97 protein-coding genes, 3 tRNA genes and 1 pseudogene (1 of these 101 running past the window's edge) are annotated in these 115,343 nt (G+C 68.6%); 56 read left to right on the forward strand and 45 right to left on the reverse strand.

The annotated features are described in order from the left end of the window. From dnaA to KZJ41_RS00090, 18 genes are all read left to right on the forward strand, one after another. The gene (gene dnaA, locus KZJ41_RS00005) at positions 1–1,632 is read left to right on the forward strand and encodes a chromosomal replication initiator protein DnaA (protein ID WP_044475805.1); all 1,632 of its coding nucleotides are present in this window, start codon (positions 1–3) and stop codon (positions 1,630–1,632) included. 535 nt (positions 1,633–2,167) lie between these two features. Further along, entirely contained in the window at positions 2,168–3,352 is a 1,185-nt protein-coding gene (dnaN, locus tag KZJ41_RS00010; protein ID WP_050034253.1) for a DNA polymerase III subunit beta, read from the forward strand. A 27-nt stretch (positions 3,353–3,379) separates the two neighbouring features. Continuing rightward, positions 3,380–4,633: a DNA replication/repair protein RecF gene (gene recF, locus KZJ41_RS00015; protein ID WP_251549969.1), complete on the forward strand. Its 1,254-nt coding sequence runs from the start codon at positions 3,380–3,382 to the stop codon at positions 4,631–4,633. Continuing rightward, positions 4,630–5,178 (forward strand): DUF721 family protein, encoded by a 549-nt coding sequence (locus KZJ41_RS00020; protein WP_006934465.1) that lies wholly within the window; start codon positions 4,630–4,632, stop codon positions 5,176–5,178. Before recF ends, KZJ41_RS00020 begins: the two co-directional genes overlap by 4 nt. An 89-nt stretch (positions 5,179–5,267) precedes the next feature. Further along, on the forward strand, positions 5,268–6,158 hold the full coding sequence (locus KZJ41_RS00025) for a metal-dependent hydrolase (protein ID WP_251549970.1): 891 nt from the start codon (positions 5,268–5,270) through the stop codon (positions 6,156–6,158). Beyond that, the gene (locus KZJ41_RS00030) at positions 6,155–7,243 is read left to right on the forward strand and encodes a PDR/VanB family oxidoreductase (protein WP_044475807.1); all 1,089 of its coding nucleotides are present in this window, start codon (positions 6,155–6,157) and stop codon (positions 7,241–7,243) included. The genes KZJ41_RS00025 and KZJ41_RS00030 overlap by 4 nt, the downstream gene beginning before the upstream one ends. An 8-nt stretch (positions 7,244–7,251) precedes the next feature. Beyond that, positions 7,252–8,154, forward strand: a complete 903-nt coding sequence (locus tag KZJ41_RS00035; RefSeq protein ID WP_203329725.1) for an alpha/beta fold hydrolase — start codon at positions 7,252–7,254, stop codon at positions 8,152–8,154. A 166-nt stretch (positions 8,155–8,320) separates the two neighbouring features. Further along, a complete protein-coding gene (gene gyrB / locus KZJ41_RS00040) occupies positions 8,321–10,354 on the forward strand; it encodes a DNA topoisomerase (ATP-hydrolyzing) subunit B (RefSeq protein ID WP_072633810.1) in 2,034 nt (677 codons plus the stop codon). Between the two features lie 338 nt (positions 10,355–10,692). Beyond that, the gene (locus tag KZJ41_RS00045) at positions 10,693–13,881 is read left to right on the forward strand and encodes an ATP-binding protein (RefSeq protein ID WP_251549972.1); all 3,189 of its coding nucleotides are present in this window, start codon (positions 10,693–10,695) and stop codon (positions 13,879–13,881) included. Next, positions 13,878–14,294, forward strand: a complete 417-nt coding sequence (locus KZJ41_RS00050; protein ID WP_251549974.1) for a roadblock/LC7 domain-containing protein — start codon at positions 13,878–13,880, stop codon at positions 14,292–14,294. Before KZJ41_RS00045 ends, KZJ41_RS00050 begins: the two co-directional genes overlap by 4 nt. A 13-nt stretch (positions 14,295–14,307) precedes the next feature. Next, positions 14,308–14,682 carry a DUF742 domain-containing protein gene (locus KZJ41_RS00055; RefSeq protein ID WP_006934479.1) on the forward strand — a complete coding sequence of 125 codons (375 nt, stop codon included), beginning with the start codon at positions 14,308–14,310 and terminating at the stop codon, positions 14,680–14,682. A 13-nt stretch (positions 14,683–14,695) separates the two neighbouring features. Continuing rightward, complete coding sequence (locus tag KZJ41_RS00060; RefSeq protein ID WP_006934480.1) at positions 14,696–15,250, forward strand: ATP/GTP-binding protein; 555 nt, start codon at positions 14,696–14,698, stop codon at positions 15,248–15,250. Beyond that, positions 15,250–16,086 (forward strand): MHYT domain-containing protein, encoded by an 837-nt coding sequence (locus KZJ41_RS00065; protein WP_251549977.1) that lies wholly within the window; start codon positions 15,250–15,252, stop codon positions 16,084–16,086. The genes KZJ41_RS00060 and KZJ41_RS00065 overlap by 1 nt, the downstream gene beginning before the upstream one ends. A gap of 158 nt (positions 16,087–16,244) precedes the next feature. Beyond that, complete coding sequence (locus tag KZJ41_RS00070; RefSeq protein ID WP_006934482.1) at positions 16,245–17,078, forward strand: MHYT domain-containing protein; 834 nt, start codon at positions 16,245–16,247, stop codon at positions 17,076–17,078. Positions 17,079–17,228: 150 nt separating this feature from the next. After that, positions 17,229–19,733, forward strand: coding sequence for a DNA gyrase subunit A (gene gyrA, locus KZJ41_RS00075; protein ID WP_006934483.1), 2,505 nt, complete (start codon positions 17,229–17,231; stop codon positions 19,731–19,733). Beyond that, on the forward strand, positions 19,734–20,927 hold the full coding sequence (locus tag KZJ41_RS00080; RefSeq protein ID WP_251549979.1) for a DUF3566 domain-containing protein: 1,194 nt from the start codon (positions 19,734–19,736) through the stop codon (positions 20,925–20,927). 75 nt (positions 20,928–21,002) lie between these two features. Continuing rightward, positions 21,003–21,076: transfer RNA gene (locus KZJ41_RS00085), tRNA-Ile, on the forward strand. Positions 21,077–21,214: 138 nt separating this feature from the next. Next, positions 21,215–21,287, forward strand: a tRNA-Ala gene (locus KZJ41_RS00090). Between the two features lie 68 nt (positions 21,288–21,355). On the opposite strand, the gene KZJ41_RS00095 is transcribed toward KZJ41_RS00090, so the two are convergent. The 5 genes from KZJ41_RS00095 to KZJ41_RS00115 are packed head-to-tail and all read right to left on the reverse strand — an operon-like array spanning position 21,356 to position 24,889. Next, on the reverse strand, positions 21,356–21,808 hold the full coding sequence (locus KZJ41_RS00095) for a MarR family winged helix-turn-helix transcriptional regulator (protein WP_043799097.1): 453 nt from the start codon (positions 21,806–21,808) through the stop codon (positions 21,356–21,358). Continuing rightward, positions 21,805–22,416, reverse strand: coding sequence for a type 1 glutamine amidotransferase family protein (locus tag KZJ41_RS00100; RefSeq protein WP_251549980.1), 612 nt, complete (start codon positions 22,414–22,416; stop codon positions 21,805–21,807). Before KZJ41_RS00100 ends, KZJ41_RS00095 begins: the two co-directional genes overlap by 4 nt. Positions 22,417–22,470: 54 nt before the next feature. Further along, on the reverse strand, positions 22,471–23,058 hold the full coding sequence (locus tag KZJ41_RS00105; protein ID WP_251549982.1) for a TetR/AcrR family transcriptional regulator: 588 nt from the start codon (positions 23,056–23,058) through the stop codon (positions 22,471–22,473). A 17-nt stretch (positions 23,059–23,075) separates the two neighbouring features. Continuing rightward, positions 23,076–23,762, reverse strand: a complete 687-nt coding sequence (locus tag KZJ41_RS00110) for an ABC transporter ATP-binding protein (protein WP_168578828.1) — start codon at positions 23,760–23,762, stop codon at positions 23,076–23,078. Next, on the reverse strand, positions 23,759–24,889 hold the full coding sequence (locus KZJ41_RS00115) for an FtsX-like permease family protein (RefSeq protein ID WP_006934490.1): 1,131 nt from the start codon (positions 24,887–24,889) through the stop codon (positions 23,759–23,761). Before KZJ41_RS00115 ends, KZJ41_RS00110 begins: the two co-directional genes overlap by 4 nt. A 117-nt stretch (positions 24,890–25,006) precedes the next feature. On the opposite strand from KZJ41_RS00115, the gene KZJ41_RS00120 reads away from it, so the two are divergent. The 4 genes from KZJ41_RS00120 (at position 25,007) to KZJ41_RS00135 (ending at position 28,383) form a co-directional block, all read left to right on the forward strand. Further along, a complete protein-coding gene (locus KZJ41_RS00120; protein ID WP_029546814.1) occupies positions 25,007–25,507 on the forward strand; it encodes a hypothetical protein in 501 nt (166 codons plus the stop codon). 77 nt (positions 25,508–25,584) lie between these two features. Further along, positions 25,585–26,094, forward strand: coding sequence for a copper chaperone PCu(A)C (locus tag KZJ41_RS00125; protein ID WP_006934494.1), 510 nt, complete (start codon positions 25,585–25,587; stop codon positions 26,092–26,094). Continuing rightward, positions 26,087–27,271: a Dyp-type peroxidase gene (locus KZJ41_RS00130; protein ID WP_029546815.1), complete on the forward strand. Its 1,185-nt coding sequence runs from the start codon at positions 26,087–26,089 to the stop codon at positions 27,269–27,271. Before KZJ41_RS00125 ends, KZJ41_RS00130 begins: the two co-directional genes overlap by 8 nt. A gap of 152 nt (positions 27,272–27,423) precedes the next feature. Further along, positions 27,424–28,383, forward strand: a complete 960-nt coding sequence (locus KZJ41_RS00135; RefSeq protein WP_006934498.1) for a R2-like ligand-binding oxidase — start codon at positions 27,424–27,426, stop codon at positions 28,381–28,383. 27 nt (positions 28,384–28,410) lie between these two features. Here KZJ41_RS00135 and KZJ41_RS00140 read toward each other — a convergent pair whose 3' ends face one another. Beyond that, positions 28,411–29,607, reverse strand: a complete 1,197-nt coding sequence (locus KZJ41_RS00140) for a hypothetical protein (protein WP_065923251.1) — start codon at positions 29,605–29,607, stop codon at positions 28,411–28,413. 155 nt (positions 29,608–29,762) lie between these two features. Here KZJ41_RS00140 and KZJ41_RS00145 point away from each other — a divergent pair. Then, positions 29,763–30,047: pseudogene (locus KZJ41_RS00145) on the forward strand (alpha/beta-hydrolase family protein); the annotation flags it as partial. A 24-nt stretch (positions 30,048–30,071) separates the two neighbouring features. On the opposite strand, the gene KZJ41_RS00150 reads toward KZJ41_RS00145, so the two are convergent. Further along, a complete protein-coding gene (locus KZJ41_RS00150) occupies positions 30,072–30,752 on the reverse strand; it encodes a hypothetical protein (RefSeq protein ID WP_029546818.1) in 681 nt (226 codons plus the stop codon). Between the two features lie 187 nt (positions 30,753–30,939). On the opposite strand from KZJ41_RS00150, the gene KZJ41_RS00155 reads away from it, so the two are divergent. Beyond that, positions 30,940–32,226 (forward strand): lipase family protein, encoded by a 1,287-nt coding sequence (locus KZJ41_RS00155; protein WP_029546819.1) that lies wholly within the window; start codon positions 30,940–30,942, stop codon positions 32,224–32,226. A gap of 93 nt (positions 32,227–32,319) precedes the next feature. Here KZJ41_RS00155 and KZJ41_RS00160 read toward each other — a convergent pair whose 3' ends face one another. Further along, positions 32,320–34,263, reverse strand: a complete 1,944-nt coding sequence (locus tag KZJ41_RS00160) for an acyl-CoA dehydrogenase family protein (RefSeq protein WP_029546820.1) — start codon at positions 34,261–34,263, stop codon at positions 32,320–32,322. Between the two features lie 242 nt (positions 34,264–34,505). On the opposite strand from KZJ41_RS00160, the gene KZJ41_RS00165 reads away from it, so the two are divergent. Next, positions 34,506–34,673, forward strand: coding sequence for a hypothetical protein (locus KZJ41_RS00165; protein WP_196813341.1), 168 nt, complete (start codon positions 34,506–34,508; stop codon positions 34,671–34,673). A 13-nt stretch (positions 34,674–34,686) separates the two neighbouring features. Here the strand turns inward: KZJ41_RS00165 and KZJ41_RS00170 are convergent, their stop codons facing one another. Then, positions 34,687–35,580, reverse strand: coding sequence for an alginate biosynthesis protein AlgP (locus KZJ41_RS00170; protein ID WP_232334133.1), 894 nt, complete (start codon positions 35,578–35,580; stop codon positions 34,687–34,689). Between the two features lie 89 nt (positions 35,581–35,669). On the opposite strand from KZJ41_RS00170, the gene KZJ41_RS00175 reads away from it, so the two are divergent. Together KZJ41_RS00175 and KZJ41_RS00180 are read left to right on the forward strand one after the other, a co-directional pair. Further along, positions 35,670–36,197: a peptidylprolyl isomerase gene (locus tag KZJ41_RS00175; protein ID WP_006942206.1), complete on the forward strand. Its 528-nt coding sequence runs from the start codon at positions 35,670–35,672 to the stop codon at positions 36,195–36,197. A 19-nt stretch (positions 36,198–36,216) separates the two neighbouring features. Then, positions 36,217–37,143 (forward strand): rhomboid family intramembrane serine protease, encoded by a 927-nt coding sequence (locus KZJ41_RS00180; protein WP_006942204.1) that lies wholly within the window; start codon positions 36,217–36,219, stop codon positions 37,141–37,143. Here KZJ41_RS00180 and KZJ41_RS00185 read toward each other — a convergent pair. Together KZJ41_RS00185 and crgA are read right to left on the reverse strand one after the other, a co-directional pair. Beyond that, on the reverse strand, positions 37,128–37,598 hold the full coding sequence (locus tag KZJ41_RS00185) for a PH domain-containing protein (protein WP_065923249.1): 471 nt from the start codon (positions 37,596–37,598) through the stop codon (positions 37,128–37,130). The two genes, KZJ41_RS00180 and KZJ41_RS00185, sit on opposite strands and share 16 nt — an antisense overlap. Before the next feature lie 45 nt (positions 37,599–37,643). Then, positions 37,644–37,907, reverse strand: coding sequence for a cell division protein CrgA (gene crgA / locus KZJ41_RS00190; protein ID WP_006942200.1), 264 nt, complete (start codon positions 37,905–37,907; stop codon positions 37,644–37,646). A gap of 114 nt (positions 37,908–38,021) precedes the next feature. On the opposite strand from crgA, the gene KZJ41_RS00195 reads away from it, so the two are divergent. Next, on the forward strand, positions 38,022–38,747 hold the full coding sequence (locus KZJ41_RS00195; RefSeq protein WP_006942197.1) for a DUF881 domain-containing protein: 726 nt from the start codon (positions 38,022–38,024) through the stop codon (positions 38,745–38,747). A 20-nt stretch (positions 38,748–38,767) separates the two neighbouring features. Then, a complete protein-coding gene (locus KZJ41_RS00200; protein ID WP_006942196.1) occupies positions 38,768–39,430 on the forward strand; it encodes an aminodeoxychorismate/anthranilate synthase component II in 663 nt (220 codons plus the stop codon). A 35-nt stretch (positions 39,431–39,465) separates the two neighbouring features. Here the strand turns inward: KZJ41_RS00200 and pknB are convergent, their stop codons facing one another. From pknB to KZJ41_RS00235, 7 genes are all read right to left on the reverse strand, one after another. After that, positions 39,466–41,379 (reverse strand): Stk1 family PASTA domain-containing Ser/Thr kinase, encoded by a 1,914-nt coding sequence (gene pknB, locus KZJ41_RS00205; RefSeq protein ID WP_006942193.1) that lies wholly within the window; start codon positions 41,377–41,379, stop codon positions 39,466–39,468. Continuing rightward, positions 41,376–42,899, reverse strand: a complete 1,524-nt coding sequence (locus KZJ41_RS00210) for a serine/threonine-protein kinase (protein ID WP_029546823.1) — start codon at positions 42,897–42,899, stop codon at positions 41,376–41,378. The genes pknB and KZJ41_RS00210 overlap by 4 nt, the downstream gene beginning before the upstream one ends. Before the next feature lie 2 nt (positions 42,900–42,901). Next, positions 42,902–44,386, reverse strand: coding sequence for a penicillin-binding protein 2 (locus KZJ41_RS00215; RefSeq protein WP_029546824.1), 1,485 nt, complete (start codon positions 44,384–44,386; stop codon positions 42,902–42,904). Next, positions 44,383–45,834 (reverse strand): FtsW/RodA/SpoVE family cell cycle protein, encoded by a 1,452-nt coding sequence (locus KZJ41_RS00220; protein ID WP_029546825.1) that lies wholly within the window; start codon positions 45,832–45,834, stop codon positions 44,383–44,385. Before KZJ41_RS00220 ends, KZJ41_RS00215 begins: the two co-directional genes overlap by 4 nt. Then, positions 45,834–47,285 (reverse strand): PP2C family serine/threonine-protein phosphatase, encoded by a 1,452-nt coding sequence (locus tag KZJ41_RS00225; protein WP_029546826.1) that lies wholly within the window; start codon positions 47,283–47,285, stop codon positions 45,834–45,836. Before KZJ41_RS00225 ends, KZJ41_RS00220 begins: the two co-directional genes overlap by 1 nt. Further along, positions 47,282–47,746, reverse strand: a complete 465-nt coding sequence (locus tag KZJ41_RS00230; protein WP_006942182.1) for an FHA domain-containing protein — start codon at positions 47,744–47,746, stop codon at positions 47,282–47,284. The genes KZJ41_RS00225 and KZJ41_RS00230 overlap by 4 nt, the downstream gene beginning before the upstream one ends. 160 nt (positions 47,747–47,906) lie before the next feature. Next, a complete protein-coding gene (locus tag KZJ41_RS00235) occupies positions 47,907–49,268 on the reverse strand; it encodes an FhaA domain-containing protein (RefSeq protein WP_072633822.1) in 1,362 nt (453 codons plus the stop codon). 138 nt (positions 49,269–49,406) lie between these two features. Between KZJ41_RS00235 and KZJ41_RS00240 the strand changes: the two genes are divergently transcribed. Together KZJ41_RS00240 and KZJ41_RS00245 are read left to right on the forward strand one after the other, a co-directional pair. Continuing rightward, positions 49,407–49,492, forward strand: a tRNA-Leu gene (locus KZJ41_RS00240). 283 nt (positions 49,493–49,775) lie between these two features. Beyond that, a complete protein-coding gene (locus KZJ41_RS00245) occupies positions 49,776–50,519 on the forward strand; it encodes a methyltransferase domain-containing protein (RefSeq protein WP_084648695.1) in 744 nt (247 codons plus the stop codon). 211 nt (positions 50,520–50,730) lie between these two features. Here KZJ41_RS00245 and KZJ41_RS00250 read toward each other — a convergent pair whose 3' ends face one another. From KZJ41_RS00250 to KZJ41_RS00260, 3 genes are all read right to left on the reverse strand, one after another. Continuing rightward, on the reverse strand, positions 50,731–51,063 hold the full coding sequence (locus KZJ41_RS00250; RefSeq protein WP_029546827.1) for a hypothetical protein: 333 nt from the start codon (positions 51,061–51,063) through the stop codon (positions 50,731–50,733). A gap of 320 nt (positions 51,064–51,383) precedes the next feature. Then, positions 51,384–53,030, reverse strand: coding sequence for an acetolactate synthase (locus KZJ41_RS00255; protein WP_006942171.1), 1,647 nt, complete (start codon positions 53,028–53,030; stop codon positions 51,384–51,386). Between the two features lie 146 nt (positions 53,031–53,176). After that, positions 53,177–54,208, reverse strand: coding sequence for an FAD-dependent monooxygenase (locus tag KZJ41_RS00260; protein WP_029546828.1), 1,032 nt, complete (start codon positions 54,206–54,208; stop codon positions 53,177–53,179). Between the two features lie 55 nt (positions 54,209–54,263). Between KZJ41_RS00260 and KZJ41_RS00265 the strand changes: the two genes are divergently transcribed. The 5 genes from KZJ41_RS00265 (at position 54,264) to KZJ41_RS00285 (ending at position 63,067) form a co-directional block, all read left to right on the forward strand. After that, the gene (locus tag KZJ41_RS00265) at positions 54,264–54,815 is read left to right on the forward strand and encodes a TetR/AcrR family transcriptional regulator (protein ID WP_006942168.1); all 552 of its coding nucleotides are present in this window, start codon (positions 54,264–54,266) and stop codon (positions 54,813–54,815) included. 320 nt (positions 54,816–55,135) lie between these two features. Continuing rightward, positions 55,136–59,731: a glutamate synthase large subunit gene (gltB, locus tag KZJ41_RS00270; protein WP_006942166.1), complete on the forward strand. Its 4,596-nt coding sequence runs from the start codon at positions 55,136–55,138 to the stop codon at positions 59,729–59,731. Next, a complete protein-coding gene (locus tag KZJ41_RS00275; protein WP_006942164.1) occupies positions 59,724–61,175 on the forward strand; it encodes a glutamate synthase subunit beta in 1,452 nt (483 codons plus the stop codon). Before gltB ends, KZJ41_RS00275 begins: the two co-directional genes overlap by 8 nt. 106 nt (positions 61,176–61,281) lie before the next feature. Further along, positions 61,282–62,061 carry a YncE family protein gene (locus KZJ41_RS00280; protein WP_231385978.1) on the forward strand — a complete coding sequence of 260 codons (780 nt, stop codon included), beginning with the start codon at positions 61,282–61,284 and terminating at the stop codon, positions 62,059–62,061. Between the two features lie 91 nt (positions 62,062–62,152). After that, the gene (locus KZJ41_RS00285) at positions 62,153–63,067 is read left to right on the forward strand and encodes a cutinase family protein (protein ID WP_006942159.1); all 915 of its coding nucleotides are present in this window, start codon (positions 62,153–62,155) and stop codon (positions 63,065–63,067) included. Between the two features lie 76 nt (positions 63,068–63,143). On the opposite strand, the gene KZJ41_RS00290 is transcribed toward KZJ41_RS00285, so the two are convergent. Next, a complete protein-coding gene (locus KZJ41_RS00290) occupies positions 63,144–63,452 on the reverse strand; it encodes a hypothetical protein (protein WP_029546830.1) in 309 nt (102 codons plus the stop codon). Between the two features lie 54 nt (positions 63,453–63,506). Between KZJ41_RS00290 and KZJ41_RS00295 the strand changes: the two genes are divergently transcribed. The 3 genes from KZJ41_RS00295 to KZJ41_RS00305 all read left to right on the forward strand — a co-directional run bounded on the left by KZJ41_RS00295 (position 63,507) and on the right by KZJ41_RS00305 (position 65,353). Further along, positions 63,507–63,797 (forward strand): MerR family transcriptional regulator, encoded by a 291-nt coding sequence (locus KZJ41_RS00295; RefSeq protein ID WP_196813342.1) that lies wholly within the window; start codon positions 63,507–63,509, stop codon positions 63,795–63,797. A gap of 102 nt (positions 63,798–63,899) precedes the next feature. Then, positions 63,900–64,238 (forward strand): hypothetical protein, encoded by a 339-nt coding sequence (locus tag KZJ41_RS00300; RefSeq protein WP_196813343.1) that lies wholly within the window; start codon positions 63,900–63,902, stop codon positions 64,236–64,238. 281 nt (positions 64,239–64,519) lie between these two features. Beyond that, a complete protein-coding gene (locus KZJ41_RS00305; protein WP_029546831.1) occupies positions 64,520–65,353 on the forward strand; it encodes an alpha/beta fold hydrolase in 834 nt (277 codons plus the stop codon). A 45-nt stretch (positions 65,354–65,398) separates the two neighbouring features. On the opposite strand, the gene KZJ41_RS00310 is transcribed toward KZJ41_RS00305, so the two are convergent. Next, positions 65,399–66,313: an SDR family NAD(P)-dependent oxidoreductase gene (locus tag KZJ41_RS00310; protein WP_006942155.1), complete on the reverse strand. Its 915-nt coding sequence runs from the start codon at positions 66,311–66,313 to the stop codon at positions 65,399–65,401. Positions 66,314–66,375: 62 nt separating this feature from the next. Here KZJ41_RS00310 and KZJ41_RS00315 point away from each other — a divergent pair, with 62 nt between their 5' ends. Next, positions 66,376–66,669 carry a putative quinol monooxygenase gene (locus tag KZJ41_RS00315; protein ID WP_006942149.1) on the forward strand — a complete coding sequence of 98 codons (294 nt, stop codon included), beginning with the start codon at positions 66,376–66,378 and terminating at the stop codon, positions 66,667–66,669. Positions 66,670–66,688: 19 nt separating this feature from the next. On the opposite strand, the gene KZJ41_RS00320 is transcribed toward KZJ41_RS00315, so the two are convergent. The 16 genes from KZJ41_RS00320 to KZJ41_RS00395 form a co-directional block, all read right to left on the reverse strand. Continuing rightward, the gene (locus KZJ41_RS00320; protein ID WP_006942148.1) at positions 66,689–66,844 is read right to left on the reverse strand and encodes a hypothetical protein; all 156 of its coding nucleotides are present in this window, start codon (positions 66,842–66,844) and stop codon (positions 66,689–66,691) included. Between the two features lie 148 nt (positions 66,845–66,992). After that, positions 66,993–67,337 (reverse strand): YtxH domain-containing protein, encoded by a 345-nt coding sequence (locus KZJ41_RS00325; RefSeq protein WP_029546834.1) that lies wholly within the window; start codon positions 67,335–67,337, stop codon positions 66,993–66,995. A 203-nt stretch (positions 67,338–67,540) separates the two neighbouring features. Then, positions 67,541–68,140 carry a histidine phosphatase family protein gene (locus KZJ41_RS00330; RefSeq protein ID WP_006942144.1) on the reverse strand — a complete coding sequence of 200 codons (600 nt, stop codon included), beginning with the start codon at positions 68,138–68,140 and terminating at the stop codon, positions 67,541–67,543. A 68-nt stretch (positions 68,141–68,208) separates the two neighbouring features. Beyond that, complete coding sequence (gene lysX, locus KZJ41_RS00335; protein WP_168578838.1) at positions 68,209–71,508, reverse strand: bifunctional lysylphosphatidylglycerol synthetase/lysine--tRNA ligase LysX; 3,300 nt, start codon at positions 71,506–71,508, stop codon at positions 68,209–68,211. 124 nt (positions 71,509–71,632) lie between these two features. Beyond that, positions 71,633–72,313: a response regulator gene (locus KZJ41_RS00340; protein ID WP_050034277.1), complete on the reverse strand. Its 681-nt coding sequence runs from the start codon at positions 72,311–72,313 to the stop codon at positions 71,633–71,635. Beyond that, positions 72,310–74,856, reverse strand: a complete 2,547-nt coding sequence (locus tag KZJ41_RS00345; protein WP_050034278.1) for a sensor histidine kinase KdpD — start codon at positions 74,854–74,856, stop codon at positions 72,310–72,312. The genes KZJ41_RS00340 and KZJ41_RS00345 overlap by 4 nt, the downstream gene beginning before the upstream one ends. Positions 74,857–74,863: 7 nt before the next feature. After that, positions 74,864–75,523, reverse strand: coding sequence for a potassium-transporting ATPase subunit C (locus tag KZJ41_RS00350; protein WP_065923247.1), 660 nt, complete (start codon positions 75,521–75,523; stop codon positions 74,864–74,866). A 5-nt stretch (positions 75,524–75,528) separates the two neighbouring features. Further along, the gene (gene kdpB / locus KZJ41_RS00355; RefSeq protein ID WP_373566458.1) at positions 75,529–77,619 is read right to left on the reverse strand and encodes a potassium-transporting ATPase subunit KdpB; all 2,091 of its coding nucleotides are present in this window, start codon (positions 77,617–77,619) and stop codon (positions 75,529–75,531) included. Between the two features lie 62 nt (positions 77,620–77,681). After that, the gene (gene kdpA, locus KZJ41_RS00360; protein WP_006942128.1) at positions 77,682–79,382 is read right to left on the reverse strand and encodes a potassium-transporting ATPase subunit KdpA; all 1,701 of its coding nucleotides are present in this window, start codon (positions 79,380–79,382) and stop codon (positions 77,682–77,684) included. Between the two features lie 7 nt (positions 79,383–79,389). Further along, positions 79,390–79,488, reverse strand: coding sequence for a K(+)-transporting ATPase subunit F (kdpF, locus tag KZJ41_RS00365; protein WP_065923246.1), 99 nt, complete (start codon positions 79,486–79,488; stop codon positions 79,390–79,392). A 380-nt stretch (positions 79,489–79,868) separates the two neighbouring features. Further along, positions 79,869–81,062, reverse strand: a complete 1,194-nt coding sequence (locus tag KZJ41_RS00370) for an IS110 family transposase (RefSeq protein WP_006942124.1) — start codon at positions 81,060–81,062, stop codon at positions 79,869–79,871. Positions 81,063–81,559: 497 nt separating this feature from the next. Then, positions 81,560–82,318 (reverse strand): GntR family transcriptional regulator, encoded by a 759-nt coding sequence (locus tag KZJ41_RS00375; protein ID WP_006942123.1) that lies wholly within the window; start codon positions 82,316–82,318, stop codon positions 81,560–81,562. Positions 82,319–82,661: 343 nt separating this feature from the next. Beyond that, positions 82,662–83,828 (reverse strand): CaiB/BaiF CoA-transferase family protein, encoded by a 1,167-nt coding sequence (locus KZJ41_RS00380; RefSeq protein WP_006942122.1) that lies wholly within the window; start codon positions 83,826–83,828, stop codon positions 82,662–82,664. A 1-nt stretch (position 83,829) separates the two neighbouring features. Beyond that, on the reverse strand, positions 83,830–84,981 hold the full coding sequence (locus tag KZJ41_RS00385; protein ID WP_006942121.1) for a zinc-binding dehydrogenase: 1,152 nt from the start codon (positions 84,979–84,981) through the stop codon (positions 83,830–83,832). Positions 84,982–85,001: 20 nt separating this feature from the next. Further along, positions 85,002–86,516 (reverse strand): aldehyde dehydrogenase, encoded by a 1,515-nt coding sequence (locus KZJ41_RS00390; protein ID WP_006942120.1) that lies wholly within the window; start codon positions 86,514–86,516, stop codon positions 85,002–85,004. Between the two features lie 118 nt (positions 86,517–86,634). Then, on the reverse strand, positions 86,635–88,005 hold the full coding sequence (locus KZJ41_RS00395) for an MmgE/PrpD family protein (protein ID WP_081637024.1): 1,371 nt from the start codon (positions 88,003–88,005) through the stop codon (positions 86,635–86,637). A gap of 546 nt (positions 88,006–88,551) precedes the next feature. Between KZJ41_RS00395 and KZJ41_RS00400 the strand changes: the two genes are divergently transcribed. The 3 genes from KZJ41_RS00400 to KZJ41_RS00410 all read left to right on the forward strand — a co-directional run bounded on the left by KZJ41_RS00400 (position 88,552) and on the right by KZJ41_RS00410 (position 91,953). After that, the gene (locus KZJ41_RS00400) at positions 88,552–89,838 is read left to right on the forward strand and encodes an MFS transporter (RefSeq protein ID WP_006942118.1); all 1,287 of its coding nucleotides are present in this window, start codon (positions 88,552–88,554) and stop codon (positions 89,836–89,838) included. Positions 89,839–89,847: 9 nt separating this feature from the next. Continuing rightward, positions 89,848–90,594: a GntR family transcriptional regulator gene (locus tag KZJ41_RS00405; RefSeq protein WP_251549985.1), complete on the forward strand. Its 747-nt coding sequence runs from the start codon at positions 89,848–89,850 to the stop codon at positions 90,592–90,594. 96 nt (positions 90,595–90,690) lie between these two features. Further along, positions 90,691–91,953 (forward strand): MFS transporter, encoded by a 1,263-nt coding sequence (locus tag KZJ41_RS00410; RefSeq protein WP_049904075.1) that lies wholly within the window; start codon positions 90,691–90,693, stop codon positions 91,951–91,953. A 5-nt stretch (positions 91,954–91,958) separates the two neighbouring features. Here KZJ41_RS00410 and KZJ41_RS00415 read toward each other — a convergent pair whose 3' ends face one another. Continuing rightward, entirely contained in the window at positions 91,959–95,423 is a 3,465-nt protein-coding gene (locus KZJ41_RS00415) for a serine/threonine-protein kinase (RefSeq protein ID WP_251549987.1), read from the reverse strand. Between the two features lie 579 nt (positions 95,424–96,002). On the opposite strand from KZJ41_RS00415, the gene KZJ41_RS28540 reads away from it, so the two are divergent. Continuing rightward, positions 96,003–96,398, forward strand: coding sequence for an alanine racemase C-terminal domain-containing protein (locus KZJ41_RS28540; protein WP_368681480.1), 396 nt, complete (start codon positions 96,003–96,005; stop codon positions 96,396–96,398). A gap of 11 nt (positions 96,399–96,409) precedes the next feature. On the opposite strand, the gene KZJ41_RS00420 is transcribed toward KZJ41_RS28540, so the two are convergent. The 4 genes from KZJ41_RS00420 to KZJ41_RS00435 form a co-directional block, all read right to left on the reverse strand. After that, positions 96,410–97,753, reverse strand: a complete 1,344-nt coding sequence (locus KZJ41_RS00420) for an MFS transporter (protein ID WP_006931468.1) — start codon at positions 97,751–97,753, stop codon at positions 96,410–96,412. Between the two features lie 183 nt (positions 97,754–97,936). Next, on the reverse strand, positions 97,937–98,716 hold the full coding sequence (locus tag KZJ41_RS00425; RefSeq protein WP_050034290.1) for an alpha/beta fold hydrolase: 780 nt from the start codon (positions 98,714–98,716) through the stop codon (positions 97,937–97,939). A 115-nt stretch (positions 98,717–98,831) separates the two neighbouring features. Further along, positions 98,832–100,148, reverse strand: a complete 1,317-nt coding sequence (locus KZJ41_RS00430; RefSeq protein WP_168578849.1) for an MFS transporter — start codon at positions 100,146–100,148, stop codon at positions 98,832–98,834. Between the two features lie 631 nt (positions 100,149–100,779). After that, entirely contained in the window at positions 100,780–101,511 is a 732-nt protein-coding gene (locus KZJ41_RS00435) for a GntR family transcriptional regulator (RefSeq protein ID WP_006931474.1), read from the reverse strand. 280 nt (positions 101,512–101,791) lie between these two features. On the opposite strand from KZJ41_RS00435, the gene KZJ41_RS00440 reads away from it, so the two are divergent. From KZJ41_RS00440 to KZJ41_RS00495, 12 genes are all read left to right on the forward strand, one after another. Next, complete coding sequence (locus tag KZJ41_RS00440; protein ID WP_006931477.1) at positions 101,792–103,297, forward strand: aldehyde dehydrogenase; 1,506 nt, start codon at positions 101,792–101,794, stop codon at positions 103,295–103,297. 31 nt (positions 103,298–103,328) lie between these two features. Further along, the gene (locus KZJ41_RS00445; RefSeq protein WP_006931479.1) at positions 103,329–104,441 is read left to right on the forward strand and encodes an NDMA-dependent alcohol dehydrogenase; all 1,113 of its coding nucleotides are present in this window, start codon (positions 103,329–103,331) and stop codon (positions 104,439–104,441) included. Positions 104,442–104,660: 219 nt separating this feature from the next. After that, complete coding sequence (locus KZJ41_RS00450) at positions 104,661–105,839, forward strand: thiolase family protein (protein ID WP_044475615.1); 1,179 nt, start codon at positions 104,661–104,663, stop codon at positions 105,837–105,839. Continuing rightward, positions 105,836–106,237, forward strand: coding sequence for a Zn-ribbon domain-containing OB-fold protein (locus KZJ41_RS00455; RefSeq protein WP_081636920.1), 402 nt, complete (start codon positions 105,836–105,838; stop codon positions 106,235–106,237). The genes KZJ41_RS00450 and KZJ41_RS00455 overlap by 4 nt, the downstream gene beginning before the upstream one ends. Further along, on the forward strand, positions 106,234–107,370 hold the full coding sequence (locus KZJ41_RS00460; RefSeq protein WP_006931485.1) for a CaiB/BaiF CoA-transferase family protein: 1,137 nt from the start codon (positions 106,234–106,236) through the stop codon (positions 107,368–107,370). The genes KZJ41_RS00455 and KZJ41_RS00460 overlap by 4 nt, the downstream gene beginning before the upstream one ends. Further along, on the forward strand, positions 107,370–108,308 hold the full coding sequence (locus KZJ41_RS00465; protein ID WP_006931487.1) for an SMP-30/gluconolactonase/LRE family protein: 939 nt from the start codon (positions 107,370–107,372) through the stop codon (positions 108,306–108,308). The genes KZJ41_RS00460 and KZJ41_RS00465 overlap by 1 nt, the downstream gene beginning before the upstream one ends. After that, complete coding sequence (locus KZJ41_RS00470) at positions 108,305–109,987, forward strand: class I adenylate-forming enzyme family protein (protein ID WP_006931488.1); 1,683 nt, start codon at positions 108,305–108,307, stop codon at positions 109,985–109,987. The genes KZJ41_RS00465 and KZJ41_RS00470 overlap by 4 nt, the downstream gene beginning before the upstream one ends. Positions 109,988–109,992: 5 nt before the next feature. Beyond that, positions 109,993–111,159, forward strand: a complete 1,167-nt coding sequence (locus tag KZJ41_RS00475) for an acyl-CoA dehydrogenase family protein (protein ID WP_081636921.1) — start codon at positions 109,993–109,995, stop codon at positions 111,157–111,159. A 45-nt stretch (positions 111,160–111,204) separates the two neighbouring features. After that, positions 111,205–111,555 carry a Zn-ribbon domain-containing OB-fold protein gene (locus KZJ41_RS00480; RefSeq protein ID WP_221776156.1) on the forward strand — a complete coding sequence of 117 codons (351 nt, stop codon included), beginning with the start codon at positions 111,205–111,207 and terminating at the stop codon, positions 111,553–111,555. After that, complete coding sequence (locus KZJ41_RS00485; protein ID WP_006931494.1) at positions 111,552–112,697, forward strand: thiolase family protein; 1,146 nt, start codon at positions 111,552–111,554, stop codon at positions 112,695–112,697. Before KZJ41_RS00480 ends, KZJ41_RS00485 begins: the two co-directional genes overlap by 4 nt. After that, complete coding sequence (locus KZJ41_RS00490; RefSeq protein ID WP_006931496.1) at positions 112,694–113,191, forward strand: hypothetical protein; 498 nt, start codon at positions 112,694–112,696, stop codon at positions 113,189–113,191. Before KZJ41_RS00485 ends, KZJ41_RS00490 begins: the two co-directional genes overlap by 4 nt. Next, positions 113,188–113,982: an SDR family NAD(P)-dependent oxidoreductase gene (locus tag KZJ41_RS00495; protein WP_072633857.1), complete on the forward strand. Its 795-nt coding sequence runs from the start codon at positions 113,188–113,190 to the stop codon at positions 113,980–113,982. Before KZJ41_RS00490 ends, KZJ41_RS00495 begins: the two co-directional genes overlap by 4 nt. 234 nt (positions 113,983–114,216) lie before the next feature. Here KZJ41_RS00495 and KZJ41_RS00500 read toward each other — a convergent pair whose 3' ends face one another. Continuing rightward, on the reverse strand, positions 114,217–115,343 hold the 3' portion of the coding sequence (locus KZJ41_RS00500; protein ID WP_155948050.1) for a hypothetical protein. 307 nt of this gene lie beyond the right edge of the window; the window shows 1,127 of its 1,434 coding nt (coding positions 308–1,434); its start codon lies beyond the right edge, outside the window — the gene reads right to left on this strand; the stop codon is at positions 114,217–114,219.

Raw genomic sequence — 115,343 nt, forward strand, 5'->3', positions numbered from 1 at the left:
GTGAACGACGAGCCGAACGCGCTGGCCGACGTGTGGCCGGACGTCGTCGCGGAGCTGACCGCCGACGGCGAGGGCCTCAGCAAGGGCCAGAAGGCGTGGCTCGCCCTGGTCAGGCCGATCACCCTGGCGCAGGGTTTCGCCCTCCTGTCGGTTCCGTCCTCGTTCGCGCAGGAGGCCATCGAGCGGGATCTGCGCGAGCCGATCCTCCGCGCGCTCCACCGCACCCTCGGCCATCGCGTCGAGGGACTCGGCGTGCGCATCGAACCCTCGGCGGCCGTCGACGATCCCGCCGAGGACCCCTACGCCGTGCCCCGGGACACGCTGCCCCTCGAGGGCCTGCCGCCGGACCCCCGCGCGCCCGAGCCCCACGCGTTCGATACGCGGCCGATTCCCACCGGACCGCGCGAGACCGACCCCCGCGACATGGTGCATCCGTTCCGGCGGCGCCGCCCCTCCTCCCTCGACCACGGCATGCTCGAGGTCGACACGGGCGAACTCGAGGAGGTCGACGACGACCGGGAGGCCATGACCGCGGTCCGGGAGTCGTGGCCGTCCTACTTCACCCAGCCGCCGCCGCCCGCCGCCGCGGCACCGACCGGCAGCAGCAGCCTCAACGCGAAGTACACGTTCGACACGTTCGTCATCGGAGCGTCGAACCGGTTCGCCCACGCGGCCGCGGTGGCGATCGCCGAGGCGCCCGCCCGCGCGTACAACCCGCTGTTCATCTGGGGTGCCTCCGGCCTGGGCAAGACGCACCTGCTGCATGCCGCCGGGCACTATGCGCAGCGCCTGTTCCCGGGCATGCGGGTCAAGTACGTCTCCACCGAGGAGTTCACGAACGACTTCATCAACAGCCTCCGCGACGACCGCAAGGTGGCGTTCAAGCGCAGGTACCGCGAGACGGACATCCTCCTCGTCGACGACATCCAGTTCATCGAGGGCAAGGAAGGTATCCAGGAGGAGTTCTTCCACACCTTCAACACCCTGCACAACGCGAACAAGCAAATCGTGGTGTCGTCCGACCGTCCCCCGAAGCAGCTCGCGACGCTCGAGGAGCGCCTGCGGACCCGGTTCGAGTGGGGCCTGATCACCGACGTCCAGCCGCCCGAACTCGAGACCCGCATCGCGATCCTCAGCAAGAAGGCGCGGATGGACCGGCTGGACGTGCCGCACGACGTCCTCGAGTTGATCGCCAGCAGGATCGAACGCAACATCCGCGAACTCGAGGGTGCGCTGATCCGGGTGACGGCCTTCGCGTCCCTCAACCGGCAACCGCTGGACCTGACGCTGGCGGAGGTGGTGCTGCGGGACCTCATCCCCGACTCGACGGCTCTCGAGATCAACTCGGCCACCATCATGGCGGTGACCGCCGAGTACTTCGGCACCTCGATCGACGACCTGTGCGGGCCCGGCAAGGCGCGGCCGCTGGCCCAGGCGCGACAGATCGCGATGTATCTGTGCCGCGAGCTCACCGACCTCTCGCTGCCCAAGATCGGGCAGACCTTCGGCCGGGACCACACGACGGTCATGTACGCGGACAAGAAGATTCGCAAGGAGATGACCGAGCGGCGGAAGGTCTACGACCAGGTGCAGGAGCTGACCGCGCGCATCAAGCAGCGCTCCAAGCGCTGAGCCGTACCGCCCTGTGGCAGGGGCCCGGACGATCGCGTCCGGGCCCTTCGTCGTATCCGGGGACGGGCCGGCGGTAGGCGGTGAGTGTGATTCTCGAGACGGATGGGCAGTGACTCACACCTGTGGACAACCGTGTGTACAACATGGGATCTTTGTGGACGGACGGTGTACCGATGTTGAACACTCTCGAGATGTCCACATCCGTCCTCGAGAATTCCTCGAGTTCATCCTCGAGAGTGCGGGGCTCGAGAAGCCCGCCCCACCAGCGTAGACGGTCGTTCGTCCACAGATTCCACAACCCCTATTACTACTTCTGTGTTTTCTCTCGAAGATTCCTCTTTCAAAACAGGCTTGTGGAGGACTCGAGTGCACAGGGTCTCGAGAGCCGCGTCCCCCTCGAGCCTCCGGCTTTCCAAGTGCTCCACGAGCGCATACCGTGGAGCGACGTCCCCGCTGCCGACCTCGGTGTCGGGGTCCTGTGCCAGACTTCGTTGAATCGATCGACAGCCATCAGAGCGAAAGGATCCGCCGGGCGATGGAGCTTGGAAGCATGAAGTTTCGTGTCGCTCGCGAGGACTTCGCCGACTCCGTCGCGTGGGTTGCGCGCAGTCTTCCGTCGCGGCCGCCGGTGCCGGTGCTCGGCGGCGTCCTCCTCGGCGCCGACGAGCAGGGACTGACCGTCTCCGGGTTCGACTACGAGGTCTCCGCGCAGGTCCATGTCTCCGCAGAGGTCATCACCCCCGGGCAGGTGCTCGTGTCGGGCCGCCTGCTCGCCGACATCACCCGCGCGCTGCCCAACAAGCCCGTCGACGTGGTGCTCGACGGAACGCGGGTGCTCATCAACTGCGGTAGCGCGAAGTTCTCCCTGCCGACCATGCCGGTCGAGGACTACCCGCAGCTGCCCGAGTTGCCGCAGCAGACCGGTTCGCTGCCCGTGGAGGTGTTCGCCGAGGCGATCAGCCAGGTCGCGGTCGCGGCCGGCAAGGACGACACCCTGCCGATGCTGACCGGTATCCGTGTGGAGATCGACGGCACCCACATGGTGCTTGCGGCCACCGACCGGTTCCGCCTCGCGGTCCGCAAGATCGAGTGGATGCCCACCGCAGACACCGCGACCGCCGCGGTCCTCGTGCCGGCCAAGACTCTCTCCGAGTCGGCGAAAACCGTTGGCGGATCTTCTAATTCGCCCGTCCAGCTCGCGCTGGGTGCCGGTTCGTCGGTCGGCGCCGAGGGCCTGCTCGGCATCGTTGCGGACGGCCGGCGCACCACCACCCGCCTCCTCGACGCCGAATTCCCCAAGTTCCGCCAGTTGCTGCCGACCGAGCACACCGCGATGGCGACCGTCGACATCGCGCCGCTCGTGGACGCGATCAAGCGCGTCGCGCTCGTCGCCGAGCGCGGGGCGCAGGTGCGGCTCGAGTTCACCGATGGCGGTCTGCTGTTGTCGGCCGGTGGCGACGACGCCGGGCGCGCGGAGGAGTCCCTCGCCGCGGAGTTCCACGGCGAGCCGCTGATCATCGCGTTCAACCCCGGGTACCTGCTCGACGGCCTCGGCTCGCTGCACAGCGAGAAGGTGTCGTTCGGCTTCACGACGCCGAGCCGTCCCGCGGTGCTGCGACCGGCGCTCGAGGAAGCGCCCGAGCCCGACGCCTCCGGTACGTTCGCCGCCCCGGACAGCGACTACACCTATCTGCTGATGCCGGTGCGCCTGCCGGGCTGACCCGGGGGCAGGAAACGGTCGGAGCCCGTGTACGTTCGCACCTTCTCGTTGCGCGACTTCCGTTCCTGGGAAGCCGTTTCGCTGAATCTGGCGCCGGGGCCGACGGTGTTCCTCGGTCGCAACGGGCACGGCAAGACCAACCTGCTCGAGGCGCTCGGCTACCTGTCGACGCTGACCTCGCACCGGGTGTCCGGCGATGCCCCGCTGTTCCGGAGCGGGACGTCGCGCGCCCAGGTGGGTGCGGTCGTCGTCAACGGCGGCCGGGAACTGGGTATCGACATCGAACTCAACGAGGGCCGGCCCAACCGGGGCCGGATCAACCAGTCCCCGACCCGGCGGCCGCGCGAGATCCTCGGCATCCTGCGGACGGTGTTGTTCGCGCCGGAGGACCTGTCGCTGGTGCGGGGCGACCCGGGCGACCGGCGCCGGTTCCTCGACGAGCTGCTCGCCACCCGCATCCCGCGGATGAGCGGGGTCCGCGCCGACTACGACAAGGTGCTGCGACAGCGCTCGGCCCTGCTGAAGACGGCCGGGGGTGCGCTGCGCCGCGGCAGCCGGTCCGGCGACGGGGCGAGCGCACTGGCGACGCTCGACGTGTGGGACGGCCATCTCGCGGCACACGGGTCCGAGCTGCTCGCGGCCCGCGTCGCGCTGCTGCACGAGCTCGCCCCGCACGTCGCCGAGGCGTACCGATCGATCGCCCCCGAGTCACGACCGGCGCTGCTCCGTTACCGCAGCACGGTGGGCGAGGCGCTGCCGCCGGAGTTCGCCGACCCGGCCCGCGTGCCGCGATCCGACGACCGTGAGGTGCTCGAGGCCGCGTTCCTGACCCGGCTGGCGCAGGCGCGGACGAAGGAGATCGAGCGGGGCGTGTGCCTGGTGGGCCCCCACCGCGACGAACTCGACCTGATCCTGGGTGATCAGCCGGCCAAGGGATTCGCCAGCCACGGGGAGTCCTGGTCGTTCGCGCTGGCGCTGCGCCTGGGCGCCTTCTCGCTCCTGCGGGCCGACGGCACCGACCCGGTCCTCATGCTGGACGATGTGTTCGCCGAGCTGGATCGGCGTCGTCGCACCGCGCTCGCCGCCGTCGCGGCCTCGGCCGAGCAGGTACTCATCACCGCCGCGGTTCCCGAGGACGTGCCGGCGGAGCTGTCCGCGGTCCGGTTCGGGGTGCGGGCCGAGGACACCGACCGGGGACGGCTCTCGGTGCTGACCCGGCTCGACGGCGGCGATCCCTCGCAGCCGGATCTGGACGGAACCGTGGACGGAGCACTGCGATGAGCACCGAGAATCCGGGCGAACAACTCCCCGAGCCGCCGCTGCGCGGGATCGACCTGGCCCGTCGCGCGCTGGAGGAGGCCCGTGCGGCGGCGAAGGCGAGCGGGAAGTCGGTGGGGCAGGGGCGCGCGTCACGCGGGGCGCTGCGGCCACGGCGCCGCCGCCGCGGCTGGTCGGGCCCGGGCCCCGACGAGCGGGACCCGCAGCCGCTCGGCGCGCTGGCGAACTCGCTGGCCAAGCAGCGGGGATGGTCGGGGCGCGTGTCGGAGGGCACGGTGCTGGGCAGTTGGGCGCGCGTGGTCGGCGACGATATCGCCTCGCACGCGTCGCCGACGACGCTGCGCGACGGGGTGCTGCACGTGTCGGCGGAGTCGACCGCGTGGGCGACCCAGCTGCGCATGATGCAGGCGCAGATCCTCGCGAAGATCGCCGCCGCGGTCGGGCACGGGGTGGTCAAGGAGCTGCGGATCACCGGGCCGACGGCGCCGAGCTGGCGTAAGGGGGAGCGGCACGTCCGCGGCCGCGGACCCCGGGACACATACGGCTGATCCGACCCTGGATTTATATGTAACCCGATGTTACGTTGAAATCAGCCGGTTGTGCGCTGCCGCACACGTCCGCATCGGGAGGTACGTCCATGTCCACACCACTCATCGAACCGGACCGCGTCTTGCTCCAGGCCCGCAACGTCGAGTTCGACTGGAGCACGCTGCCCCTGCACTGGGTGCCGGGCGATCCGTTCAGCACCCACGTGCTCAACGTCCTGCATCTGTTGCTGCCGGCGGGGGAGGAGTGGTTCGTCGAAACGTTCAAGGAGGCGCTGCCGCTCATCGAAGACGAACAACTGCGCGAAGACGTCGTGGGATTCATCGGCCAGGAATCGGTGCACTCCCACGCTCACCAGGGGGTACTCGAGCAACTCGAGTCGAAGGGTCTCGATCCCACCCCGTTCACGGACCAGGTGCGGTGGCTGTTCGGCCGGTTGCTCGGCCGGCGACCGCTGACCGGACTGCGCGCGGAGAACTACCTCGTCGAGCGGCTCGCCATCATCGCCGCCGTCGAGCACATCACCGCGTTCCTCGGGGACTGGGTCCTCAATGCGAAGGGCCTCGACGCGGCGGGCACCGATCCGACCATGCTCGACCTGCTGCGCTGGCACGGCGCCGAGGAGGTCGAGCATCGCAGCGTCGCCTACGACGTGATGCGCTACTTCGACCCCGGGGAGGCCCGGCGGATCCGCACCCAGCTCCTCGTCACCCCGGTCCTCGTGTGGTTGTGGATCCGCGGTGCCCGATTCCTCATGGCCCACGACCCGGACCTGGCGCGTGCATCGAAACATGTGCGTGCACCCCATCTTTCGGACTGGCTGGCGGCGAGTCGCCGCGGCACGCTACCCGGCCCGGTGGACCTCGGCAGGCGCATGTCGCGGTACTTCCACCGCTCGTACCACCCGAGCCACGAGGGCTCGACCGGTCAGGCGGTCCGTTATCTGGCGTCCTCCCCCGCGGCCCGGGCGGCAGCCCGATGACCGGGGTGCTGCCGCGGCACCGTCGCCCGTCGGACCTGCACGGGCGGAACCGGACCGACCGTGCGATGGGCCTGCTCGGATCCGTCGTGGAGAGCTACCTGCGTCTCGTCACGGCTCTCGGCTACGACGGCGCCGCCGGTGCCGGGGACCCCGATCTGCAGCTGAATCTGGTTGTCACCGAAAAGGACCCGGTGACAGTCGACGGCGACGTGGTGCGGTTGACGCTGCGTGCCCCCGGCGGCGCCGAGCTGCCGGCGTGGCACCCGGGTGCCCACCTCGACTTCCATCTGCCCTCCGGGCGGCGACGGCAGTACTCGCTGTGCGGCGATCACGAGGACCGCACCCGCTACACCGTCGCGGTTCGCCGGATCTCCGGCGGCGGGGGCGGGTCGCTCGAGATGCATGCCCTCGAACCGGGCGACCCGGTGGCCGTGCGCGGTCCGCGCAACGGGTTCCCGTTCGTCGCCGAGGGTGCGGCCCTGTTCGTCGCCGGCGGGATCGGCATCACTCCCGTCCTGGCGATGACCCGCGCCGCGGACCGTGCCGGAATGGACTGGCGGCTCGTCTACACCGGACGCACCCGGGCCGCGATGCCGTTCCTTGACGAGATCGGAACATGGGATCCGTCAAGGGTTTTCGTACGCCCGGACGACGAGCACGGCACGCCGACGGGCGCCGACCTGCTCGCGGGCGCCCCCGCCGGCGGGGCCGTCTACTGTTGTGGGCCCACCCCGATGCTGGACGCGGTGCGTGCCGGCATCGATGCCACGGGGGCGTCGGCCCTGCACTTCGAGCGGTTCGGTGCCCCACCCGTCGTCGACGGCCGGGCCTTCGAGGTCCAACTGGCGAGCACCGGAGAGGTGCTCGCCGTCCCGGCCGATGAATCGGCGCTCGAAGTGATCCGCCGGCGCCGGCCCGGCATCGGCTACTCGTGCCGGCAGGGGTTCTGCGGGACCTGCCGGGTGCGGGTCCTGTCCGGCACCCCCGACCACCGCGAGAACCGGCTCACCCCCGAGGAACGTCGCGAGGAGATGCTCGTCTGTGTCTCGCGCGCCGACGGTGGCCGGCTCGTACTCGACCTCTGAGGGAGAACATGACCACTCGTACCGTCACGAACGGAGCCGTCCGCCTCCACGTCGTCGAGGAGGGCAACCCGCAGGGGCCGACCCTCGTGCTGGTCCACGGCTGGCCCGACACGCATGCCCTGTGGGACCGCGTGGTGCCCGCGCTGGCCGGCGACTTCCGGATCGTCCGGTTCGACAACCGCGGTGCCGGCGCGTCGACCGTGCCGCGCGACGTCGCGGCCTACCGGCTCGAACTGCTCGCCGCGGACCTGTTCGCGGTGATCGACGCGGTGAGCCCGGACGCGCCGGTGCACCTGCTCGGGCACGACTGGGGGTCGGTGCTGGGCTGGGAGGCCGTGTGCGAACCCGGGGCGGCGGAGCGGATCGCGTCGTACACCTCGGTGTCCGGGCCGAACCTCGACCACCTCGCGCTGTGGATGCGTCGCCGGCTGGGGGAGCGGCGCCCGCTCGGCCCGCTCGAGCAGGCCGTGGCGTCGTCCTACACGGTGCTGTTCCAGACCCCCGGCCTGCCCGTGCCCGCGCTGCGGTGGTGGTTCTCCCGGCACTGGCCGGGATTCGTCGGGTTCTTCGACCGCTCCGACCCGGCCCTGATCGGACCCGTCGCGCCCACGCTCGCCGACGACATGGTGCACGGCCTGAAGCTGTACCGGGCGAACCTGCGCCGGCGGCTCCGCGCGCCGCGCGAGCGGCGCACCGACGTCCCCGTTCAGCTGATCCAGGGCCTGCGGGACCGGGCGGTGCGGCCGGTCGGGTACGAGGACACCGAGAAGTGGGTCACCGATCTGCGCCGGGAACCGCTCGACGCCGGGCACTGGTCGCCGCGCTCGCATGCCGGGGAACTCGCGGCCGCGACCGCGCGCTTCGTGCGCGACGTCGAGGCGCGGCACACTGTCCGAACCTCGTCGCCCTAGCGATTCACCCTCCCGTACTCGCGACGCCGCGCCTGCGGGCCGGTGAGCGGCGTCGGCGGCCCGTCCTGTGTCGGGCGGGGCAAGTACGCTTCCGGGCAGTAGGATGAATTCCGAATGCGTGCGCGTGTGCGCGAGACCCAGGCGGAAGAAGGAGAGCTACCAACCCGTGGCTGCCCAGAAGTCGAACAAGAGCAACAGTGAGTACGGTGCTTCCTCCATCACCGTCCTCGAGGGTCTCGAGGCGGTGCGCAAGCGCCCCGGCATGTACATCGGTTCCACCGGTGAGCGCGGCCTGCACCACCTGATCTGGGAGGTCGTCGACAACTCGGTCGACGAGGCGATGGCCGGCCATGCCACCAAGGTCGAGGTGACCCTCCTCGAGGACGGCGGCGTGCAGGTCGTCGACGACGGCCGTGGCATCCCCGTCGGGATGCACGCCTCCGGCATCCCGACCGTCGAGGTCGTGCTGACCCAGCTGCACGCGGGCGGCAAGTTCGATTCCGATGCCTACGCCGTCTCCGGCGGTCTGCACGGCGTCGGCATCTCGGTGGTCAACGCGCTGTCCACCCGGCTGGAGGTGGAGATCGACAACGACGGCTACCACTGGGAGCAGACGTACCTGTCGTCGAAGCCCGGCGAACTGATCAGGGGCGAGCCCACACGGGCCACCGGCACCACCGTCCGGTTCTGGTCGGACCCGGACATCTTCGAGACCACGACCTACAACTTCGAGACGGTCGCGCGGCGCCTGCAGGAGATGGCCTTCCTCAACAAGGGCCTGACGATCACGCTGACCGACGAGCGGGTCGCCCCCGAGGAGGTCACCGACGAGGTCGTCAGCGAACTCGCCGAGGCACCGAAGAAGGCCGAGGAGCAGGAACAGGCCGAGGCCGAACAGCATCACAAGGTCAAGACCCGCGTCTACCACTACCCGGGCGGCCTCGAGGACTACGTGCGGCACATCAACCGCACCAAGCAGCCGATCCACAACTCGGTCGTCGGCTTCACCGCGAAGGGCACCGGCCACGAGCTCGAGGTCGCGATGCAGTGGAACTCGGGCTACTCCGAGTCGGTCCACACCTTCGCCAACACGATCAACACCCACGAGGGCGGCACCCACGAGGAGGGCTTCCGCGCGGCCCTGACCTCGGTGGTCAACAAGTACGCGAAGGACAAGAAGCTCCTCAAGGACAAGGACCCGAACCTCACCGGCGACGACATCCGCGAGGGACTGGCCGCGATCATCTCGGTCAAGGTCGGCGAACCGCAGTTCGAGGGCCAGACCAAGACCAAGCTCGGCAACACCGAGGTCAAGTCGTTCGTGCAGAGGGCCTGCAACGAGCACCTGTCGCACTGGCTCGAGGCGAACCCGGCCGACGCGAAGACCATCGTGACGAAGGCGGTCTCGTCCGCGCAGGCCCGCGTCGCCGCCCGCAAGGCGCGCGAGCTGGTCCGGCGCAAGTCCGCCACCGATCTCGGCGGGCTGCCCGGCAAGCTGGCGGACTGCCGGTCGAACGACCCGAGCAAGTCCGAGATCTACATCGTCGAGGGCGACTCCGCCGGTGGCTCCGCGAAGTCGGGACGCGACTCGATGTACCAGGCGATCCTGCCGCTGCGCGGCAAGATCATCAACGTCGAGAAGGCGCGCATCGATCGCGTGCTGAAGAACAACGAGGTCCAGGCGATCATCACCGCCTTCGGCACCGGTATCCACGACGAGTTCGACATCGCGAAGCTGCGCTACCACAAGATCGTGCTGATGGCCGACGCCGACGTCGACGGCCAGCACATCGCCACGCTGCTGCTGACGCTGCTGTTCCGCTTCATGCGTCCGCTGGTCGAGCACGGCCACGTGTACCTGGCGCAGCCGCCGTTGTACAAGCTCAAGTGGCAGCGTTCCGAGCCCGAGTTCGCGTACTCCGACCGGGAGCGTGACGGCCTGCTCGAGCGCGGTCTCGCCGCCGGCAAGAAGATCAACAAGGACGACGGCATCCAGCGTTACAAGGGTCTCGGCGAGATGAACGCCAAGGAACTGTGGGAGACCACCATGGATCCCAGCGTGCGCGTGCTGCGTCAGGTGACGCTCGACGACGCGGCCGCAGCCGACGAGCTGTTCAGCATCCTGATGGGCGAGGACGTCGAGGCACGTCGCAGTTTCATCACCCGTAACGCCAAGGACGTTCGCTTCCTGGACGTCTGACCGGGTTCCACGGCGCCGGAGAGGGCGGCGGAAGGGGTGTGTGACGAGGTTCACACCACCGCTTTCGCCGCCCTTCGGCGCGTCGGGTGCGCGTTCCCGGGCCGCGAATGTTACTGGTCGGTAGAGTTTTCGGCTCGGTGACCGGCTCGGGGCGCGACTCCCGCCGGTTCCGGGAGTGGTCGTGCTCCTTTCGTTATCCGCACTCGGACGGATATGGTGCGTGCACTCAGGAACGTCTCTTCCGACCACTCCACCCGCAGCCGCACCTCCTCGACACCGAGCGGTGTGGCGCGGGTGTGGGTCGGCGGCGGAAACCGGGTGGAAAGTGAGCTGTGAAGATGAGTGACGAATCGCCACCTCGGCAGCGGTGGTGGAACATCGAAGGGTGGGGCCTTCGCTGGAAGGTGACCGCCGTTCTCGCCGTTCCCGTGACCGTGGCAATGGTGCTGGGCGGCCTGCGCGTGCAGCAGGAGCTCTCCAACGCCGTCCACTTCTCGTCCGCTGCCGACCAGGTGGCCGTCGTGCCCGACCTCGTCGACTTCGGTACCGCCTTCGGTACCGCCTCCGCGACGCTGGCCGCCGGCACCGGCATCACGAACGAGATCGAGAACCTCGACGCGACACTGGAACGCGTCCGGGCGGTGTCCCAGAATCCGGAGCTGGATCCGGTCATCGCCGCGGACCTCACCCGCACCGTGGCCGCCGCCGAGGCGCTGCGAGACCGTATCGCGGCCGGCAACATCCCGCTCCCCGAGCTCAACGAGCAGACCAATGCCATCCGCAAGGACCTGATCCGCATCGTCGAGGCGATCGTCGAGCCGATCGAGGATCCGTCCGTGCTCGCCGAGGGCACCCGGCTCGTCGACGCCTGGGCGTCGCAGCGCTACCTGTTCGATCAGGTGATGGGCATCGTGGCGATCCTGCGGGACCCGGACCAGCCGGGCACCACCCTGGTGTCCGCGTCCGGCTCCGAGCTCGCCATGCTCGAGACGCTCGCCCGGTCGTATCCGGCGTCCGACGCCCAGATCCAGGAGCTGCGCAACGGCGTCGCCGAGCGCACCGCGATGATCGACGCCGCCGGCGACGGGCCGCTGCCCATCCTGAACCTGCGCTCGTCGCTGCTGCAGAGCGTCGAGGTCTACGGCACCCTCATCGACGAGGCGTCCGACGCGATCAGCGAGACCGTTCTCGCCCGCGCCTCCGACACCCGCTCCGCCGCCCTCCGCGACACCGCGATCGTGCTCGGTGCCCTGCTCGCCGCGCTCGTCCTGGCGCTTCTCGTGTCGCGGTCGCTCGTCGGCCCGATCCGCCGCCTGCGCTACGGCGCTCTCAAGGTCGCCCGGCAGGAACTCCCCGACGCCATCGACCGCATCAAGGTGGGTGACAACGTCGAGGACATCGAGTTCACGCGGGTCCCGGTGCACACGACCGAGGAGGTCGGCCAGCTCGCCCGCGCCGTCGACGACATGCACGGGCAGGCCCTGCGCCTCGCCGGCGAGCAGGCCCACCTCCGCCTGCAGATCAACGACATGTTCGAGACCCTCGCCCGGCGCAGCAAGTCGCTCGTCGAGCAGCAGCTCGGCCTCATCGAACGACTCGAGTACGAGGAGAAGGATCCGGCCCGGCTCGAGAGCCTGTTCCGACTCGACCACCTCGCGGCGCGCATGCGCCGTAACGGCGACAACCTGCTGATCCTCTCGGGCACCCGGATGCGGCGCGGCCACTCCGCGCCCGTACAGCTCGGTGACATCCTGCGTGCCGCGATGTCCGAGGTGGAGGACTACCAGCGCGTCCAGATCGGCTCGACGCCGGAAGGCGCACTCAGCGGCACGGTCGCCACGGACATCGTCCACCTGCTCGCCGAGCTCGTCGACAACTCGCTGCGGGCGTCCCCGCCGGACAGCACCGTGACGTTCAGCTTCGCACGGGCTGTCGACGGTGGCCTGCTCGTCGAGATCGCCGACCGCGGTATCGGGATCCCGGCCGAGGAACTCGACGCGATCAACGAGCGGCTTGCTCTCGGTGGCGAGGTCGGTCCCGACACCGCCCGCCACATGGGTCTGTTCGTGGTCTCGCGCCTCGCGGCGCGGCACGGCCTCACCGTGCGGCTGCGCCCGACGTTCGACACCGCACGCAACCCGGGCATCACCGCCAGCGTCCACATTCCCGACGTGCTCCTCGTCTCGCCGCTCGCCCTGTCGCAGACCGGGCCGCAGCCGCGCATGGGCGAGGACGGCCGTCCGGCCGAGGCCCTGGCTCCGCGGCCGCCGCGCGACGTCGCGGCCCCGGCCCTGCCGGAACGCACCCCCGCGCCGGAATCGCCGCTGCCGCAGCGCCAGCCGGCACCCGTTCCTCCGGAGCCATCCGCGGGTCTGCCGCAGCGCCAGCCGGGGACCACTCCCGGTCTGCCGCAGCGCCGCCCCGGCTCGACTCCTGGTCTGCCGCAGCGTCAGCCGGGTGTCACCCCGAGTCCTGTGCCGCGCCAGCCCACGCCGCTGTCGGAACTGCCCCGACGGCAACCCGGTCCGACGCCGGTCCTGCCGCCGCGCCGCTCGGAGACGGTCTCGTCTGCTCCTGCTCCCGCCGCGGCCGCTCCGGCCTCGCCCGAGTCGGCTCCGTCGTCCGCGGGCAGCGGTCTGCCGCAGCGCCGGCCGGGTGCCACGCCGGGCCTGTCGCCGCAGCCGGCTCCGGCCACCGCGGGCAATGGTCTGCCGCAGCGCCGGCCGGGTGCCACGCCGGGCCTGTCGCCGCAGCCGGCTCCGTCGTCCGCGGGCAATGGTCTGCCGCAGCGCCGGCCGGGTGCCACGCCGGGCCTGTCGCCGCAGCCGTCCGCTGCTGTGCCGGGCAGCGGTGCGTCGGGGAACGGTGCGTCGGGGAACGGTGCGTCGGGCAGCGGTGCGTCGGGCAGCGGTGCGTCGGGCAACGGTCTGCCGCAGCGCCGCCCCGGGAGCACTCCCGGGCTGCCGACGCCGCCGGCCGCCGCCGATTCCTCCCTGCCGCAGCAGCATTCCGAGCGGTCCGCAGACCCGGCCGCCGCGTCCGCCGGCCACGGCAGCGCAGCAGCCGACGGGCAGCCGGGCCGCGCCGCACGGCATCGGTACCGGACGAACCCGGCCAAGACGGCCGCGTTCTTCCAGCCGCGGCCCGACGTCAACACGCTGCGTCCGGGTGCCGGCACGCCGATCTTCGCCGACATGATGTCGAGCTGGCTCGTCGATCCGACGAGCCTGCCGGAGGACCGTCGGCCGGAGTGGAACTCGCGGGCGGACGTCGGTTGGAGGGCCGCCCAGGAGGCGGCGCAAGCCCCGGTGGAGCAACTCACCACCGCGGGTCTTCCGCGACGTGCACCCGGTCATAGGCTAGTGCCCGGTGCGGTCGCCTCCCCGGCGACCGGATCTGTGCCGGCTGTTCGGCGGCGCGACCCGGAGGCCATCCGGGCCAACCTGAGCCGTCACCAGCAAGGGGTTCGCAACGGGCGGGCCTCCGCGCACGCGTCCACCCAGACCGACGAACAGGGAGTTCGATGAACATTGACTATGGATCCGACGTAACTCGTCCTCTGGACTGGTTGGTGTCGAACTTCGCGCGCGAGGTTCCCGGCGTCTCCCACGCCGTGCTCGTGTCCGCGGACGGCCTCCTGATGGCGGCCAGCGCACACCTGCCTGTCGACCGTGCCGAGCAGCTCGCTGCCGTCACGTCCGGCCTGGCCAGCCTGTCCAACGGCGTGTCCCAGCTCTTCGAGGGCGGCGGAGTGCTCCAGTCCGTCGTGGAGATGCAGCACGGTTACCTGCTGCTGATGAGCGTGGGTGACGGCTCGCACCTTGCGACCCTGACCGCCTCGGAATGCGACATCGGACAGGTCGGTTACGAGATGGCACTCCTGGTCGATCGTGTGGGGGCGTCGGTCGAGGCCACTCCGCGCATCGGTCTGGGGTCCTGACGTCGAGGTGGCCATGGAAGAACGCAAGCCGGAGTCGCCGCCGGCCCAGCCCAGTCTGGTCCGGCCGTACTCACTGACTTCGGGACGGACCAGCCCCGCGGTCGAGCTGGCGTTGGAGGCACTGATCCAGGTCCTCCCGGGCACGGACGACCGTGCCCGGGACCTGGACAACATCAATGCCACGATCGTGGCTTTGTGCAGAGAGTCCCCGTCGGTCGCCGAGATCGCGGCGCGGGTGGGTGTGCCGATCGGGGTGGCGCGCGTACTCGTGGCGGATCTCGTCGAAGCCGGGCACGTACGGATCCTGGCCACCCTGAAAGACGATTCGAGCGACGCGGAGCGTCGTGAGCTGATTGAAAGGGTCCTCAGTGGACTTCGCGAACTCTAACTCCCCGAAGCGGGTGACCTCGACGAAGATCGTGATCGCCGGGGGCTTCGGTGTCGGCAAGACCACGTTGGTGGGGGCGGTCTCGGAGATCGTTCCGCTGCGCACCGAAGCGCTGGTCACCAACGCCAGCGACGGCGTCGACAACCTGAGCGCGACGCCGCAGAAGGCCACCACGACCGTCGCGATGGACTTCGGCCGGATCAGCCTCGCCGAGGATCTCGTGCTGTACCTGTTCGGTACGCCGGGGCAGCACCGGTTCTGGTTCATGTGGGACGACCTGATCCGAGGTGCGATCGGTGCCATCGTGCTCATCGACACCCGGCGTCTGGACGAGAGTTTCGCGGCGGTCGACTTCTTCGAGGCCCGGAACCTGCCGTTCATCGTCGCGATCAACGAATTCGACGACGCTCCGCGGTACCCGACCGAGGACATCCGTCAGGCCCTCGCGGTCTCGGCGGACGTGCCGATCGTCTCGATCGACGCTCGGCAGCGCGAGTCCGCCAAGTCGGCGCTCGTGACGGTCACCGAGTACGCGCTGCGCAAGCTGCATCAGCCGGTAGCGCCCTGATGGACACGCACGTGCACCTGTTCGGCATGGGCACGTGGGTGATCGTCCTGGCGTACGCGACGTCGGCGATCGGGTTGCTCGTGGGACTGGCCAGTGCCCGCAAGTCGTTGTCCGCCGGTTCGGAACGGGCGCGGCTGTACTGGCTGATGCGAGCCGCGCTCTCGACCGGGGGCGTCGGGGTGTGGCTGGCGCACTTCCTGCCGATGGCGGGTTTCACGGTGGACGGCAGCATCATCCGATACGACCTGCTCGGCATCGTCTTCTCGATGGCGGTGGCGCTGGTGTCCGCCTTCGTCGCCATGGTGGTCGTGCAGCCGAAGCGGGTGTCGCGCCGGGCCCGGCCGTCGCGCGGTGCCGTGGCGGTACGGCTGCTGGGCGGGTCGCTGGTCCTCGGCGCCGGGATCGCCGGCGTGCACTACTCGATCATGTGGGCGATGGAACTGCAGGGCACCGTCGCATACGACCTGACCTATGTGGCGGCGTCCGTGGTGGCGGCCTGCCTCACCGCGGTGGTGGTCCTGTGGCTGGTCACGGTCGCCGACAGCAGGTGGATGCGGATCGGCGGCAGCATCTTCGCCGGCGCGGCGGTGATCGGCGTGCACTTTCTCGCGATGGCGGCGGTGCAGGTGACGGTGGATCCGGCGACCGCGGCCCCGTCGGGGGTCGAGGTGTTCGCCGTCCTCTTCCCGGTGTTCGTGCTCGGCATGCTGATCCTGACGGTCCCGATCATGGCGTTGCTCATGGCTCCCGACCGGGTGGCGGCCGCACTGGAGGCCGAGGCCGAGGCGTGGGCGCAGCAGCACAGCCCGGCCGATCCCCGGCATCCGGCCACCTGAGCGCACGGGGGCGGGACCTGCCCCCCGTTCGAATTACATCGATGCGATACGCTCCGATCGCTGTCGAGGGGGCGAAGTCGCAGCCCGTATCGATTCGGTGTGGCGCGCCACCGCACGAGTGCGGACCGACTTCCGCGTGCCACGCTCAGAAGGTCACGATGTCGCACGAAATGCACCACTTCTCCATGGGGATGTGGGTGTTCTTCCTCGCCTATGCCACCTCCGTCGTCGGATCGTTCGTCGGGCTCTCCTGCGCCCGCCAGGCGCTGATCGCCCCGACCGGCCGCGGCCACCGCCGCTGGATGGCCATGGCCGCCCTGTCCGTCGGCGGTGTGGCCGTCTGGCTCATGCACTTCATCGGGATGATGGGCTTCGACGTCCCGGGGACCGCGGTCCGATACGCGCTGGGACCGACCGTCTTCTCCGTCGCGCTGTCGGTGGCCGCCACCTGGTTCGGGCTCTGGCTCGTGAGCTCCCGCGCCGCGTGGGTGAACCGCGTCCCGTCTCTCGTCCGCCTGTTCGTCGGCGGTGTCGGGATGGGCCTGGCGGTCAGCCTCATGCACTACAGCGGCATGTGGGCCATCCGGATCCAGGGCTCGCTCGAGCACGACACGGCGTTCGTCGTGGCCTCGGTGGCCATCGGTGTCGTTGCGGCCACGGTCGCCCTGTGGCTCGCGCAGGCCGCGGACCGGTGGACGCTCCGGGTGCCGGCCGCCCTGCTCATGGGCTGCGCGGTCGTCGCGCTGCACTACACCGGCATGGCCGGTGTGCGCGTCCAGGTCGACCCGACCGTCCCGCTGCCGGCGGGCCAGACCGTCACCGCCCTGCTGTTCCCCTCCTTCGTGCTCGGCATCGTCGTTCTCACCGTGCCCATCGCGGCGCTGCTGCTCGCGCCCAGCCGGAGGGATCTGGCACTGGAACAGGAGTTCGCCCGCTGGACCACCGACGACGACGGCACCGACTCGTCGCGGACCGTTCCGGCGCGATCGTGACGTGAATTCCGGGCGACGTGCAGGGTCGGTCGAGCGGAATCGCCGCATCGGTCGGTGTGCGAGCTGACCTGCACCTATAGACTCGTGTGGTTGCGAGACGCGCGCCGAGCGGAAGCCCGCGGCGTTCGAGCCGAGTAGAAGAAGGAGCTCATGACCGACACCACGTTGCCGCCGGAGGGGCCGGGGCACGACCGCATCGAGCCCGTCGACATCCAGCAGGAGATGCAGAGCAGCTACATCGATTACGCGATGAGCGTGATCGTGGGCCGCGCCCTGCCCGATGTGCGGGACGGTCTCAAGCCGGTGCACCGCCGCGTCCTGTACGCAATGTACGACAACGGGTTCCGCCCGGACCGCGGCTACGTGAAGTCGGCACGTGCCGTCGCCGAGACGATGGGCAACTACCATCCGCACGGCGACGCCTCGATCTACGACACGCTCGTGCGACTCGCGCAGCCGTGGTCGATGCGCTACCCGCTCGTGGACGGCCAGGGCAACTTCGGTTCCCGCGGCAACGACGGTGCGGCCGCGATGCGGTACACCGAGTGCCGGCTCACGCCGCTCGCGATGGAGATGCTGCGGGAGATCGACCACGAGACGGTCGATTTCCAGCCGAACTACGACGGCCGCACGCTCGAGCCGGTGGTTCTCCCCAGCCGTATCCCCAACCTGTTGATCAACGGTTCCGGCGGCATCGCGGTGGGCATGGCCACCAACATCCCGCCGCACAACCTCCGTGAGGTGGCCGAGGCGATCTACTGGGCGCTCGAGAACTACGAGGCCGACGAGGAAGCCACCCTGGCGGCCGTCATGGAGCGCATCAAGGGGCCGGACTTCCCGACGGCGGGCCTGATCGTCGGCGGCCAGGGCATCAAGGACGCGTACACCACGGGCCGCGGCTCGGTGCGGATGCGCGGTGTCGTGGAGATCGAGGAGGACGCCCGGGGGAAGACCTCCATCGTCATCACCGAACTGCCGTATCAGGTCAACCCGGACAACCTGATCACCTCGATCGCCGAGCAGGTCCGGGACGGCAAGATCGCCGGCATCTCCGACATCCACGACGAGTCGTCGGATCGTGTGGGCATGCGCATCGTCGTCACCGTCCGCCGTGACGCCGTGGCGAAGGTCGTCCTCAACAACCTCTACAAGCACACGCAGCTGCAGACCGGCTTCGGCTGCAACATGCTCTCGATCGTCGACGGCGTGCCGCGCACCCTGCGGCTCGACCAGATGATCCGGTTGTACGTCAACCATCAGGTCGAGGTCATCGTCCGCCGGACGCGGTACCTGCTGCGCAAGGCGGAGGAGCGGGCCCACATCCTGCGCGGACTCGTCAAGGCGCTCGACGCGCTCGACGAGGTCATCGCGCTGATCCGCGCCTCGGCGACGGTGGAGGACGCGCGCACCGGCCTGATCGGACTGCTCGACGTCGACGAGATCCAGGCCGACGCGATCCTGGCAATGCAGCTGCGCCGCCTCGCCGCCCTGGAACGGCAGAAGATCGTCGACGAACTCGCCGAGATCGAGCGCGAGATCGACGACCTCAAGGACATCCTCGCCAAGCCCGAGCGCCAGCGCGCGATCGTGCGGGACGAGCTGAAGGAGATCGTCGACAAGTACGGCGACGACCGTCGCACCCGCATCGTCGCGGCCGACGGCGACGTCTCCGACGAGGACCTCATCGCCCGCGAGGACGTGGTCGTCACCATCACCGAGACCGGCTACGCCAAGCGCACCAAGACCGACCTGTACCGGTCCCAGAAGCGTGGCGGCAAGGGCGTCAAGGGTGCCGACCTCAAGCAGGACGACATCGTCAAGCACTTCTTCGTGACGTCCACGCACGACTGGCTGCTGTTCTTCACCACCAAGGGCCGGGTGTACCGGGCGAAGGCCTACGAGCTGCCGGAGGCCAACCGCACCGCGCGCGGCCAGCACGTAGCCAACCTGCTGGCCTTCCAGCCGGACGAGCGGATCCAGGGCGTCATCCGGCTCAAGTCCTACGAGGACGCCCCGTATCTGGTGCTCGCGACCCGCAACGGCCTGGTCAAGAAGTCGCGCCTGTCGGACTTCGACTCCAACCGGTCCGGCGGCATCGTCGCGATCAACCTGCGCGGCGACGACGAACTGGTCGGCGCGGTGCTGTGCTCGTCGGACGACGACCTGTTGCTGGTGTCCGCGAAGGGACAGTCGATCCGGTTCGCGGCGAGCGACGAGGCGCTGCGGCCGATGGGCCGGGCGACCTCCGGTGTGCAGGGCATGCGGTTCAACGAGGACGATGCCCTGCTCTCCCTCAATGTGGTCCGCGAGGGCACGTACCTGCTGGTCGCGACGTCCGGCGGGTACGCCAAGCGCACCCCGATCGAGGACTACATGGCGCAGGGCCGCGGCGGCAAGGGCGTGCTGACCATCCAGTACGACCGCAAGCGTGGCACTCTGGTCGGAGCGCTCATCGTGGACGACGACGACGAGCTGTACGCGATCACCTCGGGCGGTGGCGTCATCCGGACCCCCGCGAAGCAGGTGCGCAAGGCCGGCCGACAGACGAAGGGTGTGCGGTTGATGAACCTGGGGGAGGGGGACACGTTGCTGGCGATCGCACGCAACGCCGACGAGCCCGAGGAGAGCGCCGTACTCGAAGCGAAGGAGTCGTAAGTGAGCACTCCCCAGGGACCGAACGGGGCCGAGCAGGGGCCGCCCGCTCAGCCGCCGAAGGGACAGAACGGACGAGAGGTGCCCGGGAAGCAGGCTCCCGAGGTGAAGCCGGAGGGCGCTGCGGGGCCGTCGGACGCGCCGGGTGCCGCCCGGAACCCCGCCGCGGGAGCGAACCCGGGCGCGCCGGCCGACGGCGCGGCGAAGCAGGGTCCCGCCACGCCGGAGAGCGGGACGTCGCCGGCGGGGCGTCCGGGGCAGCAACGGCCGGGTGGGCCCCCCACGCCGCCGTGGCAGCGCGGGAGTCAGCAGGAGGCGCCGCAGAACGTGCCGCAGACGAATCTGGCCCGCCCGGGTCAGACGTCGTCCTCGACCGGGCGTCCCGCGGTGCCCACCTCGGGCGGCGCTGTGGGTGACAAGACCGCCACGCGGCCCGGCGGTGACAAGCCCGCCACGCGGCCCGGCGCGGCCCCGACCGGATCGGCGCAGCCCGCAGGGCAGCAGCCGGGCCCGGCGAAGCCGGCGGCGGCTCGCCCCGGCGTGAATCCGGCCGGCGGCCGGTCCGGTGCCGCGACGCCGCCGACCCGCCCGGTGGTCACCGGCACGGCGTCCGCCTCGATGAACGCGCCCACGACGGGGATGCCGGGTGCGGACCGGTCGGCGGCCAAGACGAAGGCGGCCGTCATCGACGGTCCCACGCGGCACATCGAACGCAAGGACCTGGCGAAGGACCTGCCGGACCTGTCGACGGTGAAGCATCCGCTGCCGTCCGCGCCGGCCGAGGAATCCGCGGCTGCGCAACCGGCTGCCGTGGTGGCGGCCGCGGCCCGGGTCCCGGGTGAGCCGCTGCGGGCGACCGTGCAGCTGCGCCGCATCGATCCGTGGTCGATGCTGAAGATCTCCTCGGTGATCTCCGTCTCGTTGTTCTTCGTGTGGATGGTCGCCGTGGGTCTGCTGTACGGCGTGCTCGCGGGCATGGGCGTGTGGGAACGGCTCAACAGCGCCTTCACCGACATGGTGTCCGACACCGGTGGGGGTGGCCTCATCACCGCCGGCCAGGTCTTCGGGTACGCGACGGTGATCGGGCTGGTCAACACGATCCTGCTGACCGCTCTGGCCACCCTGGGGGCGTTCATCTACAACCTGTGCACCGACCTCGTCGGGGGCGTGCAAGTCACCCTCGCAGACCCGGACTGAGCTGGGAAAACGTGACCCCGCCGAGCCGATTTTGGACTTCGCGGCTCGGTGGGGTAGTGTTCCAACTCGGTTCGAGGGCCTATAGCTCAGGCGGTTAGAGCGCTTCGCTGATAACGAAGAGGTCGGAGGTTCAAGTCCTCCTAGGCCCACTCCCCGTGCCGAAAGGGCAGCGAGCATGAAGGTTCTTCTCACTGTGGGAACCGTGGTGCTGGTGGCCGTCGGACTCGCTCGGATGTTGCGGAGCGAGGACGAATGGCACGAGGTCACCGGCCGCTGAGGCGGCAGACGGGGCCTTAGCTCAGTTGGTAGAGCGCTGCCTTTGCAAGGCAGATGTCAGGAGTTCGAATCTCCTAGGCTCCACAACGCACACTCGAATATCGACGACAGGCCCGGACATCACGGATGTCCGGGCCTGTCGTCGTGCCCGGTCACTTCTCCTCGGCGAGCTCGTCGAGGACCGCCGAGAGCCGGCGCATCGCGGCCAGTGCGCCGGCCAGGTCTTCCTCGCCCACGGCGTCGGCCAGGCGACGGGCGAAGGCGGCATGCGCCGGATCGATCCCGGACACCGCCTCGCGTCCCGCCGGGGTCGGCGCGACGAGCTTGGCGCGCCGGTGGGCCGGGTTGGGCAGGTACTCGGCGAGGCCTCGCTCGACCAGCAGGTCGGCGATCCGCTGCACGCTCTGGCGGGTGATCCCCATCGCGCGGGCGATGCCGGCGACCGGCAGGGGTTCGCGCAGCACGGCACCGAGGACCTGCCACCACGCCGCGGTGAGCCCGGCCGGGCGCGCGAGGGATTCGGCGACCTCGAGGAACTGTCCGTTGAGCCGGAACGACGTCAGAGCGAGGCCGCTGAGCAGTTCTTGTTCCGGGCGCTCGCTCATCCGGCCATGAGTTCGTAGAAGCCGGCGGGGTCGCGTCGGCCGTAGAGCTTGAACCAGGATTCGAGGACGTGCGGCTCGAACACCTCGAGGCGTTCGAGGATCGCGCGGGCGAACTCGACCGGGGCGGTGGCACTCGCGGTGATCAGATTCCGGTCGGTGACGGCCGGTTCGTCGCGGTAGAGATCCCCGCCCGCGTAGCCCACACTCGCCAGGAACTCGGCAGCGTTGCTCGTGTGCGCGCGATCGTCGAGCAGGCCGACGAGGGCGAGCCCGCCCGTGGCCCCGCAGATCGCGGCCACCGGGACCCCGGCCTCGAGGAAGTCGCGCGCCCGTTCGGCGAAGGGGGTGAACTGCTCGGTGTTCCAGATGTCGTTGCCCGCCAGGACGAGCATCGCGCTGTTCTCCGGCCGCACCTCGTCCAGGGTGGTGTCGGGGAGGATGCGGATTCCGCCCATGGTGGTGACGGGTTCGCGCGTGGCGCCGACGGTGGCGACGGCGTAGCGGCCGGGATGCTTGTGCCAGAGGGGCTTGTTGATGTGGGCGATCGCATGACCGACCTCCCAGTCGGCGAAGGTGTCGTACACGGCGACATGCACTGTCTCAGTCATGACAATATGCTGTCGATTTGACAGTCTATTGTCAATAGGGGAATCCGAAAGATGTCAACCCGTTTCACGTGAAACGTCGATGAGCTCGAGCAGATCGTGGACCGCCCGGCGGACCTCCTCCAGGTTCCGGCCGGATTCGATGAGCTCGGTGCCCTTGTGGACCACGGCGCCGACCAGTTCGGCGGCCAGTTCCGGATGCGGGGTCCCGTGCTCACGCAGGGCCTCGACGAGGGGGAGCACGAGCTCGCGGTGCAGCGTCTGCATGCGTTCGTCGGTGAAGGCCTGCGGCGTGACCGTGGCGAGCGCTCCGACGAGCGCGTGCTCGCCCTCGGCGACGAGCCGGAGGTTGGCGTCGACGTACGCGAGTACCCGGCCGGCCGGATCGCCGGCCTCGTCCATGGCGGCGATCACCTTCGCGTTCCAGCGCGGGAACATGTCCTCGACGACCGCGCGCAGCAGATCCTCCCGCGACCGGAAGTAGTGGTAGACGCTGGAGCGGGCGAGCCCGGCCCGGGCCGCGACCTCGCCCAGGCTCGGCGGGCGCTCCGGCGACTCGGTCAACAGTGCGTGAGCCGCATCGAGGAGTGCCCGTAGTTGGGTTGCGCGATGCTCGGCGACGGTAGCCGCAGAGATCTTCGGCACGGGCCCTCCTCGTGCGGTCAGCCGCGGGCGTGCAGCCTGCCGTCCACCATCTCCAGGATGCGGTCGCAATGCTCCAGCACGTCGTGGTCGTGGGTGACCATGATGCCAGCCACCCCCGCATCGTGGGTTTCCCGGGCAAGCAACTCGACTACCTCGTGGCTGCGGGTGCGGTCGAGGGCGGCGGTCGGTTCGTCGACGAGCAGCAGCGCCGGCCGCGAGACGAGGGCCCGGGCGATGCCGACCCGCTGGCGTTCGCCGCCGGAGAGCTGTCCGGGTCGCCGGTCGGCGCGATGGCTCATCCCGACCGCCCCGAGCAGCTCGTCCGGATCACGTCCGGGGCGACCGGTGATCTTCGGGACCAGCCGGAGCTGGTCGCGGGCGGTCAGGGCGGGAACGAGGTTCCCGGACTGGAAGACGAAGCCCACCCGCTCTCGCCGCAGCCGGGTCAGCGCCCGATTCGGCAGGGCGGAGACGTCGATCCCCGCCAGCGTGACGACACCCGTGGTGGGGCGGGTGAGACCGCCGGCGACGGCCAGCAGACTCGACTTGCCGGCGCCGGAGGGCCCGACGATCGCGACGAGCTCACCGGCGGCGACGTGCAGGTTCACGTCGTCCAGTGCCACGACGGTGTTGTCGCCGTCGCCGAAGCGGAGGGTGACGCCGGACAGGGCCAGGCCGGTGGTGGGGATGGTCGAGGTGGTCATCGGTTCTCTCCGAGGGCGGTGAGGGGATCGACGCGGGTGACGCGGACGACGGCAACGGCCGCGCCCAGCAGTCCCAGCAGGACCAGGATCGCGGCGCCGGACGCGACGGGGCCGGTCTCGAGCGCGAACGGCATGCCGCTGCCCTCGAGGCCCGACCCGAGGCCGAGGCCGAGGAGGACTCCGACGGTCACCGACGCGAGGAGCACGACCGTCGCCTGTGCCAGGCCGTCGCGCAGGAGGAAACCCGTGGAGGCGCCCATGGCCCGCAGCACGGCCAGTTCCCGGGAGCGCTGGACGGTCCAGATGCTGAAGAAGGCGCCGACGACGAGGGCGGAGATCGCGTACAGGAAGCCCTTGATGAGGGACATCGTCATCATCTCGGCGGAGTAGCCGGGGGAGGCGTCGAAGGATTCCTCGAGGGTCTTGGCGGCGGTGCCGGCGGCGGCATCGCCCGCGGCGAGGTCGGGCAGCCGGTCGTCGACACCCCGGACGGCGACGACGCTCGCCTCGGTGTAGACGCGCGGATCGGGTAGCTCGCCGGCCCGCGTGCCGGCGTGGATCGCCTGCCAGGTTCGCAGCGGCAGGTAGGCGACGTCGACGTGGCCGAAGGTGCGCTTGTCGGCGGTGAAGCCGGCGACCGTGAGTTCGGTGCCGAGGCGCTCGAGGACGATGGTGTCGCCGACGGCGATGCCCGCCTCGCGCACGGTGTCGCTGACCAGGATGTCGGTGTCGCCGGTGAGGGGACGCCCCTCGGCGGGCGCCGGTTCGAGGAACGAGCCGGGTTCGACGCCGAAGAGGGTGAGGTCGACCGGTGTGCCGGACGCGGTCCGGGCGTTGACGATGGCATTGCCGAGCAGCGCGGCGTCGGCGACGTCCGGCCGGGCGCGCCACGCGGCGGCCTGGTCCTCGGTGACGACGGATCGCGAGAACGCCGAGTCGGTGCGGGTGCCCTCGGCGAAGGCGAAGGCCTGGACCGGGGTGCGCTGGAGGGCCGAGACGCCGTCTGCCACGAGGCCGGAGGACAGGCCGGACAGGATGACCATCAGCACCGCCACCAGGGCTACGACGGTTCCCATGAGGAGGAAGCGGGTGCGCGCGAACCATAGTTCGCGCAGCGCGAGGAACATGTGGGCTCCTGAGGAAGATTTTATCGACGGACAGTCGACATCTTATCGACAATGTGTCGGCAAGTTCTGTGAGGCCGGTTACTACTTCCGGTAGTAGGAGGCGCGTATCCTGGCTGCATGTCTGCCGAGAAGGACTTCGCCGCACGCGTGCGCGGCGCCTTCGTCGGCGGCATGTCGGGGGCGGTGAGCATCGCCGCCCATGCGCTCGCCGGCGGGGCCGCGCCGGGACAGGCATCCGCGGTGTTGCTGCTCGCCGCCGCGGCCGCGGTGGGTCTGCTCGCCGCGGGCACGCGCCTGCCGATCGTCGGCGTGCTGGCCGCCGGGCAGGTGGTGGGCCACGGTGTCCTCTCCCTCGACACGGGACACGTCCACGTCCCCGGCGCGGGCATGCTGGCCGCCCACACGGCCGCGATCGTCGTCGCGGCGCTGCTCGTCCGCGGCGCCGAACACGGCTGCCGCGTCGGGCTCACCGCGGTGCGGCGCGCGAGTGTGCCGCCGTTCGCGCCGGCGCCCGTCGCCGTTCCCGGCTGGACGCCCGTCGCACACCATCCCCGGGTGCGGCGCGGCCTGCTCGTCGCCGCAGGTCTCGGCACCCGAGGTCCTCCCCACACGGTCTGATCCCAGCCCACCTCACGGTCACCGCTACGCGGGACCGCGCGCACGCGTGCGCACCCGGACCGATTTCGGAGAACCTCATGAAGAAGACCCTGTTCCTCGCTGCCGCCGCGGCCGCGACCCTGTTCGCCGCCGGATGCTCGTCCGACGAGCCGGCCGCCGCCTCCGCGGACTCGCTCACCGTCTCCTCGGCGTGGGCGAAGGCCGCCGAATCCGGCATGACCGGTGCTTTCGCCGAGCTCGAGAACACCGGCGACTCCGACATCCACATCGTCTCCGCCGCCAGCCCCAGCTCGGCCCGCACCGAGATCCACGAGATGGCGGCCGGCGACGGCGGCGCCATGGTGATGCGCGAAAAGGAGGACGGCCTGGTCATTCCCGCGCACAGCACCCACTCCCTCGCGCCCGGCAACGACCACCTGATGCTGATGGACCTCGTCGAGCCCGTCCTGCCCGGCACCGAGGTGACCTTCGAGCTGACCTTCGAGGACGGCTCGACCACCGAGTTCACCGCGCAGGTCCGCGACTTCTCCGGCGCACGGGAGAACTACCAGCCGAGCGCCGGCATGGGGGCGAACCACGGTGGCTGAGCTGAGCCGGCGGCGCCTCCTCGGGGGCGGCGCCGCCGTCCTCGGCGTCGCGGGCATCGGCGCGGCCGGGATCGGGACGGGCCTCGGCTATGCCGCCACGCGGGAGCCCGAGCCCACCGGCGGGCGCACCGTCGCCTTCCACGGCGTGCACCAGGCCGGCATCGACACCGAACCGCAGGCCTTCGCCGCGTTCGTCGCCCTGGATCTGCGCCCGGGCCTCGACCGGCGGGCGCTCGTCGGGATCATGAAGGTGTGGGCCGAGGACGGCCGCCGGCTCACCGAGGGCAGCCCTGCCCTCGGCGACACCGAGCCCGAACTCGCCCACGATCCCGCGCGGCTGACCGTGACCGTCGGATTCGGTCCCGCCGTGTTCGACGCGGCCGGCCTGGCGGCGCAGCGGCCCGAGTGGCTGCGGCCGCTGCCCGCGTTCTCGATCGATCGCCTCGAGGAGCGCTGGTCGGGCGGTGATCTGCTGGTGCAGGTCTGCGCCGACGACCCGGTCACCGTCTCGCACGCGACCCGCACGCTCGCCAAGAGCGTGCGGTCGCTGGCCACCGTGCGCTGGGTCCAGCGCGGGTTCCGCAACGCGGCGGACACCAAGCCCGCCGGCACCACGATGCGCAACCTCATGGGCCAGGTCGACGGCACGGTCAACCCGGCCGCGGGAAGCACGGACTTCGACCGGCAGGTGTGGAATCCCGGAACCCCGGCCTGGCTGGCCGGGGGCACGTCCGTGGTGGTGCGGCGTATCCGCATGGAACTCGACACGTGGGACGAGCTGGACCGGCCGGCCCGTGAACTCGCCGTGGGCCGGGACCTGGCCTCGGGGGCGCCGTTGACCGGCAACCGGGAGCACGACGATCCGGACTTCGCCGCCACCGACGTGCACGGCATTCCGGTGATCCCCCCGGAATCGCACGTCGCGCGGGCGCGGCCCCGGAACGCGAACGAGCGGTTCCTGCGGCGCGGCTACAACTACGACGACCCGGACGGCGCCGGGCTGCTGTTCGCGTCGTACCAGGCCGACGTGGACGCCCAGTTCGTTCCGGTGCAGCAGCGGCTCGCCGAGCACGACGCGCTGAACCCGTGGATCACGCCGATCGGGTCGGCGGTGTTCGCCGTCCCACCCGGATTCGGCCCCGGCGGATATCCGGGGGACACCCTGCTCGAGGGCTGACGGGCAGCGCTCCCGGCCGGGATCTGCTCGACGATCCCGGCCGGGGGTCCGTCATACCTACAGTTTGTATGGTTCCCGTCACGCCCCGCCGAAATGGCGCTACCGTCGAGATGGACACGCGTCCATCCGGGCGAGGGAAGGCGGGCACGCTCATGACCACAGCACTGCCGGAACGTCAGGGCTTCGGAACGCTGCGCGCGGGAGGTCTGCACTGGGACGCCTTCCCGCTGCGGCTGTTCGCGAAGGGTAACGCGAAGTTCTGGGATCCGCTCGAGCTGGACTTCAGCCGGGACGCGGCCGACTGGAACGAGCTCAACAGCGAACAGCACCGCAGCGCCACCTATCTCGTCGCGCAGTTCGTGGCCGGCGAGGAGGCCGTCACACAGGACATCCAGCCGTTCCTACGGGCGATGGCCGCCGAGGGCCGGCTCGGCGACGAGATGTACCTGACCCAGTTCTGCTTCGAGGAGGCCAAGCACACCCAGGTCTTCCGCCTGTGGATGGACGCGGTGGGCCTGACCGCGGACCTGCACTCCTACGTCGCGGACAATCCGTACTACCGGCAGCTGTTCTACGAGGAACTGCCCCATTCGTTGCGCGTCCTCGAGACCGATCCGAGTCCTGCCAATCAGGTCCGCGCCAGCGTCACCTACAACCACGTCATCGAGGGCAGTCTCGCCCTCACCGGGTACTACGCCTGGCAGAAGGTGTGCACGAAACGCGGAATCCTGCCCGGCATGCAGGAACTCGTGCGCCGGATCGGCGACGACGAACGCCGGCACATGGCGTGGGGCACGTTCACCTGCCGCCGCCACGTCGCAGCCGACGACTCGAACTGGGATGTCGTACAGCAGCGCATGGGGGAGTTGCTGCCGCTGGCGCTCGGCATGATCCAGTGGGTCAACGACCAGTTCGAGGAGCAGCCCTTCGGCCTCGACCCCGACGAGTTCGTCGCCTACGCGGCCGACCGGGCCCAGCGGCGGCTCGGGGCCATCGAATCCGCGCGCGGCCGGCCGGTCGAGGAGATCGACCTCGACTACAGCCCCGAGGTGCTCGAGGACAAGTTCGGCGCGGAGGACGCCGCGGAGCTGAACTCGCTCACGGAGGGCTGAACTCCGCGGTAGTAACAATCCGAACGGTCAGAGCAGCGCGACGGCCGCGAAGGCCAGCAGCAGGATCACTGCCACCACGGCCCCGATCGCCGAGTAGTTCCTGCTCGGCCGCGTGGTGACGGTGGTGACCGTCGCCCCGAAGGCCTCGTCGGCGCTGCTGTCATCGGACCGGGTGTCATCGGACCGGGCGTCGCCGGACCGGGGGTCGGAGGCGGTCGTCGCCGGGACGGGTGCGGGGCTCCCCGGTGCGCCGGCCGCCCTGTCTCGTTCCGCGGCCGCCTCGGCCCGCGCTCGTTCGGCCGCTTCGAGTTCCCGGATACGTGGGATGCCACCGGTGAGGACGTCGGTGACGTCGTACGACGGTGGCAGTCCGATCCGCGCCTTGACCACGCGCGCGGGCGTGAAACCCGCCGCCAGGATGGCGGCACCGAGGGCGGCGGTCTGCTCGGGGCCGGGGCCGACGAGAGTGCGCACGCCGAGTTTCGCGGCGAGGCTGTCCGCGATGGACTGCACATGCGAGCGGTCGCGCGCGACGAACCCGTCGCCCATCACCACCACGGCGTCGAGGTTGTGCGAAAGCCAGCCGAACGCGCCGAGCGCGGTAGCCAGCTGGGCCGCGGGAGACGGGGCGCTCTTGGCGGCGAAGCGGAACGCCTTGCCGGCCGACACACCGGAGCGCACGAGATTGACGGTCGAGCCGCCGTCGTCGACGTGGAAGATGCCGACGAGTTGTCCGGGGGTCTCCGAGATCTCCGACGCGTACCAGGTGGCCGCGGCCTCGGCGTCCGAGACGAGGGCGATGTGCCGCAGATCCGCGTAGTCGAGCGCGGCCCGCAGCGCGGCCACCGTGGACTGGTCCCACCGCGACGGGTAGGTGGCGGTGACAGCGGGCAGACCCCCGTCGGGCCCGCCGTCCGGCGGCAGCGGCTGGCACTCGTGCAACAGGCAGGCGATCGCCGTGGCCATCGAGTCCTCGGCCCGGTAGATGCGCCCGTCACTGGCGGTGACGCCGGCGGGATCGCCGACGCGGCCGAGGAAGCCCGACAGGTAGCGGGCCTCGCCGGCGGGATGCGGGGCGCCGCCGAGGACGGTGGTGCCGTCGGAGTCGATGTGCAGGACGGTGTCACGGGCTATGACGACGGGATCGGGGCTGCCGGGGTCGTTGGAGGCGAGCACCGCGGTGGACACCACGCTCCCGATCCGGAGACCGACTCCCACAGCCATGTCACACCTCCCGTAGACAACGATCGGCGTACATCTTGCTACCGACTCGGCCACGTCCGGGGAAGCCGCGCCGTAGGACCGCGCGGGAGATTGCCGTGCCCACTAGGATCCGCGCGTGACGTAAGCACAGCCCGTATGCCCCTGCGGTTACCAGGCCGATCACCCGGTGGTCGTTCGCGCTGCTGCTGCGGGAGCCGGACTGGTTGCGGGAGCCGCTCGGCCCGGATGTGGATCCGGGCATGCGGTGGCTGCCCTTCGGCACGTTCTGGCAGGTCACGCTCGACATGGTGTTCTCCGCCGACGTCCCGTCCGGGTTCGGCCACGCCTACGGGCCGGAGGCCGCGCAGTTGTGGGCGGACATCCTCGCCCCCGACGGCTGGGACGACGCGGTCACCCACCGGGTGCAGAACGCCCTGCCCGCCCAGCCCGGCGACGAGTGACGCCGCTCCGTCGCCGTGGCACCGTCAGGTTCTCGGCCGGAACGCCCGCCGGGGCGGGAACGCCTGCCGGGCGTGGGTCAGCAGGAACACGCTGATCACGATCACCCACGCCGGGAAGACGAGCGTGAGCCACAGCGCCTCGGTCACCGCGAACAGCAGAACCAGGGCGAGCAGGTACGTGGGTAGGACCAGCCATCGGGGCATGAGTCCGGTGCGCAGCCAGATGGTGGCCAGCGAGATCATGAAGACCGCGGCCATGCGGATCGAATAGACGTTGCTGATCTGCAGGATCAGCGCGTGCGCGAAGGCGGCGGATTCCTGGGCGGGCACCGCCTCCGCCCGGTCCGCCAGGAACAGCCCGCCGGCGCTGGCCATCGTGACGAGGATCAGCGCCAGGAACAACAGGCCGCTACCGACGAAGACCGTCGAGAAGAACTGGTCCTCGAGGTCTCCCAGCCGGTGCCGGAGCGCACCGATGAACCACAGGAACGCGATGCAGGCGAACTGGGCCAGCGTCAGCGCCACGGTGAGCCGTGAGCGGCCGGCGTCCAGCCACTCGGTGCTGCCGAAGGGATCGGCGGGGATCGCCTGACGGATCAGGACGATGCTCGTCGCGAACAGGACGGCGAACACGATCCCGACGACGGCGGCGGTGTGCGGTGTGGTCAGTCGGTGCAGTTGCGGTTCGCTGCGCTCCCCGGTCATGACCGGATTGTCCCCGACCAGCGGCGATGCCCGGGGGCGAACGACGGACCGCGGTGCGAATCGGGGTTCGCGAGCCCCCGGATCACGTACTTACGCGCCGGTAAGTTAGGTGTTACAGTGCGTACCGCTTGTGTCGTCCGACACACGGACAGCTACCTGTGAAGGGACCATGGGGATGGGGATGGGGATGGGGATCGCCAGACGGTGGATCGGCGCTGCGGCGACGGCCGCGGCCCTGACAGGAGCGATGCTTGCCACGCCGGCGACGGCGAGCGCGGATGCGAACTTCTACGATCCTCCGCTCGACCTGGTCGGAGCCTCCGGCGACGTCCTCCGCAGCGGGCCGTCCGACCTCTCCATTCGCGTCCCGTCGCCGCAGGGCGTGTTCCCCGCGCAGGGCACCCGGCTGCTGTACCGCAGCCTCGACGCCACCGGCGAACCCAGCGCCGTCGGCGGCACCTACCTCGAGCCGTCGCTGCCGTGGAACGGGCCGGGGCCGCGACCGCTCGTCGCCATCGCGCCGGGCACCCAGGGCCAGGGCGACCAGTGTGCACCGTCCAAGCAGCTGAACTCGCTCGTGTCCTACACCCCGCCGCTCGACCTGTTCACCGAGTACGAACTGCTCTCGATCAACACCATGCTGCTGCAGGGCATCGCCGTCGTCGTCACCGACTACGACGGGCTCGGCACACCGGGGCACCACACGTACGTCAACCGGCTCGCCGAGGCGCACGCGGTGCTGGATGCGGTCCGGGCGGCGCAGAGCCTGCCCGCCACGTCCATCACCCCCGACGGTCCTGTCGGCCTGTGGGGGTACTCCCAGGGCGGCGGTGCCGTGGCTGCGGCCGCAGAACTGCAGCCGACCTACGCGCCCGAGCTGAACGTCGTGGGGGCCTATGCCGGCGCGCCGCCCGCGGACCTCGAGGCCACGCTCAGCCAGGTCGACGGAACGGCGCTCACCGGCGTGATCGGCTACACGATCAACGGCCTCGGCGAGGCCTACCCCGAGCTCCGGGATCTCGTCGACGCCGAGGTCAACGACCGTGGACGCGAGATGCTGCATTCGGTGGCGAACCAGTGCGCGCCGGAGACGATCTTCCGTTACGGCTTCCAGCGCACGAGCGACTACACCCGCACGGGTGAACCGCTGAGCGTGGTCGTCGATCGGTTGCCGGAGGCGAAGGAAGCCATCGCCGCGCAGCGGATCGGACGTCTGCAGCCGTCGGTGCCGGTACTCGTGCAGCACGGGACGATGGACGACATCGTGCCCTACGGACAGGGTCGCCAGCTCGCGGCGGACTGGTGCGCCCTCGGCGCCACCGTCCAGTTCTCCCCGAACACCACCCCGCCCGTCCTGCCGGGCCTGGCCGTCAATCACGCGCTTCCTCTGGTCGCGGGGATGCCCGAGGCGGTCGCCTACCTGAACGACCGGTTCGCGAATCGGCCCGCCCCGTCCAACTGCGGCGCCTTCTGACCCACCACGGCGTTGGATCCGCCGCAAGGGGCGGTCAGCCGCGACAGCGATTGCTGTCGCGGCTGACCGGAGCCCGCGCGGCCGGCGGCCCGTTCACACCACCGGATGGTCGGCGCCGAGGAATCTGCGGGCGAGGTTCTGCTCCACCGACGGCCCGGGCGACCATTCGGCGATCCACGGGCCCGTACCCTCGCTGGGATCGATCACGCCCTTCTCCAGCCAGGTGTAGCGCCCGTCGAGGACGTCGGCCGTGAGCTGCCGGTCGGCATCGTCGGTGTGCGTCCACAACGCGGCGAACAGCGAGTCCACGCGGAGCTTCGCCTGGAGGCAGAAGACGTCGGCGAGTTCGTAGGCCGCGTCCGTATCGGGGTGGCCGTCGGTGTGGTACATCTGCGCCCGCACGCAACTCGCCGACATGGCGAACAGCTCCGCGCCGATATCGACGAGCCGCCCCAGGAAATTCTGCCGCCTCTCCAGACCGCCCTGCCACCGGGCCATGCCGTAGAACGTGGACCGAGCGAGCTTGCGTGAACACCGCTCCACGTAGCGCAGATGGTGTGCCAGGGGACCGAATTCGCCGTACGAGGTGGGTAGCTGGCCCCTGCCCGCCACCAACTGGGGCAGCCACTTGGCGTAGAAGCCGCTCGCCTTGGCGGCGGCCCGGGCCTTCGTGTCCAGAGTGGCTTTCGGATCCGCCAGCTCACCCGCCACCCGCAGGTGGGCGTCGACGGCTTCGCGGGCGACGAAGAGCCGCATGATCTCGCTCGAGCCCTCGAAGATCCGGTTGATCCGCAGGTCCCGCAGGAGCTGCTCGGCGGGCACCATCCGCTCACCCCGGGCCGCGAGCGACGCCGCCGTCTCGTAGCCGCGTCCCCCTCGGATCTGCATCAACTCGTCGGCGATCTCGCAGGCCACCTCGCTGGACCACAGCTTGGCCAGGGCCGCCTCGATGCGGATGTCGTTGCGGTCCTCGTCGCACATCTGGCCGGTCAGTTCCACCACGGCCTCGAGGGCGAACGTGGTGGCGGCGATGTATCCGATCTTGCCGGCGATCGCATCGTGCCGGCCCACCGGCCGACCCCACTGGACGCGGGTGCCGGACCATTCCCGGGCGATCTTGAGCGCCCACTTGCCCGCACCGGCGCACATCGACGGGATCGCGAGCCGGCCGGCGTTGAGGGTGGTCAGGGCGATCTTCAGGCCGTCGCCCTCGCGGCCGATGAGGTTCTCCTTCGGCACCCGCACCTTGTACAGCCGGGTGAGGCCGTTCTCGATCCCCTTCAGGCCCAGGAACGAGTTGCGGCGTTCGACGGTGATGCCCGGGGTGTTCGCCTCGACGACGAACGCCGAGATGCCACCGCGGTGGCCCTCGCTGCGCGGCACCCGCGCCATCACCACCAGCAGTTCGGCGACCACTCCGTTGGTGGTCCACAGCTTCAGGCCGTCGAGTTCGTACGCGTCGCCGTTCTCCACCGGCACCGCCGTCGAGGCGAGACGGGCGGGATCGGAACCCACGTCGGGTTCGGTCAGCAGGAAGGCCGAGATCGCCCCTCGCGCACACCGCGGGAGGAAAGCGCGTTTCTGTTCGGGTGTCCCGGCCAGCTTCAGGGGTTCGGGCACTCCGATGGATTGATGCGCCGACAACAGAACGCCCAGGCTCGGGTGGGCGCTGGCCACGAGCATCAGCGCGCGGTTGTAGGCCACCTGCGACAGTCCCAGGCCGCCGTACTCCTGGGAGATCTTCATGCCGAAGCAGCCGAGCTCGGCCAATCCGGCGACGTATTCGTCGGGGATCCGGGCCTCGCGCTCGATGCGGCTGCCGTCCACACCCTCGCAGAAGCGGCGAAGCTCTGCCAGGAACCCTTCGGTACGGGCCTCCTCGTCGGGGGTGGGCCGCGGGAACGGATGGATGAGGTCGAGGGTCAGACGTCCGAGAAACAACTCCTTTGCGAACGACGGCTTGTGCCAGGTGGTCTCGCGGGACTCCTCTGCGAGCGCGCGCGACTGTTCCTCGCTGGCGTGTACCTGTTGTGCCATGTGATGCCTCCCCGATAGGACTGCTACCGGCGAGTATCCACCTGTTCTGTGATGCACATCACGCGATTCGGCGGATCGGTACCCATGAGTAACCGACGGCGCGGGGGTGGGGCGGATCACGGTCCGACGGGGCTGCCGGCGCGACAGAGCCCCCGCCCGTGTCCGTAGGCTGGACATGTCATCGACGACGTACCCGAGCACCTCCACCTTCCCGCTCGCGCGGACCACCGCTGGAGGCCGACATGGAATTCCTCGCGTCCGTACCTGTTGTGCTGCTGTTGACCGTCCTGATCTATGTCGTGACCGGCCGGATCGTCGACCTGGAAGTGCGCGTCACCGAACGACAACTGCAGAAGGAAGGGCAGGCCGCGATCGACGCGACCTGCCCCGGATCCGATTCCGTCCCGTGACCCCGGGCGGAACTCAGTCCTGCTTCTTCGGGCCCCCTGCGGGACCGGCCGACGGCTTCGGTTTCGCCGCGGTTCCCTTGCTGCCGGCGGCCTCGCTCTTCGGCTCGGCGGCCGGCTTCGGAGCCGTTCCCTCCTTGGCCGCGTGCTTTCCGGTCGGGGGCGCCTCGGCCGTCCCCTTCGGGACGGTGGTGGGCTCGGCCGTCCCCTTCGTGGCGGTGGTGGGCTCGGCCTTCGGCGTCGCGGCTGCCGTCGGGGTCGCCTTCGGCGTCGGCGCGGGCACCGCGGGGGCAGCCGTCCCGCCCTCGGGCCGAGGTGCGGCCTTCCTCGTCGCGGCCGATTCGGGCTTCGGGGCCACGGCCTCGGGCGTCGCGGCCGGCCCGGGCTTCGCCTCGGGTGCGGCAGCCTCCGGCTTCGGTGCGCCAGCCTCCGGCTTCGGGGCGGCAGCCTCCGGCTTCGGTGCGGCAGCCTCCGGCTTCGGTGCGGCAGCCTCCGGTGTCGCGACCGGCCCGGGCTCGGGGGTGACCGGCTCGATCCGCGGCGGCTCCGGCGCGACCGGCGGATGATCCCCGAGACGGCTGCGGTAGAACACAACTCCGCCGGCGGCGACGACGCCGAGCGCGCCGACCGTCACCAGGATCCTGCGGCCCCGCCCGCGGGGTGCTGCCTCGATCGTCGCCGCGGCTCGCGCGCGGCGGCACTCCCGGCTTCCGGCCATGTTCCGGGCGAGGTCGAGACCCTTGCGGGCGACCAGCAGGCCGGTGAAGAGCGGCCCCCGCGCGAGGGCCGTAGCGCCCTGCCCTGCGAGCTTCAGGTAGCCACCGGCGCCCTCGGACTTCTTCGGGGGGCGCACGAGTTCGCTGCCGGCGCCGGACCCGATCTTGGTTCTGGACTCGCTCACACTCGTCATGTACCCACTTTTGCACAGCGGATCCCCGCGGCCGGGGTTCGCGAGACGGACCGCCCCGGTGTCGCAGACCCGGATGGCACGATGGAGGGGTGACTTCACCTCAAAAGACCGCAACCGCGACTCTGCACACCAACCGCGGCGACATCGTGATCTCGCTCTTCGGCAACCACGCTCCGAAGACGGTCGAGAACTTCGTCGGCCTCGCGAACGGCACCAAGGAGTACAAGACCCAGAACGCCAAGGGGGAGACCAGTGGCCCGTTCTACGACGGTGCGGTTTTCCACCGCGTCATCGACGGCTTCATGATCCAGGGCGGCGACCCGACCGGCACCGGTCGTGGCGGCCCGGGCTACCAGTTCGCCGACGAGTTCCACCCCGAGCTGCAGTTCGACCGCAGCTACCTGCTGGCCATGGCCAACGCCGGCCCGGGCACCAACGGTTCGCAGTTCTTCATCACCGTCGGGCCGACCCCCCACCTGAACCGACGCCACACCATCTTCGGTGAGGTCGCCGACGAGGCGTCGAAGAAGGTCGTCGACGCGATCGCCACGACGGCGACGGACCGCGCGGACCGCCCGGTCGAGCCCGTCGTCATCGAGAGCATCACCATCTCCTGAATCTCCGGAAGAGACCGATATGACGAACCCCGGCTGGGGCCACGCGGCCGGCGGGGGCGGCCACCCGCCCCAGCCGCGGTGCGTCCGGCATCCCGATCGCCCGACCCTGCTCTCGTGCAGCCGATGCGGGCGACCGGCCTGCCCCGACTGCCTGCGGCCCGCCGCAGTGGGTCAGCAGTGCGTCGACTGCGTCGCGGCCGCCCAGCGCGATGTCCCGCAGGCCCGCACCGTCGCGGGGGCGCCCATGCGGGCGCAGACGAACACCCCCCTCGTGACCTACATCCTGATCGCGCTGAACACCGCGATCTTCGCGATCACCGCCGCCCAGTCCGGCAGCGTGATGAACAACGAGCGCTCGTCGAGCCTGTTCTTCGAGTGGGCGCTGTGGCCGCCGATGATCGCGGTGCGCGACGAATACATCCGCGTGCTCGGCAGCGGGTTCCTGCACTTCGGTGTGCTGCACCTCGCGGTCAACATGTTCGCGCTGTACGTGATCGGGCGTGACACCGAACTCGTCCTCGGCCGGCTTCGGTACCTGGCCGTATACCTGGTGTCCATCCTCGGCGGATCCGCCGCGGTGATGCTGCTCCAGACCGACGCCGTGACCGCCGGTGCCTCCGGCGCCGTGTTCGGCCTGCTGGGCGCGCAGGCGGTGATCCTGATGCGGCTGCGGCGCAGCCCCGCGCCGGTGCTGATGATCGTCGTCCTCAACGTCGTCATCAGCATCACCATCCCGGGCATCTCCCTGTGGGGACACCTCGGCGGCCTGGCCGCGGGTGCGGCGGCGACGGCGGCGCTGTTGTTCGCGCCGCGGGCGCTGGGCGCGGGCGACGACCGTGCCCGCTTCGTCCGGACGGGCTGGCTCGCGCTGGCAGCCGTCACGGTGGTCACCGTGCTGGTCCTCGTGCTGGCGGTCCTGCGCCTGCGGGCTCAGCTCGGCGTCTGATCCGGCGCCAGCCCCCGCACCGCGAGCGCGTCGTACACCGTGCGGGGGTCGGTGCCCAGGTCCCAGCGCCCGAAGATCAGCAGCTGCTCGTCGCCGCGGGGATCGCGCACGTCGATCTCCAGCATCGGCACGCGACGGCCGAGCCGCGGATACGCGACGATCCGCACCCGCATCAGGGCCGCGCGGGGCAGCTCGCGTCGTCCCGACAGACGGGTGACGGCCAGCCCGGCGCCGTCCGGAAGCACCTCGAGCCGCGGACGCTGACGGACCGCGAGGGCCGCGACCGCGAACGCCACCACGGCCGCGAGCCCGACGAGCGTGCGACCGGCGGCATCGGCCGTCGTCGCCGCGGCGACGGCGAGCACAATGCCGCCCGCCGTGAGCGCGGCGATCGCGAGCGGGGGTGTGGACCAGCGGAGCGATTTAGCCGCCACGGGGAGCTTTCCCCAGTTCATCCACAGGTTTGTCCACAGGTGGGGATGAACTACATCCCTGTAACCTCACCGCCATCTCATGGTCATGATCAGGCCGACGATCATGAACCCGAAGCCGATGAGGAAGTTGTACGCACCGAGGTCGTTCATCCACGAGATCTGCTCGGCCGCGAGGTAGTACACCACCAGCCAGGCCAGGCCGACGAGCATGAAGCCGAGCATCAGCGCGACGTACCAGGTGCTCGACGGGCCCGCCTTCACCTTCACGGGGGTTCGGCTCACCGGGTTGATCGTGTAGTCGGTCTTCTTCCGGACCTTCGACTTGGGCATGACGTCCTCGTTCGTGCGGTACCGCGCGGGGCGGACAGGTAGGTTGGGCAGCTACCTGATGTGTACTGCCAGTGTGAGTACACGCTAACGCAGAATCCGGAACGGAGGGTCCACGTGTCGGACGGCCGGGCCCGCGCGCTCGGGTGGACTGCCGCCGCGCTGGCCGTGTGTCTGCTCGCCGGGTTGCTGCTCGGCACCACCCGCGGGGTCTCCGACGGCGCGGAACTGCGCGTGAGCGACTCCGCGCGGCTGTCCGATCTCGTGCGGGCGGCGCAGGCCAAGGCCGACGAGCTCGCCGCCACCCGCGACGACCTCGCGGGACGCGTCGCCGAGCTGCAGGCGCAGGCCGCGGCCACCGACGACGACGTCGCCGCGGTGCTCGCCGACACCGCCGCCCTCGAGGACCCCGCCGGGCTGACCGCACGGCGTGGCCCGGGCGTCACCGTCAGCCTCACCGATGCCCCGCGCGGCGCCGACGGCCGGTATCCGGCGGACGCGTCGCCCGACGATCTCGTGGTGCACCAGCAGGACGTGCAGAGCGTGCTCAACGCGATGTGGGCCGGCGGGGCGGAGGCGATCGCCATGCAGGATCAGCGGATCGTCGCGACGTCGGCGCCGCGCTGCATCGGCAACACCCTGCTGCTGCACGGCCGCACCTACTCCCCGCCGTACGTGATCACCGCGCTGGGCGACCCCGCCCGGCTCGAGGCGGCGCTGGCCGCCGAGCCGGGCATCCGCGTGTACAGGCAGTACGCGGGCCGCTACGGGTTGGGCTACACGCAGCAGGCGTCGGATGCCCTGTCGGTACCCGCCTACACGGGCGGAACGACGCTGCGCTGACGGGTCGGTACCCTTTCCGCATGCGCATCCTCGTCGTCGACAACTACGACAGCTTCGTCTTCAATCTCGTGCAGTACCTGGGGCAGCTCGGTACCCGGGCCGAGGTGTGGCGCAACGACGACGAGCGGCTCACCGGCCCCGGCGCCGCGGACCGGATCGCGGCCGAGTTCGACGGGATCCTCCTCAGCCCCGGTCCGGGCACCCCGCAGCGGGCCGGCGCCAGCATGGACCTCGTGCGTGCCTGCGCCGCCGCGAGCACACCGCTGCTCGGCGTCTGCCTGGGCCATCAGGCGATCGGTGCCGCCTTCGGCGCGACGGTCGACCGTGCCCCGGAGCTGCTGCACGGCAAGACCAGCTCGGTGTGGCACGACGGCACCGGTGTGCTGGCCGGCCTGCCGGATCCGTTCACCGCGACGCGCTACCACTCGCTCACGGTGCTGCCGCAGACGATGCCCGACGAGCTCGTGCCGACCGGATACACCGAGAGCGGCATCGTCATGGCCCTGCGGCATCGCGAGCTGCCGATCCACGGCGTCCAGTTCCACCCCGAGTCGGTCCTCACCCAGGGCGGTCACCGGATGCTGGCGAACTGGCTGGCCGTGTGCGGCGAGGCGCCGGACGAGCAGCTGGTGGCCCGGCTGGAGGCGGAGATGGCGAAGGCGCTCGCGGGCGGCGCCGCCTGAGCCGTCCGCTCCGCGGACCGATATCCGAGCGCAGCTCAGCGGATACCCAGCACGCCCACGCCCACGGTGATGGTCTCCGAGTTGGAGATCTCCGACCCCGGGGGCTGCTGCTGGGCGATGACCTTGCCCACGAGCTCCGGGTCGAGGGTGGCCTCACGGTTCTGCACGAGCTGCGCCGGCGAACCCGTCCAGCCGGCCGCCCGCAGCGCCGTCAGCGCCTCGGACACCGTCCTGTTCGTCAACGCCGGCATCTCGATGCGGTTCCCGTTGGACACCTGGATGGTGACCGTGTCGCCCTTCGTGGCGCTGGTTCCGCCCGCCGGGCTGCTCGACACGACCGTCCCGGCCGGCTGGCTGGAGTCGATCTCGTCGACCACGACGGTGAAGCCCGCGGCCTCGATGTTGTCGCGCGCCACCTCGGTGGCCTGACCCACGACGTTGGGCACGCGGATCTGCTCGGGGCCGCTGCCGAGCGTCACGCTCACCGCGCTGTCGCGGTCGGCGTCCGCTCCCGCGGCGGGACTCTGGTCGACGACGGTGTCGCGTTCGGCCGCCGACGACGGCGCCCGCGCCACATTCGGATCGAGCCGCAGCCCGGCCTCGGCCAGGGTCTGCAGCGCCTCCTGCTGGTTCATGCCCGCGAGCCGCGGGATCTGCACCTGCTCGGGCCCGCTCGAGACCTCGAGGGTGACGGTGCTGCCCTCCTCGGCCTGGACCCCGGCGACCGGCCGGGTGTTGACGACGTTGCCGCTGGCGACCACCGCGTCGGGCTTCATCTGCACCGACACCTCGAACCCGGCATCCTGCAGCCTGCTCTCCGCGATCTCCGCGGCGAGGTTGCGCACGTCGGGGACGGGGATCTGCGCGGCGCTCGAGCCGGGGCCCGAGGTCCACAGGAACACGCCGACGATGCCGACGATCACGACCGCGGCCAGGCCCAGCAGCGTGTTGCGCAGTGCCCGGGAACGTTGCGGCGCGGCCGCGGTCCCACCCGCGACGACTCCGGCGGCCCCGCGGTCCGCGCCGTTGCGCGGTGTCCCGGCGCCGTCGACGGCCCCGAGGATGGTGGTGCGGTCCTCGTCGGTCATCACCATCGGCGCGCTGGGCTTCTGGCCGCTGAGCACGCGGATCAGGTCGCTGCGCATCTCGGCGGCGCTCTGGTAGCGGTTGGCGGGGTTCTTCGCCATCGCCTTGAGGATCACCGAGTCCAGCTCCGGCGGGACGGCGGAGTTCACCGACGAGGGCAGCGGCGGATCCTCCCGGACATGCTGGTACGCGACGGCCACCGGGGAGTCGCCCTGGAACGGCGGCTTGCCGGTGAGGATCTCGAACAGCACACAGCCGACCGAGTACACGTCGGAGCGGGCGTCGACCTGCTCGCCGCGGGCCTGCTCCGGCGACAGGTACTGGGCGGTGCCGATCACCGCGGCCGTCTGCGTCATCGGGCTCGCGGCGTCGGAGATGGCCCGGGCGATGCCGAAGTCCATCACCTTGACCGCGCCGGAACGGGTGATCATGACGTTCGCGGGCTTGACGTCGCGGTGGACGATCATGTTGCGGTGGCTGAAGTCCAGGGCGGCGCACACGTCGGCCACGACCTCCATGGCCCGCTTCGGGGTCATCGGCCCCTGGGAGCGCACGATGTCGCGCAGCGTATCGCCCTCGACGTACTCCATGACGATGTACGGCAGCGGGCCGGCCTCGGTCTCCGCCTCGCCGGTGTCGTACACGGCGACGATCGCCGGATGGTTCAGCGCGGCCGCGTTCTGGGCTTCGCGGCGGAACCGGAGATAGAACGTGGGGTCGCGGGCGAGGTCGGCGCGCAGCACCTTGATCGCCACGTCGCGGTCGAGCCGCAGATCCCGGGCCAGGTGCACCTCCGACATGCCACCGAAGCCGAGGATCTCACCCAACTCGTAGCGGGAAGAGAGCTTGCGGGGTGTGGTCATGACTGTCCTCGGGTGACTGGCTCGATCGGGGTGAACGGGTTGTCTATGGCTCCGGGTTCGAGACCACCGTCGCCGCCATCCGGCAACGAGACCGTGGTGGTGGTCGTCTCGGCCGTCGTCGTGGTGGCGGCTGTGGTCGTCGTGGCCGTCGTCGTGGTCGGCGGCGCGGTGGTCGTCGGCGCCTCCGTCGTCGTCGGCGGCGGCGGGGTGGTCGTCGTCGGCTCGGGGGTCGTGGTGGGCGCCTGCGTCGTGGTGGGAGGAGCCGTGGTGGTCGGTTCCTCCGTCGTGGTGGTGGTCCGCGGCGGCCGCGTGGTCGTCGTCGCGCGGGTGGTGGTCGTCGGGGCCTGCGTGGTCGTCGTGGACCGCGCGGGGCCCGCGTCACCCGAATTGTCGCCGCCCAGCAGCACCAGCGCCAACACGACGAGCGCCAGGGCCACCGCCGCCCCGGCCGCCCAGGCGAGGACCTTCGGGCTGGGGGAGCGCTTGTCGCCGGACGGGGTGGGTCCGGTGGGCGGCTGGTCGCCGCCGTTCGCGTACGTCGGGGCGTAGTACGGCCGCGACGGCGGAGGCGGGGTCGGACCGAGCGCGCGGGTCGCGGCGGTGGGCGCGGTGGTGCCCGGCACCCCGGGCGGCAGGATCCGCGTGGCACCGGTGACCGGCGGCACGTTGCCCGGCGGTGGCACCGGCCGCCCGGCGCGCACCGCGGAGACGGCGTCGGCGAACTCGCCGCCGCTGGTGTACCGGTACGCCGGATCCTTCGTCATGGCGATCTCGATGAGTTCACGCACCCCCGCCGGCAGGTCGGTGGGCAGCGGCGCGGGCGTCTCCTGCACGTGCTTCATCGCGACGGTGACGACGCTGTCGCCGAGGAACGGTCGCCGGCCGGCGAGGGCCTCGTACCCGACGACGCCGAGCGAGTACACGTCGCTCGCCGACGTCGCCTCCTGGCCGAGAGCCTGCTCGGGCGCGATGTACTGAGCGGTGCCCATGACCATGCCGGTGCGCGTCACCGGCGACGCGTCGACGGCCTTGGCGATGCCGAAGTCGGTGATCTTCACCTGGCCGGTGGGGGTGATGAGGATGTTGCCGGGTTTGACGTCGCGGTGCACGACCCCGGCGTCGTGGGCAGCCTGCAGCGCCCGCCCGGTCTGCTCGAGCATGTCCAGGGTGTGCGGCAGCGACAGCCGGCCCACCCGGGCGAGGACGGCGTTGAGGGGCTCGCCGTGCACGAGTTCCATCACGAGGTACGCGATGGACTGGCCCTCGGCGTCGGTGGTCTCGCCGTAGTCGAACACGCCGGCGATGCCGGGGTGGTTGAGCTGCGCGGTGGTGCGCGCCTCGAACCGGAAACGGGTCAGGAAGTCCGCGTCGCCGGAGAGCTCGGCCTTGAGGACCTTCACCGCCACCCGGCGGTCGAGACGGGTGTCGAGCCCCTCCCACACCTGTCCCATGCCGCCGGTGGCGATGAGCCGTTGCAGCCGGTAACGGTCGGCGATCATGGCGCCGCTGTGCAAAGCCATAATCAGCCTCTCTGCATTCCCGCCGCGATCACGGCACGTCCGATCGGCGCGGCAACCGAGCCTCCCGTGGCGGCGAGTGCGCGGTCGCCGCCGTCCTCCACGATGACCGCCACGGCAACTGTCGGCTGCTGGGCGGGCGCAAAGGCGATATACCACGTGTGCGGGGGAGTGTTACGGGGGTCGTCGCCGTGCTCGGCGGTACCGGTCTTCGACGCGATCTGGACCCCCGGGATCTTCCCCTCGCCGCCGGAGAAGTTCTCGGATCCGATCATCAGGTCGGTCAGGGTGGCCGCGACCTGCGGCGACATCGCCTGTCCTGCCGACAGCGGCGTGGTCTCCGCCAGCACCGACAGGTCCGGCGACTGCAACTGCGACACCAGATGCGGCTGCATCCGGACGCCGCCGTTGGCGACTGTGGCGGCAATCACGGCGTTCTGCAGCGGGGTGAGTGCGACGTCACGCTGACCGATGCTCGACTGGCCGAGCGCGGCGCCGTCGGGGATCGGCCCGATCGTGCTCGCCGCGACGGGGACGGGGATGTCCACGGACTCGCCGACGCCCAGCGCCTCGGCCTGCTCGGCGAGGGCGTCCTTGCCGGTCTTCAGGCCCATCTCGACGAAGGCGGTGTTGCAGGAGCGGGCGAAGGCCTCGCGCAGGGTGGCGGTGGGGCCGCCGCCGCACGTCGCGCCGCCGTAGTTCTCCAGCGTGGTCGCGGTGTCGGGGAGGGTGATGTTCGGCGCGGCGGTGAACTGGTCGTCGGGAGTGGTGCCCGCGGCGAGGGCCGCGGCGGTCACCACGACCTTGAACGTCGAGCCGGGCGGGTAGGTCTGCGAGATGGCGCGGTTGAGCATGGGCTTGTCGGGGTCGGCGTTGAGTTCCTCCCACGCCTGCGAGGTGGCGGCACCGTCGTGACCCGAGAGCCGGTTGGGGTCGTAGCTCGGGGTGCTCACCATTGCCAGGATGCGGCCGGTGCTCGGCTCGATGGCCACGACCGAGCCGGTGTAGCCCTTGGACGTGAGCTCGTCGTAGGCCACCTGCTGCATGACCGGGTCGACGGTGGTGACCACGTTCCCGCCGCGCGGGTCCCGCCCGGAGACCAGATCGAAGAAGCGCCGGCCGAACAGCCGGTTGTCGGAGCCGTTGAGGACCTCGTCCTCGGTGCGCTCGAGCCCGGTGCTGCCGTATTGCATCGAGTAGAACCCGGTCACGGGTGCATACGCGAGCGGGCTCATCGGCTGCTCGGGCGCGGCCGGGTACGTGCGCAGGTACTTGTAGCGGCTGTCGGTGGGGACCGACACCGCCAGGACCTGTCCGCTCGCGGAGATCTGGCCGCGCTGGCGTGAGTACTCGTCGATGAGCACCCGGGAGTTGCGCGGGTCGGTGCGCAGGTCGTCGGCCTTGATGACCTGCACGTAGGTGGCGTTTGCGAGCAGCGCGACGACCATGAACATCACCGCCATCGCGACCTTGCGGAGCGGTGCGTTCATCCGCGCCCCAGCATTTCCGTCGGCGCGTCCGCGATCGGTGGCGGTGCCTTCTTGCGTGGGGCGGCGGGTTCGCGGGCCGCGTTGGAGATCTTCACCAGCAGTGCCAGCAGGAGGTAGTTCGCCAGCAGCGACGAGCCGCCGTAGGACATGAACGGCGTGGTGAGCCCGGTGAGGGGGATCAGCTTGGTGACGCCGCCGACGACGACGAACAACTGGATCGCGATGGTGAACGACAGGCCGGCGGCCAGCAGCTTGCCGAAGCTGTCGCGGACGGCGATCGCGGTGCGCATTCCCCGCATGATCAGGATCAGGAACAGGAGGAGGATGGCGCTGAGGCCGATGAGCCCGAGTTCCTCACCGATCGCGGCGACGATGAAGTCGGTCTTGGCGAACGGCACCTGCGCGGGACGTCCGCTGCCGAGCCCGGTGCCGGCGACGCCGCCGGTGGCGAGACCGAACAGCGACTGCGAGATCTGGTAGCCGGTGTTGTTGTAGTCGGCCAGCGGGTCGAGCCACGTCTCCACCCGCACCCGCACGTGCCCGAACATCTGGTAGGCGAAGTAGAAGCCGACGACGAGCAGGGCACCGCCGATGAGCAGCCAGCCCACCCGCTCGGTCGCGATGTACAGCATCACCAGCACCGTGCTGAACAGCAGCAGCGACGTGCCGAGGTCCTTCTCGAACACCATGACGCCGATCGAGAGGATCCACGCGGCCAGGATCGGGCCCAGGTCGCGGGCGCGGGGGAAGTCCATGCCGAGCACGTGTTTGCCGGCGGTGGTGAACAGGTCGCGCTTGGCCACCAGCACGGAGGCGAAGAAGATGATGAGCAGGATCTTGGCGAACTCGCCGGGCTGGATGCTGAACCCGGGCAGCCGGATCCAGATCTTGGCGCCGTTGACCTCGGAGAAGCGGGACGGCAGCAGGGCCGGGACGGCGAGGGCGACGAGGCCGATCAGGCCCAGCGTGTAGCTGAACCGGGCGAGGAGCCGGTAGTCGTGCAGCAGCGCGAGCACCGCGACGAAGCCGGCGATGGCGAGCGCCGTCCACAGCACCTGCTGGTTGGCGTCGGGGGAGGGGATCGGCTGCCCGAGGTAGAGCGCGTTCTCCTCGTCGGCGAGGTCGAGCCGGTGGATCAGGACCAGTCCGAGGCCGTTGAGCAGCGCGACGATCGGCAGCAGCAGCGGGTCGGCGTACGGCGCGAACCGGCGCACCGCCAGGTGCGCGGCGAGGAACAGCACCGCATACGTCAGCCCGTACTTGGCCAGATCCAGGGTCACGGTCTGTTCCTGGCTCGCCTCGACCAGCATCAGCGACACCGTGGTGATCGCGATGGCGGCGACGATGAGCAGCAGCTCCGTGCCGCGCCGGGTGGACACGGCGGGAGCCGGGGCGAAACCTCCGGGAGGACTGGGGAAGGAAGCTCCGGGTGCGTGGGACACCGACATCAGGCGCCCACCCGGCAGTTCTGGCCCGGCACCTGCGGAACCGCCGGCGTCGGCTCGGGTGTCGGGGTCGGTGCGGGGGCCGGTGCCGCGGCGGGTGCGGGCTCCGACGCGGGAGCTGCCGGCGGGGTCGTCGGGGCCGGTGCGGGCGCCGGTTCCGGAGCCGGAGCCGGAGCCGGTGCGGGCGCCGGCTGTTCCTCGACGCACACCGGGAGCAGGTCGTTCTCGGCGAGACGGTTCATCTGGGTGCGCGCGTCGTCGAGGGATCCGGAGGGCAGGCCCGCCCGCACCTGCTCGCGGGCGGTCGGCTGCAGGTCGTCGACCAGCATGACGCGGCAGTCGGCCTCCTGTGGGGAGGTCAGGGTCAAGGTTCCGTCGTCGGCGAGGCAGCCGACGAGGGACTGTTCCTGCAGCGAGTAGCCGAGGATGTTGCCGGGTACGCCGCGCAGCACCGTGACGCGGCCGTCGTCGTCGCCGACGTAGTAGTAGCTGCGGATCATCGTGCGGCCCACGGCTGCCCCGGCGACGAGCAGTCCGAGCACCACGACCGCGACGAGCGGCCACCACATCCGGCTGCGCTTGCGCTTGGGCTCGGGCTCGTTCTGCACGACGACGCGCTTGGGCGTGGCCCGCGGCGGACGCATCGCGGCGGCGCGGCCCGCGGCGGTGTTGGGCGGCGGGGTGTCCTCGTCGTCCCCGGACGCGGCGCCGGCGACGATCGGGTGGCTCTGGCCGTAGTCGAGGTCGATGACGTCGGCGACGACGACGGTGACGTTGTCGGGGCCGCCGCTGCGCAGCGCGAGTTCGATGAGCCGGTCGGCGCACTCGTCCTGCGTGCCCTCGCTCAGGGTGTTGGCGATGGTCTCGTCGCTGACGACGTCGGACAGGCCGTCGGAGCAGATGAGGTAGCGGTCGCCGGCGCGCGCCTCGCGCACGGTGAGGGTCGGTTCGACCTCGCTGCCGGTGAGGGCGCGCATGATCAGCGATCGCTGCGGGTGGCTGTGCGCCTGCTCGGGCGTGATGCGGCCCTCGTCGACGAGGGACTGCACGAAGGTGTCGTCGCGGGTGATCTGGGTGAGCTGGCCGTCGCGCAGCAGGTAGGCGCGCGAATCGCCGATGTGGGCGAGGCCGAGCTTGCTGCCGGCGAAGAGGATGGCGGTGAGCGTGGTGCCCATGCCGTCGAGTTCGGGTTCCTCCTCGACCTGATCGGCGATGGCGGCGTTGCCCTCGCGCACGGCGGCGGCGAGCTTGCCGAGCAGGTCCCCGCCGGGTTCGTCGTCGTCGAGGTGGGCGAGCGCCGCGATCATCAGCTGCGAGGCGACCTCGCCGGCGGCGTGGCCCCCCATTCCGTCGGCGAGGGCGAGCAGGCGGGCCCCCGCGTACACGGAATCTTCGTTGTTGGAACGAACCAAGCCGCGGTCGCTGCGGGCGGCGTAACGCAGTACGAGGGTCACGGGCGGAGCTCGATCACGGTCTTCCCGACCCGGACAGGTGTGCCCAGGGGTACGCGGACGGCGGTGGTGACCTTGGCACGGTCCAGGTACGTGCCGTTGGTCGAGCCCAGGTCCTCGACGTACCAGTCCGACCCGCGCGGCGACAGGCGGGCGTGCCGGGTGGAGGCGTAGTCGTCGGTGAGGACGAGGGTCGAGTCGTCGGCCCGGCCGATCAGGACGGGTTGGGTGCCGAGCGTGATGCGGGTGCCCGCAAGCGCGCCCTGGGTCACCACCAGGAACTTCGCGGACTTGCCGCGGCCCAGCGAGGGCAGCACCGACTGGTTGCGCGGCGAGTAACGCGGGACCGGACGTGCGGCACCGGCGTAGATGTCCGACCGCAGCGTGCGCAGGATCGCCCAGATGAACAACCACAGCAGGAGCAGGAACCCCGCCCGGGTCAGCTGCAGAATCAGCCCCTGCACGGCTCGCCCTCCTTCTGCGTATCGGCCCGGTGCGGTGTCGTCCGGTGCGCTGCGGTCACCCACAATACGGACCCCGGGCGACGAGACGCATCGTCCGGCGCGTTGCCGACGCGTCGGATGGGTCTCGTGCCGGTTCCGATCGGGTCTCGGTCCCCGGCGTTCAGAGAATGCGCACCAGGATCTCCGAGTGTCCCGCCCGGATCACGTCGCCGTCGGCGAGCTGCCAGTCCTGCACGGGCGCGCCGTTGACGGTGGTGCCGTTGGTGGAACCGAGATCCGAGAGCATGGCCACCTGCCCGTCCCAGCGAATGTCGATGTGGCGCCGGGAGACACCGGTGTCCGGCAGCCGGAACTGGGCGTCCTGCCCGCGTCCGACGATGTTGCTGCCCTCCCGGAGCTGGTAGTAGCGCCCGCTGCCGTCCTCGAGCTGGAGCGTCGCGGTCAGCACCCGGCCGGCCTGCGGGGGCTGGTACGCGCCGGCGCCGTAGCCCTGATCCGCATAGCCCTGATCCGCGTACCCTTGGTCGGGGTAGCCCTGCTGGCCGTAACCCTGCTCCGCGTAGCCCTGGTCGGGGTAGCCCTGTCCGGCGTAGCCCTGCTGGCCGTAAGCCTGGTCGGCGTAGCCCTGGTCGTAGCCGCCGGGCTGGGCGTACCCGCCCTGGTAGCGGTCGTCGCCGTAGGCCTGCTGCGACGGGTACTGCGGGGAGTAGTCGCGCCCGTAGTCCTGGCTGTACGCCTGTCCGGAGTGGCCGCCGTAGCCCCGCTCCTCGCCGTAGCCCCGGTCCTCGTGGCCGCCGGCCCGGCCGTAGTCCTGCTGGTCGTAGCCGCCGGCGTCGTAACCGCCCTGCTGCTCGCCGCCGTAGGGCGCCTGCGCGGCGGGATACGCCCCGCCGTTCCGCTGGCCCTGCTGGTAGCGCTGATCCTGGCCTACGTGCGCGTGACCGTTCCGCGCGTACTGCGGTTCGGCGCTCTCGGCGGGGTCACGGCTTGGGTCGTAGCCTGGATTCTGCGTCATCGAGCCAACTCCTGGGTCGGGGGTCACGGTTGAACGGTTGTGCGGTGTCCGCGAGGCCGGGGCGCGCACCGGTGAGCGCCCGACGTCGGGGTCGACCGACCCGTGCGTGCGGAACTGCCCGGTGTGCAGTGCCGCCGACGACTCGAATGCGACCTGGATCTGACCGTAGGTCTGCCACCCCTGCTCGCGGATGAAGTCCTCAAGGTGACGCGCGAACGCCTTCACCGTCAAGTCCCGATCCGCGGCGAGGGCTTCGTGATCGGATTCGCTGATCGTGATCACGTACCGGTTGGGAGCCAGCATGTGGCCCCGGTCGAGCTGCTGGACGCCGTCGGTGGCCTCGCGCTGGAGCGCGGCCTCCACTTCCTGCGGAACTACACCGCCACCGAAGACGCGCGCGAACACGTCGCTGACGGCAGCCTGCAGCTTGCGCTCGAATCGCTGCGCGATACCCACGGCGACCCCCTTTCCGGTCTGCGTGTCGCAATGCAGAGCTCGCTTCTGCATGGTATCGACTTTTCGTCCGATCCGGCCCGGTGGAGGGGGCGGCGCTGCCCCGGCGGGCCGGTGCAGCGCCGGCAAAGGGCCTCTGTGCAGGCGAATCGTTGTTCGGCGGGAGGGTGTGTTACTGTTCTCCAGTCGCTCGGGCGAGTGGCGGAATGGCAGACGCGCTGGCTTCAGGTGCCAGTGTCCTTCGGGACGTGGGGGTTCAAGTCCCCCTTCGCCCACCATGAGCAGTTCCACGAACTGCGACGGACGAGGTCACGAACTCGAAAGAGGTCGTGGCCTCGTTTCGTTGATCGATCGGACGGGCGGTCCGATTCGGGTTCGGTCTTCGGCCGTGTTGTCATAGAGCGGTGATGACCCTGACACAGCCCTGGTGGCCGTACTTCTAGCGGCCTTGTCGACTGTGTTGTCCGGCCGCCTTCTCCGCGGTCGGTGACGCTCACTTTCCTGTACGACGGTGATACCGGTCGGCGGGTGAGGTGGCCTCGATCCGAGAGGAACCACCCCGTGACCCACGACCTCGATACCGCACCCACGACAGGTATCGGCGAGATGCTGATCAGCTCCCGTTCACTGGACGAGTACCGGTCGATGTTCAATCTCACCGACGTGGACCTGTCCCGCACAATCCTGGACTGTCCGGGTGGCGCCGCGGGGTTCACCAGCGCAGTGAACCGACTCGGCGGTGACGTGACCGCATGCGATATGGCCTATTTCGACCGCGAGACCGAACAACTCGCCGTCGTTGCGGTAGCTGAAACCGATCGTGGGAACCGGTACATCCGAGCCCACGCCGAACATTACGACTGGACGTTCTTCGCCGATCCCGACGAGCATGCACGCGTGCGTCGGCAGGCAGTCGAGGAATTCGCCGCAGATATCCGCCGGCATCCGCGCCGCTACGTTGCCGGGCGGTTGCCGTCCTTGCCGTTCCCCGATGCCGCTTTCGATCTCGTGCTCAGCTCGCACCTGCTGTTCAGCTATTCCGACCGCCTCGATCACACCTTCCACCTCGACGCGATCCGGGAACTGATGCGTGTCGCCCGCGGTGAACTGCGGGTCTTTCCGCTCGTGGTCTCGGGTTCCTCGGTTCGCTATCCCCGCGTGGACGAGCTGCTCACCGACCTTCGGAACCACGACATCGCCGGTGAAGTCGTCGAGGTCGACTACCGGTTCCAAAGGGGCGCTCACCACATGCTGGTGTGCCGCCACATCACCTCGCATGCTCCGGAAGCTGCAGGTTCGGCCTGATACGGACTCGCGTCTCGGGTCAGGAAGTCCGCAAGGGTGGCCCTCGCCGGGCAGGACGGGTAATGCTCCGGAGAACTCAGGGAAAAGCTCTGGAACGCCTCTGCAGAAAGTGCTGCCGACCAGGTATTGCGAACCGCACACCATCACCTCGGGCCCCCGATCCATACGGATCGGGGGCCCGAGTCGTTGTCCGGTCGCTCGGCGCGCCCGCTCAGGAGCCGGAGCCGGCGAAGCGCGTCCGCAGGTTCGCGATCATGCAGTGCAGTTCCCGCTGGGTCTCGCGCAGCCGCCGGGCCTCCGCCTCGTATCGCTGTGCGGCGGCGACGGAGCCGCTGCCGCGTTCGATCCGCGCGCAGGTCTCGGCGGTCGTGAGTGCCGCGGCGACGCTGTCGTTCTCGCGGTGGAGGATGCCGAGGAACACCTGGCCCTGATGGGCGTCGGCGACGGTGTGCTCGTCGCCGGCCGCCGCGAGGTCGACGAGGTTCGTCGCGCCCCCTCGCGCGGGCCGGGCGGTCGTGCGGGTTGCCGTGCGGGTCGTGCTCATGGCGAGCAGTCTGGCACGTACCCGCGTCCTGCATGCAGGATGCACGGACTGTTTTGCCCGACTCGGGACGTTTGCCCAGATGGTTGAGTGTTCAATCAGTTGCCCTGTGACGGACATCTCCGCGCATCCGCGTCCGGGGACGGTTCCCGGGGCTGAACAGGGTCAAACCTGATGTGACTCACTTCACGGAACTTTTGTTTCCGTACCCTAACCACCCCCTGTTACCCTTTCGATACCGCTGACCGCAGCTGATTTAATCGCTGCGGTCAGTTGTTATTTATGGGGTTTTTACGTTCGCGTGCTAGGTGATCCGGCCGCTCTCAGATTCCTGTGGTGCCCCGCGGATACGCCGCCGTGACGTCCGTCAGCACGTTCACCAGATACGGCACCCCGGACGCGAAGGCCCGGTCCAGCGCCGGACCGAGCTCCCGCGGATCCGTCACCAGCTCACCGCCCGCCCCGAGAGCGGTCGCGACCAGGTCGTACCGCGTGCCCGGCGCCAGGTCGGCTGCCACGTCGTACCCGTACAGCAGCTGCATCGGTCCCTTCTCGAGTCCCCACGCCGAGTTGTTGCCCACCACGATCACCACGGGCAGCTCGTGCCGCACGAGGGTGTCGATATCCATCAGCGACAGACCGGCAGCACCGTCGCCGAGCAGCAGCACCACCTGACTCGACGGCCGCGCCACCCGCGCCGCGACGGCCGCGCCGAGCCCGGCGCCGAGACAGCCGTACGGCCCCGGATCGAGCCACTGCCCGGGCCGCTTCGGCTCGACGAACTTGCCGGCGAACGACACGAAGTCGCCGCCGTCGCCGATGACCACGGCGTCTTCGGCCAGCCGCGGCAGCAGTTCGCCGTAGATCCGGGCCGGGTGGATCGGATCGGCCTCGGCGGCCAGCAGGGCGGCGTCGCGCGCCGCGGCGGCAGTTACTTCGTCGCGCAGTCCGGTCACCCAGACGTCCGTGTCCGGGCGCGACGACAGCGCCGACAGGATGCCGTCGAGGCACGCCGTGAGGTCGCCGGACACCGAGCCGGCGAGTTCGGCGTGTGCCGACACCTGACCGGGGGAGTCGGCCACGTGCACCACCCGGGCCGTGGGCGCGCCGTCGCGCCCACCGAACCGGCCGTAGCCGAGGCGGAAGTCCAGTGGGGTGCCCACGACGATCGCCAGGTCGCAGGTCCCCACCGCGGTGCCGCGGGCCTTGGTGACGAGGAGGGGATGGCCACCCGGGACCACCCCGCGGCCCATGCCGTTGGTGATCACCGGGATGCCGGCCTCGTCGACGAACCGCAGTGCCGCCTCCTCGGCGTGATCGGCCCACACGTCGGTACCCAGCACCAGCAGCGGCCGCCGTGCCCCGGCGAGCAGGGCGGCGATCTCCGCCAGCGACTCGGAGTCGGGCTCGAGCCGGACCGCGGCCGGCGGCGACGGACGCGGCAGGGTGGCACGGCCGAACAGTTCGTCCATCGGCACGTCCACGAACGCCGGCCCCCGGTGCGACGTGCGGGCCGCCGTGAACGCCTCGTCGACCAGCGGGCCGACGCGATCCACGGTCGCCGCCGTCTCGGACAGCTTCGTGACGGTGGACAGCAGCGGCGGCTGGTCGAGTTCCTGCAGGCTGCCCGTGCCCCAGCGGGCGTTGGGTGCGCGGCCGCCGAGCACCACCAGCGGCGACCCCGCGAAGTACGCCTGGGTGACGGCACTGACGCCGTTCGTCACGCCCGGCCCGGCGGTGAGCACGGCCAGCCCGGGATGCCGCAGGAGCTTGCCGGTGGCCTCGGCGGCGAACACCGCGGTCTGCTCGTGGCGCACGTCGATCAGCCGCATGCGTGCTTCACCCTTGACCGCGGCGTCGTACAGCGGGAACACGTGCGCGCCGGAGAGGGTGAACATCGTCTCGACGCCGTGGGAGCGGGCCACCGCCGCGGCGTGATCGCCGCCGTGCCCCTCGAGGTCCGGGCTCATGGCGCGAAGGGTACGGCCGAGGGCACTGCCGTGGGGCGGGTTCGGGGGAACACGAGCGTGGTCGCCGGGCCGGGGGTCCGGGGCGGAGGCCGGCTTCCGATCGAAAGTTGTTGTAGTACAGCTGGAAAGACACACCGGTGGATGCGTCACGCCCCTCGCCGGGTCGCGAGGCCGACCACGGCGTCGCGCAGGCCCGTCCAGTGCTCGGCGGTGGTCACCCGGCTCGCCGCGTACGACGCCCGCACGAGAAGCCGGGTGGCGCGTCGCCGGGCCCGGTCGTACCGGCCGAGCGCGTCGCGCACGTCGAACCGGGCGAGCAGATCCGCGAGGGTGGCCGCGTCGACGATCGCCTCGCAGGCACCGCGGCCGAGGTTGGGGGTCATGGCATGGGCGGCGTCGCCGAGCAGTGCGACGTTGCCGCGCACGTACGACGGCAGCGGCGGGGACTGGTAGATCTCGTGGTGGAGCACCGTCGCCGGATCCAGGCGGTTCAGCACGTCGCGCACGGCCGGATGCCAGTCGCCGAACCGGGCGACGAGGTCGTCGACGCCGCCGGTGGTGCCGGCCGGCGCGCGGACGGCGGCGAACCAGTTGATCAGGCCGCCCTCGCGGGGCGTGATGCCGAACAGCGCACCCGCCCCCCACGTCTCGGTCGCGGTGTCCACGGTGCCGTCCACCCAGCCGCGCCACGCCGCGATGCCGGCGTGGACGGGCCGGTGGTCCGGGCCGAAGAGGGCGTCACGGGTCGGACTGCCCAGGCCGTCCGCGCCGATCACGATGTCGTAGCCGGCGAGCTCGGTCAGCGGCGGAGCGGGCCGGCCGAGCCGTACCGCCTCGTCGGGCAGGCCCGCGGCGAGCAGGCCCAGCAGGGCCGGCCGGGAGAGCAGTACGGCGGGACGCCGGGTGCGAAACCGTGCGAGCTCGCGGCCGTCGGGCCGCATGATCGCGCCGCGGTCCAGTGCGACGCCGAGCCGCTCGACGCCGCCGCCGAGCCCTGCCGAGGCGAGTGCGTCGAGCGCGGCCGGCCACATTCCCAGGGCCGTCCCGGTGGGCGGCAGCGCGGGGGAGCGCTCGAACACGTCGACGTGCCAGCCCCGCCGGATCAGTGCATTCGCTGCGGTGAGCCCGCCGATGCCCCCGCCGAGGATCGCGGCCTTGCCGCCGTTGTTCCTGGTCATGAAGTCAAGGTACTACGGATGTAGTGTCATGTCACTACTGTTGTAGTGTCGAGATGTGACCGACAAGCGCGCAGCGGTGCTCGACGCCGCGATCGACCTGCTCGGCCGGGAAGGGTTGCGCGGGCTCACTCATCGCGGGGTGGACGCGGCCGCCGGCGTGCCGGCCGGTTCCACGTCGAACTACTTCCGCACCCGCCGGGCCCTGCTCGAGGGCGTCCTCGACCGCCTCGTCGAGCGCGACCGGGCCGACGTCGCCGTCCTCGGCGGCGGAAACCTCCCGCGCACCGAGGAGGAGCTCGTCGACATGCTCGCCGGGTACGTGATGTTCGCGACAGGCCCCGATGCCGTACGTACCCGCGCCCGGTTCGCGCTTTTCGTCGAGGCCACCGCCTCGCCGTCGCTGCGACGGTCCGTGCAGCGACGCCGCGACGAACTGCGGGGCATGGGTCTGGCGGTGCTCGCCGCCCTCGGATCCTCGGATCCCGTCGCCGGGGCGCGCGTGCTCACCGACCACCTCGACGGGATGATCCTGCACCGTCTGACCTCGGACGATGTGGATCTCGACCCGCGCGACGACCTCCGCCGGATGGTGCGCGCGCTGCGGTGACGAGGCGCGCCGCCCGGTCGTGCGTCAACCGCGTGTTAACGGGCGGTCACCGGCTCGTTAGGGATGGATAGGATAGCCTTGGTTGCGTCGTCCCCCGGCGGCTGACATATCGTTGTACGCAACACGGTGGACACACGACGTCCAAGCCGACCGGGAGGTCCGGCCCGAGCTGCCGAAAATTGGCACCCGCATCGTCGCGGAAGGGCGGATACTGAACGGTGATCGGTGCCGATCCACCACGTGTCGGTACTTGCTCACGCAAGTAGATGGCCATCAGCGCTGCTGGTCGTCGCTGCAATCTAACGCAACGAAGGCTAGGTATGAAGCATCTTCCCGGGCCGCAAGGGCTCTACCACCCGGCGAACGAGCACGACGCCTGTGGTGTCGCATTCGTCGTCGACATGCATGGTCGCCGCAGCCGGGACATCGTGGAGAAGGCGATCACCGCTCTGGTGAACCTCGAGCACCGCGGCGCGGCGGGCTCCGAGTCGAACACCGGCGACGGTGCCGGCATTCTCATCCAGGTCCCGGACCGCTACCTCCGTGAGGTCGTCGACTTCGACCTGCCGCCGATCGGCTTCTACGCCACCGGCATCGCCTTCCTGCCGCAGGACGAGAAGGCCGCCGACGAGGCCGTCGCCGCGGTCGACGCGATCGTCGCCGAGGAGGGCCTGCAGGTCCTCGGCTGGCGCGAGGTTCCCGTCGACCCCTCCGACCTGGGAACGCTGGCCCGGCAGGCGATGCCGAGCTTCCGCCAGATCTTCATCACCTCGCCCGACCGGACCCTCGGTGGCCTGGAGCTCGAGCGGCGGGCCTACGTGGTCCGCAAGCGCACCGAGCACGAGCTCGGCCGCGAGGGCGCCGGCCAGGACGGCCCCGGCAGCGAGACGGTGTACTTCCCGAGCCTGTCGGCGTCGACCTTCGTCTACAAGGGCATGCTCACCACGCCGCAGCTCGAGGGCTTCTACCGCGATCTGCAGGACGAGCGCGTCGAATCGGCGCTGGGCCTGGTGCACTCGCGCTTCTCCACCAACACCTTCCCGTCGTGGCCGCTGGCGCACCCGTTCCGCCGTGTCGCCCACAACGGCGAGATCAACACCGTCACCGGCAACGCCAACTGGATGCGTGCCCGCGAGGCGCTCATCGACTCCGACGTGTTCGGCGGCCGCGAGAAGCTCGAGAAGATCTTCCCGGTCTGCACCGAGGGCGCGTCCGACACGGCCCGCTTCGACGAGGTGCTCGAACTCCTGCACCTCGGCGGCCGCAGCCTGCCGCACGCCGTGCTCATGATGATCCCCGAGGCGTGGGAGCGGCACGAGTCCATGGACCCGGCCCGTCGCGCGTTCTACGAGTACCACGCGGCGCTCATGGAGCCGTGGGACGGCCCGGCGTCGGTGTGCTTCACCGACGGCACCGTCGTCGGCGCGGTCCTCGACCGCAACGGCCTGCGCCCGTCGCGCGTGTGGGTCACCGACGACGGCCTCGTGATCATGGCCTCCGAGGTGGGCGTGCTCGACATCGAACCGCAGAAGGTCGTGCGCAAGCTGCGCATGCAGCCCGGTCGCATGTTCCTCGTCGACACCTCGCAGGGCCGCATCATCGACGACGAGGAGATCAAGAGCGCCCTCGCCGCCGAGCACCCCTACCAGGAGTGGATCGACCAGGGCATCGCCCGGCTCGAGGATCTGCCCGAGAGCAAGTACACCTACATGTCGCACGAGCGGGTCGTGTTGCGGCAGCAGGTGTTCGGGTACACCAGCGAGGAGGTCAACCTCCTGGTCAAGCCGATGGCCGCGACCGGCGGCGAGGCGCTCGGCTCGATGGGCACCGACACCCCCATCGCCGTGCTCTCCGCGCGTCCGCGAATGCTGTTCGACTACTTCTCGCAGCTGTTCGCGCAGGTCACCAACCCGCCGCTCGACGCCATCCGGGAGGAGGTCGTCACGAGCCTGGGCGGCATGCTCGGGCCCGAGGGCGACCTGCTGAACCCGACCGCCGACTCGTGCCGGCAGATCCTCGTCTCCGCGCCGGTCATCGACAACGACGACCTGCAGAAGCTGATCCACGTCAACGACGACGGCAAGTTCCCCGGCTTCAACAGCGTCATCATCCGCGGCCTGTACCCCGTCGCCGAGGGCGGCGAGGGTCTGCGCCGCGCGCTCGAGAACATCCGCGGCGAGGTCTCCGAGGCCATCGAGAAGGGCGCGCGCCTGATCCTGCTGTCGGACCGCGAGTCCGACGAGAACCTCGCGCCGATCCCGTCGCTGCTGCTCACCTCCGCGGTGCACCACCACCTCGTCCGCGAGAAGACCCGCACCAAGGTGGGCCTGCTCGTCGAGGCCGGCGACGCCCGCGAGGTGCACCACATCGCCGCGCTGTGCGGTTTCGGTGCGGCCGTGGTCAATCCGTACATGGCCTTCGAGACCATCGACGAGCTGCTGCAGAACGGCGACCTGCCGGACGGCATCACCCTCGACAAGGCCCTCGCGAACTACATCAAGGCCGCCTCGAAGGGCGTGCTCAAGGTGATGTCCAAGATGGGCATCTCCACGCTCGCCTCCTACACCGGTGCGCAGCTGTTCCAGGTGATCGGCCTCTCGCAGGAGGTCGTCGACGAGTACTTCACCGGGATGCAGTCGCAGCTCGGCGGAATCGGCCTCGACGAGATCGCCCAGGACGTCGCCGCCCGGCACTCCCTCGCCTTCATGGACCGTCCGTCGGAGCACGCCCACCGCGAGCTCGAGGTCGGCGGCGAGTACCAGTGGCGCCGCGAGGGTGAGTTCCACCTGTTCAACCCGGACACGGTGTTCAAGCTCCAGCACGCCACCCGCACCGGGCAGTACTCGATCTTCAAGGAGTACACCAGGCTGGTCGACGACCAGTCGGAGCGGCTCGCGTCGCTGCGTGGCCTGTTCGAGTTCCGCAAGGGTGCCCGCCCGGCGGTGCCGCTCGAGGAGGTCGAGCCGGCGAGCGAGATCGTCAAGCGGTTCTCCACGGGTGCGATGAGCTACGGCTCGATCTCCGCGGAGGCGCACGAGACCCTCGCGATCGCGATGAACCGCCTCGGCGCCCGCTCGAACTCCGGTGAGGGCGGCGAGCATCCGGACCGCTTCACCCCGGACGCGAACGGCGACTGGCGTCGCTCGGCGATCAAGCAGGTCGCCTCCGGCCGGTTCGGTGTCACCGCGCACTACCTGACGAACTGCACCGACATCCAGATCAAGATGGCGCAGGGCGCCAAGCCGGGTGAGGGTGGTCAGCTGCCCCCGCACAAGGTGTACCCGTGGGTCGCCGAGGTGCGTGGTTCGACGCCGGGCGTGGGCCTGATCTCGCCGCCGCCGCACCACGACATCTACTCGATCGAGGATCTCGCGCAGCTGATCCACGACCTGAAGAACGCCAACCCGCAGGCCCGCATCCACGTGAAGCTGGTCTCCGAGATCGGTGTCGGCACCGTCGCCGCGGGTGTGTCGAAGGCCCACGCCGATGTGGTGCTGATCTCCGGTCACGACGGTGGCACCGGCGCCTCCCCGCTGACCTCGCTCAAGCACGCGGGTGCGCCGTGGGAGCTCGGCCTCGCCGAGACGCAGCAGACGCTGCTGCTCAACGGTCTGCGCGACCGCATCGTCGTGCAGGTGGACGGGCAGATGAAGACCGGCCGCGACGTGGTCATCGCCGCCCTGCTCGGCGGTGAGGAGTTCGGCTTCGCCACCGCTCCGCTGGTGGTGTCCGGCTGCATCATGATGCGCGTGTGCCATCTCGACACCTGCCCGGTGGGCGTGGCGACGCAGAACCCGGTGCTGCGCAAGCGGTTCACCGGCAAGCCGGAGTTCGTCGAGAACTTCATGCTCTACATCGCCGAGGAGGTGCGCGAGTACCTGGCCGAGCTGGGCTTCCGCTCCCTCGACGAGGCGATCGGCCGGGTCGACATGCTCGACACCACCAAGGCCGTCGACCACTACCGTGCCTCGAAGCTGGACCTGTCGCCGCTGCTGGAGCAGACCCGTTCGCCGATCTTCTGCGAGCAGGACCTGCACTGCACCAAGGAGCAGGACCACGCCCTGGACAAGGCGCTCGACAACGAGCTCATCACGCAGGCGAGGCCGGCGCTCGAGTCGGGTACGCCGGTGACGATCGAGACCAAGATCGCCAACGTCAACCGCACCGTCGGCACCATGCTCGGCCACGAGCTCACCAAGGTGTACGGCGGGGAGGGCTTGCCGGACAACACGATCGACATCACCTTCACCGGTTCGGCCGGCAACAGCTTCGGCGCGTTCGTGCCCAAGGGCATCACGCTGCGGCTGTTCGGCGACGCCAACGACTTCGTCGGAAAGGGCCTGTCCGGTGGCCGGATCGTCGTCCGCCCGCCGCTGAACGCGGCGCCGGGCTTCGTCGCCGAGGACAACATCGTCGCCGGCAACGTGATCCTGTTCGGTGCCACCAGTGGCGAGGCTCTCATCCGCGGCGTGGCGGGTGAGCGGTTCGCCGTGCGTAACTCGGGTGCCACGGCCGTCGTCGAAGGCGTCGGCGACCACGGCTGCGAGTACATGACCGGTGGCAAGGTGGTCATCCTGGGCAAGACCGGCCGCAATTTCGGCGCCGGCATGTCCGGGGGTGTCGCGTTCGTGTACAACCCCGATCGCGACTTCGAGGACAACCTGAACACCGAGTTGGTCGATCTCGAGGACCTCGAGGGCGAGGACTTCCTCTGGCTCAAGGGCGCCATCGAGCGCCATCGTGACGAGACGGGCTCCGAGGTTGCAGCCCGCATTCTGGCCGACTGGTCGCAGCAGGTCAGTCACTTCGCGAAGGTCATGCCTCGCGATTACAAGAAGGTACTCATGGCAATCAAGGACGCCGAGATTCGAGGCGCGAACGTGGACGAGGCGATCATGGAGGCGGCTCGTGGCTGATCCGACCGGTTTCCTCAAGCACGGCTCGCGCGAAACCCCTGTGCGCCGGCCGGTTCCGCTGCGGCTGCTCGACTGGAAGGAGGTGTACGAGCCGTTCCCGCTCGACACCCTCCAGGTCCAGGCCAGCCGCTGCATGGACTGCGGTATCCCGTTCTGCCACAACGGTTGTCCCCTCGGGAACCTGATTCCCGAGTGGAACGACCTGGCCTACAAGGGTAAGTGGAACGACGGCATCGAGCGCCTGCACGCCACCAACAACTTTCCGGAGTTCACCGGCCGGCTGTGCCCCGCACCGTGTGAGGCCTCCTGCGTCCTGGGCATCAACCAGGACCCGGTGACCATCAAGCAGGTCGAGGTCGAGCTCATCGAGAAGGCCTTCGACGAGGGCTGGGTCGCGCCGGTCATGCCGTCGAAGCTGACCGGCAAGAAGGTCGCGGTCGTCGGCTCCGGTCCGGCGGGTCTGGCTGCAGCGCAGCAGCTCACCCGCGCCGGCCACGCGGTGACCGTGTTCGAGCGCGAGGACCGCATCGGTGGTCTGCTGCGCTACGGCATCCCCGAGTTCAAGATGGAGAAGGCCGTCATCGACCGCCGCCTCACGCAGATGGAGGCCGAGGGCACCGTCTTCAAGGCGGGCGTCAACGTCGGTGTCGACATCACCGCCGACGAGCTGCGCGAGCAGTTCGACGCGGTCGTGCTCGCCGGTGGCGCCACCGAGGCCCGTGACCTGCCGATCCCCGGTCGTGAGCTCGACGGCATCCACCAGGCGATGGAGTTCCTGCCGATCGCCAACCGCGTGCAGCTCGGCGACCTGTCGGAGCCGACCATCACGGCGAAGGGCAAGAAGGTCGTCATCATCGGTGGCGGTGACACCGGCGCCGACTGCCTCGGCACCTCGCACCGTCAGGGCGCGGCCAGCGTGCACCAGTTCGAGATCATGCCGCGTCCGCCGGAGCAGCGCGCCGAGTCGACCCCGTGGCCGACCTACCCGCTGATGTACCGCGTGTCCTCCGCGCACGAGGAGGGCGGCGAGCGCGTGTTCTCCGTCAACACCGAGCAGTTCGTCGGCAAGGACGGCAAGGTCGCCGCCCTGAAGGCGCACGAGGTGAAGATGGTGAACGGCCGCTTCGAGAAGGTCGAGGGCACCGACTTCGAACTCGAGGCCGACCTGGTGCTGCTCGCCATGGGCTTCGTCGGCCCCGAGAAGCCGGGCCTGCTCACCGACCTCGGCGTGGACCTGAACGAGCGCGGCAACGTCGCCCGCTCGACGGAGTGGGCCACCAACGTCGACGGCGTCTTCGTCGCCGGCGACATGGGCCGTGGTCAGTCGCTCATCGTGTGGGCCATCGCGGAGGGTCGTTCCTGCGCGGCGGCGGTCGATCGGTACCTCGAGGGTGCAACGGTGCTCCCTTCGCCGATCACCACCACCACGATGCCGCAGCGCTGAGCGCTGAGGTAGCAGAACCCACGACGGGCGCGCCCACCGGAAATCCGGTGGGCGCGCCCGTCCCGTTTCGTCCGTTCGGGACGGTTCGCGCGTTATGGTCGTGCGCATGGGTCACCGGATCACGAGACGATCACTTGCGGCAGGAATGCTCGGGGCCGGAACCCTGGCGGCGCTGGCGGCCGCTCCCGCCGCCGCGCAGGCCCCCGGCGAGTGCGTGCGCAACGTCGGCGGCGCCGTCACCGTGAACGGCACGCCGCAGGCGCCGCCGGTGGTCGGGTACGACGGCCTGCGCCTCCTCGGAGTCGATGGGGGAGCGGGGAACTCGTGCATCACGAACGTGGGTCCGGGCGGCGTGTCGGTGACCGTCCCGCCGCGCCCGGCCGCCGGTGCGGCCGGTGAATCCTCCGGCGCGCCCGTCGAGATGCGCGTGGACGGCGGTAACGGCAACGTCGCGGTCACCAACCTCGGCGTCGGCACGGTCACCGTCGACCGCGACCGCACTCTCGCCGGGCCGTCGCCGTCCCCGGAGCGGCCGGCGGCGTCCCCGCTCGCGGGCCTCACCCCCGAACTCACGCTCGACGCCGGCACCGACGGCGTCTACGTGACGAACATCGGCGCCGGCAACGTGACGATCGCGGACCACGATCCGACCGTCGGACCGCTGCCGGCGGAGCTGCTGCCTCCCGGTGTCGTGGTCACGGATCCGTTGACCGGCAACGTCTTCGTCACCAACATCGGCGGCTCGGCGGTGACCGTCGTGGACCGTCCTGGGCAGCTGCAGCGCGTGGTGGACCGCGGCACGGTGGGGACGGCGGTCGACTACGGGGCGGGGAACGTGTTCGTCACCAACATCGGCGGAGGAGTGGTGACCGTCCTGCGCGAGTAAAGATGCTCTCCCATCCCGTTCATCTTTGTGTCATATTTCTTAGGCATCATTTCGTGACGGAGTCGAGATCGGCAGGAGACCTCAGGGGGCCGTGGTGGGGTTGAGAAGTGCGTTGACGCTGGTGGCGGTCGCCGCGGCGACCGTGGTGGGGTCGGTTGCGACGGCGCCCGCGGTCCAGGCCGACCCGGCCGGATGCCCGAAGCTACAGGTCGTCGCCGTGCCCGGCACGTGGGAAACCTCGAATACTCCCGATCCTCAGCGGGGCAACGGCATGCTCGCCGCGGTCACCTCCGGCCTTCCCGCCGGCACCCGGGTGGACTACGTCCGGTACGCCGCGACGGCGTTCCCGTGGGAGGGTGAAGTCTACGGTGCCTCGCGGCAGGAGGCCGTCGACAACGCCCGCGGCATCGTCGCCGCCACCGCGGCCGCGTGCCCCGGCGCCCGGTTCGCCCTCGTCGGCTACAGCCAGGGCGCCGACGCGGCCGGCGATCTCGCCGCCGAGATCGGCACGGGCTTCGGCGTGGTCCCGCCGCATCGGCTCGCCGCGGTCGGCCTGCTCTCCGACCCGCGCCGTTCCGAGGCGGACATCCTGGTCGGCCCGCCCGTCGCGGGCAACGGCGCCGGCGGGCCCCGCATCGGCGGGTTCGGGTTCGTCAGCGGCGATGTCCGCACCTTCTGCGCCGTGGGTGACCTGTACTGCTCGACGCCCAAGGACGATTTCGTCACCCGCGCCGCCGGATTCCTCGCGATGGCCTCCGGCGGCGACCCGTCCGCCGTCGACCGGTACCGCGCCGAGGCCGACGCCATCTACCTGGACCTGATGAACGCGGGCGGTCTGCCCATCCTGCAGTCCCAGCTCACCGAGCAGGCCAACGACGAACGCGAGATCAAGCTCCGGCAGTTCTACGAGTCGCAGATCCACCAGGACTACTCCAACTACGCGGTCGACGTGAGCGGCACCTCGGCGACGACGTGGCTGCGGAACTGGCTGGCTTCCAAGGTCTGACGCCGGCCGGTCCGCGAGCCGCGTCGTGCGCGCACGGTGATGCCGCGCGACGGGCAGGGCGGCGCCTGGAGAGCCGCTACAGCGGGCGATCGGATCCTCGATCCCGGTGTTCGTCGGCCGGCGCCTTCAGCAGCCGGTCCAGTTCGTTCCCGGCCTCGTCGTACCCGGCGTCGGAGATCCGTTGCAGCTCGCGCAGGTCGCCGGCCGCGGCCGCGCGCCGAGTGAGCAGGAACCCGGCGCGCACGGATCCCTCGTCCAACAGTTCGTTCAGCTCCCCGAGGTCACCGGCTGCGTCGGCGAGGTCGGCCAGCCGGTCCAGAGCGGTCTCGCTGCCCGCATCGGCCAGTTCGCGCAGGGTCTCCCGATCGAAGTTCGTGTTCGCCATGACTCCATCGTGCAACCCTGCCCCAGGGGAAAGGTCAAGTGGGACGATGGCCGGGTGATCACCATCGGGCAGCTGGCCGGGTACGTGGGTGTGTCGATCAAGACCGTCCGCGTCTATCACGACAAGGGGCTGCTCCCCGAGCCGAACCGCGATGCGTCCGGCTACCGGCGGTACGGCGCGAACGACGCCATCGACCTGATCAAGATCCGGACGCTCGCCGAAGCCGGCGTCCCTCTGGCCCGTATCCGTGATCTGAGATCAGCGACCGACGAGGAGTTCCAGCAGGCGCTGCGCGAGATCGACGACGAGCTCACCGCCCGCATCCGTGGCCTGCGGGCAACGTAAGGGCGCCTGCGCCAGCTCGCCGCCGGGCATCTGACACCGCTGCCCCCCGAGGTCGATACCCATCTGGAGCGCCTGGATCGTTGGGGCTTCACGCCTCGATGGGTGGAGCTGCAACGCGACCTGTGGATCCTCGTGTTCGCCACCCACCCGGACCGCGCGATCGCACTGTTTCACGACCAAGCCGAGATCCTGGCCGACCCGGCGCTGCGGCAACTCTTCCTCGACTACGACCACGCGCACGACCTCGACGCCGACGATCCCCGCATCGACGACCTCGCCCGCCGGATCACCGGGGCGACCCGGGAACGCTACGGCAGGGACGAACTACCGGAGCTGGATGAAGCCTCCGATATCGCCGCACTCATCCAGGGCGCGGTCAACGCCTCGTCCCCGGCATGGCAGCGACTCGACACGCTCATCCGCACAGAACTGGACCCGTGACTCGACGTTGCGGACAACGGTGAATCCGTCGGCGCTCGCCGCGCAACGACAGGGCAAACGTCGCAGGATGCGGTGCTCGTGGAAAGTGCTGCTGCACAAGCTGATCTGCGTTCTCGCTGGTTCCCCTGTGCCAGGGCGGGTGTGGCTCGCAGGAGTAGACGGGTATGCCGGTGTCGGCGGTGAATTCGTGGTGACGGGCGGAGATGTCCGACAGATCGCTATAGGCTCGCACCGGGCTTTCCGAAAACCAGTGGTACGTCTCCAGCTACGAGAGGACCATGATGGGCTACATCGCCGTCGGCACCGAGAATTCCACCCCGATCGAGCTCTACTACGAGGACCACGGTTCCGGGCAACCGGTGGTACTCATCCACGGCTATCCGCTGAGCGGCACGTCGTGGGAGAAGCAGACCGCCGCATTGCTCGAGGCCGGCTACCGCGTCATCACCTACGACCGTCGGGGCTTCGGACGCTCGAGCAAGCCGACGATCGGCTACGACTACGACACCTTCGCCGCGGACCTCCACACCGTCCTGTCCACCCTCGATCTGCGGGACGTGGTTCTCGTCGGTTTCTCCATGGGCACCGGTGAGGTCGGCCGCTATCTGGGGACTCACGGCTCGCAGCGGGTGGCGAAGGCGGCCTTCCTCGGCTCCCTCGAACCGTTCCTGCTGCGCACCGACGACAATCCGACCGGTGTACCCCGGGAGGTCTTCGACGGACTGCGGGCCGCGGTCGAGGCGGATCGGTACGCCTTCTTCACGGACTTCTTCCGGAACTTCTTCAACACCGACGACTACCTCGGCACCCGGCTGAGCGAGGAGGCTCTGCGAGCCAGCTGGCAGGTGGCCGCGGGGGCCTCACCGTACGCGTCGGTCGCCGCCCAGCCCACCTGGCTCACCGACTTCCGCGAGGACATCCCGAAGATCGACGTGCCGGCACTGATCGTCCACGGCACCGCCGACAACATCCTGCCCATCGACGCCACCGCTCGGGAGTTCGCCAAGCGCCTGCCCGCCGCCGACTACGTGGAGATCGAAGGCGCCCCGCACGGGCTGCTGTGGACGCACGGCGAAGAGGTCAACGCGGCCCTGCTCGAGTTCCTCGCCAAGTAGAACGCCGTGCGGGGCTGCGCCGGCCGGTGCAGCCCCGCACGGCGCTCATCGGTCCGGCTCGAAGCGTGCGCCGAATCGCATCGCCGGCGGGGCGAGCCGGCTGATCCACTGCCGGGCCTTCGCTTCCGGCATCACGGTGACCAGGGCTCGGTTGTGCCGCACCGCGGCGACGATCGCCTCACCGACCTTCTGCGGTGGGTAGCTTCGGGTGCGATACAGCGCCGTGACCCGCTCGCGGAGCTTGCGCTGCTCCCGGACGCCGAGTCCCACCATCTCGGCGCTGGGAACCAGGTTGGTGCCCACCAGCCCCGGACAGATCGCGCTCACGCCGATCCCGTGGCCCATCAGTTCCGCCCGCAGGCAGTCCGTGAACATCAGTACCGCGGCCTTGCTCGTCGAGTAGGCGACGAGGCTTTTCTGTGGGGTGAACGCGGCCGCCGACGCGACGTTCACGATGTGCCCGCCGGTGCCGCGCTCGAGCATCTGGTCCCCGAACGCCCGGCACCCGTACACCACACCCCAGAAGTTGACGTCCATGACGTGCTCGAACGTCTCCTGCGGTGTGCCGGTGAAGGTGCCGATCACGGCGATGCCGGCGTTGTTGACGAGCACGTCCGGCACGCCGTGCTGGGAGCGGACCGTCGCGGCGAACCGCCGCACCTGCTCCTCGTCGGCGACGTCGAGTTCGTACGCGTGCGCGCCACCGCCGTACACCGCTCGGGAGCCGCCGGCCTGGGGGTCGGGCGTGTTGAGCATCTCGGCGGTCTCGCGGGCGGTGTCGAGGTTGCGGTCGGCGACCACGACGATCGCCCCCACGTCGGAGAAGGCCCGGGCCGTCGCACGGCCGATGCCGCTGCCCGCCCCGGTGACCACGGCGAGCGTCCCGGTCAGGTCGTGCAGGCGCTGATGTACCACTGTCCCTGCGCGCCATCGGCGCATCTCCGCGATCCGCGATCCCATGGGTTACATCTTCCTCGCCCGGGCCGCTCGTGCACGGCAAGCGCGCGCGGTACCGTCGAGAGATGACGGAACTGCGCGTGGTGGCGACCATTCCGGCGAAGCCCGGGTCGGAGGATGCGGTGCGCGGCGCGCTGGTGGCGCTGGCCGCCGCGAGTCGCGACGAGGACGGCTGCGTCTCGTACGAGTTGTTCGAATCCGCCTCGGCGCCCGGCACGTTCGTCACGGTCGAGGTCTGGACGGGTCAGGAGGCGTTCGATGCGCACATGACCTCCCGGCACATCACGTCCGCCTTGGCGACCGTGGGGGAGCATCTCGCGGCCGCCCCGGTGATCCATCCGCTCACGGTCGTGGCCTAGCGGCTCGACCGGTCCGATCTCACCCGTTCTCGACGTCGGTGGACGGGCCCTCCTCGGTGGCGCCGCCTTCCCCGGACCACTCGGCGGGGTCGGACAGGACGTCGTCGTCGGCGCCCGGGGCTCCGCTGTCGGTGTCGGCGGTTGCCGGGTCACCGTCGCCGTCGGGTCTGGTCATGTCGCCTCCTGTGGCAATCGTGTCGGGCCGGGCCGTTCGGGCCCCGGCCCGTATGCGTTCGGTGTACCCGTTCGGCACGCGAGTACGCCTGCCGGTGCCGCACCGGAACGCGGCCGATGCGGCACCGGGCCGGTTCGCGGCCGGGGTCCTACAGCGAGTGCTTGCCCTCCGGAGCAGGCGGGACGATCGGCGCGCCCGCGGCGGGGGAAGTGACGGCGGGCCCACCCCCGGCGGCGCCGGGCGCCGTGTTGCCGCCACCCGGGAGGTGGGCCTTCTCGGCGGCCTTCTTCGCCAGGTCGCCGGCCTTCTCCTGCACCTGCGGTGCCTTCTCCTGCACGGTCGCCCTCGCTTCGGTGACCTTCTGCTGCACGGCAGGCTTGTTCCACAGTTGCGCGGACTGATCCCGCATCTTCTCGTAGGTGTCGCGCCCGGCTCTGGTACCCAGCACGAAGCCCACGGCGGCGCCGGCGGCGAAGGTCAGAACTCTCATCATGGCAATCTCCTGCTCGTCGAATCTCGGTCGTGAGGCCCGGCATCGTCGACGCCGGCCAGCGGTCGCCCCCGACGGATACTCACCGCCCGGTCGGCTGCGCCCTCGCGGAGCCTGCGTCGTCGCGGCTCCGCCCACCTCGTACCGATACCCGGATCCCGTCCGCTTCACACCGGTTGCGACGAACTACCGGCATCCGTCCGGATTCAGACGCGGAGCATGTCGCGCACATGCCCGGTCTCGTTGACCGATGCGGCCCGCCGGGCGCCGTTACGGGAGACGAGGATGCGGGTCACCGACGTGTACTCGATGGGGAACATCAGCGGCCGGTCGAGCCCGAGCAGATCCTGGAGCAGAACGTTGATGACGCCCCCGTGGGCGAACACGGCGACGGTGTCCCCGTGGTCGCAGGTGTCGACGATGTGCTGCGTGGCGGCGAGAACGCGGGTGCGGAATTCCTCCGCATCCACGAAATCGGGCAGCTGACCGGCGCGGATGCGCGCCACGGCATCCGGCGCGAGTTCCTGCGCGACGTGGAACGGGATGTAGTGGTCGAGGTGGTAGTCGTACTCCGCCAGGCCCTCGAGCTGCGTGATCGGTAGTCCCCGGATCTCGGCGAGCGGCGCCGCGGTCTCGAGGGCGCGGCGCTGCGGACTGCTGAACAGCCGCGCGATGCGGTAGGGCTCGAGCGCGGTGGGCAGCCGCGCGGCCTGTGCGTGGCCCTCGTCGGTCAGCGACGGGTCGGCGCGTCCCTCGCTGACCCGCGCGAGCTCGGGTAGGGCGTGGCGAATAAGGAGAAGCTGCACGTCACCACGATCCCACGGCGACCGAACGCGCGCTCGGTCGACCCGGTGTTTCACGTGAAACCGGGGCCTCAGCGTCGAGCGCGCGGCTTGGCGAGGGGGAATGCGAGGGACTCGCGGATGCTGCCGCCGGTGACCAGCATGACGATCCGGTCCACGCCCATGCCGAGGCCGCCCGTGGGCGGCATGGCGTGCTCGAGTGCCTGCAGGAAGTCCTCGTCGAGCTCCATGGCCTCCTCGTCGCCGCCCGCGGCGAGCAGCGACTGCTCGGTGAGCCGGGCACGCTGATCGATCGGGTCGGTCAGCTCGCTGTAGGCCGTCCCCAGCTCGATACCCCACGCGACGAGGTCCCATTTGGCGGCGACGAGCGATTTCGTCGGGTGCGGGCGCGTGAGCGGGGAGACCGATGTGGGGAAGTCGGTGTAGAAGGTGGGGAACTCGGTGCGGGATTCGACGAGATGCTCGTACATCTCCTGCGCCGTCGCGCCGGCGTCCCACTCGGGGTTGTACGGGATCTCGTGCTCGTCGCACAGCCGGCGCAACTCCTCGACGGGGGTCTGCGCGTCGATCTCGGTGCCGAGTGCCTCCGAGACCGCCCCGTGGAACGTCTTCACCGGCCACTCGCCGGAGATGTCGATCTCGACGGGCCGCCCGTCGGGGCCGGGCCGGACGATCACCTCGCGTCCGTGGGCCGCGACGGCCGCGGCCTGGATCAACTCGCGCGCCAGCACCCGCATGACCTCGTAGTTCGCGTGTGCCTCGTAGGCCTCGAGGATCGTGAACTCCGGGTTGTGCTTGAAATCCGCGCCCTCGTTGCGGAACACCCGGCCGATCTCGAAGACCCGTTCCATACCCGCCACGCACAGGCGCTTGAGGTACAGCTCGGGTGCGATCCGCAGGTACAGGTCCAGGTCGTAGGCGTTGATGTGGGTGGTGAACGGTGCGGCGTTGGCGCCGCCGTGCACGGGCTGCAGGATCGGTGTCTCCACCTCGAGGTAGCCGCGGGCCTGCAGCTGCTCGCGCAGCGACCGCACCACCGCGCTGCGGGCCGTGAGCAACCGGCGCGCGGTGCGGTTGATCGCGAGGTCCACGTACCGTTGGCGTACCCGCGCCTCGGGATCGGTCAGGCCCCGCCACTTGTCGGGCAGCGGGTGCAGGCACTTGCCGTCCAGCCGCCAGTCCTCCGCAAGCACCGAGAGCTCGCCGCTGCGGCTGCGGCCCGTCACCCCGCTCACCTCGACGAGGTCGCCGAGGTCGAACACGAAGCGGCGGCCGCCGACGCGGCCGCGGTCGACGAGGATCTGCACGTCACCCGACCAGTCCCGCAGCACCGCGAACAGCACGCCGCCGAAGTCCCGGAGCCGCAGGATGCGGCCGGCGATCCGCACCGCGGTGCCCTCGGGTGCGGCGACGGCCGTCGCGGCGGTGTGCGACGGGGGGTTCGCCACCGGGTACGGGTCCACGCCCGACTCCACGAGCCGCTCGAGCTTCGTCATCCGCACCCGCACCTGCTCCGGCCGCCGGGGACCGGTGCGCGACTCCGGCGCCGGCTCGACGTCGGGGGCGGCACCGTCGTCGTGCAGGGTTCCGGACTCGACGAGCGCCGGGGGAGCGGACGTCTGCGTCCCGGTGTGGCGGCGGGCGCTTCGTTCCCGGCCGAAGCTGGGCAGCGTGAGGAAGCCTTCGGCGATCGCCGACGCGATCCCGACCCGGGGCAGCACCCTGTTGTCCGCGAAGCACAGGAACCGCGGCGCCCACTCGGGCTGGTACTTCACGTTCGACCGGTACAGCGCCTCGAGCTGCCACCAGCGGGAGAAGAACACGAGCACCGAACGCCACAGCCGCAGCACCGGACCGGCGCCGATCCGTGCGCCCTCCTCGAACACCGAGCGGAACACCGCGAAGTTCAACGAGATCCGCGTGATCCCGAACTCGCCGCCGTGGGCGGCGAGCTCCGACACCATCATCTCCACGACACCGTTGGGCGCCTGCGGGTTCCGGCGCATCAGATCGAGCGACACGCCGTCGGCCCCCCACGGCACCAGCGACAGGATCGCCACCACCTCGTCGTGGGACATCGCCTCCACGAGCAGGCAGTTCCCGTCGAGCGGGTCGCCGAGACGCCCGAGGGCCATCGAGAATCCGCGCTCGGTCTCGGTGTCCCGCCATTCGTCCGCGCACCGCATCGCCAGTGTCATCTCCGCCTCGGGGACGTCCCGATGCCGGCGGATGCGCACCGTCACCCCCTGCTTGTGGGCACGCGAGACGGCCTGGCGCACGGGCCGCATCTCCCGGCCGGAGAGCGAGAATCCGGCGGTGTGGAGGATGGCCTCGTCGCCGAGTTGCAGTACCGACAGACCGGCCCGGCGGTAGGCGGTGGCGCCGGCCTCGCTCGCACCCATCACGGCCGGCGCCCAGCCGTAACCCCGAGCGAGCGCGAGCCACTCGTCGATCGCGTGCGGCCACGCCTCCGGATTGCCGACGGGGTCACCGCTGGCGAGGCACACCCCGACCTCCACGCGGTAGGTCACCGCGGCCTTACCGCTGGGCGCGAAGACGACCGCCTTGTCGCGGCGGGTCGCGAAGTAGCCCAGCGAATCGTCGCCGCCACGCTCGAGCAGGCCCCGGATCGCGGATTCGTCGCTCCCGGTCAGTGCGTTGGTCGCCCGTTGCGACCGGAACAGCACGATCACCGCCGCGATCAGCGCCAGCGCCCCCAGCAGGCCGAGCAGGGTGTTGACGAATCCGTGTGGGCGCCCGCTGAACTGGTCGTTGTCGAGCAGGGACAGGGCGGTCACCCGGTTGACCGCCCACAGCAACCGCTCGTCGGACGGCAGGGTGCCGGGGAACAGTTCCACGAGCCCCCACCCGATCAGGGTGCCGACGGCGAGCCCGGCGACGAGGACGCCCAGCGATTTCCACACCGCCCCGCGACGAACCCGCGTGTAGAACTCCGGATACGCCGCGAGCAGGAGCCCGACCGCCGCGACCTGCAGCACCAGACCGATCGCCGCGTCGATGCTGCGGTCCGACACCGCCACGAATCCGTTGTAGATCGCGAATCCGGCCAGGTACACCGTGAGGATCCACCACGCGATCCGCTTGCGGCTCGCCAGTGCCGCCGCGAGCAGGCCGAGCACCAGCGCGTACGACAGGCTGGTGTCGGGCGCGTCGAACAGGTACGTGTCCACGTATTCCCGTGGCGTATGGACGAAGTAGCGCAGGGTGGGGGAGATCGACCACAGCGCCACCGCGACGGCGAAGATCCCGAGGGTCAGGCCCACCACGTGGGGGACCGAGTTCAGGCGGCCGCGGGGCCGGGCAGGCAGGTGGGGGTGCGCCGCAGGTGCCGCAGCAACGTCCGCTGACATGCGTCGACGGTAGCGCCGCCCGGGACGTCGTGCTGCTCGGAACCGGGATTTGGTTACGAATCCGTCGTGCCGGACGTCCGGCGGCGCTGCTCGGACCGCCCCGCTTCGTCCCGCGCGAGTGGCTTCACGGTTCGAAGCGGTATCCCATTCCCGGTTCGGTGAGCAGGTGGCGAGGGTGCGCAGGATCGGGTTCGAGTTTGCGGCGCAGCTGCGTGAGATACACCCGCAGGTAATGGGTCTGGGTCGTGTAGGACGGCCCCCACACCTCTTCGAGCAGTTCCCGTTGGCCGACGAGCTTGCCGCGGTTGCGCACCAGCATCTCGAGCATCCCCCACTCGGTGGGGGTCAGGTGCACCGGTGCACCGTCGCGGGTGACCTTCTTCGCGACGAGGTCGACGGTGAAGTCGTCGGCGTCGATCGTCGGTTCGGTCGTGTCCGAGGTGGTGCCGGCCCGGCGGACCGCGGCGCGGATGCGGGCGAGGAACTCCTCCATCCCGAACGGCTTCGTGACGTAGTCGTCGGCTCCGGTATCGAGGGCGGCCACCTTGTCGAGGGCGTCGGTGCGTGCCGAGAGGACGATGACGGGGGCCGTGCACCAGCCGCGCAGCCCGGCGAGCACTTCGATCCCGTCGAGGTCGGGCAGGCCCAGGTCGAGGACGATCACATCGGGATGCTGCTGGGCGGCGGCACGGAGGGCGGAGTGTCCGTCGCCGGCGGTGATCACCTCGTACCCGCGTGCGGCGAGGTTGATGCGCAACGCACGCAGGATCTGTGGTTCGTCGTCGACGACGAGGATGCGGGTCATCGCGGCACCCTGGCCGGCGCGGCGGCGAGCTCGACCACCATGGTGGTCCCGCCACCGGGTGTCTCGGTGGCGGTGACGGTCCCGCCCATCGCTTCGGCGAATCCGCGGGCGACGGTCAACCCGAGCCCCGCCCCGCGGCTGCTGCGGTGGTCCCCGGCGCGGGGAAAGGCGGCGAAGACGTTGCCGGTGTCGCCGGGTGCGAGTCCGGGACCGCAGTCCGCGATGGTGACGGTGGTGCGGTCACCGGAGGTGCCGGCGCCGACGCGGATCGGACCGGTGGGTGCGTAGCGCAGGGCATTGTCGAGAAGATTGGCCAGGACCCGTTCGAGCAGCCCGCTGTCCGCAGCGACCACGGTGTCGTCGACGTCGACCTCGATGCGTTCGCGAACGTTGCGGGCGGTGTCCGAACCGCCGCTCGAAAGCGTGACCATGGCCCGGTGCACCACCTCGTCGAGGTAGACCGGCTGCAGGACGGGCGTGATCACCCCGGCCGCGAGCCGGGAGGAGTCGAGTAGATTCGACACCAGGCCGGTGAGCTGGTCGGTGGATTCCTCGATGGTCGCGAGCAGCTCCGCGGTGTCCTCGGGGGAGAACTCGACATCGGTGCTGCGCAGGCTCGACACCGCGGCCTTGACGGCAGCGAGCGGGGTGCGCAGGTCGTGGCTCACCGCCGACAGCAACAGCCGCCGCAGGCGGTCGGTCTCGGCCAGGGCCGACGCCTGGGCGGCCTCGGCGGCGAGTTCCTGCTGCCGGACCAGTCCGGCGGCCTGTCCGGCCACCGCGGTGAGGATCCGGCGGTCGCGGGCGCGCAGCTGCGGACCACCGAGCAGGAGGGCGTACGCGCTGTCGTCGACCTCGCAGACGGTGTCGGCGGCCTGCATCGACGTCGGTGGCGCCGACCCGGCCGTCCCCAGGACCTGTGCCGGCTCCCGGTCGGTGCGGACGAGGCTGACGCCGTGCTGGGCGTAGGTTTCCCGGACCTTCTCGAGCAGCCGGGGCAGGTCCGCACCCCGCAGGACCGCGCCGGCGAACAGCGCGAGCAGTTCGGCCTCCTGGGACGCGAGCCGGGCCTCGCGGGCCCGGGCCGCGGCGGCATCGACCAGTGCGGCGACCGCCACGGCGACGACGAGCAGCACCACGGTGGTGACGAAATTGGCCGGCTCGGCGATGGTGAAGCTGTAGCGCGGCTCGGTGAAGAAGAAGTTCAACAGCAGGGCCGACAGCAGGGCCGCGACGATGGCCGGACCGATTCCGCCGAACAGCGCGACGGCGAGCACGACGACGAAATACAGCGTGTGCTGGCCCTCGAAGCCCGTGAAGTGGTCGATCAGCGCCATCACGCCGGTGGCGACGACGGGGATGACGAACGCCGCGATCCAGGACTGCAGTCGCCGCTCGTGGCGGCCCAGCAACGCCATCCTCGGCCCACGGGCGGTGTGCTCGTGGGTCACCATGTGCACGTCGATCTTGCCGGAGTCGCGGACGACCGCCGCCCCGATGCCCTCGTCGAGGATGCGTGCCCACCGCGGGCGCCGGGACGTGCCGAGCACCAGCTGGGTGGCGTTCACCTCCCGCGCGAAGTCGAGCAGCGTGGTGGGCACGTCGTCGCCGACGACGCTGTGCAGGCTTGCCCCCAGGCTCGCCGCCAGAGTCCGGACCTTCCCCATCTGCGGCGCCGAGACGCCGGTGAGCCCGTCGCCGCGGACGACGTGCACGACCATCAGTTCCGCACTCGCCTTGGCGGCGATGCGGCTGGCCCGGCGCACCAACGTCTCCGATTCGGGCCCACCGGTGACGGCGACGACGACCCGCTCGCGGGCCTCCCAGGTGTCGGTGATGGCGTGTTCGCCGCGGTACTTGGCGAGCGCGAGGTCGACCTGGTCGGCGAGCCAGAGCAGGGCGATCTCGCGCAGGGCGGTCAGGTTGCCCTCCCGAAAGTAGTTGCGCAGCGCGGCATCGACCTTCTCGGGCGCATACACGTTCCCGTGCGCCAGGCGCCGCTGCAGGGCCTGCGGGGTGATGTCCACCAGCTCCACCTGGTCGGCGCGGCGCACGACGTCGTCGGGGACGGTCTCGCGCTGCACCACGCCGGTGATCTGTTCGACCACGTCGTTGAGGGACTCGAGATGCTGAATGTTCACCGTCGACAGCACGTCGATTCCCGCGTCGAGCAGTTCCTCGACGTCCTGCCACCGTTTCGCGTGGCGGCTGCCGGGAACGTTGGTGTGGGCGAGCTCGTCGACCAGGGCGACGGCCGGCCGGCGGGCCAGCACGGCATCGAGGTCCAGTTCCTCGAACACCGCGTCCCGGTAGCCGATCCGTCGGGGCGGGACGGTCTCCAGGCCGGCCAGTTGTTCGGCGGTGCGGGCACGACCGTGCGTGTTCACGATCGCCACCACCACGTCACCGCCCCGGGCGATCCGCCGATGGGCCTCGCCCAGCATGGCGAACGTCTTGCCCGCGCCGGGGGCGGCACCGAGGTAGATCCGCAGCCGCCCCCGGCGCGACGCCTCGGGGGCGGCGGTGCGTGCAGTACCGGTCACGACGCCATCATCCACCCGAGGGGACCCCGTCGCAGTCGGGTGCGGTCAGTCCCAGCGCCACGTTCAGCTCGGGCACGTTCACTCGTTCGGCGCCGAGGAACCCGAGTTGCCGGCCCTCGGTGTGCGCGGCGACCAGCTCCCGGACCCGCTGCTCGGGGATGCCGGTGACCCGCGCCACCCGCGGCACCTGCACCGCGGCGTAGGCCGGGGAGATGTGGGGATCGACGCCGGAGCCGGACCCGGTGACCGCATCGACCGGAATCTCCTGCGGCGGCACCTGCTCGCGCGTGGCGATCACGGCACGCCGTTCGTCGACGAAGGCGGCCAGCACCTCGCTGCTCGGGCCCTGGTTGGACGGCAGCGCGGCGGCCGGGTCGCCCGGCGCAAAGGCGTCTGCGTCGGCGACCGAGCCGACGACCCGAGTGTGGAAGAACGGATCGGGCTCGCCGGGCGCGACCTGCGGGTCGACGCCGATCAGCCGGCTGCCGACGACGCAACCGTTCGTGTCGGTCAGTGGCGAGCCCTCGGCGCTCGCCGAACCGAGCCGTCCCACCGCCCACACCGCCGCCGGATAGGCCACTCCGACGATCACGGTCAGTGCGACCAGCATCAGCAGGCCGGCTCGCGCCTGCCGCATCAACCCTGCGAAGAAGTTACCGAATCCCATCAGTGTCACCCGATTCCCAGACGCACCACGAGGTCGATCAGCCAGATCCCGACGAACGGGGTGATCACCCCGCCGAGGCCGTAGACGAGCAGATTCCGCCCCAGCAGCGACGACGCGTTCGCCGGCCGGTACCGCACACCCTTCAGGGCCAGCGGTATCAGCGCCACGATCACGAGGGCATTGAAGATCACCGCCGACAGGATCGCGCTCTGCGGGGTGGCCAGTCCCATGATGTTCAGCCCCGCCAGTTGTGGGTAGATCCCGCTGAACAACGCGGGCAGGATCGCGAAGTACTTCGCGAGATCGTTCGCCAGCGAGAAGGTGGTCAGTGCCCCGCGCGTGATGAGCAGCTGCTTGCCGATCTCGACCACCTCGATCAGCTTCGTCGGATCGGAGTCGAGGTCGACCATGTTCCCCGCCTCCTTGGCCGCGGAGGTGCCGGTGTTCATCGCCACCCCCACGTCGGCCTGGGCGAGGGCGGGCGCGTCGTTGGTACCGTCACCTGTCATCGCGACCAGCCGTCCGCCCTGCTGTTCCGAGCGGATCAGCGCCAGCTTGTCCTCGGGGGTCGCCTCGGCCAGGAAGTCGTCGACCCCCGCCTCGGCTGCGATCGCCTTCGCGGTGAGGGGGTTGTCCCCGGTGATCATCACCGTGCGGATGCCCATCGCCCGCAGCTGGGCGAATCGCTGTGCCATGCCGGGCTTGACGACATCGGACAGCTCGACGACGCCGACCACCGATGCGCCGCGATCGTCGGATCGGGCCACCACGAGCGGTGTTCCGCCGCCGCGGGCGATGTCGTCGACGACGGTGCTCACCGCCTCGGGGATCCGTCCGCCCTGCTCGGCCACCCAGCGGGTCACCGCGTCGGCGGCGCCCTTCCGGATGCGGACCGGGATGCCGGCGTCTCCGGCGGTGTCGAGGCCGCTCATCCGGGTGTGCGCGGTGAATGCGACGAACTCGGCGGAGCGCTCGGCGCCCGACGGGCTCGGATCGAGGTGGAACCGCTCGGCGCACAACTCGACGATGCTGCGCCCCTCGGGGGTTTCGTCGGACAGGCTCGACAGCCTTGCCGCAGAAGCCATTTCGAGATCCGTGACGCCGGGAGCGGGGTGCAGTGCGGTGGCGCGCCGGTTGCCGTAGGTGATGGTGCCGGTCTTGTCCAACAGCAGGGTGTCGATGTCCCCGGCCGCCTCGACGGCACGACCGGACATGGCCAGCACGTTACGCTGCACCAGCCGGTCCATCCCGGCGATGCCGATCGCGGAGAGCAGGGCACCGATCGTGGTGGGAATCAGGCACACCAGCAGCGCGATCAGCTCGACCGGTCCCTGCTCGGCGCCGGCGTACGCACTCATCGGACCGATCGCGACGACCGCGAGCAGGAACACGATCGTCAACGCCGCGAGAAGGATGTTCAGGGCGATCTCGTTGGGGGTCTTCTGCCGGGCGGCCCCCTCGACGAGAGCGATCATCCGGTCCACGAAGGTCTGCCCGGGTGGTGCGGTGATCCGCACGACGATGCGGTCGGAGAGCACGGTGGTGCCGCCGGTGACGGCGCATCGGTCGCCACCCGACTCGCGGATCACCGGCGCCGATTCTCCGGTGATCGCCGACTCGTCGACCGTGGCGATGCCCTCGATCACGTCGCCGTCACCGGGGATCGTCTGACCGGTCTCCACCACGACGAGATCGCCCATGCGCAGCTCGGTGGCCGATACGGATTCCTCGGCGGCCGGACCGGTGAGGCGACGGGCTGTCGTGTCCTGCTTGACCTTTCGCAGGCTCGCCGCCTGCGCCTTGCCGCGCCCCTCGGCGACCGACTCGGCGAGGTTGGCGAACAGCACGGTGAACCACAGCCACGCCGCGATCGACCACGCGAACAGCGTGGGTTCGACCATCGCCGCGACGGTGGCGACCGCCGATCCGACCAGCACGACGAACATCACCGGATTCCGCGCCACATGCCGGGGATCGAGCTTGCGGATCGCTCCCGGCAGGGCCTCTGCCAGCTGACGGGGGCTGAACACGCCCCCGCCGACACGATGCGGGTGGGAGGTGATGGTCTCCCGGTGGGAATGAAGGTCGATGGTCACCGAAGTATCTCCGTGATCTCCGCCGCGGGGCGGGAGGACGAGCCGTGGTCGCGGCGCCGGCGTCAATGCAGTGCTTCCGCGACGGGGCCCAGAGCGAGGGCCGGGAAGAAGGTGAGAGCCGCAACGAGGACGGCCGTTCCGGTGAGCAGCCCGGCGAAGGCCGCACCGGTGGTGGGCAGCGTGCCCGCACCGGCCGGGGTGCGACGCTGCGCGGCCAGCGATCCGGCCAGGGCCAGGACGAACACGATCGGCAGGAACCGCCCGAGCAGCATGCACATGCCCAGCGAGGACTGGAACCAGTCGCTGGTCACGGTCAGCCCTCCGAACGCGCTGCCGTTGTTGTTCGACGCCGAGGCATAGGCGTAGAGCACCTCGGTGAACCCGTGGATCGCGCCCGGAGTGCCCGGATCCCCAGAGTTGCCGAGATACCCGGTGGTGGTGGACAGGATCACGGTGATCGCGGTGCCGGTCAGCACCAGCGCCGGCATCACCAGCACCGCCAGCGCGGCAAGGGTGATCTCGCGCCTGCGCAGCTTCTTGCCGAGGAACTCGGGCGTGCGCCCCACGAGCAGGCCCCCGACGAACACGGCGATCACCGCGAGCACCAGCATGCTGTACAGGCCGGTGCCGACTCCGCCCGGCGCGATCTCGCCGAGCAGGATGTTCAGCAGGACGGCCCCACCGCCGAGCGGGGACATGCTGTCGTGCGCCGAGTTCACCGCACCGGTGCTCGTGCCGGTGGTCGACACCGCGAACAGCACCGAACCGGGGATCCCGAACCGGACTTCCTTGCCCTCCATCATCGCGCCGGCGGCGTTCGCCGCCACGCCCCGCGTGCCGGATTCGGCGGCCAGCGCCACCGCCAGGACGGTGCCGTAGAGCAACGCCATCACGCCGAGGACGGTCAGGCCCTGCCGTCGGTTGCCGATCATCGTGCCGAACGTGCGCGTCAGCGTCACCGGGATCAGCAGGATCGCGAGGATCTCGACGATATTGGTGACGGGGGTGGGGTTCTCGAACGGGTGGGCCGAGTTCGCGGCGAGGATGCCGCCGCCGTTGGTGCCCAGTTCCTTGATCGCCTCCTGTGAGGCGACCGGCGCCAGCGCGGTGGTGACCGCGTTGCCGTCCAGTCCGGTGGCGGAGAAGCCGCTGCGGTACGACTGGATCACGCCCTGGGACAACAGAATCAACGCGATCACGAACGCCAGCGGCAAGAGAATCCGCAGGGTCCCGCGCACCAGGTCCACCCAGAAGTTGCCGATCTCGCCGCCGCGCCCGACGCGTACCAGGCCGCGGATCAGGGCGATCGCGACCGCCATGCCGACCGCCGCCGAGACGAAGTTCTGCACCGCGAGGCCGGCGGACTGGGTGAGTGGGCTCATCGTCGTCTCGGGCACGTAGGACTGCCAGTTGGTGTTGGTGACGAACGAGACCGCGGTGTTGAATGCCACCGCCGGACTCACTCCACCCAGGTCCCGGCCGAGCGGCAGGACACCCTGCAGTCGCTGCACCGTGTACAGCAAGAGCACGCTCGCGAGCGAGAAACCGAGCACACTCGCGGCGTATCCGTACCAGGTCTGTTCTGCGCGCGGATCGATCCGGCACAGCCGGTACATCAGGGACTCGATCCGCAGGTCCTTCCACCTCAGGTCGGTGTCGGTCGTGTACACCCTCGCCATGTAGTCGCCGAGTGGAACGTATGCCAACGCCAGGACTGCAACGACCAGGCCGATCTGCAGTCCCGCGGCAACAGCTGGAGTCATCGGATCGTCAGAACCTCTCCGGATCGAGCAGCGCGATCAGCAGGTACACCACCAGTGCCGTCGTGAGCACGACGAGCGCGACGCTCGCCACCCCTGCCCAGGTCATCGGCTCTCACCTCGCACATGCAGCGCGCGCAGGACCAGAGCGCATACCAGGAACCCTGCCAGGATCAGCACCACGTACGCGGTGTCGGCCATGTCGTCTTCCCTTGTCGTAGACACGAATCAGGCGCCGATCGGCGCCCCGCACCACACTGTCGCACCGCGCCCGTCCGTGGACCGCGATCCATACGGAATCTTGACGCCCGCGGCCGATGTCCTGACGAATTCTTTACACCCCGGGTCCGGCGTCCCTGCGGCGCAGCGCCCGCGGGCCCCGACGCCGGAACGGCTCGGGGCCGCCGGCATCACCGCAGCGCCACGTCGACCAGGCGCGCACGCACGTCGGCCACCTCGTCGAGCGGGGGGGTGTCCCTATGGTTCCTGTCAAGCCGCTGAGGGGAGTGGTGCCCGGTAGAGTTCCCTGTTTTTCAGCATGGCGTAGAGAACGTCGCAGCGGCGTCGGGCGAGGCAGATCAGGGCCGCGTTGTGCTTTTTCTTCTCGGCACGCTTTTTGTCGTAGTAGGCGCGACTGGTGGGGTCGTGGAGGGCGGAGAATGCGGACAGGAACAGCGCGCGTTTGAGCTTTTTGTTGCCGGAGCGGGCCGGGTGCTCGCCACGGATCGAGGAGCCCGATTTACGGGTGACCGGTGCGATGCCGGCGTAGGCCGCCAGATGGGCGGCGGAGGCGAAGGCGGAGCCGTCACCGACCTCGATCAAGACCCGGGCTGCTGTCCTGAAACCGATGCCGGGCATCGAGGTCAGGACCCGGGAAAGAGGGTGTTCATCGAGCGCCCTCTCCACGTCCTCGGCAACCATTTTCCGTTGCTGGAGAGTCTCTTTCAGGGTGTCGGCGAGTTTGGGGAGGATGGTCTCCGCGGCCTGGGTGCCGGGCACGACCACGGTCTGCTCGTCGAGGGCGGCAAGGATCTCACCGACAAGTCGGGTGCCCATGCGGGGTGCGTGCTTGACCGCGATCGCGGTGAGTTTGCGCTTGCCGACCTTGCGGATTCCGGCCGGCCCGCCGCAGCGGGAGAGGATCTCGAGGACCGCCGGGTGTGCCACCCGGGGGCCGAGGACCCGCTCGAGGGCGGGGTGGATGGAAGTGAGCAGACCGCGGATCCGGTTGCTGACCCGGGTGGCCTCGCCGGCGAGATCGTCGTCGAACCCGACGAGGACCTCGAGCTCGGCGAGGGCCTCGACGCCGGTGTCGACCCGGCGCAGGGTGTGCGGCATGGTGCGGGCGGTATCGGCGATGATGAAGGCGTCGCGGGCGTCTGTTTTCGCCTGTCCGGGGTACAGGTCGGCGATGCGGCGCATCGCCAGTCCGGGCAGGTAGCCGACCTCGTGGTCGCAGGCGCGGGCCACGGTGACCGGCAGGGCGCCGATCGTATTGGGTTGGTCGACGACCACCAGCACCGATCCGTGGCTGGCCAGGCGGTCGAAGACCGCCCGCAGCTTCGCTTCGTCGTTCGGCAACGCCTTGTCGTAGACCTTCTTTCCGGCGGCAGTCAGTCCGACGGCGTGGTGCTCACCTTTGCCGACGTCGATGCCGCAGTACACCGCATAGTTCGAGTCCATTCCCGGGTCGTCCCTTGTGTCTCGGTCGGCCGGTCGCCGATCCGGCATCGACGCCCGACACCCACGTTACAAAGAGACCTACCCTACTTCGGTTGGCCGTGTCCCTATCAGCGGTCCGTCGACGCCACCACACCCGGCGACACCACCCCCCGGATCATGCGAGAGACAGGGGCAAGGAGTCATACCGGGTCTGGCGACCGGAGTCCTTCTGCGAAGGACCGTAAATAACGTAACGGGGGGGAGCTGCTCACGGTCGTACGAGTAGCGGGTGCGCAGGTGCCCGAGCAGCCGGCGCCGATCGGTGTGCAGGTGCGCCCGGGCGCCCACCCAGCAGATCAACACGTTCGTGCGGACACCGCACCGCTGCACCGGCCGCGGCTACCGCGACCGAATCGCGGAGTGCTGCTTCGAACATGTTGTCGCAGCCGGTGATCTGAACCTGCTGCTCTACGACGTGACTACCTTGTACTTCGAGGCCGAGAAGGAATACGACCTGTTCAGGCTCCTCGCCGCCTCAGTTCCATGCGGTACGAGTACCGACGTGGATTGAAATGAGAGGATGTGAACTCGACGAACTTGCCGTCCGCGTCGTAATAAAGACGCTCGATCAGCAGTATGGCGTCTCCAGCTTGACATCCGATCAGCTCAGCCTCGTGCTCGGGGGCGTTCATGGCGGTGATCTCCTGGCGCGCGCCCATGATCGGCTTGGTGAGGAGTTTTTCGGCCGCCCCGATCACGGTTCCTTCGCCGACCGACGGGACCCCGTCCGCGGCCAGTTTCGCACCGAGTTCGGGTTCGACGTAGTGACGTGTCAGGACGAAGGGGAGTCCCTCATAGGAACGTCGAACGGTGGCCTTGCTGACCTCGATGTACGGCAATTCCAATCGGGCCGCGATGGAGGGCTCGACGACGACGGTGAATGGTTCGATCACCTCGGTGTTCGTATCGGGCCAGACGATAATTTCGTCGAGGGAGCCGATCGAGCGGACATAGCGGCCCCGGGTGTCCTGTTGACGCCCGCTCACATAGGTTCCGCTGCCTTGGACGCGGTAGATCAACCCGTCCGAGAGCAGTATCTGGAGCGCCTCACGCACCGTGTGGCGGCTGACGTTGTGGACCGACTGCAACACGCTTTCGGTGGGCATTTTCCGTCCCACCGAGTAGACACCTGCCTCGATGTCGGCCCGCAACTTCTCGGCCAACTCTCGGTACGCTGGGACACCACGCTCCGCGGGAGCGGCCTTCTTCGTCACCACGGGCTCCTCCTTCTCCTTGATGCGATCGGCAGGGTGTCATCCACCACACTAGCGCTCGTACGGATGAATCTTCAACGTGGGAGACTCGGTAACGGGAATTGACTGCAACAACAGCATATTCGTGGCGTCAGATTGCATACTACTTCTGCTACCTCGCAAATTGATACTGATGAATCGAGTGTGGAGGTGTGACCGTCTGCGATCACACCTCCACACTCGGTCCTTCCGGCGCCGGAGTTGGGCGACCGATGGACGTCTGTCACCGCAGCACGACGGACCCGATACGGATGTGGGCCCTGTCGCGGTGGTGCTGGTGTCCCCGCCATCTATGTCGGCGGGCGCCTCAGGCCGTGGTCGGTTCCACCTCAGCAAGCAGTTCGTCGTTGTGGGCGCCGAGCTGGGGCGCCGAGTCGGTGCGTGGCTCCTCGTAGGTGTCGGTCAGGAACGGTGTCCGGATCATCCTTCGGCGACCGGCATACGGATCGTCGATCTCGAGGAACATGCGACGCGCGTCAAGGTGAGGGCACCGGTAGAGCTCGTCCACGGTCTGGGTTTCCCCGGCGGGAAGCCCATGGGCGGCGAAACGTTCGACGATCTCGCGGCGGGTGCGCGACCGTGTCCACCGTTCGACTTCGGGGCGGATCACCGATGCAAAGTTCTCGGCCCGGTGAACGACGGTGTCCAACAGTGGATGGTCGAGCAGGTCGGTCCGCTCGATTGCCACACACAGCCGCCGCCACATTTCGTGGGTGGGCAGAATCAGTGCAACATAACCATCCTCGGCCTCGAGGGCACCGAGTGGAGAGTAGCGATCCACCCCGCGCACTCGATGCTCGCCCGTGAAATCCCACAGCATCAGTTCGCGTTCGAGCAGGGACGCCACGGAGTCGTACATGCTCTGATCGACGAACGCGCCCACACCGGTATTCTGACGTCCCTGTAGAGCGGCGAGCACGCTGACGGTGGCGTGGACCGCGGTGAAGACGTCCGCGAAACCGGTCACCGTCGGCAGCGGCGGGCCCCCGGGTTCTCCGGTCACCGACATCAATCCGCCGACTGCCTGGATGGCGGTGTCGAAGGCCGGCCGTTCGGCAAATTCACCTCGATGCGTCCGCAACCGTCCGTAGCCGCTGATGGCGCAGTAGATCAGGCGTGGATTGGCCTCCTTGAGCGCTTCGTATCCGACTCCCATACGGTCGACGGCACCGGGACGGAGGTTTTCCACGACTACGTCCGCGGTCGCCGCAAGGGTCCGGTATCGGGCTCGGTCGCCTTCTGTGCTCAAGTCCAGCGTGACGGACTTCTTGTTGCGGTTGTAGCTCAGGAACCCGCCGCTCATAGATCCGGTCTCGGTCTGCTCGAGCGGATCGTAGATTCTGCGCGGATCGCCGCCGTCGGGCTTCTCGATCTTGATGACCTCCGCGCCCAGGTCGGCCAGCATCATCGCACAGTAGGGGGCGGCGATGTACTGGCCCATCTCGAGCACCCGAATGCCGTCGAGGGGCCTCACGTCAGATTCCTTCGGTTGCGTGCGGGACGAGCATCGGCTTGATGTCCTCCTGTGCCCGCATCCGCGTCAGTGCCTCGGTCGCCTGGTCGAGCCGGTACCGGTTCGGGACCAGTGCGCCGAAGTCGTACTTACCATGTGTGTTCTTCATGAAGTCGAGAGCCTTGCGATATTCGGCGATGTGCCCGGACCAGGTTCCCATGATGGTCAGCTGCTGTCGGGTGATGAAGCCGGGCCGGACCGGGACTTCCTTGCCTGGACCGTCGATCTGGCCGGTGACCATGTAGCGGCCGCCTTCCTTGATCATTCCCAGACCTTCTGGGAACGCGGTGCGTGCGCCGGAGAACTCGAAGACGACTTCGGCGCCGTGCCCGCCGAGCAATTCGCGGACCGCGGCGACCCGGTCTTCGGGTTCGGGATGTTCGGCGACAGAGACGAGGTCGGTTGCCCCGTACTGCTTGGCAATGGCAAGGCGGGTATCGGGAGCGCCGACGGTGATGATTCGTCCGGCGCCGAGATGATCGGCGAGGGCGGTAGCGAACAGGCCGAGCGGGCCCGCTCCCTGGATAACGACGGTTTCCCAGGGATTCATCTTGCCGATGCGTTCGAAAGAGTGCACAACTGTGCGCAGTGCGCAGCTGGCCGCCGATGCCCAAGAGGTTTCCACCTCGTCCGGCACGCGCACTCGTCCCGAATTGGGGAAGACATAGGCGTACTCGGCGAAGCCGCCGACCAGGTACGGGGGACGCTCGCAGTTGGTGAACATGTAGTACTGCCGGTTGGTGCACAGGGTGGGCTGGTTGTCGAACCGGCAGTGGTCACATTGGTTGCATGAAGCGTGGGTGAAGCAGATGCGATCGCCGATTTCGAGCGGTGTCCCGAAGGTGTCTCGCTCGGCGCCGTCACCGAATGCGATCACCCGCCCGACCATTTCGTGTCCGGGAATGACGGGTAGGTCCAGCGCCTGGCTGCCGCCGAGGGAGCCGTCCCATAGGTGCAGGTCCGAGCCGCACACCGTCGCTGCTTCGATACGGACCAGGAGTGCGCCCGGTTCCAGGGTCTGGGGTACCGGAATTTCGCGGATCTCGAGCGGCTCACTGTGCTTGGTGAGCACCGCCGCCTGGCTGGTCTTGGGGATGTCGAATGTGGTGGTCATCAGTTTCTGCTCCTGTTGGTTCAGCCGAGCTTGAACGGGTCACGGCTTTCACCGGTGAGTTCGACCCAGATGGATTTGGTCTGCAGATACGCGTCGAGGCCTTCGATGCCGTTTTCGCGGCCGATTCCGCTCTGCCCGAAGCCGCCGTACGGGACGTTGTTGGCGAGCACACGGTAGGAGTTGATCCAAATCGTGCCGGCATTGAGCCGGTGCGCCACGCGGTGCGCGCGTTGGACGTCCTTCGTCCACACCGCCGCGGCGAGTCCGTAGGTCGTGTCGTTGCCGAGTTGGACCGCCTCTTCTTCCGAGGTGAAGGTGATGACCGACAGCACGGGTCCGAAGATTTCTTCCCGTGCCACGCGCATCGAATTGTCGACGCCGCTGAGGATGGTGGGCTGGAAGAAGTACCCGTCGGCCAGTTCGGTGTCCTGCGGACGCTCTCCGCCGCACACCACTGTGGCTCCTTCGTCGACTCCGAGGTCGACGTAGTAGCGGACCTTCTCGAGTTGCTCGGCGAAGGCGATGGGGCCCATCTCGGTTTCGATGTCGAGCGGATCCCCCATCTTGATCTGGGGTGCGCGTCGTGCGAGTCGCTCGACGACGGTATCGCGGATCGATTCGTGGACCAGCAAACGGCTTCCGGCGATGCAGGTCTGGCCGGTGGCGGCGAAGATTCCTGCCATCACCCCGTTGACGGCCGCATCGATGTCGGCGTCGGGGAAGATGATGTTGGGGGACTTGCCGCCGAGTTCGAGGGTGACCTCTGCGATGTGGTCGGCGGCGCTCTTCATGACCGCGATTCCGGTGGCAGTGGAGCCGGTGAAGGTGACTTTGTCCACGCCGGGTTCGGCGGTCAGTGCGGCTCCTGTGTTCCCCGCGCCGGTGACGACGTTGAACACTCCGGGCGGGAAACCGGCTTCATCGACGAGCTTGGCGAATTCGAGGGTCGACGTCGGCGTCTGCTCTGCGGGCTTGGCGACAAATGTGCAGCCGGCGGCCAAGGCGGGCGCGAGCTTGCTCGCCAGCAGGAACAGAGGGCTGTTCCAGGGAAGGATCGCGGCGACCACGCCGACTGGCTCGCGGCGAGTGTAGGTGAAGAAGTTCGTCTGGGGCGCGGAGATGGTGTCACCGAAGATCTTGTCGGCAGCGCCGGCGAAGAACTCGTAGGTCGCCGGCAATCCGGCCATCTGGCCGCGCGTCTCGCGGATGACCTTGCCGTTGTCGGTGGTCTCGATACGCGCGAGCTCGTCTGCGTGGGGCTCGATCAGCGCCGCCAGTCTACGGATCAGGGCGCCTCGCTGCGCCGCGGACATCGATCCCCACGGCCCGGACAGCGCGCGTCGCGCGGCCGCGACAGCATTCTTGACATCTTCCGGTCCGGCGAGTGGGGCAGTGGCCCAGGCCCGCCCGTTGTAGGGGTTGACGGTCTCGAAAATCTCACCGGAGATGGCGTCGACCCATTCGCCGTCGATGTACATCTTTCGGTGTTGGAGTTCGCTGTTTCGCCGTTCGGCGATGGCGACGTTCTCGGTCATAGTGCTCTTTCTCGTTTCTCGGCCGGATCGAGTGCCCGGCACTGTTGAATTGGGAGCGTCGGTTTCGGGTTTCGATGTACCCCGCATGTCGAGGGGGACGACTGGAAAAGAGCTGTCCTCACGTTCTGACGGAGATGCCCGCCAAAGTCGCACGGATCAACGGGTCGATGGACGGCGCGTCGGGCAACGTGGCCACGCTGTCGATCAAGGTTTCCAGTTCCTTTGTGGACAGCGGAATTTCGTCTGCGAGGCGTTCGGCATTGCGTACGACGCCGTCGGTGTCCCACGACAGCATCGCATCGGAGTCCTCGATGGCGTCTTGGACCGCGGTCCCGTCGACCAAGCCCACAGTGGCGTGTGCGGTTTTCGCCGGGCGTGCCGACTCGGCGACGAGGTCGATCTTGCCGATGAGGTCGAGCACCTGCGGATCGGTGAAGTGTTGCAACAGGCCGTAGGTGATGTCGCCGTGGACGAGCCCGGTTGCGAAGGCGAATCTGGCGCTCATCAGTGTCTGTGAGGTACTGGTGAAGGGCCCGCGCGAGGGCATGCCCGGATAGGTTGCCTCGCGTTCGTTCATCTGCAGCCGGATCGATGCGACCTCGTCGGCGTGGAGACCGGACTCGCGCAGCCGCACCGCGAGCATGGCCGGCGCCTGATTGAACGCACACACCGGGTAGGGCTTGAAGGTTACTTCGAGCATGTTCCAGGACCGCCCGAGGTCGCGGGCGATCATTTCCGCTGCCTCACGCGATCGCGAGAAGCAGTCGAGGAATCCCGCTTCGGCTTCGAAAGCGGCCCGCGAGCCCGCAACTCCGGCTTCGGCAAGTTGCGCTGCCATCAGTCCACTCGTCGCCGCAATTCCCGACTGGAAATGCCATTCGTCAGTTCCGGCACCGAACGATTCGGACGTGCCACCGGAGATCGATGCGGCGATCGCCAGCGCGGAGGTCGTGCGTTCGCCGCTCAGGCCGCGGATTCGTGCGACGGCGGCAGCGGCAGCTACCGGTCCGAACACCGCCGTGGCGCGAAAGGGCGGGGTGGTCAGGTCCGTGAGTGGCTTCGACAGCGCGATGCCCACCTCGTAACCCGCGACGACCGCTGCAAGCAGAGTCCGACCGTCGACAGCGCTGGCCTCTGCTGCCGCCAGAGCGGCGGGTACGACGCTTACGCCTGGATGGAACGTGCCATGTGTGTCCTCCTGCGCCCGGGCATGTAGATGCACTCCGTTGATGAAGGCCGCCGTCGAGGCCGGATGCCACTGGCCGGTCACCAGCGAGCGGGCGTATCCCCGGCGGTTCGGTGGCGAGCTCACTCCGGGGGTAACCTGCTCGGCCCGTCGCCCGAAGCCAGCGGCCGAGCCGGCCATCCCCACCGCCAAAGCGTGGATGAGGCACCCCTTCGCCCGCTCGACGACTGGTAGCGGAAGCGCATCGACCTCCAGATCTGCGGCGAAGGCGCCGAGTCGTTCGGCGATCGTGCTGCCAGCCATGCGCACATCCCTTCCGTGATTCGTGGACACGTCAGTTGCAGTTCCTGCCGGAGCTGCCCGCGGAAGCGGATCCGACCACCACCGTTTCACAATTTGTCCGTATGACTTGAGACACTATTGCGCAACGATGCGTCTGTCAATCACGACGCGAATCGAACCCGCCCACCTCCAGGATCCGACCACGACGGTCCCGTTATTTGACGGTAATTGCCTGTTCAAGACGTTTCCGTTGTCCAAGTTCCACGTAGCGGCGAACCCGCCCACTCCAGGGGTTGACGCAAGCGTCGACCATGACTACCTTCCAATCATCCGTACAACTGTGGCTCATCTCACTGTGGGCCGCCAGGGCGGAGGATCATGGGCGCGCCAGAAACACCATCAGATTCGCGCAGGACCAAATTCACGTCGTGGCGAAAGAAGTCCACGACGCTTCCCGAGGAGACCTCGATGACGAACCCACCCCCCGTATTGCCGTCACCCCCCACCACTCCGGGAGAGGCGCCGACGACTGATGCGCTGACCTCATCGGGGACGCTGGCACCCCGGGTGTCTCGACGCGTCGCCGTCGCCGCGGGCATCGGCCACTTCCTCGAGTGGTTCGACTTCGCGGTGTACGGGTTTCTGGCCGCGACCATCGGACAGCTGTTCTTTCCGTCCGGCAACGCCACGACGTCGCTGTTGGCCTCCCTCGCCGTTTTCGGCGTCGCGTTCCTCTTTCGTCCGCTCGGCGGGCTGCTGATCGGGGCTTTCGGCGATCGTGCCGGTCGCCGCGCGGCGCTCTCGTTCGCGATCGTCGTCATGGGCATCTGCACGATCGGCATCGGCGTCCTGCCGACGTACGCCACAATCGGCGTCGCTGCTCCCGCTCTTCTGGTGCTCCTTCGGTGTGCCCAAGGTTTCTCTGCGGGTGGCGAATACGCGGGCGCGGCTGCCTTCCTCGTCGAATATGCACCGGCCCGCCGGCGCGGGCTGTGGAGCAGTGTGGTCTCCGCCGGCGCCGGCATCGGGGTCATGGCCGGGGGTGCGGTGACCTTGCTGTTGACGGCCCTGCTGTCCGACGACCAGATGACGAGCTGGGGGTGGCGTGTCCCCTTCCTCGTCGCCGGCCCACTGGCCGTCCTGGGTCTCTACGTCCGGCTCCGGCTCGAGGACACTCCCGTGTTCCAGGAGCTCCAGCGCGCTCACGAGGTCGAGCATGCCCCGCTGCGCAACGCCGGTAAGCACAGTCGATCCGGAATCCTGTTGGTGTTCGTCTGCACCGCGGTGACCGGCCTCGGTTTCTACTACCTCGCAACCTTCGTGGTCACCTTCCTCAGTGTCGAGGTCCACATGGCCAAGACCTCCGCCCTCGAACTCGCGGTGCTCGGATTGCTCATCTACTCACTCATGTGTCCCGTCGCAGGCATGATCGGCGACCGCATCGGCCGCCGACGCACGATGCTGCTCGGCGCCGTCGGCATTGCTCTGACCGCGGTCCCCTGCTTCGCGCTGCTCTCGACCGGCACCTGGTACCTCGCACTGATCGGTCTGGCAATCCTGGCGGCGTTCGAGGCACTGGCCAATGTCATGCTCGGAGTTCTCATGGTCGAGCTCTTCCCGGCCCGACTGCGGGTGACGGGTAGCTCGATCGGCTTCAACGTCGCGCAGGCTCTCATCGGCGGGCCCGGCCCGTTCATCGCCACCGCCATCGCGGCGGCGGCCGCGCTCATCGTCGCTCCCGCCTTCTATCTGGTCGCGGTTGCAGCGCTGTCGTTCTTGATCCTGCTGCGGTATCTCCCCGAGACTCGCGGAGTGTCGCTGTTCAGTGACGAAGCACCCTCGGTGAGGGACTGACAGGCAGGCATGATTGTGGAGACGCATTCGTATCTGAAGCGTCCCGCGTACCGGCTCGTCGCCGAACAACTTCGGCGGCGAGCCGAACGCGGTGAGTACGCCGTGGGTGACAAGTTGCCTACCGAGGATCAACTTCGGCACACTTTCGGCGTCAGCAGGCACACGATCCGGCAAGCAATCGGACACCTGGTCGAGGTGGGCATGGTGCACCGTGTTCAGGGCAGCGGCACGTATTTGATTGGGTACGAGACGAACTCCGTTCGCTATCAGCGTGCGATCGGATCGCTCGACGAGATCATGAGCTGGCCCGGTACCACCACTCGGTTGCTCGAGCCTTTCCGGCGGGGGGTGAGCGAGCCTGCGATCGCTCGTGACCTCGGCGCGGACATCTCAGATGTCCGCTGTGCCCTCGTCCAACGCTGCTACAACGATGCGCCCTTCGCCCTGACTCGGCACTACATGGTTTCCTCATTGGCGGACAACGTGATCGATCGGGCAGCATGGGAGACCGACAGCACGATCATTCAATCGGCGGAGCGGTTACTGCCCGAGGGCATCGTCTCGGCGACCCAGAGCATCCACGCCACTCGAGCCGAAGAAACTGAGAGCGAACTGATCGGATGCTCGGTAGGGGACGCCGTCTTGCTCATCGAGCGGCTGTACCACGACGCCGGTGGGCGGCCGGTCGAGTTCACCGCCTCCCGCTTCAATCCCCGCCGCTACAGCTACCGGATGGACCTGGGCCGGCACCGCTGATCGGGACGTCCGCGGTCCGCTCCGAGCCACCACGAAGTGGTCGGGGTGGCAATCGATTACACGGTTGACCTACCAGGAACGCACGAAGGAGGCGGTGTGGGTCGAGAGACGAGCACCGATATCGGTTCGATCGACGTCGTCCGGGATCGGTATGTCCCGCCCCGGCGAGTGATTATCATTCTCACCGCCACGGCTGTCACCGCGGTAGGACAGATGTACTCGGTATTGGCGCTGTTACCGCAGATGGCCGCTTCCTTCGATGTCAACCCTGCACATGTGACGGCGACCTCCACTGTGTTCGGCGTCGCCTATGCTGTCGGGTTCCTCGCGGCGGGGCCGCTGGCGTCGCGATTCGGTTCCCATACCGTGATGTCTGTGGGTCTGTGCACCGCTGCCGTCACCACGCTGCTGGCAGCCCTTCCTTCCACGCTGCTTCTCGAACTGATCGCTCGCGCGGGGCAGGGCTGCGCGGCAGCCGCCTTCGCCCCCGCCGCGTTCACGTATATTGCCGAGAACATCGATCCGCGCCAGCGTCTGCTGGCTTTGAGCTGTTTGACCAGCGGTTTCCTCGGAGCGGCGGCAGTCGTTCCCGTCGCCGCACAGGTGATCGCTGTTGCGGCCGGTTGGCGCGCGGTCTTTGTGCTCGGTGCGGGTGCGCTCGCGGTGGCCGCCGTGGTCGTTGTTGTGTTCGTTCCGAGGGCGCGGGCCATCCGCCACCCCCGTGGTGCGCGGCTCTTCGGGGTCTTGGTGACGATTCTGGGCAGGTGGCGGTTGGTCGCGCTGTTCGGTGCTTCGGCCACATTCCTCGGAGGGTATGTCAGCGTCTTCACCACCATCTCGCTGGTGGGCCCGCCGTCGGTTGCCGGAAATCCCGAGGCCCTGCAGGTGCTGCGCTTGATCACCGTGCCAGCACTTCTCGTCATTCCATTTCTGGGTCGAGTACTGAGGCGGTGGCGACCGGCCCGCCGGGGCGCGGCGGCGTTGGGTGTGGCGGCGATGTCCGTGGCCGCCGGATCGGTGTCGTCGGACTACCTGATAGGACTGTCGATAGCGGTGTTGCTGCTCGTGGCGGCGATTTCCGCTACGGCGTCAGCCATTGTCGAGTCACTTCTGGTGCAGGTGCGTCCGGAGGAAACGGGCGGTGCAACGGCACTGTACGGATCCTTCACCTTTCTCGGTGCCAGCGCCGGACCAGCCCTCGCCTCGGTGGTCAGTCCTTGGGGTTTCCGGATCGGCATGCTTGCCGCGGCCATCTGGCTCGCCATCGGGGTGGGGTTGATCCTCGTCTCTTCCGCAGGAGCCGGGGCCCGACGATCGATTCAACACGGCACCGAGGGCGCTGTGTCATCCCTGCGGTAGGGAGCTCAGGGCAGGCCGGCATCAGCCGCGAGCGCGGCCGACACGAATTCGTCCGGCAGGTCCGACGACAGCGGCGGATGGCTGGGGGGATGGACGTTGCCGGCGATTTGTCGGAGGGTGTCCATGACGTGTACTCCGCCATCGGCGAGAAACCGCACCAACCCGGCTTTCGCGCATTGGGCTGCTACCCCGGTGAGCAGGCTTCCAGCCTCTTCGCTACGGCCGGATGCGGCGAGGCAGCCGGCCAGCAGCCTGCGGGCCCGTAGCTCAGCCCGGTGGCGTTCGCTGCCCGCAAGTCGCTCCGCCCACTCTCCGGCCCACCGGCATGCGAGCTCGGTATTCGCCAGGGATCCGGTTCGCACCAATCGCGTGATGGCCGCCTCCTCCCGGTTCTGCGCGATAACCTCGTCGAGACCGGACACCTGCTCCGCACGTTCGGCGTAGGTGAGATCTGCAGTCTGCGAGGCATCTGAGGATGGTAGGACGAGATCCAGGCGCACCGATTCGTTGACGATGGAGCTGTAGAGCCTCGGCAGTTGCATCTGCATGGAGAATCGTGCTCCCTCGTCCAGTCGTGCAACGGCCGCTGACCGGTCGCCGTGTATCACTTTGATTCGGGCTCCGACGACGTACCGGGCAATCTTCAAGTCGACAGCGCCCGCGTGTGGTCCGAGGTCGTATCCGTCGTCGAGTAGTCGCTCGGCCTCGGCGGTGTGTCCCTGTTCGTACAGAACTTCACCGAGGAGCCCGCCGGCTAACCGAGCGGTGTAGGAGCGTCGACCATCCACTTGCTGAGCGATCTTCATCGCGGTGCGGAAACTCGCTTCCGCCAGCTTCACATCCAGTTGCTCGAAGGCCGCTATACCCACCCAGCAGTGTCCGTGTACCGAGTTGTACGGTCCGTTGTTCCGCTGGTGATACGCTGCGGCCCAGTGCTGAAGGGCATAGGCGGCGCGGTAGTCCGCCCGACAGATCTTGGCGAACGTCGCAACGTTCGCTGCGACGGATACGACCCACGGCCGGAAGTCATCGGGACGATCGAGACACGGACGCACCAAGTCGTCGATTCGCGAGGCTCGGTCTGCACGCAATTCCACGACCGCTCTGATCACCGAGGCTTCGGCACGCAGCGCGGGGGTCTCCGACGCGCTGAGGTGGGTGAGCGCGGTATCGACGCGGTCAAGTGCCTGCAGAGCGGGGCCGGGGTTGTAGAGCAGGATGTTCGACCACGCGGCGGCGAGTTGCAGTCGCGGATTGGACATTGTGCTGTCTGTCGGCAGCTTGTCGACAAGTCCACGCAACGTCGACATCTGCGAATGCTCGAGCAGATACGTCCCGTCGCGTTCGACCAGTTTCACTGCACCGGCCGTATCGCCGGCACGCAGTGCGTGATCGACTGCTTCGCTGAGAAAGCGGTGCTCGGCGAACCAGGTGGATGCGGATCGATGCAACTGCGCCGATCGCCCGGGGAACTCGGTGTCGAGTCGGCCACGCAGAAATTCTGCGAACATGTGGTGGTATCTGAACCAGTGCCCTTCGTCGTCGACTCGGCGCAAGAAAAGGTCACGCGCTTCGATCAGCTCGAGCATCGCCTGACCGCGTCGCACATCGGTCAGGGTCGAGGCCAGGTCGGCGCAGATGCGGTCGGGGATGGCGGTGGCCAGTAGGAATGCGCGCGTATCCGTATCGAGGGAGTCGAGGACGTTCTCGGCGAGGAAATCACCGATCGCGTGGTGGCGGCCCGAGAGGTGGGCAATGAACTGGGCAGGGTCCGCGGACGAGCGCAGAGAAATCGACGCCAGCTGTATGGCGGCGGCCCAGCCGTCGGTCGACCTCGCCAGGTCGGCGATGTCCTCTGTTGCCAGGTCCAGTCCCGAGGCTTCCATGAGGAAGCTGCGTGTTTCATCTTCGTCGAATCGCAATACTGCCGAATCGATCTCGACTAGTTCGTTGCGAACGCGCATCCGGCTCATCGGCAGTCCAGTTTGCGTGCGACTGGTCACGATGATCTGGACGTGGTGGCAACCGTTGTCCAGTAGGTACGTCAGCGTAGCCACACTCGAGGGATCCGAGACCCGATGCCAGTCGTCGAGGACGAGAGCCAGGTGTTGGTCTTGATCGTGCAGTGTGTTGATCAACGTTGTCAGCACGTGTGGGCACGCGCGGTCACCGTGTGCTTCGAAGGTGTCACGTAATTCGGTCGCCAAGGCCGGCAACGCGGTGGTGATGGCTTCGATGAGATGTGCGAGAAACCAGAGAGGATTGTCGTCGTCTCGGTCGATGGTCAGCCATGCGGTGGCAATGCCCTCGTCGGCGAGCTGATGGAGCCACTGTGCCGCTGCAGTGCTCTTTCCGTAGCCGGTGGGTGCGTGGATGACGGTCAGGCGTCGCCGTCGATCGGTGTGAAGGGCCTGCATCAGACGGTCCCGGGTGACCAGCGTACGGCTCGGTGGTGGGGGTCGGAATCTGGTGGCGGGTGTTGGGGGTGCCGAGTACCGGCCGGAGGGCATCGGGGTCCGTGAGTGCGGTGCCGGGAATCCGAATCCGAACGCTGGTGAAGTGTAGTCCGGAGCGGCACCTGAGTCTGTCGCGCTCCCTTCGGCGTTGTGGTGGGCGCGGCGTAATTGGTCGGCGAAGTCGGCTGCCGTGCGGGGACGATTGCCGCGATCGCGTGCCATCGCGTGCTCGATCACAGTGCAGACCTCCTCCGGAATCTCTCCATACCAGTCGCGTAGCAGGGAGCCGCTCGGATTGGTGATGCGCCGAAACTGGTCGATCAGAGGCTCTCCGCGGCGCCGCTCGAAGGCCGCGTGCCCGGTGAGCGCGCAGAACAGAGTGGCTCCGAGGCTATAGAGATCGCTCGCCGGGCTGGGGGGACGCCCGAGTAACACCTCGGGGTCGGTGTAGGCGGGTGACCCGGTGACGACACCGGCCGCGGTCTCGAATCCGCCGGCGATGCGCGCGATGCCGAAATCTGTCAGCTGCGGCTCTCCGTAGGTGTCGATCAAGATGTTCGCGGGTTTGACGTCTCGGTGCAGGATGGATTGCTGGTGGGCAGTCTCGAGCGCGTCGGCCACCTTGATACCGAGGTGTAGGACACGGGGCCAGGGGATCGGACCCGACTCGATCAGCGACTGAAGGGATCCCGGCTCGTGGTACTGCATGACGAGGTACGGGTGACCGGCACCCGTCGTCCCGACGCGATAGATAGTGACAATGTTGGGGTGCCCGGATAAGCGTCCCATTGCTCTTTGCTCACGGAGAAACCGATCCACGCCTTCCGGGTCGTGATAGGTCGTGAGCACCTTGATCGCTACGACGCGATCGAGAGCCCGCTCTTGGCAGCGATAAACCACACCGAAGCCGCCCCGTCCGATCTCCGTGGCGCCCTCGAATCCCTCCGCAGCCAGCTCCGTGGCGATGGCTGCAGTCTGGTCGCGCTGCGTTGCCCCCGGATCGGTCTCGGCCACCTACGACCTCGAACCGGCACCTGGTGCCTTGAATCGGCTCATCACCCACCTCGCGCCTACTGAATCAAGGATAATCTGGTAGCCGACCGAACCGGCCCTGAACGCGTCAATACACGCTCGATGACCGCGATGGTGGCTGAGGAGGGGTCAAGCACAATTCGCGGCCTCGTCCGCGGCACTACCCGTCATCCCCCACCCTGTGGGGGCGGGTGCGGAGCATCGAATCGAGGGCCGTAACCGTGTCAATCGTTACTGGGAGAACGATGGCGCTCCCAGCACCGCATCTCTGAAGGACCGACGACCTGTCATCGAAGCCTGTGTGAACCTCGACCCCGTCTCCCGCAGCACGATGGCCCTGTCGGCTCCGACCCCGTTGGCGTCGTCGATGGCGGCAGTCGAGCCAGACGCGTACAGCCACCGTGCGGTGCAAGATCGCGGTCAGTGCGTTGGCCGGGTAATAGCGGTGGCACGGCACGGGACCGCCGCGAGGGACCAGGTGGCGGTCAACTGCGAACGTTCACCTCGAGCAGGTGCCGCGGTGACCTGCGTTTCGATCCGGTCCATGCCGACCTCGGTCGGGTGGCAGAGAGGGACTGTTCGGTCGCTCTGCTGCCCGTGGGGCACGCGGACGGGAGCTCGCGTGCGCTGGGCCGCAGTATGCCGGTGCTGCTGGGCGGTAGGTGGCGCCCTCGGATCGGGCTGGTGTGCATGGATCGGATTGTGGTCTACCTCGGGACGGACACCGATGTCACGGAAGGAGATCGTGCGGTGTTGTTCGAGGAACTGAGGGCACCACCGGGGGCGCATCGGTGGGCTCGCGCGTTCGGGACGACCCCCGCCGAGATCCTCGGCGGACTGCGTAGTCGGATCGAGTGGCGTTATATCATTGGCGCGCAACATATTTCCGGTTCAGAGCGCCGCGGGTGCGCTGTCCACCGAGCGGACGGAACAGCACACCCGCGGAAATTGTCGTGAGTGCCGGTCAGTTAACGTGTCGCACCGAGCCGGTGTTCCCGGTCGGTATCGGCCGGTCGCTGCCCGGCATCGTCGATCGCACATGGTCTCCTGCTGAGCGCGATCGTCGAGACGGCCCCAGCCACGCTCCAGAGTGCGAGCCAGGTGCAGATCGGCCAGGTGGAGTGCGTCCAGCTATAGAACAGCGTCGCCATGAAGGGGGCGGTGCCGCCGATGACGCTGACCGACAGTGCCTGACTCAACGCGACGCCGCTGAACCGGACATCGGCACTGAATCGTTCCGCGAGGAAGGCCGGCTGCGGGGCTTGCAGTGCCGAATGCACCACCGCCAGCATGAAGGTGATACCCAAGAACGCGGCCCAGCCCGATCCGGTGTTCATCAGCGCGAACAGCACGAACCCTCCGAACAGGGCGGTGAAGCACCCGGCGAGAAGGACAGTACGGCGTGAGAACCGGTCACTCAGATGACCGGATACCGGCAGACTTATCAAATAAACGATCGATGCGGCGAGCAGTGCATTGAGCATCGTGGTACGGCTGATATCCAAGATGGTGGTGCCGTAGGAGACGGCATAGGTGGAAACCAGATAGAACAGGATCCCTCCGGGAGCAATGACGCCCGCGGCCCATGCGACGTCCCGCCATTGACTGCGCAGTAGTGTGCGCACCGGGGTGCTTTGCTGGGCCGATGCAGTCTGCAGTTCGGTGAAGTCCGGGGTTTCCTCGACGCCGAGGCGAATGAACATCGAGATGGCGAAGAGTCCGGCGCTGAGCAGGAACGGAATCCGCCATCCCCACGTTTCGAAAGCGTCGCCGGAGATGTGGTCACTGACGGTGACGGCGATGGTCGACAACAGGAGTCCACCGGGCACCCCCATCTGGACGGTGCTGCCATACAGCCCACGCCGGCGCGGGGGTGAATGCTCGACGAGCATCAGTGCAGCTCCACCCCACTCTCCGCCCATCGCGATGCCTTGCACGAAACGGAGAGTGACCAGCAGGAGCGGTGCAAGCCAGCCGACTTGCTCAAATGTCGGAAGTATGCCGATCAGAACCGTTGCGGTGCCCATCATCAACAGCGAGACCACGAGCGTCTTGCGCCGGCCGACCTTGTCACCCATTCCGCCGAAGAGCACGCTGCCCAATGGCCTCGCCAGGAATCCCACCGCGAAAGTCGCGAAGGAGGCGAGGGTCCCCGCCAGCGGGCTGTATGACGGGAAGAACAGGGGTCCGAACACGAGGGCTGCGGCGGTGCCGTACAGGAAGAAGTCGTAGTACTCGAGTGCGGTGCCGGCGAATCCTGCTGCAGTAACACGAAGCATCTTTGCGGTGGAGCGTTTTTCACGCACGCTCATGATGGTTCCTCCAGAGAGAACAGTAATGTGAGGAAGCGGCAACCGTGGCGTAGTGCACGGTTTCCGGGAGTCGGGCAACGTTCACGCGGACTGTCCTCCGTCGATCATGATCGGCACCGGTGACGACGATGCTCGACGGGAGACCAGGTAGTCCACGGATGCTCGATGACTGTCCGGCCGGATCTACCAACGCGGTAGGGCATCGAGGAAGGTCGTCAGCGCGGTTGTCACGGCATCGGGGCCTTCTTCAGTCACCAAGTGACCCGCGCCTGGGATTCGGGCAAAGGCCGATCCCGGTATCCGGGCATGCATCCGTTCGGCAGCTGCAATGTCGATGCCGTTGTCGTCCTCACCGTGCACGATGAGGGTCGGGATCTCTATCTCCGGCAGGCGGGAAAGGCGTTCGTGCTTGCCGATCCACGAGTTGTATTCGCCCCACACCGACCGCGATGGTCTGGTCCGCCACTTGCGCACCCACGAATCGACCAAATCGGGACGGTTCGCGATGGCCTGCGGACCGAAAATGATGGGAACGAAGGTTTGTGCGAAGCTTGCGGAGATGGGGGCTTCGCTCTTCATGGGTCGGAATACATCGGCGAACCGAGCCTTCTCCTCGCTGGTATAGGCGTCAGCCATCGTGTCCATCAGGACCAGCCCGGCCAGCCGTTCAGGGTGCTTCAGGGCCAGTTCGATCGCCATGAAACCGCCCACGGACATTCCCACCAGTACGAATCGGTCGATTCCTGCTCGGGCGGCCACCTCCAGGCAATCGGAGACCAGCGAGTCGAGGTCGTAGTCGGTGGCATATTCCGATGTTCCGGCCCTGCTGGTGTAGGCGATGGTTCGGTAGCGATCGGCCAGAGCAGCGGTTTGCTCGGTGTACATGGTCCGATCCAGGAGCGTGCCGTGGGAGAAGAGCACCGCTGGTCCGTGTCCCTGGTCTACAACGTCGAAAACCTTCATCGGCTCTTCCCTTTCATGTCATTGGGCCTGAGGCGGCGGGCCGAGGCTCGGGGAGGTTGTGTTCGACAACGGCGGCGAAATCCTCCGGATCGCTCGGAGTGTGCGGGGGAGCATGTCAGTGCAGCAGGTCTTCGAGGTTGGAGTTGAGCGCCTTCGGTCGCGGAACCAGCCACAGACCGATCAGCGCGATCAGCGGCAGTACGGCACCAAAGACGATGACCAGTACATTCCAGCTGTAGACGGTCAGCAATGGAGCGACGATGAGCGCAAGAGTTCCGTAGCTGGCCCACAACATGCCAGAACCCCATGCTCCACCCGTGCCACGAATACGGGTGGGAAAGGCTTCTTGCAAGAAGTTCGAGGATCCGCCCCATAGCCCGATGGTGATCAAGACGTAGACGACGAACCAGGGCAAGATCGTCGACGGTGTGGCCAGGTACACCATGAAGATGGCGCAGACAGATCCGAGCACTCCGACGGACGTGAGGGTGTAGTGGGCGCCTTTGCCCCGCGTGAGGAAACTGGCGGCGAGGATGGTGACGATACCGAGCCAGTTTGCCCAGGTTATTGCGCGGTTGGCCTCGAGAAACGAGATGTCCTTCGCCTGCAGGAAGCTCAGTCCGAAATAGGACATGATGGCGTATTGGGGCACGATGAAGAGGAAGAACAGGGTTACTCCGATGGTGCGGCGACGCATATCCGCTGCCCACAGCTGAGCGAGCACACTTTTCTCCGTCTTGGCGACATCAACGTGGAACTTGCTCGCCCCCGTCCGACGGGCATGCTGGAGGTCCTGGAAGTGCGGTGTTTCCTTGATGACGAAGAAGACCGCGATACCGAAGGCCAAGGGGAGTACGCCGACGATCCAGAACACCGCCCGCCATCCCATGCTGGCTGCGATGTGTTCGGAGAAGAAGGCCGATGTTCCGAATCCGATGGCCCACCCCACTGGTACGGTCCCGGTCATCCATCCCCGGTGCTTCGCAGGTACTGACTCGGCAATGAGCACGGTGGCCAGTCCCCACGAAACGTACCCGACTGTTGCGATCGACCGCATTACACCGAATGACACAGTGTTCCAGGAGAATCCAGCAAGAATAGTGAACGCAGAGCAGATTGCGATAGCTGCGACGAAGAGTGGCTTACGACCGAAGCGGTCCGTCAACGGGCCGATGAGGAACATGGCGATGACGCCGCAGGTGAAGAATCCGGCCGCATAGATGTACCCGACGGCATTGTCGGAGAACCCCAGACTCTGCTGGATGAGGGGATAGCTCGTGGGGAAAATCGCGGCGTCGGCGGCGATGGTCGCGTAGCCGAGCACCCCGAGCACCATGACAGCCCAGTGGTAGGGCCTCAGGCGGTTGCTCTCCGCGGAAAGTGGAGTGGATGGGCGTTCGCGCAAACCATCGTCGATGGCTGTTTCTGGCATCGGGGCTCCTGGGGACATCGAGGAGGAGGGGATCACGCAGTGGCGTGCGCCACACAGTCTGCGGTTTTTTGCATCATTTATCAACTGTACAGCCACGAGGGAGGTCGGGGGTGGCACGTATGACCGCTCTGAACTGGTACTTTTACCGACAGGACGGTGCGACTGGGGTTCAGGTCGACGAATATCCCCCGGATATTTGATACAAGTTACCTGCTCCACGGGGAAGGAAGGTGGGGGAGTGCCGACACCCCGGCCGATCACTGTCACTCGCGGAACGAGACCGATCTCGGCGCAGCGGACGGTCCGTCCTCCACCGTGCCATGAGGGGCCCGGCGTTCAGACGGGCTGGATGACCGGCAGCCCGACGCGCGGCTCTTCACATCCGTGGTCAGCTCACCGCGTTTCTTCCCACGTCGATGGCGCGGGCCCTGGACGCGCTGGACACCATCGAACGGTCGAGAGCGCAAGTTACGCGCGCGTACACGGGCCGAAGCCATCGCGCTGGGGTGGATGCAGCAGCAACTCGACCTGCCGAGTTTCGGACGCACTCGCCCGCCAGGTCACCGGCCGGTTCACCGTCTCAGCCCGGCCGGTGACCTGCGCCGTCTTCCGACGTGTCTGTTCGCCGTCCTCAGTCGTCGTCGGCGAGGATGCCGTCGCGCTTGAGCTTGGCTATCACGTACTCGCCCTCGAACTGAACATGTTCGCGCGACGCAGCCTCCGCTGCTGCCCCGTCCCCACGCTTCAAGGCGTCGAGCATTTTCTGGTGACTCCGAGTGGCTTCGGGACTCGCGCCGGGCGGTGCCTCGTACACGGCCCGTGGCAGGTTCTTGGCCAGCTGCCGCAGCACCGACAACAGGCGCCGGCTGCCGCCCGTCTGATTGATGAGGGCGTGAAACTCCCAGTTCAGGTTATGAAGCACGTCAGGATCGTCGCTGTTCTGCATGAGTTCGTGTAGCTCCTGCAACCGGGCAAGCGTTGGCTGGGTGATACGGGACGCGGCGCGTCGTGACGCGAGCCCCTGCACCATTCCGTAGATCCGGTAGTGATCGTCGATGTCCTCGCGCCGGATGGGGACAACATAAGAACCGCGATGCGGCTCGGAGTCGATCAATCCTTCGGCCTCGAGAGTGATGAGCGCTTCCCGAACCGGCAGACGACTGACGCCGAGATCTTTGGCGATTTGGTCCTGCGGCACTCGCTGTCCCCGAATCAGAGACCCGTCGAAGATCATATTCTTGATGTAGTCGACGACCTGACCACTCATGTTTCGTCGCGCCACCTGCGGACGAGCGTCCTCACGCCGGCCACCGTTCTGTGCAGCACGAATCGGTAGATCGATTCCGGCGTCAGACGCAGTCATCTCGACTCCTAATTTGATCAATCATCAACACGGGCTAGTGTACGTGATCCGTGGGGGGCGCCGCTGACGCATCGCCGCGTGCAACACGCCGCCGCACGCCAATCGTCCCCCAAGTAGCGCATCGACGGCTCTGAACAGCGGGTTTGTGCAGTTCGTCGGCCGACCGCTTCTCCTGGCTCGGCACTTCGCTGTCCGCGGCGCCGGGGCCGGACTCGACTTCGAGGCCACGCGGGCGTAACGTGAGTCACATCTGATGTATCACATATCCAATCTGAGAGGCATGATGACACCCATCGCATCGACCGATCACCTTCTCTCCTCGGCTGTCGTCAACCGTCTGAAGACCGCCCCGCACGTCTTCATCGATGGCGGACAGCGCGCAGCGCGCAGCGGCGAGGAGATGCCCGTCTTCGACCCGGCAACCGGGCGCCAGATCGCGGTTGCGGCTTCCGGAGGAGTGGACGACGTCGCCGACGCGGTCGATGCGGCCCGGCGCGCGTTTGCCGAGTCGGCCCCGTGGCGGCAGATGAGCCCCCTCGACCGCGGACGCATCCTCCACCGGATCGGCGATCTGATCTACCAGCACGCCGATGACTTCGCTCAGCTCGAGGTCCTCGATGCAGGGAAGGTCCTCGGCGCAGCACGAAACATCGATGTCGAGTTCGCCGCGCGGGCGTTTCACTACTACGCCGGCTGGCCCACCAAAATCGTCGGTTCGACCGTCCCGGTATCTCATCCGAGTATCCACGTGCGCACCGAACGCGAACCGGTCGGAGTGGTGGGCGCGATCACCGCATGGAACTTCCCACTTCTGCTGTGCGGATGGAAGATCGGCCCCGCACTTGCCTCCGGGTGCACGATGGTCCTCAAGCCTTCCGAAGAAACGCCCCTGTCGGCGTTGTGGCTGGCGGAACTCGCCGGCGAGGCCGGACTGCCCCCCGGCGTGCTCAACGTCGTTCCCGGCACCGGCGGGACCGCTGGTCAAGCCTTGGTTGCCCATCCTGGGGTCGACAAGCTCACATTCACCGGCTCGACGAAGGTCGGCAAGCACATCGCTCGCCAAGCCGCGGCCGACGTCAAACGGGTGACACTCGAACTTGGTGGCAAGTCCGCCAACATCATCCTGCCCGACGCCGACGTGACGGAGGCGGTGACCGGTTCTGCGGGCGGCATCTTCTGGCACTCCGGTCAAACCTGCAGCGCACCATCACGATTGTTTGTACACAGAGACATCCATGACGAGGTCGTCGAGCAACTCACCGCGATCGCCGGGCAGTTGAGGATCGGACATGGACTCGACGAGGGTGTCGATTTCGGCCCTTTGGTCAACAATGCGCAACTCGAGCGCGTCCGGGGATACGTCGAACGTGCAAAAATCAAGGGCGCCAAGGTCTATCAGGCTGCTCAGGTTCCCGGCGATCTGACCGGGCACTTCCACCCTCCGACGATCATCGCCAATGCGACCGACGACATGGAATGCGTACGTGAGGAGATCTTCGGTCCGGTTGTCGTCGTTCTCGCCTTCGACCACATCGACGAGGTCATCGAGCGGGCGAATGCCGGCGACTACGGCTTGGCCGCGGGTATCTGGACGACGAATGTGAATACCGTCCAGACGATGACGCGCAGACTGCAGGCCGGGACCGTCTACGTCAACGGCTGGGGGCTGACCGATCCAGCAGCTCCGTTCGGCGGGTTCCACCAGTCGGGCTACGGCCGTGACCTGGGCCCGGACAGCCTCGACGGATATCTGGAAACCAAGTCCGTATGGACCATGCACAGCTGAGAAAATCCTTCGAACGACGATCGGAAGAACAATGAAGACACGCGCCGCCGTACTGACCGCACCCCACGCCCCGTTCGAAATCATGGAACTGGACATCGACGATCCCGGGCCCGGGGAGGTCATGCTGCGAATGTCCGCGGCTGGACTGTGCCACTCGGATCTGCACATGATGGACGGAGATCTGTCGGTGCGCTATCCGATGGTGGGAGGGCACGAAGCCGCGGGCATCGTCGAGAAGATCGGCCCAGGCGTGAAGAAGGTCGCTGTCGGAGACCACGTGGTCTGCAGCTTCACCCCGAGTTGTGGCATCTGCCGGTACTGCTCGACCGGGCACCAGAATCTCTGCGATGCCGGATCGACAATTCTCGAAGGCAGCATGCCGGACGGCACCTTCCGCCTACACAAGGACGGCACCGACTACAGCGCCTTCTGTATGCTCGGAGCCTTCTCGGAACTCGCGACCGTGTCCGAGTACTCGGTCGTGAAGGTCGACGACTGGCTTCCCCTCGACTCTGCAGTGCTCGTTGGGTGCGGCGTCCCGACCGGATGGGGCACCGCCGTCAATGCCGGCAACGTTCGCCCCGGTGACACCACCGTGATCTACGGCATCGGCGGATTGGGCGTCAATGCGGTTCAGGGTGCGGTGCACGCCGGAGCGAAGTACATCGTCTGTGTTGACCCCGTCGAATTCAAGCGAGACACCGCGCTCAAATTCGGAGCGACTCACGTCTTTTCCAACGCCGAGGAAGCACATGCGAAGGTCGATGAACTCACCTGGGGCCAGGGTGCCGATCAGGCCCTCGTGCTGATCGGCACCATGGACGAGGAAACCATCACCGCAGCATTCAAGGTGATCGGGAAGGGCTCGACGGTCGTGGTCACGGGCGTGTCCAATGCCGCCAACCTCACCGTCCACGTGTCGGGCCAGGAAATGGTGTTCATGGAGAAGACCATCAAGGGCACTCTGTTCGGTTCGTCGAACCCGCAGTACGACATCGTCCGGCTATTGCGACTCTACGATGCAGGACAGCTCAAACTCGACGAACTCATCACCACCCGTTACAAGCTCGCCGAGATCAACCAGGGCTATCAGGACCTGCGAGACGGTAAGAACATCCGCGGAATCATCGACTTCTCACTCTGAGCGCTTCTACCGCGGCCGCTTGGGGCCTTCCGGTCCCTTCCAAGGGACCGGAAGGTCGCCGTGGCATGCTCGCACATCCGGTGAACTCACTCTTAGCCCAATGCCTCAGCAGCACAAAGGTATACGGTACAACCCTCACGTCCACCCTCTTGCGAAAACACCGCGGGCATGTCACAGTGAATTTGTCCGTACGTATCATTTATCAAATCGGGAGTTGTAGTGCAGACGCACCGTCACGCAGATCGCGCCGCACTTCGCGCGGCCACCGCAGTGGTTGGGGTCGGCACGACCGAATTCGGCAATTTCCCGGGTTCCTCCGCCGACGATTTGGGCTTGACCGCCCTCGAGGCTGCACTCGCCGATGCCGGACTCACCACGCGCGACCTCGACGGCTTGATCGTGAACCGGGTGAGTAGCTACGAGGTGGTGGCCTCGCGGATGGGAATTGAACCCCGCTGGTCGGCGCAGCTGCCGGCGGAGGGACGCATGACCGGCGTCGCCATCCAGATGGCGGTGCTGGCCATCGCTACCGGAGTGGCCTCCACCGTCGCGCTGGTGTACGGCAACAACGGGCGCTCGGGTGGGCACACCTATGGAGGCGGCGGCGCGAGCGCCAGCGCGGCCGCCGAGGGATACGGCACCAACCCGGCGTTGACCCTGCCGTATGGGATGACCTCGCCCGGAGCCTTCTACGCGATGATGTTCCAGCGGCACTGTGCGCAGTACGGCACCACCGCCGAACAACTTGCGCAGGTTGCGGTCACCCTGCGAGAGCACGCATCGCGGAATCCGCAAGCCGTATTCAAAGATCCCATCTCACACAAGATCTACCTCGAGTCCCGTTTCATCGTCGAACCGCTGAAGATCTACGACTACTGCCTGATCAACGACGGCGGCGTGGCCATGATTCTCACCTCAGCGGACCGGGCCCGCGACTGCGCTCAACCACCCGTTCACGTCCTGGGGTTCGGACAACAAGGGCAGCTGCGCAACTCCGATTTCCCGCCGGACGACTTCTGGCGCGAGGCAATCGGCACCGCCGGGCAACAAGCGTATGCAATGGCCGATTGCACTCTGGCCGACGTGGACGTCCTGATGGCATACGACAACTTCAGCCCCAATGTGCTCTTTACCTTGGAGGGCCTCGGATTCTGCGCTCCCGGCGAGTCCGGAGCATGGATCCAGGACGGCCGCATCGGACTGCGCGGTGAACTGCCGATCAACACTTCCGGCGGACATCTGTCGGAAAGCTACATGCAAGGGTGGGGGCTGAACGTCGAGGCCATCCGCCAGTTGAGGAAAACGTGCGGCGACCGCCAGGTGCACGATGCGACCATCGCTCAGTACCTGTGCGCCGCTCCCGTGGTGACCTCGGTCGTGTACGGAGCACAGGCATGAACCCCCGCTATTCGTTGACCGCCCACCTCGAAGGACTGGCCCGGCACGAGCTGTTGATCAGCGCATGCGCAGCCTGCGAAAACCATCAGTTTCCCCCGAAAGCGGCCTGCACTCGCTGCGGAAACACGGAAAGCCCGCAGTGGACCACGGTGAGCGGTGAGGGCCGGTTGTGGTCCTACGCCGCCTTCCACAGGACTTACCTGACCGACTTCTACCTGCCGAGCCCGTACGTCGTCGCGGTCATCGAACTCGACGAGGGCGCCAGGATCTACGGCAACGTCGTCGGCGCGCCGATGTCCTCTCTCCGGATCGGGCAGCGAGTCCGCGCCGACTTCACCACCATCGACGACGGAGAGTCGCACCTGATCTTCGTCGCAGCCGACAAGGAAGGCACATGACCGACACAGCCCCCTCCCTCGGCCCGCTCCGTGGACTGCGCGTCGTCGAGATTGCCGCACTCGGGTCGGCACCGTTCGCCGCGATGATGCTCGCCGACGCCGGCGCGGAAGTTCTGCGCATCAACCGGCCCGGGCAGCGCACCGACGACCCCGGCATCCTCGGCCGGGGACGGACCGCACTGAGCCTCGATCTGAAGGACCTACACGATCGCGACCGTGCTCTGGAGGCCATCGACCACGCCGACGTACTCATCGAAGGATTCCGGCCGGGCGTGATGGAACGGCTTGGGCTCGGACCCGGCACCTGCCTGAACCGCAACCCGGCCTTGATCTACGCCCGAATGACCGGCTGGGGGCAGGACGGACCACTCGCCGCTACCGCTGGGCACGATATCAACTACCTGGCCCTGACCGGTGCCCTCCGGTCCATCGCCCGCCAGGGCGAAGTCCCTGTTCCGCCACTGAACCTCGTCGGCGATTACGGCGGCGGCGGGATGCTGCTGGTCACCGGAATCCTCGCCGCACTCTACGAGCGGGTATCCAGCGGTACCGGCCAGGTCGTCGACGCCGCAATGATCGACGGAACCAGCCTGCTCATGAGCGGTATCTGGAACCGTAAGGCCACCGGGAACTGGTCGGGCGAACCCGGCACGAACAGCATCGACAGTGGTTCGCACTTCTACAACGTCTACCGGACCGCGGACGACGCCTTCATGGCCGTGGGCAGCATCGAGCCGCAGTTCTACCAGCGACTGCTCCTCGGTCTCGGGCTCGCCGACGCCGACCTACCGGCACAGCACGACCGGGCGCAGTGGCCCGCCATGAAGGACCTGTTTGCGCGAATCTTCCGGATGAAAACGCGCGCAGAATGGACACTGGTCTTCGCCGAACTCGACGCGTGCGTATCCCCCGTTCTCGCGCTCGACGAGGCGGTGACCGATCCGCATATGCAGTTTCGGAACACCCTCGTCCGTGGTGATCGCGTCGAGCCGGCGCCCGCTCCTCGCTACAGCAGAACACCGGGCACCGCCGGTGGCCGCGGCGAGAACACAGAGCCAGCCGAGACCCTGATGACGCGTTGGGCGTCGACCGTCCGCGCGGCACCGGAGACAATCAGAACAGGACAGCACTGATGGCGGCACCGACAATTATCCGCAGAACAGTCCACGACGGCCTGACACTCGGGAAGAACATCGGTTTCACCGAGGGGCCCGTATGGACCACAGACGGCCGATTGTTCGTCACGAGCGTCAGTCGAGGCGCGCTGTACGAGATCTTCCTCGACGGGCGCCCGGCTGTGGCAGTCGCCGAAACCGGTGGTGGACCCAATGGCATGACGCTCGGCTGCGACGGGCGACTGTGGATCACCCAGAATGGTGGCGGCGCGATGCCCACCCGATCACAGGTGCCGGTCTCGCCGTCCATCCAGGTCTGGGATCACCGGGCGGCCGCCGCGCCGAGCACCATCTTCAACGGAAGGGTTCACGCTCCGTCGGATTGTACGTTCGGACCGGACGGCGCCCTCTGGTTCACCGACCCGAACGGCCACGGCTTCGGCAGCGCAGCCCTGCCGGGGCGCGTCTGGAGGTACGACCCCGCGGCCGATCACGCCTCAGTCGTTCTCGACGACGTCTTCTTTCCCAACGGCATCGCGTTCGGGCCCGACCCGGAACACCTGTATGTCGCCGAGACCGCTCGTGATCGGGTACGCCGCTATGTGGTCACAGCACACAGCGCGACCGTCGATCATGACTTCCCGCAAATCACCGTCTCGACCCCCGACGGCATCACCATCGACGCTCAGGGCGGTCTGTGGGTAGCAGGCAGCAAATCGGGAAAGGTCACCTACTTCGACTCGACCGGCCAGATGTGTGAGCAGTTGGCGATCGGTGTAGGAACGATGCCCACCAGCGTCTGCTTCGCCGGCGACGCGCTCGACCGTCTGATCGTCACCGTTGCCAAGGGCGGGCGCGTACTCGCCTTCCCTGTCGAAACCTCCGGATTACCCACCCCGCCTGCTTCTCCGGCCCCACCCGATTCGTCGCCTGCACACCGCGAGGAACTCCAATGACCGCATCAGCTCCTGCCGCTCGCACCTGGGGGGCCCTGCTGCACGAAATGGCCGACCGCTTCCCCACCCGGGCCGCGATCTCGTTCGAAGGCACGGCCACCACCTTCGCCGAACTCGATCACAGGGTCAGCCAATGGTCGAAGGCGCTGCTGGCCATGGGAATCGGCCGTGGTGACTCGATCGCAATACTGGCCGGAAACCGCCCCGAATGGTTGTACACCGCGATGGCCGGGGCGCGGATAGGCGCAGTTGTCGTGCCCATCAACACCTGGTACAAGACCGATGAGCTCGCGTACGCGCTCGACCACGGTGACGTGAAGGTCCTGCTGTTCTTCGATCGGCTTCGCGATACGGACTACGTTCCCATCGTCGCGGGCACCGTCGCGGCGGTCACCGAGGCACCCGGCCCCGACGGCATACTCCATGACACGAAATTGCCGGCCTTGCACCACGTCGTCGAGCTCGGGCAGCACCGCCTCCCGGCTGCCGTATCGCTCCGTCAGTTCCTCGGCTGCGGAGAACAGATCAGCGACGACGCGCTGGCCGATGCGGAAGCCGCAGTCGAGCCGGACGACCTCGCGTACCTGATCTATACCAGCGGCAGCACGGCGCGACCGAAATGTGTCGCGCTCGAACATCACCACGCCATCGTCAACACCTTCAACATCGGCGAACGGCAGGCGCTCGACGAACACGACCGGTCGTTCCTCGCGACACCGCTGTTCTACGGACTCGGTGTCATCCAGGCCCTCGGCGCGACCTGGACCCACGGCGCCTGTGTGGTTCTCATGGAGGTGTACGAACCGGGCCGAGCCCTCGAACTGCTCGAACGTGAGCGCTGCACCGCGTACTACGGGCTCGGAAACATGACCCGAAGCCTCGTCGACCATCCCGACTGCGCTCGCCACCAACTCAGCCTTCGCAAGGGTGTCCTCGGCCTGAGCAAGGCGGACCGTCGACTCGCCCGCACCGAACTCGGGCTGACCCTGGGCACCAGCATTTATGGATTGACCGAGTCCTACGGGTTGTGCGCGCTGACCGATGCCCACGACCCCGTCGAGCGGGCCGAGGACACCATCGGGCGTCCCCTCCCCGACTGGGACATCCGCATCGCCGACCCGGATACCGACGAGCCCGTACCGACCGGTGAAATCGGACAGATCCTGATCCGCGGCCACGTCATGCGGGGTTACTACAAAGATCCCGACCGCAATCGCGAGGTCATGACACCCGACGGCTTCTTCCGCACCGGTGACCTCGGATACATGGACGAGCACGGATACCTGCACTTCCACTCCCGGCTCTCGGAGATGATGAAGCCCGGCGGCATCAACGTCAGCCCACTCGAAGTGGAACTTCTGGTAGGGGAGATCGCCGGCGTCCGCGAAGTGCATGCCGTGGGCATTCCCGACATCGCCCGCGGGGAGGCGATCGTTGTCTTCGTCGACGCCGACCGAGACGACGTCACCCTCGACCGGATCCAGGACCACGTCCGCAGCAGAGCCGCCAAGTACAAGGCCCCGCACCACGTGATCTACGGAACCAGTGCCAGTTTCCCGCGGGTCGCGAGCGGCAAGGTACCCAAGGCCCGCCTGCGCGAACTTGCGCTCACCGAACTCGGGCTCGACGCCGCCGGGATGCCCACCCCGGCGGTTGACACTCCGCTCTCCGACCACTGACGCAGATGGACTCTCACGTGAATATCGACATCCCCGAGGAAGAACAACTCCTCGTCCAGACCGTCCGCGACTTCATCGACCGCGATGTGAAGCCAGTCGTACACGAGATGGAACACCAGAACGAGTACCCCGAGGAATTCATCGAACAGATGAAGAAGATCGGCATCTACGGGCTGGCCATTCCCGAGCAGTTCGGGGGCGCTCCGGTTTCGATGCCGTGCTACGTCCAGGTCACCGAGGAGCTCTCGCGCGGCTGGATGAGCTTGGCCGGTGCCATGGGCGGTCACACCGTTGTCGCGAAACTGCTCACCACCTTCGGAACCCCCGACCAGAAGGCCACCTACCTTCCTCGGATGGCCACCGGCGAACTGCGCGCGACCATGGCCCTGACCGAACCCGGCGGCGGATCCGACCTCCAGGCGATGCGTACCCATGCACGCCTCGAACGGGACGAATACCTCGTCAACGGTTCGAAGACCTGGATCAGCAATGCGCGCCGCTCCGGCCTCATCGCCCTGCTCTGCAAGACCGACCCCCAGGCCACCCCGACGCACAAGGGCATCTCCATCCTGCTCGTCGAGCACGGCCCCGGACTGACCGTCTCGCGTGACCTCCCCAAGCTCGGATACAAGGGCGTCGAGAGCTGCGAGCTCTCCTTCGACAACTTCCGAGTTCCCTCTTCGGCCGTGCTCGGCGGCGCCGAGGGCCACGGCTTCGCCCAGATGATGAAGGGCCTCGAGACCGGCCGGATCCAGGTCGCCTCCCGCGCCCTCGGGGTCGGCCGCGCCGCGCTCGAAGACGCGCTGCAATACGCACAGGATCGGCAGTCGTTCGGCAAGCCGATCTGGAAGCATCAGGCAATCGGTCACCAACTTGCGGACATGACAACCAAACTCACTGCCGCGCGTCAGCTGACCATGTTTGCCGCCAGTCGATTCGACGCCGGACTCCGATGTGACATGGAGGCGGGAATGGCGAAATTGTTCGCCTCCGAGACCGCGATGGAGGTCGCGCTGTCCGCGCTGCGCATTCACGGCGGATACGGCTACTCGACCGAGTACGACATCGAGCGGTACTTCCGCGACGCCCCCTTGATGATCGTCGGCGAGGGTACGAATGAAATTCAGAAGAACATCATTGCAGCGCAGCTGGTCCAGAGAGGCGGAATGTAGCCCATGACTTCCACGGGTTCACCACTGAGAAGCGACGTTGTCAGCTTGGAGCCCCAGGGCCTCAAGGGTATCGCCTGCCGGGCGTGCAGCCGGCGTTCGTTCCCGGAGCGGCCGCTGTGCCCCATTTGCGGCGCCGACGCCGTCGACAACGTCCTGCTGGCCGACCGAGGTCGAGTCACCAGCTGGACCATCGTTCACCAGGCCCCGCCCCCGTTACAGACGCCCTACACCTTGGTGACCGTCGATCTCGACGACGGTGTCCGGTTGTTGGGCGCGGCGACAGGCACCGTCGCGATCGACGACGAAGTTGCCGTCGAGTTGTTTACGTTGAAGACCGATTCCTCCGGAGAACCACTGTGGTGGTACCGATTCCGGGGCACCGAGGAGAACCGATGAGCGAGACCTACATCGCCGGCGCCGGCATGGTGCGATTCGGCAAATACCCCGTCGACATCACGTTCGAGAAACTCGCCGTCGGCGCTGCCCGCGAAGCGATGTCCGACGCGGGCGTGACCACCAAGGATATCGAATCCGTCTACGTCGGGCACGTGTTCGGCGGCCCGGTCGCCGGCCAACGCGTCGCGGCGCAGATGGGTCTTGGCGGGCTTCCCGTCTCCAACCACGAAAATTACTGCGCCAGCGGGGCGACCGCGATCCGCGAAGCGTGGATCGCGATCAAGGCCGGGCTGTATGACATCGTCTTGGTCATCGGTGCGGAGAAGATGACCGACCGTGTCTCCGGCGGCGTCATGCCCGACCCCACGGACCTCGATGCCATCAACGGCCTGGTCATGGCCGCCAATCATGGAATGAGTGCGCGGCGGTATATGTCCGACCACGGTGCCACTCGCGAGCAGATCGCCGCGGTGGCCGTGAAGAATCACGCCCACTCGGTGCACAACCCGTTCGCTCAATACCAGCGACCGATCAGTTTGCAGGAAGTTCTCGACGCCCGCACCATCGCCGAGCCACTGGGACTTCTCGATTGCAGTCCCATCAGCGACGGTGCCGCCGCAGTGGTTCTGTGCAGTGCGGCCGGTCTCGCCAGACTAGGGCGTTCATCAGCTCCGCGTATCGCCGGCTGCGCCCTGGTCAGCGGCAAAATCGTCACTGCCGACACCAACCTCAACGACGAGGACGTCTCTCGTCGAGCGGGTGAACAGGCGTGGAACATCACCGGATACGGGCCGGAAGACATCGACTTGGTGGAGATGCACGACTGCTTCACCATCGCCGAGATCGTGCGCCTGGAAGGCCTCGGCGTCGTCCCGGTCGGTGAGGGTGGGCGATGGACAGAGAGCGGTAACACCTCGATCGGGGGCAAACTTCCCGTCAACGCCAGCGGCGGCCTCCTCAGCCGTGGACACCCGGTGGGTGCCACCGGCGTCGCGCAGATCTGCGAGCTCACCTGGCAACTCACCCACCGAGCCGGTAGACGGCAAGTCGACGAAGCGAACGTCGGGCTCGCCTATTGCAAGGGAGGCACCGTCAGCGGCACCGACGGTGGCTCGGTCACAGTCCTGCTGGTGACGCGATGACTGCCTCCACGGTCACTACAATCGACCTCACCGATCCCGCGAACCCCGCCGACGTAGCCGCCTCCCCGGTAGTGGTGCTCGTCTTCCGCGGCGCAGACGGTGATCAGACGCTCGACACCGCAGACCTCGAGCATGCGGTGGCACATCCGCTGGTGTCCGCGTTCTCCGCCGTTCAGCATCACTGGCCGTCGATAACCGAAACACACGGTCGCGGTCGGGTGGTCGTCCTCGCCCCCGCGTCTGCGGCCCTGGGGGATCCGCTCAGACCATTGGATTGTGCGGTTACCGGGGCTCTGATCAGCTTCGTCCGGTCGGTCGCGATCGAGTTGCAGCGGCACGGCGGTGCCGCGAACGCGATCTTCTTCGACACCGACCCCAACGAGCCGGCCGTTACCGAGCTGATCGCCACGGTGACCGCTGAGCATGCCACTGCGGTGACCGGCCAAGAAATTTACGCTGCCAATGGCGCCGACCTCGGGAGGCTGCACCCATGAACCCCGACCACCAGCAATCCACGCCGCGTGCTCGTGTCGCCTTCATCACCGGCGCTGCGGGCGGCATCGGACGGGGTATCGCCGAACACCTGGCCGAACTCGGATACAGCCTAGGGCTGTCGGACATCTCCGAAGTTGCATTGCAAACCGTAGCGAACGACATCGCCGACGCAACCGGTGTAGCTGTGTCGGCCCGAGCCGCAGACCTCGCCGACCGGCAGTCCATACAAGCCGCCGTCGATGCCACCGTCGCCGATCTCGGTGGACTCGACGTTCTGGTGAACTGCGCGGGAATCCTCAAGGACGCCCGCATCGAGAAAATGGACCCCGCGGTTTTCCGCCAGGTCATCGAGGTCAATCTGATCGGGATGCTGACCACCACCGCCGCAGCTCTGCCAGCGCTGCGCTGCTCTGGAAGTGGCCGGATCATCTCGTTGACTTCGCGTGCCTGGCTGGGCAACTTCGGCTCCACCAACTATGCCGCCTCCAAGGGGGGGATCGCCGGCGTGAGTAGAAGCCTGTCGTTGTCCCTGGCGCCCGACGGCATCACCGTCAACTGCATTGCACCCGGGTTCATCGAAACACCGATGTCGAATTCGATGCCCGCCCACATCCTCGATCGGGTCCGGCACTCCATCCCGGTCGGCCGGGTAGGACGGCCCATCGATGTGGCCCGCGCGGTTGCCTTCCTCGGCGACGCCAACGCCGGTTACGTGACCGGACAGAGCATTCCGGTATGCGGGGGTCGAAGCATCAGCGGCTCGATCAGAAAGGACACCGTCTCCGCGTAACGAGAAGACTCGTCCGGACGTTGCCCAGAAGACCGCCCTTTCAGCTGAAGTCAAAACACCACGAAAGGGTCAGCATGCCTTCCAATCCCGTTTACGCGAATCCGAACGATCTTACGAACAAGGTCGTCCCCCCGCTGGTAGCCGATGTCACCGATGACTGTCGCACCGCGCCCGTCCGCGGACCGCGATCCATACGGAATCTTGACGCCCGCGGCCGATGTCCTGACGAATTCTCTACACCCCGGGTCCGGCGTCCCTGCGGCGCAGCGCCCGCGGGTCCCGACGCCGGAACGGCACGAGTCCGGCGGCATCACCATCTCGTCGCGGCGCCGCCAGGAACGCCACGGCCAGGGCGGCGGACACGGCGGCCGGCACGAGCGTCGGGGGGTGCAGATGCTGCAGCGGGACGAGCAGCGCCGCCGTCGCCGCTGCCGGAAGTGCGATCGCCGACAGGACGGCGGGCGCGGCGGGCAGCGGCTGCGGCCGGGGGCGAGCGGTGTGCAGGCGCCGGTGCAGCACCAGGTCGGCGGTGGCGCACAGCTCGGTCAACTCGGCTCGTGCCCCGTCGATCTCCGCGCTCGCCCGGTGCGCGAGCAGCGAGCGCAACCGCGTCGGCGCGATCCGTCCCGGCGCGTCGTCGGGGGGAGCGCACAGCAGCGCCACCTCGACCAGGCGCGCACGCACGTCGGCCACCTCGTCGAGCGCGGTGAGGAGCTGCGCACGGTCGTGTGAGCGGTGGGTGCGCAGGTGCCCGAGCAGCCGGCGCCGATCGGTGTGCAGGTGTGCCCGGGCGCCGACCCAGCAGATCAGGTGGTAGAGCATCTCGCGGGTGCCGTCCCCGAGGTAACCGTGACGGTCTGCGGCGCCGAGATCGACCAGCATCGCCCGGGCGTCGTCGCGGACGCCCAGCCGCGCCCCGGCCCGCACCGGCGCATCGGCCAACGGTTCCGGATGCCAGGTGCGCAACCGTCCGGATGCCCGCGACACCCCGTCGGCGAGGGTGCCGGAGCGGGGAGGTCCGACGAGCCGGCGCACCGCATCGGACCCGTCCCCGGCGACCTCCACGACCAGTCCCTCGACGGTGCGCTCGCCCGCAAGCGGACGAGCGGTGCGAACGACCACCTCGCGGAGCGGGCGGTACACCGCGGGGTCGGGCAGCCGGGTGTCGAGCCGGGGGAACACGTCGACCAGGCCGGCATCGGCGGTCACCCGGAACGGCGCCAGAAATGCGTCGAGCGCACGACGGAATCCGGTGTCGGCACCGTCGAAGAGGGGATCGCTGTGCCAGGTCAGCACGGTGCCGGGCGCCTCGGCGGTCAACTCCTCGCACACCAGCACCAGTCCGCCGCCGGGCACCTCCC

The organism is Rhodococcus sp. 11-3 (assembly GCF_023704055.1).
GTDB lineage: Bacteria > Actinomycetota > Actinomycetes > Mycobacteriales > Mycobacteriaceae > Rhodococcus > Rhodococcus aetherivorans.

What these genes read in the sequence shown, in the direction of transcription:
- pknB (WP_006942193.1), bottom strand. Translation starts at nt 41,379, where the DNA reads ATGACCACACCCCGCAAGCTCTCTTCCCGCTACGAGTTGGGTGAGATC.
- KZJ41_RS00320 (WP_006942148.1), bottom strand. Translation starts at nt 66,844, where the DNA reads ATGACCAGACCCGACGGCGACGGTGACCCGGCAACCGCCGACACCGAC.
- KZJ41_RS00215 (WP_029546824.1), bottom strand. Translation starts at nt 44,386, where the DNA reads ATGAACGCACCGCTCCGCAAGGTCGCGATGGCGGTGATGTTCATGGTC.
- KZJ41_RS00465 (WP_006931487.1), top strand. Translation starts at nt 107,370, where the DNA reads ATGGCGGCACCGACAATTATCCGCAGAACAGTCCACGACGGCCTGACA.
- KZJ41_RS00115 (WP_006934490.1), bottom strand. Translation starts at nt 24,889, where the DNA reads ATGTTCCTCGCGCTGCGCGAACTATGGTTCGCGCGCACCCGCTTCCTC.
- KZJ41_RS00405 (WP_251549985.1), top strand. Translation starts at nt 89,848, where the DNA reads ATGATTGTGGAGACGCATTCGTATCTGAAGCGTCCCGCGTACCGGCTC.
- KZJ41_RS00290 (WP_029546830.1), bottom strand. Translation starts at nt 63,452, where the DNA reads ATGGCGAACACGAACTTCGATCGGGAGACCCTGCGCGAACTGGCCGAT.
- KZJ41_RS00050 (WP_251549974.1), top strand. Translation starts at nt 13,878, where the DNA reads ATGAACATTGACTATGGATCCGACGTAACTCGTCCTCTGGACTGGTTG.
- KZJ41_RS00440 (WP_006931477.1), top strand. Translation starts at nt 101,792, where the DNA reads ATGATGACACCCATCGCATCGACCGATCACCTTCTCTCCTCGGCTGTC.
- KZJ41_RS00095 (WP_043799097.1), bottom strand. Translation starts at nt 21,808, where the DNA reads ATGAGCGAGCGCCCGGAACAAGAACTGCTCAGCGGCCTCGCTCTGACG.
- KZJ41_RS00185 (WP_065923249.1), bottom strand. Translation starts at nt 37,598, where the DNA reads ATGAACTGGGGAAAGCTCCCCGTGGCGGCTAAATCGCTCCGCTGGTCC.
- KZJ41_RS00280 (WP_231385978.1), top strand. Translation starts at nt 61,282, where the DNA reads ATGGGTCACCGGATCACGAGACGATCACTTGCGGCAGGAATGCTCGGG.
- KZJ41_RS00140 (WP_065923251.1), bottom strand. Translation starts at nt 29,607, where the DNA reads ATGGCTGTGGGAGTCGGTCTCCGGATCGGGAGCGTGGTGTCCACCGCG.
- KZJ41_RS00385 (WP_006942121.1), bottom strand. Translation starts at nt 84,981, where the DNA reads ATGACCACCACATTCGACATCCCCAAGACCAGCCAGGCGGCGGTGCTC.
- gyrA (WP_006934483.1), top strand. Translation starts at nt 17,229, where the DNA reads ATGACCGACACCACGTTGCCGCCGGAGGGGCCGGGGCACGACCGCATC.
- KZJ41_RS00025 (WP_251549970.1), top strand. Translation starts at nt 5,268, where the DNA reads ATGTCCACACCACTCATCGAACCGGACCGCGTCTTGCTCCAGGCCCGC.
- KZJ41_RS00350 (WP_065923247.1), bottom strand. Translation starts at nt 75,523, where the DNA reads ATGGGATTCGGTAACTTCTTCGCAGGGTTGATGCGGCAGGCGCGAGCC.
- KZJ41_RS00475 (WP_081636921.1), top strand. Translation starts at nt 109,993, where the DNA reads ATGGACTCTCACGTGAATATCGACATCCCCGAGGAAGAACAACTCCTC.
- KZJ41_RS00160 (WP_029546820.1), bottom strand. Translation starts at nt 34,263, where the DNA reads ATGGCACAACAGGTACACGCCAGCGAGGAACAGTCGCGCGCGCTCGCA.
- KZJ41_RS00445 (WP_006931479.1), top strand. Translation starts at nt 103,329, where the DNA reads ATGAAGACACGCGCCGCCGTACTGACCGCACCCCACGCCCCGTTCGAA.
- KZJ41_RS00390 (WP_006942120.1), bottom strand. Translation starts at nt 86,516, where the DNA reads ATGACCGAGAACGTCGCCATCGCCGAACGGCGAAACAGCGAACTCCAA.
- KZJ41_RS00100 (WP_251549980.1), bottom strand. Translation starts at nt 22,416, where the DNA reads ATGACTGAGACAGTGCATGTCGCCGTGTACGACACCTTCGCCGACTGG.
- KZJ41_RS00460 (WP_006931485.1), top strand. Translation starts at nt 106,234, where the DNA reads ATGACCGACACAGCCCCCTCCCTCGGCCCGCTCCGTGGACTGCGCGTC.
- KZJ41_RS00315 (WP_006942149.1), top strand. Translation starts at nt 66,376, where the DNA reads ATGACGGAACTGCGCGTGGTGGCGACCATTCCGGCGAAGCCCGGGTCG.
- KZJ41_RS00340 (WP_050034277.1), bottom strand. Translation starts at nt 72,313, where the DNA reads ATGACCCGCATCCTCGTCGTCGACGACGAACCACAGATCCTGCGTGCG.
- KZJ41_RS00420 (WP_006931468.1), bottom strand. Translation starts at nt 97,753, where the DNA reads ATGAGCGTGCGTGAAAAACGCTCCACCGCAAAGATGCTTCGTGTTACT.
- KZJ41_RS00135 (WP_006934498.1), top strand. Translation starts at nt 27,424, where the DNA reads ATGACCACAGCACTGCCGGAACGTCAGGGCTTCGGAACGCTGCGCGCG.
- KZJ41_RS00485 (WP_006931494.1), top strand. Translation starts at nt 111,552, where the DNA reads ATGAGCGAGACCTACATCGCCGGCGCCGGCATGGTGCGATTCGGCAAA.
- KZJ41_RS00120 (WP_029546814.1), top strand. Translation starts at nt 25,007, where the DNA reads ATGTCTGCCGAGAAGGACTTCGCCGCACGCGTGCGCGGCGCCTTCGTC.
- KZJ41_RS00110 (WP_168578828.1), bottom strand. Translation starts at nt 23,762, where the DNA reads ATGACCACCTCGACCATCCCCACCACCGGCCTGGCCCTGTCCGGCGTC.
- KZJ41_RS00370 (WP_006942124.1), bottom strand. Translation starts at nt 81,062, where the DNA reads ATGGACTCGAACTATGCGGTGTACTGCGGCATCGACGTCGGCAAAGGT.
- KZJ41_RS00180 (WP_006942204.1), top strand. Translation starts at nt 36,217, where the DNA reads ATGACGAACCCCGGCTGGGGCCACGCGGCCGGCGGGGGCGGCCACCCG.
- KZJ41_RS00220 (WP_029546825.1), bottom strand. Translation starts at nt 45,834, where the DNA reads ATGTCGGTGTCCCACGCACCCGGAGCTTCCTTCCCCAGTCCTCCCGGA.
- crgA (WP_006942200.1), bottom strand. Translation starts at nt 37,907, where the DNA reads ATGCCCAAGTCGAAGGTCCGGAAGAAGACCGACTACACGATCAACCCG.
- KZJ41_RS00455 (WP_081636920.1), top strand. Translation starts at nt 105,836, where the DNA reads ATGAACCCCCGCTATTCGTTGACCGCCCACCTCGAAGGACTGGCCCGG.
- KZJ41_RS00030 (WP_044475807.1), top strand. Translation starts at nt 6,155, where the DNA reads ATGACCGGGGTGCTGCCGCGGCACCGTCGCCCGTCGGACCTGCACGGG.
- KZJ41_RS00200 (WP_006942196.1), top strand. Translation starts at nt 38,768, where the DNA reads ATGCGCATCCTCGTCGTCGACAACTACGACAGCTTCGTCTTCAATCTC.
- KZJ41_RS00310 (WP_006942155.1), bottom strand. Translation starts at nt 66,313, where the DNA reads ATGGGATCGCGGATCGCGGAGATGCGCCGATGGCGCGCAGGGACAGTG.
- kdpF (WP_065923246.1), bottom strand. Translation starts at nt 79,488, where the DNA reads ATGACCTGGGCAGGGGTGGCGAGCGTCGCGCTCGTCGTGCTCACGACG.
- KZJ41_RS00495 (WP_072633857.1), top strand. Translation starts at nt 113,188, where the DNA reads ATGAACCCCGACCACCAGCAATCCACGCCGCGTGCTCGTGTCGCCTTC.
- KZJ41_RS00065 (WP_251549977.1), top strand. Translation starts at nt 15,250, where the DNA reads ATGGACACGCACGTGCACCTGTTCGGCATGGGCACGTGGGTGATCGTC.
- KZJ41_RS00155 (WP_029546819.1), top strand. Translation starts at nt 30,940, where the DNA reads ATGGGGATCGCCAGACGGTGGATCGGCGCTGCGGCGACGGCCGCGGCC.
- KZJ41_RS00470 (WP_006931488.1), top strand. Translation starts at nt 108,305, where the DNA reads ATGACCGCATCAGCTCCTGCCGCTCGCACCTGGGGGGCCCTGCTGCAC.
- KZJ41_RS00395 (WP_081637024.1), bottom strand. Translation starts at nt 88,005, where the DNA reads ATGGCTGGCAGCACGATCGCCGAACGACTCGGCGCCTTCGCCGCAGAT.
- KZJ41_RS00125 (WP_006934494.1), top strand. Translation starts at nt 25,585, where the DNA reads ATGAAGAAGACCCTGTTCCTCGCTGCCGCCGCGGCCGCGACCCTGTTC.
- KZJ41_RS00035 (WP_203329725.1), top strand. Translation starts at nt 7,252, where the DNA reads ATGACCACTCGTACCGTCACGAACGGAGCCGTCCGCCTCCACGTCGTC.
- dnaN (WP_050034253.1), top strand. Translation starts at nt 2,168, where the DNA reads ATGGAGCTTGGAAGCATGAAGTTTCGTGTCGCTCGCGAGGACTTCGCC.
- KZJ41_RS00235 (WP_072633822.1), bottom strand. Translation starts at nt 49,268, where the DNA reads ATGCAGAAGCGAGCTCTGCATTGCGACACGCAGACCGGAAAGGGGGTC.
- KZJ41_RS00435 (WP_006931474.1), bottom strand. Translation starts at nt 101,511, where the DNA reads ATGACTGCGTCTGACGCCGGAATCGATCTACCGATTCGTGCTGCACAG.
- KZJ41_RS00150 (WP_029546818.1), bottom strand. Translation starts at nt 30,752, where the DNA reads ATGACCGGGGAGCGCAGCGAACCGCAACTGCACCGACTGACCACACCG.
- KZJ41_RS00020 (WP_006934465.1), top strand. Translation starts at nt 4,630, where the DNA reads ATGAGCACCGAGAATCCGGGCGAACAACTCCCCGAGCCGCCGCTGCGC.
- lysX (WP_168578838.1), bottom strand. Translation starts at nt 71,508, where the DNA reads ATGTCAGCGGACGTTGCTGCGGCACCTGCGGCGCACCCCCACCTGCCT.
- kdpA (WP_006942128.1), bottom strand. Translation starts at nt 79,382, where the DNA reads ATGACTCCAGCTGTTGCCGCGGGACTGCAGATCGGCCTGGTCGTTGCA.
- KZJ41_RS00070 (WP_006934482.1), top strand. Translation starts at nt 16,245, where the DNA reads ATGTCGCACGAAATGCACCACTTCTCCATGGGGATGTGGGTGTTCTTC.
- gltB (WP_006942166.1), top strand. Translation starts at nt 55,136, where the DNA reads ATGAAGCATCTTCCCGGGCCGCAAGGGCTCTACCACCCGGCGAACGAG.
- KZJ41_RS00305 (WP_029546831.1), top strand. Translation starts at nt 64,520, where the DNA reads ATGGGCTACATCGCCGTCGGCACCGAGAATTCCACCCCGATCGAGCTC.
- KZJ41_RS00210 (WP_029546823.1), bottom strand. Translation starts at nt 42,899, where the DNA reads ATGGCTTTGCACAGCGGCGCCATGATCGCCGACCGTTACCGGCTGCAA.
- KZJ41_RS00325 (WP_029546834.1), bottom strand. Translation starts at nt 67,337, where the DNA reads ATGATGAGAGTTCTGACCTTCGCCGCCGGCGCCGCCGTGGGCTTCGTG.
- KZJ41_RS00490 (WP_006931496.1), top strand. Translation starts at nt 112,694, where the DNA reads ATGACTGCCTCCACGGTCACTACAATCGACCTCACCGATCCCGCGAAC.
- KZJ41_RS00170 (WP_232334133.1), bottom strand. Translation starts at nt 35,580, where the DNA reads ATGACGAGTGTGAGCGAGTCCAGAACCAAGATCGGGTCCGGCGCCGGC.
- KZJ41_RS00045 (WP_251549972.1), top strand. Translation starts at nt 10,693, where the DNA reads ATGAGTGACGAATCGCCACCTCGGCAGCGGTGGTGGAACATCGAAGGG.
- KZJ41_RS00165 (WP_196813341.1), top strand. Translation starts at nt 34,506, where the DNA reads ATGGAATTCCTCGCGTCCGTACCTGTTGTGCTGCTGTTGACCGTCCTG.
- KZJ41_RS00255 (WP_006942171.1), bottom strand. Translation starts at nt 53,030, where the DNA reads ATGAGCCCGGACCTCGAGGGGCACGGCGGCGATCACGCCGCGGCGGTG.
- KZJ41_RS00425 (WP_050034290.1), bottom strand. Translation starts at nt 98,716, where the DNA reads ATGAAGGTTTTCGACGTTGTAGACCAGGGACACGGACCAGCGGTGCTC.
- KZJ41_RS00250 (WP_029546827.1), bottom strand. Translation starts at nt 51,063, where the DNA reads ATGAGCACGACCCGCACGGCAACCCGCACGACCGCCCGGCCCGCGCGA.
- KZJ41_RS00430 (WP_168578849.1), bottom strand. Translation starts at nt 100,148, where the DNA reads ATGCCAGAAACAGCCATCGACGATGGTTTGCGCGAACGCCCATCCACT.
- KZJ41_RS00055 (WP_006934479.1), top strand. Translation starts at nt 14,308, where the DNA reads ATGGAAGAACGCAAGCCGGAGTCGCCGCCGGCCCAGCCCAGTCTGGTC.
- KZJ41_RS00260 (WP_029546828.1), bottom strand. Translation starts at nt 54,208, where the DNA reads ATGACCAGGAACAACGGCGGCAAGGCCGCGATCCTCGGCGGGGGCATC.